The 114087-nt window shown below is 66.0% G+C and carries 105 protein-coding genes and 3 pseudogenes (1 of these 108 only partly in view); 71 read left to right on the top strand and 37 right to left on the bottom strand.

The annotated features are described in order from the left end of the window. Window positions 1-1464: pseudogene (locus QTI66_RS05210) on the bottom strand (SdrD B-like domain-containing protein) (its annotated part extends 1437 nt beyond the left edge of the window); the annotation flags it as partial. Window positions 1465-2169: 705 nt separating this feature from the next. After that, on the bottom strand, window positions 2170-3705 hold the full coding sequence (locus tag QTI66_RS05205) for a YifB family Mg chelatase-like AAA ATPase (RefSeq protein ID WP_286557923.1): 1536 nt from the start codon (window positions 3703-3705) through the stop codon (window positions 2170-2172). A gap of 178 nt (window positions 3706-3883) precedes the next feature. On the opposite strand from QTI66_RS05205, the gene QTI66_RS05200 reads away from it, so the two are divergent. The 10 genes from QTI66_RS05200 (at window position 3884) to QTI66_RS05155 (ending at window position 14837) form a co-directional block, all read left to right on the top strand. Further along, the gene (locus QTI66_RS05200) at window positions 3884-4735 is read left to right on the top strand and encodes a TorF family putative porin (protein WP_286557922.1); all 852 of its coding nucleotides are present in this window, start codon (window positions 3884-3886) and stop codon (window positions 4733-4735) included. Between the two features lie 35 nt (window positions 4736-4770). Next, a complete protein-coding gene (glnK, locus tag QTI66_RS05195) occupies window positions 4771-5109 on the top strand; it encodes a P-II family nitrogen regulator (RefSeq protein WP_286557921.1) in 339 nt (112 codons plus the stop codon). Between the two features lie 28 nt (window positions 5110-5137). Further along, window positions 5138-6676: an ammonium transporter gene (locus QTI66_RS05190; protein ID WP_286557920.1), complete on the top strand. Its 1539-nt coding sequence runs from the start codon at window positions 5138-5140 to the stop codon at window positions 6674-6676. 142 nt (window positions 6677-6818) lie between these two features. Continuing rightward, window positions 6819-7739 (top strand): SMP-30/gluconolactonase/LRE family protein, encoded by a 921-nt coding sequence (locus tag QTI66_RS05185; RefSeq protein ID WP_286557919.1) that lies wholly within the window; start codon window positions 6819-6821, stop codon window positions 7737-7739. Window positions 7740-7749: 10 nt separating this feature from the next. Beyond that, on the top strand, window positions 7750-8631 hold the full coding sequence (locus tag QTI66_RS05180) for a LysR substrate-binding domain-containing protein (protein ID WP_286557918.1): 882 nt from the start codon (window positions 7750-7752) through the stop codon (window positions 8629-8631). 101 nt (window positions 8632-8732) lie between these two features. Then, window positions 8733-10394 (top strand): L-lactate permease, encoded by a 1662-nt coding sequence (locus tag QTI66_RS05175; protein WP_286557917.1) that lies wholly within the window; start codon window positions 8733-8735, stop codon window positions 10392-10394. Between the two features lie 10 nt (window positions 10395-10404). Next, window positions 10405-11910: an FAD-linked oxidase C-terminal domain-containing protein gene (locus QTI66_RS05170; RefSeq protein ID WP_286557916.1), complete on the top strand. Its 1506-nt coding sequence runs from the start codon at window positions 10405-10407 to the stop codon at window positions 11908-11910. Next, window positions 11910-13019: a glycolate oxidase subunit GlcE gene (gene glcE, locus QTI66_RS05165; protein WP_286557915.1), complete on the top strand. Its 1110-nt coding sequence runs from the start codon at window positions 11910-11912 to the stop codon at window positions 13017-13019. Before QTI66_RS05170 ends, glcE begins: the two co-directional genes overlap by 1 nt. A 6-nt stretch (window positions 13020-13025) precedes the next feature. After that, window positions 13026-14255 carry a glycolate oxidase subunit GlcF gene (glcF, locus tag QTI66_RS05160; protein ID WP_286557914.1) on the top strand — a complete coding sequence of 410 codons (1230 nt, stop codon included), beginning with the start codon at window positions 13026-13028 and terminating at the stop codon, window positions 14253-14255. Window positions 14256-14357: 102 nt separating this feature from the next. Then, window positions 14358-14837 (top strand): carboxypeptidase regulatory-like domain-containing protein, encoded by a 480-nt coding sequence (locus QTI66_RS05155; protein ID WP_286557913.1) that lies wholly within the window; start codon window positions 14358-14360, stop codon window positions 14835-14837. Window positions 14838-14850: 13 nt separating this feature from the next. Here the strand turns inward: QTI66_RS05155 and QTI66_RS05150 are convergent. The 3 genes and pseudogenes from QTI66_RS05150 to QTI66_RS05140 all read right to left on the bottom strand — a co-directional run. After that, window positions 14851-15756: pseudogene (locus tag QTI66_RS05150) on the bottom strand (haloalkane dehalogenase); the annotation flags it as partial. A 144-nt stretch (window positions 15757-15900) separates the two neighbouring features. Then, window positions 15901-17043 (bottom strand): sensor histidine kinase, encoded by a 1143-nt coding sequence (locus tag QTI66_RS05145; protein WP_286557912.1) that lies wholly within the window; start codon window positions 17041-17043, stop codon window positions 15901-15903. Between the two features lie 10 nt (window positions 17044-17053). After that, window positions 17054-17791, bottom strand: coding sequence for a response regulator transcription factor (locus QTI66_RS05140; RefSeq protein WP_286557911.1), 738 nt, complete (start codon window positions 17789-17791; stop codon window positions 17054-17056). Window positions 17792-18063: 272 nt separating this feature from the next. Here QTI66_RS05140 and QTI66_RS05135 point away from each other — a divergent pair, with 272 nt between their 5' ends. Together QTI66_RS05135 and QTI66_RS05130 are read left to right on the top strand one after the other, a co-directional pair. Next, window positions 18064-20490, top strand: a complete 2427-nt coding sequence (locus QTI66_RS05135; RefSeq protein ID WP_286557910.1) for an ESPR-type extended signal peptide-containing protein — start codon at window positions 18064-18066, stop codon at window positions 20488-20490. Between the two features lie 20 nt (window positions 20491-20510). Beyond that, a complete protein-coding gene (locus tag QTI66_RS05130) occupies window positions 20511-21356 on the top strand; it encodes an OmpA family protein (protein ID WP_286557909.1) in 846 nt (281 codons plus the stop codon). Window positions 21357-21434: 78 nt separating this feature from the next. On the opposite strand, the gene QTI66_RS05125 is transcribed toward QTI66_RS05130, so the two are convergent. Both QTI66_RS05125 and lplT read right to left on the bottom strand, forming a co-directional pair. Then, entirely contained in the window at window positions 21435-21923 is a 489-nt protein-coding gene (locus tag QTI66_RS05125) for a glutathione peroxidase (protein WP_286557908.1), read from the bottom strand. An 84-nt stretch (window positions 21924-22007) separates the two neighbouring features. Further along, on the bottom strand, window positions 22008-23312 hold the full coding sequence (gene lplT / locus QTI66_RS05120; RefSeq protein ID WP_286557907.1) for a lysophospholipid transporter LplT: 1305 nt from the start codon (window positions 23310-23312) through the stop codon (window positions 22008-22010). Window positions 23313-23467: 155 nt separating this feature from the next. Here lplT and alr point away from each other — a divergent pair, with 155 nt between their 5' ends. Together alr and QTI66_RS05110 are read left to right on the top strand one after the other, a co-directional pair. Beyond that, window positions 23468-24556 (top strand): alanine racemase, encoded by a 1089-nt coding sequence (gene alr / locus QTI66_RS05115; protein WP_286557905.1) that lies wholly within the window; start codon window positions 23468-23470, stop codon window positions 24554-24556. Window positions 24557-24577: 21 nt separating this feature from the next. Then, complete coding sequence (locus QTI66_RS05110) at window positions 24578-25306, top strand: hypothetical protein (RefSeq protein WP_286557904.1); 729 nt, start codon at window positions 24578-24580, stop codon at window positions 25304-25306. A 70-nt stretch (window positions 25307-25376) separates the two neighbouring features. On the opposite strand, the gene QTI66_RS05105 is transcribed toward QTI66_RS05110, so the two are convergent. The 10 genes from QTI66_RS05105 to hpaR all read right to left on the bottom strand — a co-directional run bounded on the left by QTI66_RS05105 (window position 25377) and on the right by hpaR (window position 33465). Next, window positions 25377-26354 carry a 2-dehydropantoate 2-reductase gene (locus QTI66_RS05105; RefSeq protein WP_286557903.1) on the bottom strand — a complete coding sequence of 326 codons (978 nt, stop codon included), beginning with the start codon at window positions 26352-26354 and terminating at the stop codon, window positions 25377-25379. Window positions 26355-26358: 4 nt separating this feature from the next. Then, window positions 26359-27150, bottom strand: a complete 792-nt coding sequence (locus tag QTI66_RS05100; RefSeq protein ID WP_286557902.1) for a class II aldolase/adducin family protein — start codon at window positions 27148-27150, stop codon at window positions 26359-26361. A gap of 32 nt (window positions 27151-27182) precedes the next feature. Then, window positions 27183-28007 (bottom strand): aldolase/citrate lyase family protein, encoded by an 825-nt coding sequence (locus QTI66_RS05095; RefSeq protein WP_286557901.1) that lies wholly within the window; start codon window positions 28005-28007, stop codon window positions 27183-27185. A 15-nt stretch (window positions 28008-28022) separates the two neighbouring features. Then, window positions 28023-28826 (bottom strand): 2-oxo-hept-4-ene-1,7-dioate hydratase, encoded by an 804-nt coding sequence (gene hpaH, locus QTI66_RS05090; protein ID WP_286557900.1) that lies wholly within the window; start codon window positions 28824-28826, stop codon window positions 28023-28025. A 5-nt stretch (window positions 28827-28831) separates the two neighbouring features. Further along, entirely contained in the window at window positions 28832-29236 is a 405-nt protein-coding gene (locus QTI66_RS05085; protein ID WP_286557899.1) for a 5-carboxymethyl-2-hydroxymuconate Delta-isomerase, read from the bottom strand. A gap of 11 nt (window positions 29237-29247) precedes the next feature. Continuing rightward, on the bottom strand, window positions 29248-30114 hold the full coding sequence (hpaD, locus tag QTI66_RS05080) for a 3,4-dihydroxyphenylacetate 2,3-dioxygenase (RefSeq protein ID WP_286557898.1): 867 nt from the start codon (window positions 30112-30114) through the stop codon (window positions 29248-29250). Window positions 30115-30198: 84 nt separating this feature from the next. Beyond that, window positions 30199-31665, bottom strand: coding sequence for a 5-carboxymethyl-2-hydroxymuconate semialdehyde dehydrogenase (hpaE, locus tag QTI66_RS05075; protein WP_286557897.1), 1467 nt, complete (start codon window positions 31663-31665; stop codon window positions 30199-30201). Continuing rightward, the gene (locus tag QTI66_RS05070) at window positions 31662-32417 is read right to left on the bottom strand and encodes a fumarylacetoacetate hydrolase family protein (RefSeq protein ID WP_286557896.1); all 756 of its coding nucleotides are present in this window, start codon (window positions 32415-32417) and stop codon (window positions 31662-31664) included. Before QTI66_RS05070 ends, hpaE begins: the two co-directional genes overlap by 4 nt. After that, complete coding sequence (locus QTI66_RS05065) at window positions 32414-33031, bottom strand: fumarylacetoacetate hydrolase family protein (RefSeq protein ID WP_286557895.1); 618 nt, start codon at window positions 33029-33031, stop codon at window positions 32414-32416. Before QTI66_RS05065 ends, QTI66_RS05070 begins: the two co-directional genes overlap by 4 nt. After that, on the bottom strand, window positions 33028-33465 hold the full coding sequence (gene hpaR / locus QTI66_RS05060; protein WP_286557894.1) for a homoprotocatechuate degradation operon regulator HpaR: 438 nt from the start codon (window positions 33463-33465) through the stop codon (window positions 33028-33030). Before hpaR ends, QTI66_RS05065 begins: the two co-directional genes overlap by 4 nt. 74 nt (window positions 33466-33539) lie before the next feature. On the opposite strand from hpaR, the gene radA reads away from it, so the two are divergent. Further along, window positions 33540-34940, top strand: a complete 1401-nt coding sequence (gene radA / locus QTI66_RS05055) for a DNA repair protein RadA (protein ID WP_286557892.1) — start codon at window positions 33540-33542, stop codon at window positions 34938-34940. A 49-nt stretch (window positions 34941-34989) separates the two neighbouring features. Here radA and QTI66_RS05050 read toward each other — a convergent pair whose 3' ends face one another. Further along, window positions 34990-36066, bottom strand: a complete 1077-nt coding sequence (locus QTI66_RS05050) for a protein NO VEIN domain-containing protein (protein ID WP_286557891.1) — start codon at window positions 36064-36066, stop codon at window positions 34990-34992. A gap of 5 nt (window positions 36067-36071) precedes the next feature. Here QTI66_RS05050 and QTI66_RS05045 point away from each other — a divergent pair, with 5 nt between their 5' ends. The 3 genes from QTI66_RS05045 to QTI66_RS05035 are packed head-to-tail and all read left to right on the top strand — an operon-like array spanning window position 36072 to window position 37444. Further along, entirely contained in the window at window positions 36072-36557 is a 486-nt protein-coding gene (locus QTI66_RS05045; protein ID WP_286557890.1) for a DUF4189 domain-containing protein, read from the top strand. A gap of 37 nt (window positions 36558-36594) precedes the next feature. Further along, entirely contained in the window at window positions 36595-36981 is a 387-nt protein-coding gene (locus QTI66_RS05040) for a nuclear transport factor 2 family protein (protein WP_286557889.1), read from the top strand. A gap of 25 nt (window positions 36982-37006) precedes the next feature. Then, on the top strand, window positions 37007-37444 hold the full coding sequence (locus QTI66_RS05035) for a glycerate kinase (protein ID WP_286557888.1): 438 nt from the start codon (window positions 37007-37009) through the stop codon (window positions 37442-37444). Window positions 37445-37448: 4 nt separating this feature from the next. Here the strand turns inward: QTI66_RS05035 and QTI66_RS05030 are convergent, their stop codons facing one another. Then, a complete protein-coding gene (locus QTI66_RS05030; protein ID WP_286557887.1) occupies window positions 37449-38459 on the bottom strand; it encodes a recombination-associated protein RdgC in 1011 nt (336 codons plus the stop codon). Between the two features lie 536 nt (window positions 38460-38995). Between QTI66_RS05030 and QTI66_RS05025 the strand changes: the two genes are divergently transcribed. The 4 genes from QTI66_RS05025 to QTI66_RS05010 all read left to right on the top strand — a co-directional run bounded on the left by QTI66_RS05025 (window position 38996) and on the right by QTI66_RS05010 (window position 42268). Then, the gene (locus QTI66_RS05025; protein ID WP_286557886.1) at window positions 38996-40228 is read left to right on the top strand and encodes an AAA family ATPase; all 1233 of its coding nucleotides are present in this window, start codon (window positions 38996-38998) and stop codon (window positions 40226-40228) included. Window positions 40229-40231: 3 nt separating this feature from the next. Then, the gene (locus QTI66_RS05020) at window positions 40232-40876 is read left to right on the top strand and encodes a DUF4276 family protein (RefSeq protein WP_286557885.1); all 645 of its coding nucleotides are present in this window, start codon (window positions 40232-40234) and stop codon (window positions 40874-40876) included. Between the two features lie 238 nt (window positions 40877-41114). After that, window positions 41115-42050, top strand: coding sequence for a branched-chain amino acid transaminase (locus tag QTI66_RS05015; protein WP_286557884.1), 936 nt, complete (start codon window positions 41115-41117; stop codon window positions 42048-42050). Window positions 42051-42055: 5 nt separating this feature from the next. Next, the gene (locus QTI66_RS05010; RefSeq protein WP_286557883.1) at window positions 42056-42268 is read left to right on the top strand and encodes a zinc-finger domain-containing protein; all 213 of its coding nucleotides are present in this window, start codon (window positions 42056-42058) and stop codon (window positions 42266-42268) included. On the opposite strand, the gene QTI66_RS05005 is transcribed toward QTI66_RS05010, so the two are convergent. From QTI66_RS05005 to QTI66_RS04990, 4 genes are all read right to left on the bottom strand, one after another. Further along, window positions 42234-43475, bottom strand: coding sequence for an O-antigen ligase family protein (locus QTI66_RS05005; RefSeq protein WP_286557882.1), 1242 nt, complete (start codon window positions 43473-43475; stop codon window positions 42234-42236). The two genes, QTI66_RS05010 and QTI66_RS05005, sit on opposite strands and share 35 nt — an antisense overlap. 185 nt (window positions 43476-43660) lie before the next feature. Then, window positions 43661-44869, bottom strand: a complete 1209-nt coding sequence (locus QTI66_RS05000) for an ATP-binding protein (protein ID WP_286557881.1) — start codon at window positions 44867-44869, stop codon at window positions 43661-43663. A 149-nt stretch (window positions 44870-45018) separates the two neighbouring features. Next, complete coding sequence (locus tag QTI66_RS04995; protein WP_286557880.1) at window positions 45019-45732, bottom strand: response regulator; 714 nt, start codon at window positions 45730-45732, stop codon at window positions 45019-45021. A 262-nt stretch (window positions 45733-45994) separates the two neighbouring features. After that, a complete protein-coding gene (locus QTI66_RS04990) occupies window positions 45995-46681 on the bottom strand; it encodes a GntR family transcriptional regulator (RefSeq protein ID WP_286557879.1) in 687 nt (228 codons plus the stop codon). A 210-nt stretch (window positions 46682-46891) separates the two neighbouring features. Here QTI66_RS04990 and QTI66_RS04985 point away from each other — a divergent pair, with 210 nt between their 5' ends. From QTI66_RS04985 to QTI66_RS04970, 4 genes are read left to right on the top strand one after another with little or no spacing between them, the layout of a single operon-like run. After that, window positions 46892-47872 (top strand): Bug family tripartite tricarboxylate transporter substrate binding protein, encoded by a 981-nt coding sequence (locus tag QTI66_RS04985; protein WP_286557878.1) that lies wholly within the window; start codon window positions 46892-46894, stop codon window positions 47870-47872. Between the two features lie 19 nt (window positions 47873-47891). Further along, window positions 47892-48674: a LamB/YcsF family protein gene (locus QTI66_RS04980; protein ID WP_286558997.1), complete on the top strand. Its 783-nt coding sequence runs from the start codon at window positions 47892-47894 to the stop codon at window positions 48672-48674. Then, window positions 48674-50260, top strand: a complete 1587-nt coding sequence (locus tag QTI66_RS04975) for a 5-oxoprolinase subunit B/C family protein (RefSeq protein WP_286558995.1) — start codon at window positions 48674-48676, stop codon at window positions 50258-50260. The genes QTI66_RS04980 and QTI66_RS04975 overlap by 1 nt, the downstream gene beginning before the upstream one ends. Further along, entirely contained in the window at window positions 50257-51993 is a 1737-nt protein-coding gene (locus QTI66_RS04970) for an acetyl/propionyl/methylcrotonyl-CoA carboxylase subunit alpha (RefSeq protein ID WP_286557877.1), read from the top strand. The genes QTI66_RS04975 and QTI66_RS04970 overlap by 4 nt, the downstream gene beginning before the upstream one ends. Before the next feature lie 228 nt (window positions 51994-52221). Here QTI66_RS04970 and QTI66_RS04965 read toward each other — a convergent pair whose 3' ends face one another. From QTI66_RS04965 to QTI66_RS04955, 3 genes are read right to left on the bottom strand one after another with little or no spacing between them, the layout of a single operon-like run. After that, the gene (locus tag QTI66_RS04965) at window positions 52222-53862 is read right to left on the bottom strand and encodes an NAD(P)/FAD-dependent oxidoreductase (RefSeq protein WP_286557876.1); all 1641 of its coding nucleotides are present in this window, start codon (window positions 53860-53862) and stop codon (window positions 52222-52224) included. Window positions 53863-53867: 5 nt separating this feature from the next. Further along, window positions 53868-54677, bottom strand: coding sequence for a beta-ketoacyl synthase chain length factor (locus tag QTI66_RS04960; protein ID WP_286557875.1), 810 nt, complete (start codon window positions 54675-54677; stop codon window positions 53868-53870). Further along, window positions 54674-55882: a beta-ketoacyl-[acyl-carrier-protein] synthase family protein gene (locus QTI66_RS04955; RefSeq protein WP_286557874.1), complete on the bottom strand. Its 1209-nt coding sequence runs from the start codon at window positions 55880-55882 to the stop codon at window positions 54674-54676. Before QTI66_RS04955 ends, QTI66_RS04960 begins: the two co-directional genes overlap by 4 nt. Before the next feature lie 204 nt (window positions 55883-56086). Between QTI66_RS04955 and QTI66_RS04950 the strand changes: the two genes are divergently transcribed. Then, complete coding sequence (locus QTI66_RS04950) at window positions 56087-57190, top strand: mandelate racemase/muconate lactonizing enzyme family protein (protein ID WP_286557873.1); 1104 nt, start codon at window positions 56087-56089, stop codon at window positions 57188-57190. Here the strand turns inward: QTI66_RS04950 and QTI66_RS04945 are convergent, their stop codons facing one another. Further along, entirely contained in the window at window positions 57191-58537 is a 1347-nt protein-coding gene (locus tag QTI66_RS04945; protein WP_286557872.1) for an AmpG family muropeptide MFS transporter, read from the bottom strand. Between the two features lie 36 nt (window positions 58538-58573). Here QTI66_RS04945 and QTI66_RS04940 point away from each other — a divergent pair, with 36 nt between their 5' ends. The 19 genes and pseudogenes from QTI66_RS04940 to QTI66_RS04850 all read left to right on the top strand — a co-directional run bounded on the left by QTI66_RS04940 (window position 58574) and on the right by QTI66_RS04850 (window position 76211). Further along, a complete protein-coding gene (locus QTI66_RS04940; RefSeq protein WP_444814947.1) occupies window positions 58574-59407 on the top strand; it encodes a M48 family metallopeptidase in 834 nt (277 codons plus the stop codon). A gap of 4 nt (window positions 59408-59411) precedes the next feature. Beyond that, on the top strand, window positions 59412-59960 hold the full coding sequence (locus tag QTI66_RS04935) for a cysteine hydrolase family protein (RefSeq protein WP_286557870.1): 549 nt from the start codon (window positions 59412-59414) through the stop codon (window positions 59958-59960). An 87-nt stretch (window positions 59961-60047) separates the two neighbouring features. Beyond that, a complete protein-coding gene (atzF, locus tag QTI66_RS04930) occupies window positions 60048-61760 on the top strand; it encodes an allophanate hydrolase (RefSeq protein WP_286558994.1) in 1713 nt (570 codons plus the stop codon). A gap of 43 nt (window positions 61761-61803) precedes the next feature. Next, window positions 61804-62811, top strand: a complete 1008-nt coding sequence (locus QTI66_RS04925; protein ID WP_286557869.1) for an ABC transporter substrate-binding protein — start codon at window positions 61804-61806, stop codon at window positions 62809-62811. Between the two features lie 4 nt (window positions 62812-62815). Continuing rightward, complete coding sequence (locus QTI66_RS04920; RefSeq protein ID WP_286557868.1) at window positions 62816-63649, top strand: ABC transporter permease; 834 nt, start codon at window positions 62816-62818, stop codon at window positions 63647-63649. A 51-nt stretch (window positions 63650-63700) separates the two neighbouring features. After that, window positions 63701-64534, top strand: a complete 834-nt coding sequence (locus tag QTI66_RS04915) for an ABC transporter ATP-binding protein (protein ID WP_286557866.1) — start codon at window positions 63701-63703, stop codon at window positions 64532-64534. A 21-nt stretch (window positions 64535-64555) separates the two neighbouring features. After that, complete coding sequence (locus QTI66_RS04910; RefSeq protein ID WP_286557865.1) at window positions 64556-64762, top strand: DUF4089 domain-containing protein; 207 nt, start codon at window positions 64556-64558, stop codon at window positions 64760-64762. 55 nt (window positions 64763-64817) lie between these two features. After that, window positions 64818-66275, top strand: a complete 1458-nt coding sequence (locus QTI66_RS04905; RefSeq protein ID WP_286557864.1) for an AtzE family amidohydrolase — start codon at window positions 64818-64820, stop codon at window positions 66273-66275. 12 nt (window positions 66276-66287) lie between these two features. Continuing rightward, on the top strand, window positions 66288-66674 hold the full coding sequence (hpxZ, locus tag QTI66_RS04900; protein WP_286557863.1) for an oxalurate catabolism protein HpxZ: 387 nt from the start codon (window positions 66288-66290) through the stop codon (window positions 66672-66674). A 163-nt stretch (window positions 66675-66837) separates the two neighbouring features. Beyond that, on the top strand, window positions 66838-67953 hold the full coding sequence (locus QTI66_RS04895; RefSeq protein WP_286557862.1) for a BMP family ABC transporter substrate-binding protein: 1116 nt from the start codon (window positions 66838-66840) through the stop codon (window positions 67951-67953). 168 nt (window positions 67954-68121) lie between these two features. Next, complete coding sequence (locus QTI66_RS04890; protein WP_286558991.1) at window positions 68122-69186, top strand: ABC transporter permease; 1065 nt, start codon at window positions 68122-68124, stop codon at window positions 69184-69186. Further along, entirely contained in the window at window positions 69183-70103 is a 921-nt protein-coding gene (locus QTI66_RS04885) for an ABC transporter permease (RefSeq protein ID WP_286557861.1), read from the top strand. Before QTI66_RS04890 ends, QTI66_RS04885 begins: the two co-directional genes overlap by 4 nt. A gap of 256 nt (window positions 70104-70359) precedes the next feature. After that, window positions 70360-71427 carry a formamidase gene (locus tag QTI66_RS04880; protein ID WP_286557860.1) on the top strand — a complete coding sequence of 356 codons (1068 nt, stop codon included), beginning with the start codon at window positions 70360-70362 and terminating at the stop codon, window positions 71425-71427. Beyond that, window positions 71424-72128 (top strand): biuret amidohydrolase, encoded by a 705-nt coding sequence (gene biuH, locus QTI66_RS04875; RefSeq protein ID WP_286557859.1) that lies wholly within the window; start codon window positions 71424-71426, stop codon window positions 72126-72128. Before QTI66_RS04880 ends, biuH begins: the two co-directional genes overlap by 4 nt. An 11-nt stretch (window positions 72129-72139) precedes the next feature. Continuing rightward, a complete protein-coding gene (locus QTI66_RS04870; RefSeq protein WP_286557858.1) occupies window positions 72140-73759 on the top strand; it encodes an ABC transporter ATP-binding protein in 1620 nt (539 codons plus the stop codon). Between the two features lie 19 nt (window positions 73760-73778). Then, window positions 73779-74450: a cysteine hydrolase family protein gene (locus QTI66_RS04865; RefSeq protein WP_286557857.1), complete on the top strand. Its 672-nt coding sequence runs from the start codon at window positions 73779-73781 to the stop codon at window positions 74448-74450. Window positions 74451-74463: 13 nt separating this feature from the next. Beyond that, window positions 74464-75189 (top strand): GntR family transcriptional regulator, encoded by a 726-nt coding sequence (locus QTI66_RS04860; protein ID WP_286558989.1) that lies wholly within the window; start codon window positions 74464-74466, stop codon window positions 75187-75189. A 115-nt stretch (window positions 75190-75304) separates the two neighbouring features. Next, a pseudogene (locus QTI66_RS04855) lies at window positions 75305-75889 on the top strand (PhzF family phenazine biosynthesis protein); the annotation flags it as partial. Continuing rightward, window positions 75879-76211: a PhzF family phenazine biosynthesis protein gene (locus QTI66_RS04850; protein WP_286557856.1), complete on the top strand. Its 333-nt coding sequence runs from the start codon at window positions 75879-75881 to the stop codon at window positions 76209-76211. The pseudogene QTI66_RS04855 and the gene QTI66_RS04850, both read left to right, overlap by 11 nt. 25 nt (window positions 76212-76236) lie before the next feature. On the opposite strand, the gene QTI66_RS04845 is transcribed toward QTI66_RS04850, so the two are convergent. The 3 genes from QTI66_RS04845 to QTI66_RS04835 form a co-directional block, all read right to left on the bottom strand. After that, the gene (locus tag QTI66_RS04845) at window positions 76237-76809 is read right to left on the bottom strand and encodes a GNAT family N-acetyltransferase (RefSeq protein WP_286557855.1); all 573 of its coding nucleotides are present in this window, start codon (window positions 76807-76809) and stop codon (window positions 76237-76239) included. 125 nt (window positions 76810-76934) lie between these two features. After that, entirely contained in the window at window positions 76935-79193 is a 2259-nt protein-coding gene (katG, locus tag QTI66_RS04840; RefSeq protein ID WP_286557854.1) for a catalase/peroxidase HPI, read from the bottom strand. 123 nt (window positions 79194-79316) lie between these two features. After that, window positions 79317-80312, bottom strand: coding sequence for a 2-hydroxyacid dehydrogenase (locus tag QTI66_RS04835; protein WP_286557853.1), 996 nt, complete (start codon window positions 80310-80312; stop codon window positions 79317-79319). Window positions 80313-80417: 105 nt separating this feature from the next. Here QTI66_RS04835 and QTI66_RS04830 point away from each other — a divergent pair, with 105 nt between their 5' ends. Next, entirely contained in the window at window positions 80418-82007 is a 1590-nt protein-coding gene (locus tag QTI66_RS04830) for an aspartate:alanine exchanger family transporter (RefSeq protein ID WP_286557851.1), read from the top strand. Window positions 82008-82018: 11 nt separating this feature from the next. On the opposite strand, the gene QTI66_RS04825 is transcribed toward QTI66_RS04830, so the two are convergent. From QTI66_RS04825 to QTI66_RS04810, 4 genes are all read right to left on the bottom strand, one after another. Then, window positions 82019-83524 (bottom strand): DASS family sodium-coupled anion symporter, encoded by a 1506-nt coding sequence (locus QTI66_RS04825; RefSeq protein ID WP_286557850.1) that lies wholly within the window; start codon window positions 83522-83524, stop codon window positions 82019-82021. 252 nt (window positions 83525-83776) lie between these two features. Beyond that, a complete protein-coding gene (locus tag QTI66_RS04820) occupies window positions 83777-86161 on the bottom strand; it encodes a beta-propeller fold lactonase family protein (protein ID WP_286557849.1) in 2385 nt (794 codons plus the stop codon). A gap of 208 nt (window positions 86162-86369) precedes the next feature. Then, complete coding sequence (locus tag QTI66_RS04815) at window positions 86370-86771, bottom strand: DUF1801 domain-containing protein (RefSeq protein ID WP_286557848.1); 402 nt, start codon at window positions 86769-86771, stop codon at window positions 86370-86372. Window positions 86772-86780: 9 nt separating this feature from the next. Continuing rightward, window positions 86781-87977: a cyclic nucleotide-binding domain-containing protein gene (locus QTI66_RS04810; RefSeq protein WP_286557847.1), complete on the bottom strand. Its 1197-nt coding sequence runs from the start codon at window positions 87975-87977 to the stop codon at window positions 86781-86783. Between the two features lie 131 nt (window positions 87978-88108). Between QTI66_RS04810 and QTI66_RS04805 the strand changes: the two genes are divergently transcribed. The 3 genes from QTI66_RS04805 to QTI66_RS04795 all read left to right on the top strand — a co-directional run bounded on the left by QTI66_RS04805 (window position 88109) and on the right by QTI66_RS04795 (window position 90791). Next, window positions 88109-88699, top strand: coding sequence for a lysophospholipid acyltransferase family protein (locus tag QTI66_RS04805; RefSeq protein ID WP_286557846.1), 591 nt, complete (start codon window positions 88109-88111; stop codon window positions 88697-88699). Further along, a complete protein-coding gene (locus QTI66_RS04800) occupies window positions 88689-89618 on the top strand; it encodes a DUF6279 family lipoprotein (RefSeq protein ID WP_286557845.1) in 930 nt (309 codons plus the stop codon). The genes QTI66_RS04805 and QTI66_RS04800 overlap by 11 nt, the downstream gene beginning before the upstream one ends. A gap of 132 nt (window positions 89619-89750) precedes the next feature. Next, window positions 89751-90791, top strand: a complete 1041-nt coding sequence (locus QTI66_RS04795) for a VWA domain-containing protein (RefSeq protein WP_286557844.1) — start codon at window positions 89751-89753, stop codon at window positions 90789-90791. On the opposite strand, the gene QTI66_RS04790 is transcribed toward QTI66_RS04795, so the two are convergent. Then, a complete protein-coding gene (locus QTI66_RS04790) occupies window positions 90792-91622 on the bottom strand; it encodes a phytochelatin synthase family protein (protein WP_286557843.1) in 831 nt (276 codons plus the stop codon). A gap of 201 nt (window positions 91623-91823) precedes the next feature. Between QTI66_RS04790 and QTI66_RS04785 the strand changes: the two genes are divergently transcribed. The 3 genes from QTI66_RS04785 to QTI66_RS04775 all read left to right on the top strand — a co-directional run bounded on the left by QTI66_RS04785 (window position 91824) and on the right by QTI66_RS04775 (window position 93304). Then, entirely contained in the window at window positions 91824-92069 is a 246-nt protein-coding gene (locus QTI66_RS04785; protein WP_286557841.1) for a FitA-like ribbon-helix-helix domain-containing protein, read from the top strand. 74 nt (window positions 92070-92143) lie between these two features. Beyond that, the gene (locus QTI66_RS04780) at window positions 92144-92560 is read left to right on the top strand and encodes a PaaI family thioesterase (RefSeq protein ID WP_286557840.1); all 417 of its coding nucleotides are present in this window, start codon (window positions 92144-92146) and stop codon (window positions 92558-92560) included. Between the two features lie 15 nt (window positions 92561-92575). Next, on the top strand, window positions 92576-93304 hold the full coding sequence (locus QTI66_RS04775) for a hypothetical protein (protein ID WP_286557839.1): 729 nt from the start codon (window positions 92576-92578) through the stop codon (window positions 93302-93304). On the opposite strand, the gene QTI66_RS04770 is transcribed toward QTI66_RS04775, so the two are convergent. Beyond that, window positions 93252-93548 (bottom strand): hypothetical protein, encoded by a 297-nt coding sequence (locus QTI66_RS04770; RefSeq protein ID WP_286557838.1) that lies wholly within the window; start codon window positions 93546-93548, stop codon window positions 93252-93254. The two genes, QTI66_RS04775 and QTI66_RS04770, sit on opposite strands and share 53 nt — an antisense overlap. Window positions 93549-93997: 449 nt before the next feature. Between QTI66_RS04770 and QTI66_RS04765 the strand changes: the two genes are divergently transcribed. The 18 genes from QTI66_RS04765 (at window position 93998) to QTI66_RS04680 (ending at window position 113389) form a co-directional block, all read left to right on the top strand. Further along, a complete protein-coding gene (locus QTI66_RS04765; protein WP_286557837.1) occupies window positions 93998-95371 on the top strand; it encodes a homoserine dehydrogenase in 1374 nt (457 codons plus the stop codon). Window positions 95372-95557: 186 nt separating this feature from the next. Continuing rightward, on the top strand, window positions 95558-96517 hold the full coding sequence (locus QTI66_RS04760; protein WP_286557836.1) for a helix-turn-helix domain-containing protein: 960 nt from the start codon (window positions 95558-95560) through the stop codon (window positions 96515-96517). Between the two features lie 158 nt (window positions 96518-96675). Then, complete coding sequence (locus tag QTI66_RS04755; RefSeq protein WP_286557835.1) at window positions 96676-98130, top strand: aldehyde dehydrogenase family protein; 1455 nt, start codon at window positions 96676-96678, stop codon at window positions 98128-98130. After that, window positions 98127-99308 carry an amine dehydrogenase large subunit gene (locus QTI66_RS04750; RefSeq protein WP_286557834.1) on the top strand — a complete coding sequence of 394 codons (1182 nt, stop codon included), beginning with the start codon at window positions 98127-98129 and terminating at the stop codon, window positions 99306-99308. Before QTI66_RS04755 ends, QTI66_RS04750 begins: the two co-directional genes overlap by 4 nt. Then, complete coding sequence (locus tag QTI66_RS04745) at window positions 99308-99856, top strand: MauE/DoxX family redox-associated membrane protein (protein WP_286557833.1); 549 nt, start codon at window positions 99308-99310, stop codon at window positions 99854-99856. Before QTI66_RS04750 ends, QTI66_RS04745 begins: the two co-directional genes overlap by 1 nt. After that, window positions 99856-100488: a methylamine dehydrogenase accessory protein MauD gene (gene mauD / locus QTI66_RS04740; protein WP_286558988.1), complete on the top strand. Its 633-nt coding sequence runs from the start codon at window positions 99856-99858 to the stop codon at window positions 100486-100488. The genes QTI66_RS04745 and mauD overlap by 1 nt, the downstream gene beginning before the upstream one ends. Then, window positions 100485-101036, top strand: a complete 552-nt coding sequence (locus QTI66_RS04735; protein WP_286557831.1) for a methylamine dehydrogenase light chain — start codon at window positions 100485-100487, stop codon at window positions 101034-101036. Before mauD ends, QTI66_RS04735 begins: the two co-directional genes overlap by 4 nt. After that, on the top strand, window positions 101033-101497 hold the full coding sequence (locus QTI66_RS04730; protein WP_286557830.1) for a c-type cytochrome: 465 nt from the start codon (window positions 101033-101035) through the stop codon (window positions 101495-101497). Before QTI66_RS04735 ends, QTI66_RS04730 begins: the two co-directional genes overlap by 4 nt. After that, window positions 101497-101946, top strand: coding sequence for a c-type cytochrome (locus QTI66_RS04725; RefSeq protein ID WP_286557829.1), 450 nt, complete (start codon window positions 101497-101499; stop codon window positions 101944-101946). The genes QTI66_RS04730 and QTI66_RS04725 overlap by 1 nt, the downstream gene beginning before the upstream one ends. A 140-nt stretch (window positions 101947-102086) precedes the next feature. Then, window positions 102087-102380 carry a type II toxin-antitoxin system Phd/YefM family antitoxin gene (locus tag QTI66_RS04720; RefSeq protein ID WP_286557828.1) on the top strand — a complete coding sequence of 98 codons (294 nt, stop codon included), beginning with the start codon at window positions 102087-102089 and terminating at the stop codon, window positions 102378-102380. Continuing rightward, a complete protein-coding gene (locus QTI66_RS04715) occupies window positions 102377-102769 on the top strand; it encodes a hypothetical protein (protein ID WP_286557827.1) in 393 nt (130 codons plus the stop codon). Before QTI66_RS04720 ends, QTI66_RS04715 begins: the two co-directional genes overlap by 4 nt. Window positions 102770-103131: 362 nt before the next feature. Further along, the gene (locus QTI66_RS04710) at window positions 103132-104523 is read left to right on the top strand and encodes a DUF1329 domain-containing protein (RefSeq protein WP_286557825.1); all 1392 of its coding nucleotides are present in this window, start codon (window positions 103132-103134) and stop codon (window positions 104521-104523) included. Window positions 104524-104559: 36 nt separating this feature from the next. Then, complete coding sequence (locus QTI66_RS04705; protein ID WP_444814965.1) at window positions 104560-106212, top strand: DUF1302 domain-containing protein; 1653 nt, start codon at window positions 104560-104562, stop codon at window positions 106210-106212. Between the two features lie 26 nt (window positions 106213-106238). Beyond that, the gene (locus tag QTI66_RS04700) at window positions 106239-108629 is read left to right on the top strand and encodes an efflux RND transporter permease subunit (protein WP_286557822.1); all 2391 of its coding nucleotides are present in this window, start codon (window positions 106239-106241) and stop codon (window positions 108627-108629) included. Window positions 108630-108656: 27 nt separating this feature from the next. Continuing rightward, a complete protein-coding gene (locus tag QTI66_RS04695; protein ID WP_286557821.1) occupies window positions 108657-109649 on the top strand; it encodes a WD40/YVTN/BNR-like repeat-containing protein in 993 nt (330 codons plus the stop codon). A gap of 31 nt (window positions 109650-109680) precedes the next feature. Next, window positions 109681-110976: an aminotransferase class III-fold pyridoxal phosphate-dependent enzyme gene (locus QTI66_RS04690; protein ID WP_286557820.1), complete on the top strand. Its 1296-nt coding sequence runs from the start codon at window positions 109681-109683 to the stop codon at window positions 110974-110976. 22 nt (window positions 110977-110998) lie between these two features. Next, window positions 110999-112036, top strand: a complete 1038-nt coding sequence (locus tag QTI66_RS04685; protein ID WP_286557819.1) for a phosphotransferase enzyme family protein — start codon at window positions 110999-111001, stop codon at window positions 112034-112036. A gap of 30 nt (window positions 112037-112066) precedes the next feature. Continuing rightward, on the top strand, window positions 112067-113389 hold the full coding sequence (locus QTI66_RS04680) for an APC family permease (protein WP_286557818.1): 1323 nt from the start codon (window positions 112067-112069) through the stop codon (window positions 113387-113389). A 205-nt stretch (window positions 113390-113594) separates the two neighbouring features. On the opposite strand, the gene QTI66_RS04675 is transcribed toward QTI66_RS04680, so the two are convergent. Further along, window positions 113595-114087 (bottom strand): AMP-binding enzyme (locus QTI66_RS04675; protein WP_286557817.1); only part of this gene is annotated, 493 nt, incomplete at its 5' end.

Raw genomic sequence — 114087 nt, 5'->3', positions numbered from 1 at the left:
GTTGGCCGTGCTCAACAGCGAGCCATCGGCCGCAGCGAACTTCAGCATGTAGTTGCCGGGCTTCAGGCCGGTGAAGCTGTAGTTGCCGTTCGCGTCAGTTGTCGTGGTCGCTACCAGCGTCCCGGCCGCGTTGTTCACGCAGGTGTACAGCTGAACGGTGACGCCGGCCTTGCCCGTTTCCCCTGCGTCCTGCACGCCGTTGCTGTTGGTGTCGTTCCACACCCTGTCGCCGATGCTGGCTGCCTTGTAGAAGCCCGCATCGACCGAGACGTTGTTCTGGGCGCAGGTGTAGCAACCGGTGAAGCCGTTGGTGCCGGCGTCGGAATCGACGAGGTCGTTGCTGCCCACATTGGCCGTGCTCAGCACCGAGCCGTCGGAGGCGATGAACCTGAGCATGTAGTCGCCCGGCTTCAGGCCCGCGAAGCTGTAGTTGCCGTTGGCGTCCGTCGTGCTGGTGGCCACGAGCGTGCCGGGGGCGTTGTTCACGCAGGTGTAGAGCTGCACCGTCACGCCGGCCTTGCCCGTCTCCCCGGCGTCCTGGATGCCGTTGGCGTTGGTGTCGTTCCACACGCGATCGCCCAGCGTGATCGGCTTGTAGAAGCCCGCATCCACCGTGTTGTTGGTCTCACCCCCGGCCAGCGTGTAGCAGCCGGTGAAGCCGCCGTTCAGCGCATCGCAGTCGATGGCATCGCCGCCCATGTTGGCAGTGCTCAGCACTGAGCCATCCGTGCTGGTGAACTGGACGATGTACTGGCCGGCCGGCAGGTTGCTGAAGCGGTAGTTGCCACTGGCATCGGTGACTGTGGAGGTCACGAAGGAAGTGGGCGTGCCGTCGACGCAACGATAGAGATTGACGATGACCCCGGCCTTGCCCGTCTCGCCCGCGTCCTGCACACCGTTGGCGTTGGTGTCGTTCCAGACCTTGTCGCCGATGGAGGCGGACTTGTAGAAGCCCGCATCGATGGACGCGTTGTACTGGCCGGGTTGCAGCACGATGATGTTGGAAACCAGGCCGTCACTGTTGACGCCCGACCCCGTGTTGCCGTCGGCGTGGCGTGGGCTGGCGGAGTTGTAGCCCGTGGGCATGACAAAGCGAACCTGATAGCTCAGGCCGGGCGTCAGGCCCTTGAAGTTGTAGTTGCCGCTGGCGTTCGTGGTGGCGGTTGCCAGTATCTCTGTGCCGGTGAACTGGCCGTCGCCGTTGGCGTCGCGCACCAGTTGCACCATGGCGCCCGCAATGCCGGCTTCGCCCGCGTCCTGGATGCCGTCCGCATCGACGTCTGCCCAGACGCGGTCGCCGATCTTGGCGGCCTTGGTTTCCACGATCACGGTCTGGCCGTGAACGCCATAGGCATCGACGGGATCGATGACCACCGCCAGCGACTGGCCCACGTCAGGCACATAGCCGTCGTGCGCCAGGGCGAAGTCGGTCAGCACCGTGTTGGCACCGCCCACCTGGCCCATCAATTGCCAGATGGCGGTCTGCACGTCATTGGAGGTGATGCCCGGGTTGCTGCCCGTGTAGTAGTTCAGCAGCCAGTTGATGTTGTCCAGATTGGCGTAGTTCGCGGCGGGCAGGGTGGCGTTGAGGGTCGCCGCTTCATAACTCGAATAGGCATGAGCCGAGTAGCCGTAGCCGGTGCCCACGTTCAGCGTCGTGTTCGCCTGGATGCACCATCCGTCAAGCGTCGTTCCGGCGGGCCCGAAGGGAGATGCGTTGGCGAACAGGACGTCGAAGTAGCTGTCCTGCACGCCGACAGGGACAGTGAAGGTGGCGGGGGTGGTGAACATGGAGGTGGCCATGGCAATTCCTTGAACGAAGAACGACAGAAGACCATCGAGGCAAGGCCCCGGATGGCAAGAGACATCGGGCCGCTGCGCGTTCAGGGAGGTGCAGGATTGCTGTCGATCACCGCGACGAGTCACCCCGCGTGCCCGTCGCCGGAGCACATCGGGGCTTCACGAAGCCGATGTGATGAATCGATTGCATGCGTTGTCGTACGCCGACAGTTCTGTCGAATGCATTCCCCCTGTCGCTGATCCATCGTGGAATTCAGCGAAATGCCCACTGCATAGTAAGTAGAAGTCATACCTGTAACAAGGCCATGACGAGGTTTTTTCGCGCACCCGCCACTTGAATATTGGCGAGTGGCGCAGAGCGGTTGGGGCTCAATCCGCCGCGTGCAACGCCCGCCGGTATTGCACGGCCTCAGCCACATGCGCCGCCTGGACCACATCGCTTTGCGCCATGTCCGCAATCGTGCGGGCCACCTTGAGTGCCCGGTGCGTGCTGCGCGCGGACCAGCCCAATTTTGCTGACGCGTTCTGCAGCAGCGTGCGCGCCGCTGCATCGAGCGCCGCATGCGCATCGATCTCTGCACCTTGCAGCGCCTGGTTTGGCTTGCCCTGACGCGTCACCGCGCGCTCGCGGGCGCGCGCCACGCGTTCTCGCACGGACTGCGTCGCTTCGCCCGGCGGTGCGTCGAGCAGTTCCTGCGCCGCAACGGCGGGCACTTCGATGTGCAGGTCAATCCGGTCGAGCAGGGGCCCGCTCAGTTTTCCCTGGTAGCGCGCGACCTGGTCCGGCGAACAGCGACAGTTCTTCAGCGGCGAGCCCAGATGGCCGCAAGGGCAGGGGTTCATCGCTGCGATGAGCTGGAAGCGGGCCGGAAACTCCGCGCGTCGTGCCGCGCGGGAAATGGTGATGGTCCCGGTCTCCAGCGGCTCGCGCAGCGCTTCAAGTGCCGGACGTGCGAATTCGGGAAACTCATCCAGGAAGAGCACGCCATGGTGGGCCAGGGAGATTTCGCCGGGCCGCGGCGGCGATCCGCCCCCCACCAGTGCCACCGCACTGGAAGTGTGATGCGGCGACGCCGTCGGCCGTTGCCCGAAGCGCTGGGCAGTGAAGCGCCCGTCCAGGCTGGCAACCGCCGCGCTTTCCAGCGCCTCGTGTGTGTTCATCGGGGGCAGCAAGCCGGCAAAGCGGTGCGCGAGCATCGACTTTCCCGACCCCGGCGGCCCGACCATCAGCAGGCTGTGTGCGCCAGCCGCCGCAATTTCGAGCACGCGCTTGGCAGCCAGATGTCCCTTCACGTCGGCCAGGTCCGCAGTGAATGCTTGCTTGACCGGTGCCGCGGCAGTCGCGCGCACCCAGCCTTCGCGCGAGGGCTCGACAGGCGCGGCCCCCTCTGGCAGAAACTGCGCAACCACATCCAGCAGATGCCTCGCGCCATAAACGTGCACGCCCGGCACCAGCGCGGCCTCTTGCGCGCTCGCCGCCGGCAGCACCAGGCGCGTGCCCGCCCGCCCGACCTCTGGCGCCAATGCCATCGCCAGCGCTCCCCGAACTGGCCGCAAGTCACCGGAAAGTGACAACTCACCCGCGAACTCATGGCCGGCCAGCTTGGTGGCATCCACCTGCCCGCTTGCCGCCAGGATGCCCATCGCAATCGGCAAATCGAAGCGTCCTGAGTCCTTGGGCAGGTCGGCCGGCGCCAGATTGACCGTGATCCTTTTGTTGTTCGGAAACTCCAGCCCCGCGTTCTGGATGGCGCAGCGCACCCTTTCGCGCGCCTCCTTCACTTCCACATCCGCCAAGCCCACCAGCGTGAAGCTGGGCAGGCCGTTGGCCAGGTGCACCTCCACGGTGACCTGGGCCGCTTCGAGGCCCAGCAAGGCGCGGCTCTGCACCAATGACAAACTCATGACACTCCCTTTCCCCAAGATGGTGCATCCATCCTTGGGTGCGGCCTTTCGCCGGCACTTGTTTTTTATGATGACCAAGATGGCGCTTCGCTCGGCTTGGCAACCGATGGAAACACTTTGGCACGCTCCCTGCTTTGATGTGGTTTCAACACCACCACCCCAACGAGGAGTCCCCCGAATGATGCACCGTAAAACCGCTCTGGCCCTGGCCGCATTGGCGACCGCGCTGACCGTCTCGGCCCCTGCGCTCGCGCAAACCGCGACCCCAGCAGCCGCGCCAGCCGCGGAACCGGCGCCCGCTCCCAACCTGACCGGCAACGTCACGTTGACCTCCAACTACAAGTTCCGCGGCCAGGACCAGGACGTCCTTGGCTCCAATGGCGAGTTCAAGACTTCCGGTTTCAAGCCGGCCATCCAGGGCGGCTTCGACTATGCCTTCGGTGACTCCGGCTTCTACGTCGGCAACTGGAACTCCAGCGTCAACTGGCTGCCGGGCAACAGCATCGAGAGCGACGTCTACGGCGGCTACAAGTTCAAGGCCGGCGTGGTCGACCTCGACTTCGGCGTGTGGAGCTACATCTATCCGGGCAACTCCGCCGGCACCACGGTCGAGCTCTACGGCTCGGTGGGCTACACCAGCGAAGTGGCAGGTACCTTCAAGGCGAAGTACTCGGGCACCGTGTCGGACGACTACTTCAACTACGCAGGCAACAAGGCCGGGTCGGGTCTGAAGGGCACCGGTACCAGCTACATCAACCTGACGTACTCCAAGGAAATTGTTTCCAAGCTCACCTTCAATGCGGGCCTGGGCTACACGTACTTCTCGTCGGACATCCGCAACAACACCACGTACAAGAGCTACATGGACTACAGCGTGGGTGTGGGCTATGACCTGGGCAGCGGCTTGACGCTGGCGGGCATGGTCCAGGGCGCCAACCATGAAAGCGCCTTCGAAGCCACCGGCACCGACGGCAAGGTCCTCTCGCCGAACAAGGCGCGTTTCATCGTCGCGCTCACCAAGACGCTGTAACTCGCCCGCGAACGCTTATCTCCAGGAGAACTTCCATGAAGCTGGTCACAGCCATCATCAAACCCTTCAAGCTCGACGAAGTGCGCGAGGCACTGTCGAACATCGGTGTGCAGGGGATCACCGTCACCGAGGTCAAGGGCTTCGGCCGCCAGAAGGGCCACACCGAGCTCTATCGCGGCGCCGAGTACGTCGTTGACTTCCTTCCGAAGGTCAAGATCGAGGCGGCCGTGGCCGACGACCTGGTCGAGCGCGTCATCGAAGCCGTCGAAGGCGCCGCCCGCACCGGAAAGATCGGCGACGGAAAGATTTTTGTGTACGACCTGGAACAAGTCGTGCGCATTCGCACGGGCGAGACCGGCCGCGAAGCTCTTTGATTTCAAAGCAGGCACGAAAGACAAACCAATGAAGAAGCTGCTCATATCCCTGGCGCTCGGCTTGAGCGTCCTGGCAGCCGGCACGTCCGGCTTTGCGCAAACGACACCGGCGGCGCCCGCCGCTGCGGAGGCTCCGGCCGCCGCGCCCGCCGCACCGGCGTCCGCCCCCGCAGCCGCTGCACCTGCAGCAGCCGCGCCGGCGGCAGCCGACGCCGCAGCACCCGCTGCCGCCCCCGCGCCGTCGTTCAACAAGGGCGATACCGCCTGGATGCTGGTGTCCACACTGCTGGTCATCATGATGACCATCCCCGGCCTGGCCCTGTTCTACGGCGGCCTGGTCCGCAGCAAGAACATGCTGTCGGTGCTGATGCAGGTGATGGTCACGTTCTCGATGATCGTGGTGCTGTGGCTCATCTACGGCTACAGCCTGGCGTTCACCGAGGGCAATGCCTTCATCGGGGGCTTCGACCGGCTCTTCATGAAGGGGATCTTCGATCCTGCCACTGGCGTGTTCGCACCCGGCGCGACCTTCAGCAAGGGCGTCTACATCCCCGAGCTGCTGTTCGCTGCCTTCCAGGCTACCTTTGCCGGCATCACCTGCTGCCTGATCGTGGGCGCCTTCGCGGAACGCATCAAGTTCTCGGCGGTGCTGCTGTTCATGGCCCTGTGGTTCACCTTCAGCTATGCGCCGATCGCGCACATGGTCTGGTTCTGGATGGGCCCGGATGCGTACGCCAGCAAGGAAGTGGTCGACGCCATGAACGACAAGGCCGGCCTGATCTGGCAATGGGGCGCCCTGGACTTCGCAGGCGGCACCGTGGTGCACATCAACGCGGCCGTCGCCGGCCTCGTGGGTGCCATCCTGATCGGCAAGCGCATCGGCTACGGCAAGGAAGCGTTCACACCGCACTCGCTCACGCTCACCATGGTCGGCGCCTCGCTGCTGTGGGTTGGCTGGTTCGGCTTCAACGCGGGTTCCGCCCTGGAAGCCGGCACGAGCGCCGTGCTCGCCTTCATGAACACCTTCTCGGCCACCTCCGCTGCCGTGCTCGCATGGTGCATCGGTGAAGCGCTGATGAAGGGCAAGGCCTCGATGCTGGGTGCTGCTTCGGGTGCCGTCGCCGGCCTCGTGGCGATCACGCCGGCTGCCGGCAACGTGGGCCTCATGGGCGCCATCATCGTCGGCTTCGTGGCTGGCTTTGCCTGCCTGTGGGGTGTGCACGGCCTGAAGAAGATGCTCGGCGCGGACGACTCGCTGGACGTGTTCGGCGTGCACGGTGTCGGCGGTATCGTCGGCGCGCTGCTCACCGGCGTGTTCAACACCCAATCGCTCGGCGGCCCTGGCCTGGTCGGCGACTGGGTCACGGCAGGCATCGTCTCCAACGGCATCGGCGCACAAGTGTGGATCCAGCTCAAGGCTGTGATGCTCACCATCGTGTGGTCGGGCGTGGTTTCGTTCATTGCCTACAAGATCGCCGATCTCACCATCGGCCTGCGCGTGACGGAAGAAGAAGAGCGCGAAGGCCTCGACATCTCCTCGCACGGCGAAACCGCATACAACCGCTGAACCTGCGACCACCCGCAATCAACGGAAACCAGAAGAAGTCTCCAACGCAAGTCTCCTTTGGATGTTCGGCCCGCCAGAGCTTCGGCTCAGGCGGGCCTTTTTTCTTGTGCGGCGGTGACCCGTGCGCGCCACAATGGGCCGCATGTGGCAAACACTTCCTTCATCGGCGAGCGAATTGGGTGAGTCGCCCTTCTGGCACCCCCAGGAACGCGCGCTTTACTGGCTCGACATCCCGGGCCGTGCCGTGTTGCGTACACGGGGCGACATCGACCGCCCGGCCATCGAGCGCTGGGACCTGCCCACCGAACCCGGTTGCATGGCGCCGGCGCGCCGCGGCGGACTGGTCGTCGCGCTGCGTGACGGTATCTATCGCGCGAAGGAGTGGGGCGGTGAACTGGTGGCGATGGCCCGCGTCGACCACGACGCGCGCACCATGCGCTTCAACGACGGCAAATGCGATGCGTTCGGCCGCTTCTGGGCGGGCTCCATCAACGAGGCGAAGGACCGCGCCAACGCGCGCCTGTATTGCCTGGACGCACGCGGCGGCATGGCGCCGACGCTCACGCCGATGGCCAACGACGCGACCACCGCCAACGGCCTGGCGTTCTCGCCCAACTGCGAAACGCTCTACTGGGCCGACACGCCCGCGCACTTGGTGCGCGTATGGAGCTGGGCGGCAGACGCCAATGTGCTGTCCTACGGCCGCGTCTTTCACCGCTTCGCCAGCAAGCCCGAAGGCTGGAGTGCCGACGCACCCTCAGGCTACGGCGGTCGCCCCGACGGCGCCACGGTCGATGCCGAAGGCCACTACTGGGTGGCCATGTTCGAAGGCGCGCAGCTGCTGCGCTTCGCGCCCGACGGCAAGCAGGTCGCCGCATTGCCCTTGCCCGTGCAATGCCCGACCATGCCCTGCTTCGGCGGCGATGACCTGCGCACGCTCTTCGTCACCAGCGCCCGCAAGGGCCGGCCGGCGGCAGAAGTCGCGCGCCTGCCGGCATCGGGCCATGTCATCCACCAGCGCGTTGACGCGCCGGGCCTGCCGGTCAACTTCTTCGATGACTGACTGAAACCGCATGTCGCTGCAGCACATCCCGCCGATCCAGTGCCTGCTGACCTTCGAGGCCGTGGCGCGGCTGCGGCATGCAGGGCGCGCGGCCGACGAACTTTGCGTGACGACCAGTGCGGTCAGCCACCGCATCCGCCAGCTCGAGTCCCACGTGGGCTTCAAGCTGTTCGGGCGCAGCGACTTCAGCCTCACGGCCGACGGCGCCGCCTATCTGGCCAATGTGCGCATCGGGCTGGCGGCCTTGCAGTCCGTGCCGGCCGGCGAAGCGGCGCAGCGTGCGACGCGCCTGCGCGTGGCGGTCACGCCCACGTTCAGCCGCCAGTTCCTGATGCCGCGGCTGGAGTTGTTTCGCAACCTCTATCCGGAGATCGACCTCGTGCTGCAGGTGTCGATTCCGCTGCTCGACGTGACCGCCGAGCAGGCTGACCTCGAGGTGCGCTACGGCCCCGGCGCCTACGCCGACTGCGAGCACCGCCTGCTGATGGAGGAGCAGATCGTGCCGGCCTGCAGCCCCAGCTACCTCAACGAGTTCGGTCCCTTCAACGGCTTTCGCACCGCATCCGAGATCGCCAGCGCGCGACTGATCCGCAGCCCACTGGAGCCCTGGAGCACCTGGTTCGCGAGTTGCAGCCTGGACCATCCCGAACCGCATGTCGGCGCCCAGTTCAACGACCTGGGCCTTGTCTACGACGCGGCGGCCAGCGGCTTCGGCGTGGCGCTGGTGCGGCTGAAGCTGGGCGCGGCCTGGCTCGAGGCCGGACGACTCGTTCCGCTGTCGGACCGGCCGGTGACGTCGCCGCACAGGCACTACGTCTGCTGGCAGCCGGGCGCGCTGGAGCGGTGGCAATGCGCGGCCTTTGTCGACTGGCTGGTGCAGACGTTGCCCTGACCGTGTTCCGCAAATTTTGTTCAAGCTTCGTGCAAAAAACGATCAACCCGCAATAGGGAGTCATTGCCTACAGTGCAGGCACAAAACAACGGAGACAACAAATGACCTGGCAGCAGATCTACGACCCGTTCGGCAACATGATCATTTCCACCACGCTCGCCGCGATCCCGGTGGTGGTGATGCTCGCGTGCCTTGGCTTCTTTCACATCAAGGCCCACATCGCGGCCGGACTCGGGCTTCTCGCCGCCATCGCCGTGGCCGTGTTCGCCTACGGCATGCCGGTGGACATGGCAGGGCGCTCGGCGCTCTTTGGCGGCCTCACCGGCCTGCTGCCCATCGGCTGGATCGTGCTCAACATCATCTTCCTGCAGCAGCTGGCCGAGCAGAGCGGCAGCTTCAAGGTGCTGCAGGATTCGCTCTCGGGCATCACGGAGGACCGGCGAATCCAGTTGCTGCTGATCGCGTTCTGCTTCGGCGCATTCTTCGAAGGCGCGGCCGGCTTCGGCACGCCGGTGGCGGTGACCGCGGGCATCTTGATCGGGCTGGGCTTCTCGCCGCTGGCCGCCTCGGGCCTGAGCCTGATCGCCAACACCGCGCCGGTGGCCTTCGGCGCGCTCGGCACGCCGGTCATCACGCTGGCCAAGGTGCACGGCTACGACCTGATGGAAGTCACCGCGATGATTGGCCGGCAATTGCCGGTTTTCTCGCTGCTGGTGCCGTTCTGGCTCATCTGGGCCTTTGCCGGGCGCAAGGGAATGATGGAGATCTGGCCGGCCATCCTGGTGACGGGCCTGTCATTCGCCATTCCGCAATACCTGGTCTCCAACTTCATCGGCCCGGAACTCGTGGACATCATCGCCGCCATCATCTCGATGGTGAGCCTGGTGCTGTTCCTGCGCGTCTGGCACCCCAAGAAGATCTGGGAGTCCCCCTCGCTGCCCGGCAAGGACGTGAGCGCGCACGAAGCCAAGCCGCCAGCGCCCATCGTGGTGCATCCACGTGCGGAGCTCATCCGCGCTTGGACGCCGTGGCTGATCCTGTCGGTGTTCGTCTTCGTGTGGGGCTTGCCGCCGGTCAAGGCCGCGCTCAACGGCATCTTCGCGCCCTCGTTCCCGATGGCCGGCCTGCACAACATGGTAGAGAAGATGCCGCCTGTCGTGCCCGCGCCCACCAAGGAAGGCGCCGTTTATGTGCTGGGCCTCCTGTCGGCCACCGGCACCGGCATCCTGTTCTCGGCCATCGTGAGTGCGCTGTTCCTGAAGTTCAATCCGGTCGAGATCGTGCGCATCTTCTTTCGCACCTTGTGGCTGGTGCGCTATTCGCTCATGACCATCGTGCTGATGCTTGCGCTTGGCACGCTCACGCGCTTCTCGGGCACCGACACCACGCTGGGCCTGGCCTTCGCCAACACCGGCGCGCTCTATCCCTTCTTCGGCACGCTGATGGGGTGGATCGGCGTGGCGATGACGGGCTCCGACACCGCATCGAACGTGCTGTTCGGGGGCATGCAGAAGGTGGCGGCCGAGCAACTGGGCCTGAGCGCGAACCTGATGGGCGCGGCCAACAGCTCGGGCGGGGTGATGGGCAAGATGATCGACGCGCAGTCGATCGTGGTGGCTTCCACTGCGACGCGGTGGTTCAATCACGAGGGCGACATCCTGCGCTACGTGTTCTTCCACTCGATCGCGCTGGCGGCGCTGGTGGGCCTGTATGTGACCCTGCAGGCCTATGTGTGGCCGTTCACCCTGATGGTCGTGCACTGAGAATACGCCCATGAACGCTCCCGTCACGCCCACGCAGCAGCAATTGCTGTCGAAAACAGAACGCCAGGCGCAGGTGGTGCGTGCGCTGCAGATGCACCTGCCCGCGCATGCGCTGATCTGGCACGCCGAAGACACCACGCCCTACGAATGCGACGGCCTCACGGCCTATCGGGCGCGGCCGCTGGTCGTGGCCTTGCCGGAAACGGCGGATCAGGTGCAGGCGGTGCTCAAGGCATGCCATCAACTCGGCGTGCCGGTGGTGGCGCGCGGCGCCGGCACGGGGCTTTCGGGCGGTGCGATGCCCGACACGATGGGGGTGACGCTCTCGCTGGCCAAGTTCAACAACATCCTGGAAATCGATCCGGTCGCGCGCACGGCCAGCGTGCAGTGCGGCGTGCGCAACCTGGCGATCAGCGAGGCCGCCGCCCCCTACGGCCTCTACTACGCGCCCGACCCGTCGAGCCAGATCGCCTGCACCATCGGCGGCAATGTGGCCGAGAACTCGGGCGGCGTGCATTGCCTGAAGTACGGCCTGACCTTGCACAACGTGCTGCGCGTGCGCGGTTTCATGTCCGATGGCGAGCCGGTGGAGTTCGGAAGCGCCGCGCTCGATGCGGCGGGCCTGGACCTGCTCGCGCTGGTCGTCGGCAGCGAAGGCATGCTGGCCGTCACCACCGAGGTGCTGGTCAAGCTGGTGCCCAAGCCTCAACTCGCGCGCTGCATCATGGCCAGCTTCGACGATGTGCGCAAAGCGGGCGATGCGGTGGCGGCGGTGATCGCTGCCGGCATCATCCCGGCCGGCCTGGAGATGATGGACAAGCCCATGACCGCCGCCGTCGAGGACTTCGTGCGCGCGGGCTACGACCTCACGGCCGCGGCCATCCTGCTGTGCGAATCCGACGGTACGCCGGAAGAAGTCGAGGAAGAAATCGGCCGCATGAGCGAGGTGCTGCGCAGTTGTGGCGCCACCGCCATCGCGGTGAGCGAGAACGAAGAAGAGCGCCTGAAATTCTGGAGCGGCCGCAAGAACGCCTTTCCCGCCTCGGGCCGCATCAGCCCCGACTACATGTGCCTGGACTCGACCATTCCGCGCAAGCGCCTGGCCGACATCCTGCTCGCGATCCAGGAGATGGAGAAAAAGTACAACCTGCGCTGCTGCAACGTCTTCCACGCGGGCGATGGCAACCTGCACCCGCTGGTGCTGTTCGACGCGAATGACCCGGACGAACTGCATCGCTGCGAACTCTTCGGCGCCGACATCCTCGAGACCAGCGTCGCGATGGGCGGCACCGTGTCGGGCGAGCATGGCGTGGGCGTGGAAAAGCTCAACAGCATGTGCGTGCAGTTCACGGCCGAAGAAAACGAGCAGATGTTCGGCGTCAAGCGCGCCTTCGATCCGGCCGGCACGCTGAATCCCGGCAAGGTGATCCCGACCTTGCAGCGTTGCGCCGAGTACGGCAAGCAGGTCTTCCGCGCCGGCAAGACGCAGCCCTTCGCAGACCTGCCCCGTTTCTGATGACCGCGATGGACTCCTCTTTGCAAGCGATGGTCGAGCCCGTCCGCGCCGCGAGTGCGAGTGCGACGCCACTGCGCATTCGCGGTGGCGGCACCAAGGACTTCTACGGCGACGCCACCACCGGCGAGCTGCTCGACACCACCACGCTCGTGGGCGTCGTGAGCTACGAGCCAAGTGAGTTGGTCGTCACCGTGCGCACCGGCACGCGGCTGGCCGATCTGGAAGCGCTGCTGCGTGCCGAAGGCCAATGCCTCGCCTTCGAACCACCGCGTTTTGCACCGAACGGCACCGTCGGCGGCATGGTGGCCGCCGGCCTGAGCGGGCCTTCGCGTGCAAGCGTCGGCTCGGTACGCGACCATGTCCTCGGCGCCGAACTGCTCAACGGCAAGGCCCAGCTCTTGCGCTTCGGCGGCACGGTGATGAAGAACGTCGCCGGCTATGACGTCTCGCGCGTGCTGGCGGGTTCGCTCGGCACGCTTGGCCTCATCACCGAAGTCAGCCTCAAGGTGCTGCCGGTGCCGCCGGCGGAAGCCACATTGCTTTTCGACTGCAGCCAGGCCGATGCACTGCGGCTGCTGAACGGATGGGGCGGCCAGCCCTTGCCGCTCAACGCCAGCTGCTGGGTGGAAGATGCAGGTCGCGCCGTCCTCTACTTGCGCCTGCGGGGCGCGGTGGCAGCGGTCGAAGCCGCCTGCAAGCACCTCGGCGGCGAGCGGCTCGACAACGCGCAGACCGCAGCCGACTGGGACGCTTGCCGCGACCAGACCCTGCCGTGGTTCACCGACGCACCTGCCACGCATGACCTGTGGCGTGTCTCGGTGCCGCAGACCGCACCGGTGCTGGACATCGATGGCGAGGCGCCACTGATCGAATGGCATGGCGCCCAGCGCTGGTACCGCGCCACATCGGGGCAGGGCGCCGCGATCCGCACGGCGTCGCAGGCCGTGGGGGGACATGCAACGCTGTTCAAGCCGGGTAACGCTGCGCAGCAAACAGCCACCCGATTCGACGCGCTGTCGCCCGCACTCGCGCGCGTGCAGCGCAACCTGATGGACGAGTTCGACCCGCATCGCATCTTCAACCGTGGCCGCCTCGCCGCCGAAGCCTGACCCTTCATGCAAACAGAACTCGCCCCCGAATTCAAGAACACGCCCGATGGCCTCGAAGCCGAAGCCATCCTGCGCAAGTGCGTGCACTGCGGCTTCTGCACCGCGACCTGCCCGACCTACCAGTTGCTCGGCGATGAACTCGACGGCCCGCGCGGTCGCATCTACCTGATCAAGCAAGTGCTCGAAGGCAAGACGCCCACGCGCAGCACACAGATGCACCTGGACCGATGCCTGACTTGCCGCAACTGCGAGAGCACTTGTCCGAGCGGCGTGCAGTACGGCCACCTCGTCGACATCGGCCGCAAGATCGTCGATGAAAAAGTGCCGCGCCCGGCTGCGGAGTCGGCCACGCGCTGGATGCTGAAGGAGGGGCTGCCATCGCCGCTGTTCGGCCCGGCCATGAAGCTCGGTCAGGCCATGCGTGGCTTCCTGCCGGAAAAGCTCAAGGCCAAGGTGCCGTCGCGGCAGGACGCCGGCGCATGGCCAGAGCGCAAGCACACACGTAAAGTGTTGATGCTTGCCGGTTGCGTGCAGCCTTCAATGGCGCCCAACATCAACAGCGCTACGGCGCGTGTGCTGGATGCCGCCGGCATTGAAACGCTGGTGGCTGGCACGGCCGGCTGCTGCGGCGCCGTCAAGTTCCACCTGAACGACCACGAAGGCGGCAAGGTCCAGATGCGCGCCAACATCGACGCGTGGTGGCCCTATGTCGAGCATGGCGCGGTCGAGGCCATCGTGATGAACGCCTCCGGCTGCGGCGTGACCGTGCGCGAGTACGGCCACATGCTCAAGGACGACAAGGCCTATGCCCGCAAGGCCGCCCGCATCAGCGAACTCACGAAGGACTTGAGCGAACTCCTGCCGGACCTCGTGCCCACGCTCAAGGCGCGCGTGAAGGCGCCCGCGGGCGTCGTGGCGTATCACCCGCCGTGCACCTTGCAGCACGGGCAAAAGCTGCGCGGCGGCGTCGAGGTCAACCTGCGCGCGCTGGGCTTCGACCTGCAGGTGGCGCGCAACGAATCGCACCTGTGCTGCGGTTCCGCCGGGACCTATTCGGTGCTGCAACCCGAATTGGCCTATCCACTGCGCGACCGCAAGCTGGGCCACTTGAACCAGCTGCGGCCCACCACCATCGTGTCGGCCAACATCGGCTGCATCACACATCTGCAAAGCGGCACGCAGACGCGGGTGCGTCACTGGGTCGAACTGCTGGACGAGGCGCTCACCGCGGCTTGATCGCCGGCCTGATCGCACAGGACTTGAAGGCCTGCGCCGACTCGCGACTGGCGCACCGCAGCGCACGATGCGCGCATCCTGATCTTCAGGAAGGAGTGCGTCATGCGAAGTTTGTTCTACAACCCGGCCTTTCGCGGCGGTGTTGCAGCGTGCCTGAGCGCGTTGGCAGCATCGGCCGTGTGGGCCCAACCCGAACCGGCGGTGACAATGCCGGCCGAAAAGGTTTCTCCGCAGATCATGCCGGCCGAGGCGCCCGCCGTGACATCCGCCGCCACTGCGACAGCGCGCCACAAGTGCGGCGGCATCGGCTCCGACGAATCGACCGCAATGCGCGCGCAAATGAAGGACCATTCGCTGGCCTTGCTGTTCGCGCGGCCCGGTGGTGAATACCTGGCCAATGTGGACGTGGCCATCCAGGGCGCGCAAAACGCGCAATCGCTCAACTTCCGGGCCGGCGGCCCGGTGTGCCTGATCGATTTGCCCGCCGGCACCTACAACGTGCGCGCCACCAGCGATGGCGTGTCCAAGAGCCAGTCCGTGATCATCGGCGCTGGCTCCAAGACGGTGGATTTCCGCTTCTGATTGAACAGCGGGTTCAGTTGCGAAAGGCCGTCACGGCGGCACGGGCGATTGCCTCGCCGTGCTCCTGCACGAAGTGACCGCCCTGGTCGATCACCATCGGCTCGGCGCAGTTGCGAATCAGCGCTTGCAGGCTGCGCATCACCGGCAGGCCCAACACCGGGTCTTGGGCGCCGACGGCCATGAACGTGCCGCCATTCCACTGATCGCGCCAGAAGTCGCGCGCCGCACGTGAGATCGCCGCGCCGTCGGAGTCCTCGAACTCCGGCACCATGGGTGGAAATGCGCGCAAGGCGGCGCGGTATTCGCCGTCAGGAAAGGGCGCGTTGTACGCCGCGCATTCCTCGGGGCTCATGTGCGGATTGCCACGGGCAAAGAGTCGGCCGACGTCGAATCCCGGATTCTTTGCGCACATCTCGCGCCACCCGAGGAAGCCTGCGCTCAACGGTGCGTCGCCCGTGCCCAGCGTCGTGTTCATGACCAGCAGGTTGCGATAGCGCGCTGGTGCGGCCATCGGCAAGGTCAGGCCCAGGATGCCGCCCCAATCCTGCACCACCAGCGACACGTTGCGCAGGTCCATGCGTTCGACGAATTCGAGGAGCACCTGCCGGTGCCACGTGAAGGTGTGGGCGCTGTCGTCGGCGAGCTTGTCGCTCTTGCCGAAGCCGATCATGTCGGGTGCCACGACGCGGTGCCCGGCTTCGAGAAACACCGGGATCATCTTGCGATAAAGGTAGCTCCAGGCCGGGTTGCCGTGCAGGCACAGCCAAGTCTGCGCGGCGTCGCGCGGGCCTTCGTCCAGGTGGTGCATCCGCAGACCCGCCAGCGCGGGCAGGTCCGAGAGGTAGTGGGGCGACCAGGGATAGCCAGGAAGGCCGGCAAAGCGGTTCTCGGGCGTGCGGCGCGCGTCGTCGCGAAGGGGCGAAGTCATCTGCAGGTCTCCTGGCCGACGCGGGGCGCGTCTCTTGTTGTGGGTGCAGGCAATATAGCGAACCAATGGCCTGCAACAGTCGATTCGTGAGTGAAGACTGGCGTGGCAGCCACTTGCGAATTTGGCTCTGACAGGTCACTGGCGATCCCCGGCGTTTGCCGGGCGACGGGGCAGCGCCAGCCAGTAGGTGCATCCCGCACCCGGCGATGAGGCCGCATCGATGCTGCCGCCGTGGCGGCGCATCACCGCGCGCGTCACTGTCAGGGAAAGGTCCGCGCTGTTGGCACTGCGCGGGGTCTGTCTTGGCGAGCACAGGCGCGCCATGTGTTCCACGGAGATGCCCGCGCCTTCGTGGCGGATGGCAATGTGGACCTGGTCATCCGTGGCCTCGCTGGAAACGCACACATGCACGCGCCCGCCGCTCGGGCTCTGTGTCACGGCGTGGGTCAACAGGCCCGCGATGGCGCGCGTCAGCGAAGGCGCATCGGCCGAGATGCTCGAGTCCGCGTCGCCGTCCAGGCGCGATTCGATCTGCACGTGGGCGGCCTTGGCCCGCGGCCAGACTTGGTCCACGGCATCGAGCACCAGGCTGGTGGCCATCGCAGGCAAGAGACGGATGTTGTCCATGGGCACTTCGACCAGGTCCAGCAAGAGCTGGGTCAGGGCCAGCGAGCGCTGTGCCTCGCGGCGAATCGCGCCGAGCATGACCGTCGTTTCCACGCTGCCGCTCCCGTCATGCATCTTGAGAAGGCTCAGGATGCTGACCTGCGGGCTGCGCAAATCATGCGAGAGCACGGCGCGCAGGCTCTCGCGTTGACGCTGGTTTTCGCGCAGCGTTGTGGTCTCCGGCAAGGCGACCAGCCACAGGGGCGCGGCACCCGTGCCGTCCAGGCGCGTGGCTTCGACCCGGAATACGCGTCCGGTGGCGCCTGCGTATTCATCGGGCGTGCGCAACTGCCAGTGAGGCGGCGAGTCCTCGCCCGATGTGCCCATTCCCCGGAGGGGTTGCGAAAGCAAGGCGGCCAAGCGGCTGCCCTCCCATGCATGCGCGGCGTCTTTCACCGCGTGGCTGGCGCCACCGATGAGCAGGCTGTGCGCGGCAGCATTCCCCGCCATGATGCAGCCGTCCCCGTTGCACAGCAAAAGCGCCATCGGCACGCCCTGCAGCGCTTGCTCGGCCAGGGCCACGACTTGCGCATCGACCGTTTCGCGCACCTTGCGCAGGTTCAGCCATTCGAGCAGGGGCCCGAAGCGCGCCAGGGAAGGGGTGAGGGCCATGGGGGCGGGTTCAATCGGCTTCGGTTTGCGCTGTCTCCAGCCGATAGCCGTGCCCGTAGATGGTTTGCAGCTGCAGACCCCGCTCGGCGTGAAGGCCAAGCTTGCTGCGCAACCGGTAGATCTGGCTGTCGAGCGCCCGCGAACTGAGGTTCTTGCCGCGGCAGTCGCCACTTTCCAGCAGATGTGCGCGCGACAGGATCCGCCCCTTGTTGCGGAACAGGGAAAGCGCAAGGCGAAATTCCCGGTCGGTCAACGTGTGCCGCTCGGGCGGGGCATCGCCTGCTTGTTCCGGATGGATCAACACCTGCAGGGTCAGGCGGTGGAATTCCCAGCGGCCAAAGCGCTCGCAGTCGGTGGTGCTCGCAGGTTGCTGGCGTGCGAGCAGGCGCTGGATGCGCGCCCTCAACTCGTTGGGCCGGAATGGCTTGACGATGTAGTCGTCAGCGCCAAGGTCGAGCGCCTGCGCGATTTCGTGTTCGGCGCCGCGCGCGCTGAGCATCAGCACCGGCACGAAGTTCTTTTGCCAGACGCGTAGCCAGCCCAGCAGTTCGATGCCGTGCAGGCCCGGCACGGTCCAGTCGAGCACGAGCAGGTCGAAGGTTTCGTTGCGCAGCACGCGTTGGAGGTCGGTTCCGTTGGTGAAGCTCACCAGGCTGAGGGCGCTGTCGCCGGGGGTGAGTCGCTGCTCCAGGGTGTGGGCCAGGAAGGCCGCCTGGGCCTCGTCGTCTTCAAGAATGGCGATCCGCATGGGCCTGTCCGCGGGGCACAGGAAAGCCCCGAAAAGTGTTGTTCTTTCAACACGCCAGCGAATCTGACGTGCTCCTCTACCTGGGCCACAGAATACGCGCTGAGTTGCGTCAAAATGTAGTAAACAAGTTCACATCTTCAACTGAAATCGGCCGAAAAATCTGAGGAAATGTCGCAGCGCAGACAAAAGCGCTGACCTGTTCGACATCATTCGCCCCCATCGCATCGCTGTAACAAGTGGTGTTTTGGCAATAGCAAAACAGGGGGGAATTTGTGAACAAGTCATACCGTTCCGTATGGAACGAATCGCTGGGCGCGTGGGTTGCAGGCTCTGAACTTTCCAGGGCTTGCGGCAAGCGCGCAGGTGTTTCCCGCACGATCCGCACGGCCGTCTTTGCCGCCGCGTCAATCGTTGCCGCACACGCCGGTGCCCAGGTGGCCAGTGGTGCTGGCGCAACAGCGTTGGGGCAAGGCTCCATCGCTTCGGGCGCAAACTCGCTGGCGGTGGCGGCCGGGTCCGACGCCAAAGCCGCGGGCGACCGGTCCGTGGCGGTGGGCTACAAGGCCCAGGCGGACGGGCCGGACTCCGTGGCGGTCGGCTACTCGACCAAGGTGATCGGCGCCGCGAGCCGCAACACCACCACCGTCGGCAGCGGCAACACGCTCACCAACAGCAGCCAGTCCCTCACGATCGGTTCCCAGAACACGACGACCAACTCGTCGGTCGTGGGCATCATCGGCGGCGACAACAGCGCCACTGCCAGCTTCGGCTCGAGCATGTTCGGCGTCGGCAACAAGATGAGCAATGCTGCGGCGAGCAGCATCATCGGCATCCAGAACACCGTCACGATGACGGCGCCGTTCAACAAGAACGACCCCAGCACCTGGTCCAAGGCCAACGTCATCGGCCTGAACAATTCGGTGACGAACTCGACGCAGAACAGCGTCATGGGCGAGAACAACAACCTCGTCGGCGCGAAGAAGAACTTCATTGCCGGCTTCGACAACAAGCTGGGCGCCAACCTCGAAGGCAACCAGCTGCTGGGCAGCGGTGCCACGGTGGCGGATGGTGTCAAGGACAGCGTCGGCGCCGGTACGGGTGTGACCGTGGGCGCCAGCAGTTCGGTTGCCATCGGCGACAAGGCCAGCGTCACGGCCCGGGATTCGGTCGCGATCGGCGCGGGGTCCGTCGCCAACGGCAGCACGCTGGGCAGTACGGCCTACATCCCGCCAGGCGCCACCAGCGTGGCCGGCACGCGCCCGGTGGGCGAAGTGTCGGTGGGCGCGGCCGGCAAGGAACGCCGCATCACGAACGTGGCCGCCGGCTCCCAGGACACGGACGGCGTCAACGTCTCGCAACTCAAGGCATTGCAGGGCACGATCCAACAGGTGTCGAACGTGGCGAACAACGCCGGCGACAAGTGGGCCATCGGCTCGCCGACCACCTACGTGCCGCCGTCGTCCAAGGGCAAGGACAGCACGGCCGTGGGCTCGGGCTCCAGCGTGAACGCCGACAACAGCGTGGCCGTGGGCACCGGCGCCAAGGTGACGACCAACAACAGCGTGGCCTTGGGCAACGGCTCCGTGGCCGACAAGCCCGCGGTGCCGACCGGCAGCACGGTCATCAATGGCACGACCTACCAATTCGCTGGCGGCAATCCGGTGGGCGTGGTCAGCGTCGGTGCACCGGGCCAGGAGCGCCAGATCACCAACGTGGCTGCCGGCCAGCTCAACGCGAACAGCACGGACGCCGTCAACGGCAGCCAGCTCTACCAGACCAACCAGGCCATCAATTCGCTGACCAACCAAGTGGTGAACGGTGGCGGCATCAAGTACTTCCACGCCAATTCGACGGAGGCAGATTCGCAGGCCAAGGGCACCAACAGCGTTGCCATCGGCCCCAAGGCGGTCGCCAACGGCGAGAACGGTGTTGCCAGCGGCATGAACTCGGCGGCGAATGGCGCCAACAGCGTGGCCATGGGCCCCAACGCGAGTGCCAATACGAAGGGCAGCGTGGCCTTGGGCGACGGCGCAGTGGCAGATCGCGTCGGCATGGGCGGGGGCAAGGAAGCGTTCTCGGGCAAGTCCGTCGCATCGACGCAGGGCGCCATTTCGGTGGGCTCGGTGGGCGGTGAGCGCCAGATCACCAACGTCGCCGGCGGCACGAAAGCCACCGACGCCGTCAACGTTCGCCAGCTGCAGTCCGTGAAGGACGGCGCCGTGAACTACGACACCCGCCCCGACGGCACGGTGAACTACAACAGCGTGACCATGGGCAACCCCAACGGCGATGGCGCCGGCAACGGCAAGCCGGGCGGTGCCAGCGAAGTCGCCATCCACAACGTGGCTGCGGGTGTCGCCGGAACGGACGTGGTCAACGTCAACCAGCTCAACGGCGCCAGGGCCGCCGCCAACGCTTACACCGACGCGCGCGTCAACGCGCTCAGCGCAGAGGTTCAAGACGTCGCACGCAACGCCTATGGCGGCACCGCAGCCGCCATGGCCGTGCAGGCCCCGGCCACCTTCGTGCCCGGCAAGACGGTGATGCGCCTGGGCTACGGCAACTACAAGGGCGAGAGCGCGGTGGGCATCAGCTTCCGCCGCACCGCGGAGAACAACGGCTGGAGCGTCACCGGCGGCCTGGCTGCCAGCCGCGGCGGTGTGGCGGCCACCGTGGGCGGCGAGTGGGTCTTCAATTGATAGCAGGGAACAGGGAAATCATGAAACGAACAATGCTCGCAGTGGCCGTGGGTACTCTGCTGGTCCTCCAGGGTTGCGCATCGACGACGCCCGGCGCCGCCATCGACAAGGAAGCGCAATCGCGCGCTGCCGCCAACGTGCAGGCGCCCAAGGCCAGCGACTTCCCGGCGCTCGACAACGCCAAATGGAAGCAGGGCGCTTTTCCCAACATCGAGAACCTGCGCAAGATGAACACCGGCATGGGCAAGGACCAGGTCCGCGAACTGCTCGGCTGGCCGCATTTCAGCGAAGGCCTGTGGGGCGTGCGCGAGTGGAACTACATCTTCCACTTCCGCAGCGGCAAGGGCGCCGAGTACGTCACTTGCCAGTACATGGTGCGCTTCAGCAAGGACGAGTTGAGCACCGGCGGCTGGTGGAAAGACCCCGCTTGCGCCAAGTGGCTCGATGTCCCCGCTGCACCCGTTGCAGTGGCGGCGCCCGCTCCGAAGCGCTTCACGCTCAACACCGACGGCCTGTTCCGTTTCGATGGGTCCAGTAGCAGCGATCTGAAAGCCGAGGGGCACGCGCAGATCGAACGCCTGGCGAGCGACATTCGCTCCAAGACGGTCGCAGGCGTTCTTGTGACCGGGCACACCGACCGCCTGGGTTCGGACAACTACAACAATGCCTTGTCGCTGGCGCGCGCCAACACCGTGCGCGAACTGCTGGTGCGCAAGGGCATCGACGCCAAGCTGATTCGCACCGCCGGCATGGGCGAGCGTCAACCGGTGAAGACCGATTGCGTGGGCAATCAGCAAACGCCGGCGCTGGTGGAGTGCCTGGCGCCCAATCGCCGCGTTGAAGTGGACGTGACCGGCGTGCAATAAGGCTGCGCGGAAAGAACTGAAGACGGCGCCCGCGAGGCGCCGTCGTCGCATCCGCGAAGCGTGTTCAAAAGCCCGCGATCAGGCTGCCTCGAGCGCCCGTTCAATATCGCGCTTGAGCGACTCCGGTGTGTCGAGCGGTGCGTAGCGCTTGAGCACCTTTCCTTCGCGGCTCACCAGGAATTTGGTGAAGTTCCACTTGATGGCGGTGCTGCCCAGGAGTCCGGGCTTTTCCTTGGTCAGCCATTGGTAGAGCGGCGCCGCGCCGCTGCCGTTGACTTCGATCTTCTCCATCATCGGGAAGCTCACGCCGTAGTTCTTGGTGCAAAACGCACCAATCTCCTCGTTGGTTCCAGGATCCTGGCCGCCAAACTGGTTGCTCGGAAAGCCCAGGATGGTCAGGCCCTTGTCGGCGTAGCTTTGGTAGAGCGATTCCAGCCCTTCGAACTGCGGCGTGAACCCGCACTTGCTGGCCGTGTTGACGATCAGCAAGACCTTGCCGCGGAACTTCTTGAGCGCTACCGGCTTGCCATCGATGCTGGTGGCGTCAAAGTCATAAACGCTTGCCATGTCCGTACCTTGGATTGTGAAAAAGAGTCGGCCATCGTAGCCGCTTCAAGAGGCACGCCGCCCGGCTTCCCGGAAAAGCGGACGCTAATGATGCTTGTCGCTGCGCGCGATGGCCAGCAGATGCTGGACCTCTTCGGGATACTTGCGCAGGTTGTTCGTATGCCAGCGTTTGATGAGCCACATGAAGCCCGCCACCACGACCCCGAAAGCGCTGATGGCCGAATAGGCTGACAAGCCCAGCCCGGTGCACGCGCTGTAGAACGCGCCCAGCAGCAGGATGCAGGCCTGCTCGTTGAAGTTCTGCACGGCAATGGAGCGGCCCGCGCCCATCAGGTTGTGGCCGCGGTGCTGCAGCAAGGCGTTCATCGGCACCACCAGGAAACCGCCCAGCGCCCCCAGGAGGATGAGGAATGGCACCGCCACCCACACGTTCCCGATGAAGTTCATGCCGATGACCAGCAAGCCCATGCCGATGCCCATGGGGATCACGCCGGTCGCCATGTCCAGCCGCATGCGCATCGACGCCACCACGGCGCCGATGGCGGTGCCGATGGCCACGACCCCCGTCAGCGACGAAGCCTGCGCGGTGTTGTAGTCCAGCGCCAGCGCAGCCCATGCCAGCACGATGTATTTGAGGTTGCCGCCCGCGCCCCAGAACAGCGTGGTGGTCGCCAGCGAAATCTGGCCGAGCTTGTCGCGCCACAGGCGCGAGTTGCAATGCCAGAAATCGGGCAGCAGGGCGACCATGTTGCGAAACACGCCCTCGTCCGGGTTGGAGCGCAGCGGCCGCATTTCCACGCCGGTGTGCGGAATGCGCGTGTTGAACCAGGCCGCCAGGAGGTACACACCAATCAGCACCGTGATGGCCGCTTCCGGCGGGGTGCTGACGCCGGTGTCGATCAAGGGAAAGTCGAGCATCAACAGGCGGCTCGAAATCGAATGCCCGACCAACTGCCCGCCCAGCACGATGCCCAGGATGATGGAGGCAATCGTCAGCCCCTCGATCCAGCCGTTGGCCTTGACCAGTTGCGACGCCGGCAGCAGTTCGGTGAGGATGCCGTACTTGGCCGGCGAGTACGCGGCGGCGCCCAGGCCCACCACGGCATAGGCCAGCAGCGGGTGCGAGCCGAACAGCATCATCAGGCAGCCCACGACCTTGATCGCGTTGCTGATGAACATGACTTGGCCTTTGGGCAGCGCGTCGGCAAAGGCGCCAACGAGCGGCGCCAGCACGACGTAGAACACCGCAAAAATCGGGACGAGCGCAGCGCGCTCCCACTCGGGTGCGCCAGCGCTTCGCAAGAGTTCGACGGCAGCAACGAAAAGCGCTTGGTCGGCCAGTGACGAAAAAAACTGGGCCGACATGATGGTGTAAAAACCGCGCTTCATCGATAGTCTGGCTGGCCAGAGGAAGTCTGCTGGCGGTAGTGGAATCTGTTTCCGCTTGTGCGGATGCGCGGTTATAGCATGGGGGTGCGGTGTCAAAATGACCGTGTCTTCCCGCGTCAGCGTGGGTATTTCCACATTCAAGCAGGCGTTGAACCGTGCCCCGTCCGATCCTTGCCACAGTCCACACCGCGGCGCTGCGCCACAACCTGGATCGCGCGCGCCGCGCGGCTGTCGAGTCGCGCGTGTGGGCGGTCGTCAAGGCCAACGCCTACGGCCACGGCATCGAGCGTGTGTTCGACAGCTTTCGCGGCGCCGACGGGTTTGCGCTGCTCGACTTGGGCGAGGCCGAGCGGGTGCGGGCACTGGGCTGGCGCGGCCCGATCCTGCTGCTCGAAGGCGTGTTCGAGGCGCGCGACCTCGAGCTGTGTTCGCGCCTGGATCTGTGGCACGCCGTGCATTGCGACGAGCAGATCGACATGCTTGCCGCCCACAAGACGCAGGTGCCGCACCGCATTTTTCTCAAGCTCAATTCGGGCATGAACCGGTTGGGCTTTGCGCCGGAGCGCTACCGCTCGGCCTGGACGCGGCTGAACGCGCTGCCGCAAGTCGACGAGATTTCGCTCATGACGCATTTCAGCGATGCGGACGGTCCGCGCGGCGTGGACGAAGCCGTCGCCACCTTCGAACGCGTCACGCAAGATTTGCCGGGTGAGCGCTCGCTTGCAAACAGCGCCGCGGTGCTGCGACATGCACCGCAAACGCGCGTCGACTGGATTCGCCCCGGCATCGTGCTGTATGGCAGCGCGCCTGATTTCCCGGAACACGATGCGGCGCACTGGCAGCTGCAGCCCGGCATGACGCTGGCCACCCGCCTGATCGGCACGCAAACCCTCAAGCCCGGTGACACGGTCGGCTACGGCTCCAGCTTTGTTGCCGACACGCCGATGCGGATCGGCGTGGCCGCCGTGGGCTACGCCGACGGCTATCCGCGCCACGCGACGACCGGCACGCCGGTGCTGGTCAACGGCGTGCGCACGCGCATGGTCGGGCGGGTGAGCATGGACATGATCACCGTCGACCTGACGCCCGTTCCTGACGCCGGCTTCGGCAGCGAAGTCACGCTGTGGGGCAAGGCCGCCGACGACACATGGCTGAGCATCGACGACGTGGCGAGCGCGGCAGGCACCGTGGGCTACGAGTTGATGTGCGCCGTCGCTCGGCGCGTGCCGATGGCGAGCGACTGAGCGACCAAGGCAAGGCGCGAATTGAAGGTTCTTTCCGATTGGCGTTCGATCCGGCTGTGGGAGTCGGGGGTGGAGCGCGAACTGCACCGGCGCTACAGCCTGCGCGCGCATGGCATCTTCATCGGCAGCTTCACGCTGCTGCTGATGTGGGCGGTGTCCGCCGTGCAGATGCATTGGGGCGGGCAGTCACTGGCGGTGCGCTATCTCGTGACGCTGGGCGTCGGCTATCTCGCGTACCTCGGCGTGCTGCGCTGGTGGGCGCAGCGCCTGGTGGAAGGCCGTGAAGCGTTCAACGCGGATGTGATCGATCCTGGCCTCGTCGACTTTGGCGACGGCGTGCCGTCGGCGGGCGCCTCAACTGCCGAAGGCGTCGGCGTGTCCGACGTGGCCAGCGGCGCCTTCGAAGTGGTGGGCAGTGTGGACGAAGGCGCGATCATCGTCGTGCCGGTGCTTGCGATCTTTGCGATCTGCGCAGCGATCGCCTTCGGCGCCGGCGCGCTGGTGCTGCTGTATTTTGGTTCGGAAGCCTTGCTGACCGTCGCGATCGAAATCGCGTTTTCCTACGTTTCGGCGCGCTCGGTGTTCCGGCTGGCGCGCGAAGGCTGGCTGAGCGCTGCCGTCCGGCTCACCTGGAGGCCCCTGCTCGGCGCCGTGATGTGCGCTGTGCTGCTCGGCGCGGTCATCGACCACTTCATGCCGGAGGTGAACTCGCTGCCCGAGGCGGTTCGGGTGATGCTGCGCGCGCACTGAGGCGCACGCTGGTGTTGCCCCCGATAGGTGTTTGGAGGCGACACGAAGTGAGCAAGCCTTGCGGGCGAGCCTAGTACAGCCCCAGCTTGCGCGCCTGCACCCGCGCCAGGCCGAGCAGCGCATCGGTGAACGGCGTCGCCACGCCCGTGAGCTGGCCCAGTTCACGCACGGCCGACACCAGCGCGTCGAGTTCGATGGCGCGGCCGGCTTCCACGTCTTGCAGCATCGAGGTCTTGAAGGCGCCGAGCTTGCGCGTCACGGCATGCCGGTCTTCAGGGCTTTCCGCGATGGGAATGCCGATGCGCGCGCCGATTTCCTTGGCCTCGAGCATCACGGCGGAGATGAAGCCGCGCACCAGGTCGTCGCCAAGGATCACGTCCGTGGTCACGCCCGTCAGCGCGCTGATGGGGTTGACCGTCATGTTGCCCCAGAGTTTGTACCAGACGTCTTTCTGGATCTGCGCCGAGAGCTTGGCGTCGAAGCCGGCCTTGAGCAGCAGCGCATGCAGCGCCTGCACGCGCGGCGTCGATTCGCCCGAAGGCTCGCCGATGATGAGCCCGTTGCCGAAGTGCAGCCGCACCGCGCCCGGCCCGTCGAGCGAGCAACTCGCATGCACGACGCCGCCGATGACGTGACGCGGCGGAATCGCGGTGCCGATGTCGCCAGTCGGATCGATGGCGGCCAGTTGCCGGCCGGCCACCGCCCCGCCAAATCCACCCGCCAGGAACCACCACGGCACGCCGTTCATGGCGGTGAGCACGATGGTGTCGGGGCCGAGCAGCGGCGCGATGCGTGCGGCCACGGAGGCCAGCGCCGGCGCCTTCACGGCGACGACGACGACGTCCTGCACGCCCAGATCAAAGGGGTCTTCGCTCGCTTTCACCGGCACGCTGACGCGCTCGTTGTTGTGCGTGAGCACGAGCCCATCGCGCCGCAGCGCTTCGAGCGTTGCGCCGCGCGCCACCACGTTCACTTCGCAGCCGGCTTGCGCCAGCTTGACGCCCATCCAGCCGCCGATGGCGCCCGCGCCGTAGATACAGATCTTCATGACTTCAATACCGGTAGGAATCGTCGATGCGGTCGACTTGACGCACCAGCGCGTCGAACACGTCGCGCCCGCCGCCGTGCTTGGGGTTGAACTGCAGCGCATCGGCGGTGCATCGCCGCGCGACGGCTTCGCTCACCGCAATCGGCGCGCCCATGGAAAGCGTGGCCAGCTGGATTTCGCAAGCGCGCTGCAGCGTCCACAGCACCGCAAACGTGAGTGGCAGCGTCTGGCCCCACGCGAGCAGGCCGTGGTTGCGCAGGATGACGGCCTGCTTCGAGCCGATGCTCTGGAGCAGGCGCGGGCCTTCGTCGGCATGGATGGTGATGCCTTCGAAGTCGTGGTACGCCACCATGTCGTGCAGCTGCGCGGTGTAGAAGTTGGTCTGCTGCAGTCCGCCCTGCAGGCAGGCCACCGCCACGCCGGCCGTGGTGTGAACGTGCATCACGCAATGCGCCTCGGGCAAACCATCGTGAATCGCCGCATGCACCGTGAAGCCGGCGGGATTCACCGGCCACTTCGACGCGCCCAGCACCTTGCCCTGCAGGTCGATCTTCACCAGGTTGCTGGCCGTGACCTCGCTGTAGTGCAGGCCGAAGGGGTTGATGAGGAACTGCTTCTCGCCGCCCGTGACCGAATCGGGCAGGCGCACCGTGATGTGGTTGTAGATCATCTCGGTCCAGCCGAGCATGGCGAAGATGCGGTAGCAGGCCGCGAGTTCGATGCGCGCGGCGAGTTCGTCGGGGTGAAGGTCAGGCGGCGCCAGCGTGGCGTCCGGCGCGAAGTGGGGAGCGTTCATCGTGTCTCCTTGAGCGGCATGCGCGCTGCGAATCAGTAGCCCGCGGGCGTCGTCGTTTGCCCGGTGCTCTTGTATTTCGCGGCGAGCTGGCTCGCGGCCGCGGCCAGCAGGATGGTGTCGACGCCCACGGCGACAAAGAGCGCGCCGGCCGCCAGCCATTTGCGCGCCTGCTCCTCGGTGGTCGACAGGATGCCCGGCGCCTTGCCCGCCCGCTGGATGCGCGCGATGCCATCGGCAATGACAGCCTGCACTTCCGGATGGTTGGGCTGGCCGGGAAAGCCCATCGACGCCGAGAGGTCCGCCGGGCCGATGAACACGCCGTCCACACCCGGCGTGGCCGCGATCGCGTCGATGTTCCTCATCGCCTCTGCCGTTTCGGCCTGCACCAGCAGGCAGACCTGGTCGTTGGCTTCGTGGATGTATTTTGGGTACGCCTGCCAGCGCGACGAACGCGCCAGCGCGCTGCCCATGCCGCGAATGCCGTCGGGCGGATAGCGCATCGCCTTGGCGAGCCGCGCCGCTTCTTCGGAGGTGTCGACCATCGGCACCAGGATGGTTTGCGCGCCGATGTCCAGGAACTGCTTGATGAGCGCGGTCTCGCCCACCGGCACGCGCACGATGGGCTGCGTGCGCTTCGCGGCATCTTCCATCGCCGACCACGCGCTGGAGATACCCTGCAACTGCGCGAGCACCGAGCGCACGTCGTTGGGTGCGTGCTCGCCGTCGATCAGCAGCCAGTCGTAGCCGGTGCCGGCGAGGATCTCGGCGACGTAGCCGTCGGCCATGCCGACCCACAGGCCGATCTGCGGCACGCCATCGCGCATCGCCTTCTTGAAGCTGTTGACGGGTGTTTGCATCGTGTATCTTTCAAGTCAGGTGAATCGGAAGGCGATGTTGCCCAAGGGGCCGTAGTCGGCGTGAAAGGTGTCGCCCGCGAGCGCCGTGGTCGGCCGCGTGAACGAGCCGCCCAGCACCACTTCGCCGGCTTCGAGGCATTCGTCCCACGGCGCGAGCTTGTTCGCCAGCCACGCCACGCCCGTGGCGGGATGGTTGAGCACGGCCGCGGCCACGCCGGTTTCCTCGATCACGCCGTTCTTGTAGAGCAGGGCGCTCACCCAGCGCAAGTCGACGGCGTCGGGCTTGACCGGCCGGCCGCCCAGCACGATGCCGGCGTTGGCCGCGTTGTCGGCGATGGTGTCGAACACCTTGCGCATGGACCGGGTGTGGCGGTCGAACTGCTCGATGCGCGCGTCGATGATCTCGATGGCGGGCACCACGTAGTCGGTGGCGGCGAGCACGTCGAAGATGCTGACATCCGGGCCCTGCAGCCGCTTGCCGAGGACGAAGGCCAACTCCACTTCCACGCGCGGTGCGATGAAGCGCGTGAAGGGAATGTCGCCGCCTTCGGCAAAGAACATGTCGTCCAGCAGCGTGCCGTAATCGGGCTCGTTGATCTGGCTGGACTGCTGCATGGCGCGCGAGGTGAGGCCGATCTTGTGGCCCTTGACCACGCGCCCTTCGGCGATCTTGGTCTTGACCCATTCGCGCGAGATGGCGTAGCCGTCCTCGATCGTCATCTCCGGATGGCGTTTGGAAAAATGCTCGACCTGCACGCGCGACTTCTCGCTTTCGTGCAGTTCGGCGGCGAGTTGGCGGATGAGGGCGTTGGAGAGCATCGCCATCACTTGTTGAACAGGGGATGCAGGTTGCCGAGCTTGCCGTCGTAGACCTGTCCGGGGCTTTCGTCGATCTGCAACGTGATGCCGACGTGGCGCTGCGCAATGAGCGGGTCGAAGTGCTTCTTCGCGCAGGCCAACAGTGCATCGCCGATTCGCTTCTTCACGGCCTCGGGCCGGCCCGCCGCCATGCGCACGTTGAGGTACACAAAGGCGTAGTCGCCGCTGCCATCGGCCACCGCGTAGTGCGCCGCCGGAAATGCGAGCACGCGCGCGCCGCCGGTGGGAAACACCTGCTTGTCGGCGTCGTCGCGCTGCAAGAGCATGGTGTCCGCCATCGCGCGGCACAGCGCGTTCATGTCGGTCTGCGATTCGATGTTGGGTGTGTAGAGGATGACGAGATGGGGCATGTGTGTGTTCCTCAGGCGGCAGGCAGGGGCGTCACCGGAAAGATCGCGTTGATCTGCCCCGTGCCCGAACTGCCGAAGTAGGGCGTGACGATTTCGACCGGCGCTTCATAGCGGTCCCAGCCCAGCATGCCCAGCAGCATGGCGGTGTCGTGCATGTCGCCTTCGCCCCAGCATTTTTCGGCGTACATCGGCAGCATGCCGGTGAAGGTCTTCCAGTCGCCGGCCTTCCACAGCTCGACCACGCGGTGGTCCACCTGTTCCAGGAAGGGGTCGTACACCTTGTGCATGAACTCCGGCGCGCGGCCGTTGTCGGCGAAATGGTGCGAGAGCGATCCGCTGGCGAACACCGCCACCGTGCCGTCATAGCGCTCCTCGATGGCGCGGCGCACCGCGAGTCCGAAGCGTGCGGATTCGTGCAGGTCATGCCAGTCGCACCAGCCGCTGATGCTGATCACCTTGTAGTGCTGGTCGGCGTTCATGTAGCGCATGGGAACGAGCGTGCCGTATTCGAGCTCCAGCGTGGTGTCGCTGTGCGCGCGCGACTTCACGCCCATCTCGTTGGCCATGTCGCCAATGAGGTGCCCGAGCGCCGGATTGCCCGGATACGCGTAGGGCATGTTCTTGATGAAGTGCGGCAACTCGTTGCTGGTGTAGGTGCCGCTGAACGACGGACCGCAGTTGATGTGGTATTCGCTGTTGACCTGCCAGTGCACGTCGAACACCACGATGGTGTCCACACCCAACGTGCGGCAACGGCGATCGATTTGCTTGTGCCCGTTGATGGCCGCGTCACGGCAACCAAAGTTCGGCCCCGGAAACTCCGACAGGTACATCGACGGCACATGCGTGATCTTGGCCGCGAGTGCAAGTGTTCCCATATCACCAACCTCCCGATTGTCTTTCCCCTCTCCCTCCGGGAGAGGGCAGGGTGAGGGCACCGCGCCTTCGATCCATCCGATCCTTCATTTCGCCGCCCCCCAATGCGGAATGTGATGCGCCCCCAACGACACCGCCACATTCTTCGGCTCACAAAACACCTCATAGCTCCAGGTGCCACCTTCACGCCCTGTCCCCGATGCCTTGGTCCCGCCGAAAGGCTGGCGCAAGTCCCGCACGTTCTGGCTGTTGACAAAACACATCCCTGCCTCGATGGCGGCGGCCACGCGATGCGCGCGCCCGATGTTCTCCGTCCACACATAGCTCGACAAGCCGTACTGGATGTCGTTGGCCAATCGAATCGCATCCGCCTCATCCTTGAAGGGAATGAGGCAAGCCACAGGCCCGAAGATCTCGTCCTGCGCGATCTTCATTCGGTTGTCGACGTCGGCGAACACGGTGGGCATGACGTAGTTGCCGCGCTTGACGCGATCGGGCAGGCCCGACGGCGCGTCGAGCCCGCCGCACAGCAGCGTCGCGCCTTCCTTCGGCCCCAACTCGATGTAGCTGCGCACCTTCGCCAGATGCGCCTGCGAAATCATCGGGCCGACGATGGTGCTTTCATCCAGCGGATCGCCGACCGTGATGCGCTTTGCACGTTCGGCGAACTTCGCCGCAAAGTCGGCGTAGATCGACCGCTGCACGAGGATGCGCGAACCCGCCGTGCAGCGCTCGCCGTTGTTGCTGAAGATCATGAACACGGCGGCGTCGAGCGCGCGGTCCAGGTCGGCGTCGTCGAAGATCACGAAAGGGCTCTTGCCGCCGAGTTCCATGCTGAACTTCTTCAGCCCCGCGGCCTTGACGATGCGGTTGCCCGTCGCCGTCGAGCCGGTGAAGGAAATCGCGCGCACATCCGGGTGCGCCACCAGCGGCTCGCCGGCCTCCTTGCCGTAGCCGTGCACGAGGTTCAACACGCCGGGGGGAATACCGGCTTCGAGCGCCAGTTCGCCCAGGCGAGCAGCCGTCAGCGGCGAGAGTTCGCTCATCTTCAGCACGGCCGTGTTGCCGAAGGCCAGGCAGGGCGCGACCTTCCACGTCGCGGTCATGAAGGGCACGTTCCACGGCGAGATCAGGGCGCACACGCCCACGGGATGAAAAAGCGTGTAGTTCAGGTGCGTCGGCGTCGGGTAGGTGTGGCCGTCGACGCGCGTGCACATCTCCGCGAAATAGTAGAAGTTGTCGGCCGCGCGGGGCACCAGTTGCTTGCCGGTTTGCGCGATGACCTGGCCGCAGTCGTTGGTTTCGGTGCGCGCGATGTCCGGCACGTTGGCGGCAATCAAGTCACCGAGCTTGCGGATCAGCGCGGCGCGTTGCGGCGCAGGCATGCCGGCCCATTTCGGAAACGCTTCCTTGGCCGCGGCGACGGCGGCATGCACTTCCGCCTCGCCGCCAGCGGCCACTTCGGCCAGCACCTCCTGCGTGGCAGGGTTCAGCGTCTCGAAGTAGTCTTTGCCGGCAACGCGCTCACCGCCGATGAGGTGGTCGATTCTCATGCTTCTCCCTGGATGGTGTTGAGGAGCGCACCCACGCGCTCGATCTCCGTGACGATCACGTCGCCGGGCTGGCAATCGACGACGCCGTCGGGCGTGCCAGTGAGGATCAGGTCGCCCGGCGACAGCGTCATGAAGCTGCTGAAGTACTCGATGAGAAAGGGCACGTCGAAGATCATGTCGCGCGTGTTGCCCGACTGCGTGACCTTGCCGTTGACGGTGGTCTGCAAGGCGAGCGCCATCGGGTCCGGCACGTCCTTCGCGTCCACGAGCCACGGCCCGATGGGCGTGCAGGTGTCGCGATTTTTCACGCGAAGGTTGGGGCGATACCAGTTCTCGAGGTAGTCGCGGATCGCGTAGTCGTTGGCGACGGTGTAGCCGCCGACGAAATCGTAGGCATCGTCGCGGCGAACCTGCTTTGCCGTCTTGCCGATGACGACGGCGAGTTCGCATTCATAGTGCATGAATTTCACGTCCGCCGGACGGCGCGTGAACTGGCGATGGCCGATGAGCGTGCCTTGGCCCTTGACGAACACCAGCGGCTCTTCCGGCGCCTTGAATTCGAGTTCCTTCGCGTGGTCGGCGTAGTTGAGGCCGAGCGCGAGGATGGTGCGGGGGCGAGGCGTCGGGGCGAGGGGCGGCAGCCATTGCACGCTGTCGAAGGACGCGAGCCGTCCATTGGCGAGCAACAGTTGCCCGTCGCGCTCGGTTGCTTCGTGCACCTGGCCTTCGAAGATGATGCGCGCGTGTTTCATGCGGCTTCCCCCGACAGTGTGTTGGTCAGGGTCTCGAAGCCGGGCGCGACGATGTCGATGCGATCGCCCGCTCGTGCGCGTGGGCGATCCGCGTTGCAGCCGAGCATGAGCACGTCGCCGGGAGCCAGCGTCATGAACCCGCTCACGTCGGCGAGCAGTTGCGATGGGCTGCGTACGAGTTGCGAGAAGTCGGCGCGCTGGCGCACCTCGCCGTTGATGCGCACTTCGAGCGTGAAGCCGGACGCATCGCCATCGTCCTCGCGCAAGGCCGGGCCAATGCCGAGGAAGCCGTCGAGGCACTTGAAGCGCACGGGCGGGCGGAAGAAGCTGGCATGCGGAATCGAGAGGTCGTTCATGAGCACGTGGCCGGCGATGCGTCCGCCGTCGCCCATCACCATCGCGATGGTGGCGCCGACTTCGACTTCGGGCACGCGGGCAGGAACGACGATCGATTCGCCATGGGGAGTCCACGTGTTCGCCGTCTTCACATACAGCACGGGCGCTTTCGGCGGCGCCTTGTAGGGCGGCTCGTTCATCTGAGCGCCGAGTGCGTCGAGCTCCGCGCGAAAATTGAGGAGCACGCCGTAAACGGTGCCCGCCGGCAAGAAACTCATGATGTCGGTTGCTCCAATGCAATGAGCTCATCGAGCAGCTCGTAGATCTGCGCCAGCTTGGCCTTGCCGAGCGACTCCTCCATCCATTCGTAGTGCGCCTCGATGCTGGTGGAGAGCTTCTTCACCAGCTTGCGGCCTTGCGGCGTGGCCTCGATCACGGTGCGTCGCGCGTCTTCGGGGTCGCGGCTGCGCTGGATGAGCCCGTCGCGTTCCATGCGCGCGAGCACGCCGGTGAGGCTGGGGCCGAGGATGAAAGCCTCGCGCGCCACGCGGCCCGTTTCGACGGCGCCGTGTTCGCCGAGCACGCGCAGCACGCGCCATTGCTGGTCGCTCAGCGCATGCTCGCGCAGGCTGGGCCGCGTGTGCGCCATGACGGCTTCGCGGGCCTGCAGCAGCAGGCGTGGCAAGTTGCGGTGCGCGAAAGTGGTGCCCATGTCTTTGTCCGTTTATTTAATATATTAAATGTTTGACGCCCGATCGCGCAAGAGGACTTCCCTACACTCGCTGCATGGCCAAGGAAAAAAGCATTTACGTCTGCTCCGAGTGCGGCGGCACGAGCGCCAAATGGCTGGGCAAGTGCCCCAGCTGCGGCGCGTGGAACACGCTCATCGAACAGGTGGCGTCGCCATCCGGCGCGGGCAACAACCGGTTCAACACGGGAGCGCCGCAATACGCGTCGCTGGCCGGCTCGTCGTCGGAATTGATGCTGCTGTCGGAAATCGAGGCGGTCGACGTCGCCCGCACGCCCACCGGGATGGACGAACTCGACCGCGTGCTGGGCGGCGGCATCGTGCCGGGCGGCGTCACGCTCATCGGCGGAGATCCGGGCATCGGCAAATCGACGCTGCTGTTGCAGGCGGTCGATGCGCTGCAGCGCGTCGGCCAGAACGCCCTTTACGTCACCGGCGAAGAAAGCGGCGCGCAAGTGGCCATGCGTTCGCGCCGGCTCGGCCTCGACCATTCGCAGGTTCAGGTCATGGCCGAGATCCAGCTTGAAAAAATCATCGCCACGCTGGACCAGTCGCGCCCGACCATCGCGGTCATCGACTCGATCCAGACGGTGTATTCAGACCAGCTCACCTCCGCGCCCGGCTCGGTGGCGCAGGTGCGCGAATGCGCGGCGCACCTCACGCGCTTTGCCAAGACCAGCGGCACGGCCGTGGTGCTGGTCGGCCACGTCACCAAGGAAGGCGCTCTGGCCGGCCCGCGCGTGCTGGAGCACATGGTCGACACGGTGCTTTATTTCGAAGGCGACACGCATTCGAGCTTCCGGCTGGTGCGCGCCATCAAGAACCGTTTTGGCGCCGTCAACGAAATCGGTGTGTTCGCCATGACGGAGCGCGGGCTGAAAGGCGTGACCAATCCGAGCGCGATCTTCCTGAGCCAGCACAGCGAGCCGGTGCCCGGCAGCGTGGTGCTGGTCACGCTCGAAGGCACGCGGCCCATGCTCGTCGAAATCCAGGCGCTGGTGGACAACGGCGGGCCGAGCCCGCGGCGCCTGTCGGTTGGCCTCGACCGCGACCGCCTCGCCATGCTGCTGGCGGTGCTGCATCGTCACGCCGGGGTCGCCTGCATGGACCAGGACGTGTTCGTCAACGCCGTGGGCGGCGTGCGAATCACCGAGCCGGCGGCCGACCTGGCGGTGATGCTGGCGATTACTTCAAGCCTGCGCGGCAAGCCGCTGCCCAAGGGCTTCATCGCCTTTGGTGAAGTCGGCCTGGCGGGCGAGGTGCGTCCCGCGCCGCGCGGCCAGGAGCGGCTGCGCGAAGCCGCCAAGCTGGGCTTCAGCGTGGCTGTGGTGCCCCGGGCCAACGCGCCGAAGAAGGGGGCGAAGGAAATAGAGGGCATCACCATTCACCCCGTCGATCGCATCGAGGAGGCGATGGATGTGGTGCGGCAGCTTCAATAGAGAATGTCCGCATTCGAGCGCGCGGCCTGTGGCGCCGGTCACGCGCCCGCTACGCTGCCGGCAAGAACCCCGGCGCCTGCTCCACCTCATTGGGCTTGTAGATCTTGTGCTCCGCCGCGGCGCTGAGCGGGTCGGTCACCACCAGCAGGCGCCAGAGCGGTTCGCGCGTTGAGCATGCGCGTTCCTCGTCCGTCAGCTTGAAGCCGGGGCTGCTCGTCGAGGTGCCCTTCACTGTCACCCTGAGAAGCGTCGCGCCCTTGGCGTTCGACACCTCGATGTCGAAGCCCACCTTCTTGCTGGTCACGTCTTCGGCCTTGTAGCCGTAGCCGGTGAAATGACGCATCACGTAGCCGATCGCGGCGGCCTGGACCTCTTCGGGCGAACCTTGGGCGCCCTCTTCGGCGTCCGCCTGGACGGCATCCACGATGCCGACGCGCGCCTTGGCCGCCTGCACTTCCGCCTCGTCTGGCGTCCAGCCGCGCGGGCCGCGGACGAGGACGGCGAAGGGCTGCTCGGGCTCCCAGGCCGCGACGTGCCATTCGGCGTCGTCGCGCACGCGCGTCGACACCTTCGCGTTCTTGTTGCTCTCCAGTTCGGCGATGGCGACCCGGTTGGTCTGCAGCACGGCGCGAAAGCCCCGGCCCGCGTCGAAAGTCCGCTTGAGCAACTTGAGGCGGTCCTTGGCGCGCTGAACCTGGTGGGGCGTACGCGGGCTGCCGCCGGCGCGATGCAGCGGGTCCAGTTTTTCAAGGCAGAACCAGCGCCCGCCCGCACCGACGCTCACATGCTCGCCCCAGATCGGCGCGATGACGTTGTCGCCAGTCGCCAGCCAAGCCGAGTCGAACGCCTTTTCCCGAGCGTCGAACACGCCCATCTTGGCGACGATTTCGACCGGGGTGAGCCGTGGCCCTGACAACCGCATCTCATCGATTGCAGCGAGTACTTTGGGGTCGACTTCCTGGTCCATTGGGTGGGGTTTCCGGCGAGTATTTGGGGGGGTGGGAGTATGCCGTATCGGCGTCGAGGTTTTGTAACGCGCCCGTCTGCCAATGGCTTGTGCGGTCAACAGCCCGGACTTGGGATCATGCCGGCAGAATGGCCCGATCGTCGAACTGAATCGATCCACACGCCGTGATCCTGCCAAGCCCTGCCTGCATCGCTCCTTCCACGCTCATCGGCCGGGCCGTGGATCACGGCTTCGATCTTCCACCGCGCGCTTGGCGGATGATTGCCGCGCTCGTGCTGTGGCTGTGCTTCGATGTCGCGGGCCTCACCGCCAACGCAGCGCGTGCCGACACCGGGCAAAAGCCAAGCTGGGGCGCCATTGCCTCCGTGGGCAACGCCTACGGTTACTCGTTCAATCACCCGTCCCGCCGCGCAGCCGAGCTTGCGGCGAGCGCCCAATGCGACCGCGCGGCTGGGAGCCCCGGTGCCTGCGTGGTCCGCGCGTATTTCGATCGTTATTGCGGTGCGCTGGCAATCGGCAATTTCAGCGAGTGGGGATCCGCCATCGCGCCGACGGCCGGCGCTGCGGCCAAGGAAGCCGCGGCGCAATGCAACAGCCATCTGCCGACCGAGCCTTGCAAGGTGCTGGTCTCCGTTTGCTCCCCGCGATAGGCGAGGCCAACTTTTTTTCATGTTCAGGAGTCAACCCATGTCATCCAGCCCCATTCCCGCCTGGCATCAGCTTCTCAAGGAGCGCAACGTGCGCGCATTGGACGCGCTGCTTGCCGAAGACGCCGTCTTCCATTCCCCGGTGGTGCACACGCCCCAGGTCGGAAAGGCCATCACCAAGGCTTACCTGGCGGCCGCGCTCCAGGTCTTCGCCAATGACTCCTTCCACTACGTGCGGGAGTTGACGGGCGATCGCGACGCCATCCTTGAATTCGAACTGGAGCTGGACGGCATCCGCATCAATGGCGTTGACATGATCCGGTGGAACGACGAAGGCAAGATCACTGAATTCAAGGTGATGCTTCGTCCGCTGAAGGCGGTCAACCTGATCCACCAGAAGATGGGCGCTGCGCTGGCGCAGCGATGAGCCGGGGGCCGGGCACAATCGCGCCATGAATTTTCAGAGAGTCCTGGTGCCGGTTGCCGGCGTTGCGCTGGTGGCAGCCGGCTATTACGAATACGGCTGGCCCGGCGTGGCCGTGGTGACGGGCGGGATGATGATGTTCCTGCTGCTGCACTTCACCCGCGCCATGACGGTGCTCAAGCGGGCCGCCAATCGCCCCATCGGCTATGTCGACAGCGCCGTGATGCTCAACGTCAAGCTCAAGAAGGGCGTGCCGCTGATGCACGTCGTGGCGATGACGCGCGCCTTGGGCGAACTGCGCTCGCCCAAGGACGAGCAGCCGGAACTCTATCGGTGGACGGACTCCGGCGGCTCCTTCGTTGACGCCGAATTTGCGCACGGCAAGCTGCGCAGCTGGGGCTTGGTGCGACCGGCGGAAGACGAGCCTGTCGACAACAAGCCGACAAACCCGACGGGCACAGCCTAGGCGCTCAGAACGGCGCTTCTTCTTCCTCGACTTCCGCTGCGCTGGCGGCGTCGGGCGTCGAGATCTTCGACGCCGTTGACGCACCCGCTGCAGGCATCGGGGATTCATCGGCCGCCGCGACCAGCTCCTGCTCGCCGCCCAGCGCGTCGATCAGCGCCGGCACGAGGTGGCCGAGTTCGCCGGTGGCGATCGCCACGTCCGCGTCGAAGTTGTCTTCCTTCTTGCCGCTGGCCGCGTCGTCCGTGCTTTCCAGGAACACGATCTTGCGGATCTGCATGCCTTCGGTGAGCTCGAAGGACACGCGGTCGTCCCAGGTCATGGCCAGGCGCGTCGGGCGCTTGCCCTGTTCGATGTGCTGGCGCACTTCGTCGATGTCCAGCGCGTGCTTGGCGTAGCGCACGACGGACTTCGACTCGTCCGTGGCTTTCAGCTCGCATTCGCGGTCGATGGTGAACTCGGCCGGCGGTTCCTGGCTGTGCAGCCAGCCGGACATGGCAGCGGCCGGCTCGATACGGGTGTGGATCAGCCCCACTGCAAAGCCGCTGAAGGCCTGCACCAGGCTGCTCACGATTTCATCGGCACGCGCGACGTTGGACGCGTTGACGACCAGCCGGCGATGCGTGCGGTCGATCCACACCGTGACGCGGGCATGACGGGTGAAGGCCATCGGCATCAGCTCGTGCGTGATGTCTTCCTTCAGCTCCTTTTGCTCCTTCTTGCCGGGCTTGCGGCCAGTGGTGGCCTCGATCTGCGCGACGCGCTCGGCGACCTTGCGCTTGATCACCGACGCGGGCAGGGTCTTGGACTCGATCATGAATTCGAGCAGCCACTGGCCGCCGACGGATTCGATCAGCGGCCCGTTCTCGTCGCGCGGCGGCACCCAGCCGATGGACTTTTCCTGGCTCGGGCCGCAGGGAACGAAACGAAGCGAATCGAGGCTCTGCTCCGCCTCGGTCAATTCCTGCGACCAGGACGGTTCGATGCGATAGACGATGACGTTCTTGAAGAAGGACACGAAAACAACCTTTACTCTGCGGGGACTCGGACGGGAGCGAAAAAAGCGCCAATTGTGACTGGGCTTCGAACCTGCAGGTGCGGACGGTGGCGGCCACGGTGGCAATGAGGCGCCTGATTGTCGCGGCAGCTCTGCGCAATGTGCACCGGCTTCGAGGATATTTGCGGGCCGGTATCCCGCGACATCGGGTACATCTGCATGAAGCCACCCGCGGAAGGCTTCGCTGTTCCCGTTCGCGAATCCGAGCCTGTGCCGTCCACTGAATGTCGCGGATCGCCCGAGGGGCGATTGGTCGTGCGCACAATGCGAGCATTGGCGTCTATGTGCACAGCTCATAGGCGCTTTTCGCTCACAGCGCATCAGCCGCTTCAACGGCAAAGTGGCGCCCTCAGAAATCAATCTGGCATTCTTATGGCTGTTCACCTGATCGATTCTTTGAGGGTTCTTCAGCCTCGCAGAGTCGACTGCCAGATACTTCTGGGTGAACAACCAATTGAGAATTAGCGACACCTCATCGCTCGAAGAAAGGACATGACATGGCATTGATTGAAGGGTTCCGCGTTCGCAACTATCGGGCCCTGCGTGACGTTACGCTGGGTAAGTTGTCGGCCGACCAAAAAGGGGACCCTTTGACGCCATTCACGGTCGTCATCGGCAAGAATGGCTCGGGCAAGAGTACCCTTTTTGATGCCTTCGGGTTTGTCGCTGACTGCCTCTCAACCGACGTGGAAACTGCTTGCGATGCCAAGCAACGTGGTGGCTTCGAGCGCATGCGCTCATTGGGTGTGCAAGAGGCCATTCAGTTCGAGATCTACTATCGCGAAGCCAAGGGTGAGCGGCCCATTACGTATGAACTAGCCATCAACCTGGACGACAGCGGGCGGCCATTTGTGGAATCGGAAGTCCTTAAGCAGAGGCGCAAGGGCCAGAAAAATGGACGCCCATTCCCGTTCCTGCGCTTGCACCACGGCAGGGGTACAGTTTGGGCTGGCGAAGAGGCTGTGGAATCGGCAGGCGGTGAGGAAGATCCTGCCAAAGAGTCAGTCGAACTCACTGACTTGCGTCAATTGGGTATCGCCACACTCGGCACGCTCAAGGACCACCCGCGAATCAAACGCTTCCGTGATTTCTTGAAAGGGTGGTACCTATCGTACTTTCACCCCGATGCTGCGCGATCGATTCCTTCTGCTGGCGCACAACGACACTTGAACGTACATGGAGACAACATCGGCAATGTCGTGCAGTACATGGAGCGTGAGCATAAGGAACGATTCAAGACGATTCTTGAGCGCATCGCAAGCAAGATACCTGGAATCCAAAGCATCAAGACCACGCCGACCCCTGACAAGCGCCTTCTACTGCAATTCAACGACGGCGCCTTTGCGGACCCGTTCTACGCCGGGCAAATGTCTGACGGCACATTGAAGATATTCGCGTACCTCCTACTGATGGAGGACCCGGACCCACCTCCGTTTATATGCATCGAGGAACCGGAGAATGGCCTTTACCATCAACTGCTCGATTCCCTGGCCACCGAACTGCGCTCACATGCCACGGGCAAGAAGAATGCCCCGCAAGTCTTTGTTACCACGCACCAACCGTATTTTGTGGACGCGCTGTCGCCGAGCGAAGTTTGGATTCTTGAGAAGGGCCCGCAGGGTTTTTCGTTGATCCGTCGCGTGTCTGATCTTGAACTGGTGCGCAACCTGGTGGATGAGGGACTGCCGTTGGGTGGGCTCTGGTACAGCAACTACCTCGACGAGAGGTAATCCATGCACATTCAAGTGCTAGTGGAGGACAACTCCGGGGCCACGTTGCTCGAAACTTTGTTGCCCGCCCTGATCGGACAATTTGGGTGTCCGCATACGTGGCGAATCCACGCGTACAGAGGCATTGGTCGCCTTCCCGCAGGCCTATCCGGAAAGTCCGACCCTGCCAAGCGTGCCCTATTGGACCAGTTGCCCAGGCTTTTGACTGGCTATGGCAAGACGCACGGTATTGATGCTGTGGTCGTCGTGCTGGACAGTGACAAGCGTAACCGCAAAAGTTTCGTGGCCGAACTAAAGAAACTCTTGGATCGGTGCCAACCGGCGCCCAGCACTCTTTTCGGTTTGGCCACCGAAGAGATGGAGGCTTGGCTTCTCGGTGATCGGGCTGCCTTACTGGCCGCGTATCCTCGCGCCAAAAAAGACGTACTGGCCCGCTATGAGCAAGATAGTGTCTGCGGCACTTGGGAGCTACTGGCCGATGCGGTCTATCCGGGTGGTGCGCAGGCAATCAAAAAGGCGGGTTGGCCGCTGCCAGGAAAAATCAAACATGAATGGGCGAAGAACATCGGGCCGCATATGGATATTGCGCGCAACCAATCGCCGAGTTTTCGCACGTTCCGCGACAGCCTACAGAACGTGGGGGGTTGAAGCGAATCCTCGATGACGGACCCTCGCTATGCCGAAATGCTCCGTCGCCTTTTGACGCTCCACTTAGATGGAGCATCCTTGACTTGCTGGCTCGAAGGCCGGATGACTTTGATGCTTGCACCCAAGCCAGCCGCCGACAGGCGTCGTCACCGAGCTACGCCAACCCATCCCAATCCTCGGCAGTCGTAAAATCCTTCCGTTTTGCGACCCCGTCGCACACCCCCCACAAGGACAACACATGAGCGCGCTTCCCTCGATGGCCGACCGTGACGGCAAGATCTGGATGGACGGTGAGCTCGTGGACTGGCGCGACGCCAAGATCCACGTGCTGAGCCACACGCTGCACTACGGCTGCGGCGCTTTCGAAGGCGTTCGCGCCTACAACACCCAGAACGGCACGGCGATCTTCCGCCTGGAAGAGCACACCGAGCGCCTGTTCAACAGCGCCAAGATCCTGCGCATGAAGATTCCCTTCAGCAAGGAACAGCTCAATGAAGCGCAAAAGCAGGTCGTGCGCGAGAACAAGCTGGAAAGCTGCTATCTGCGTCCGCTGGTGTGGATCGGCTCCGAAAAGCTGGGCGTCAGCCCCAAGGGCAACACCATCCACGCAATGGTTGCCGCTTGGGCCTGGGGCGCGTACCTGGGCGAAGAAGGCATGAAGCGCGGCATTCGCGTGAAGACCTCCAGCTACACCCGCCACCACGTCAACATCACCATGACGCAGGCCAAGGCGGTGAGCAACTACAGCAATTCGATCCTCGCCAACATGGAAGCGCTGGACGACGGCTACGACGAAGCGCTGCTGCTCGACGCGAGCGGCTTCGTCTCCGAAGGCGCTGGGGAAAATATCTTTGTGGTCAAGGGCGGCGTCATCTACACGCCGGACCTGTCGGCTGGCGCCCTGAACGGCATCACCCGCAACACGATCCTGCACATCGCCAAGGACTTGGGCATCGAAGTCGTGCAGAAGCGCATCACGCGCGACGAGGTCTACATCGCCGAGGAAGCCTTCTTCACCGGCACCGCGGCTGAAGTCACGCCGATTCGCGAACTCGACCGTGTCGAGATCGGCATCGGTTCGCGCGGCCCCATCACCGAGAAGATCCAGAACGCGTTCTTCGACATCGTGAACGGCCGCAATCCCAAGTACGCCCATTGGCTCACGAAGGTCTGAACAACATGAGCAGCGTCAAAGCCGTGGTCGAATTGCTGGCCAAGGATCTGAATCAGCAGGGCGGCGTGTTCTGCCCCAACCCCAAGGCGGACATGCCGCTGTGGAGCGCGCACCCCAAGGTGTACCTGGACGTCGCCCGTTCAGGCGAGGCCAAGTGCCCCTATTGCGGCACCGTCTACCGCCTCAAAGCGGGTGAGTCGGCCGGCCATCATCACTGAGAAAAACGCCTGACACGCGCTGCGGCAGCACCTCGCGCCAGGGGCTGCCGCTTTCCTGCACCATGCGCAGGTAGAGGAAGGCGATCCACAGCAGGCTCAGCCCGATCTGTGCGTCGCGCATGGCGGAATTCACCGTTGCCGCGATCAGCATCGTGAGCATGCCGACAAAGCCGAGCCGGCCCGTGAGGTCGGCACGGCGCCATCCCACCCAGACGCCCCCGGCCAGGATGACGAACAGCGACAGGAAGCCCGGAATGCCGGCCTGCGATCCCATCCACAGAAAGTCGTTGTGCGGCATGTTCTTGTAGTGCAGCACGGGCGGCGCGCGCCGGTGCCATTCGCTGGTCCAGGCGCCGATGCCCCAGCCCGCGACGGGCTTGTCGAGCATCATTTGCCCCGTGTCGCGGTACATGTAGTAGCGCGTGACCCAGCTCGCGTCTGACTGCGCGCCGGCCTGCGCTTCCTCGATTTCCTTCAGGCCCAGCTCCACTTTCTTTTGCATTGAGGCGGGCGCTTGCCAGATGAGCAGGCCGGTCGCCAGCGTGACGATGGACAGCGCCCCCGCCATGGCGCGCCAACTTCCCCGCCACTGGTGGACGCAGGCTGCGAACACGCACACCAGCATGGCCAGCAGTGAGGTGCGCGAGGGCAGGGCGAGCGTGACGACGACGGCCATCGCCAAGGTGACAATGAAGGCCGGCCCGGCCCAGTGCCAGCGCCGTGCGTCGCCCAGATGCGCCAGCCCCAGCGCCGCGGCCGAGACACCCAGCGTGGCAAGGAGCAGGGCGTTGTTGATGGACTTGTTGCCCGTCTCCCTGACCATCGCTCGCCAGATCTGCAGGTCCGGCAGCCCGACGGTGTTTTGCAGCAGGATCAGCACGAGCGCGACGACGCACGCCACCAGAAATCCGCGCAAGGCCCACACCGTTTCTTCGCGCGACAGCGCGAGCGCCAGCAGCATGGTGACGGCGATGCGCAGCCCGTGGAAGACCTCGCCCGGCGTTTGCGGGTAGTGCGCGCCGATGACCAGCACCACCATCGTCCACGCCACGTAGGCCACGATGGGCCACCACAGGAAGTGATGACGCATGCGCGTGCCCCGCTGGCGCAGGTTGCCACCGGCGAGCATGGCGAGGAGGAGAAACACGGCGGCCGCATAGTTCACGCCCACCGGCATGAACACAGCGAAGCCCCAGAAGGTCGCCATGTGGCGGGCCAAACGAGTTCTGAACATAGGGGCGCGATTTTAGGGGCGGGCCCTTGCGATCCGATGAACTGGCTGTTGCTCCTTCCCCTTCCGGGGGAAGGCCGGGATGGGGGCACGCGGCCGTAGTGATGGCAACGCCGTCTGCCCCCATCCCAACCTTCCCCCGAAGGGGAAGGAGAAAAGACTCAACGGGGGAGCGTGATCACGAAACTGGCACCGCCACCCGATCGGCCTTCACAGCGCACCGAGCCGCCGTGGCGCTCCGCGATCGACTTCACCAGCGCCAACCCCAAGCCCACGCCGCCTTCGCGCTCGCTCGCGCCCGGCAGGCGATAGAAAGGCTCGAAGATGCGCTCACGCAGGGCCGGCGGTACGCCGGGCCCTCGGTCGTTCACGTACACCTTGGCCTGTCGCCCGTCCGCCACCAGCTCGAGACTGACGTCGCCCGCCCCATATCGGCGCGCGTTTTCCAGCAGGTTGCGAATGGCACGGCGCAACAGGCGGGGCACGCCGCGCACCGTCAGCGCATTGGCGTCGGTGCCTTCCGCCACTTCCAGTTCGGCCTCGGTGCGCGAGCACTCCTCGGCCGCCAGCCCCATCAGCTCGACGCTTTCAATGGTGCCCATGTCGGCCTCGCGCGCGTCCAGCCGGCTGGCCAACAGGATTTCGTCGATCAGCTGGTCCAGCTCGGCGATGTTCCGCGAGATCTCTGTGCGCGTGATGGAACTCGGATGCTCGCCCATCAACTCCAACGCCATGCGGATGCGCGTCAGCGGCGAGCGCAGTTCGTGCGACGCGTTGGCCAGCAGCGACTTGTGCGAGCGCACCAGCGTCTCGACGCGCCCGGCCGCCAGGTTGAAGCGCTTGGAGAGGTCGGCCACTTCGTCCTGCCCGGCTTCGGGCACGCGCGCCGACAAGTCGCCGTCGCCCCAGCGCTGCACGCCGCGCTGCAGGAATTCCAGGCGCTTGGTCAGGCGCCGCACGATGGGGTAGACGCCCAGCGCCACGGCCACGCCCACCAGCGCAATCATCCAGATGAAGCCAAAGGGCGTGCGCCACGCTGGCGGCGGTGGACGCCTGCCGTCGTCGCCCGTCATCTCTTCGCGGCGCATCATCTGCAGCGTGAGCTTGCGTCCGTCGGACAGCGAGACGTCGAACTCCAGCCGCTGGCTCGTCGGCACGCGCACCGCCTGCCCCTTGCCGATCACGCGATCCTGGTCGTCCAGCACGACCACGCCGCGCGGCACGCTGGCAATGCGGTCGCGCTCGTTTTCCACGGCGATGCGCATCAGCCAGCTGGCGGCCATCGTCAGCACGATCACCCCGCCGACCACCGCCAGCCAGATGCGTACATAGAGGTGCCTGGAATAAAGGTTGATCATTGCTTGGCCCATCAAAAGTCCGCTATCGCGGCGCCGCCGGCAGGCTATCTTTTTCAAGCCCCACACCACGGAACCGGCTTCGCCGGGCCGCAGGTGAGGTCTCCCCCTCGGGGGGTGGAGTTGCAGGAGCGAAGCGAGTGAAAAGCCGGGGGGCCGTCATTTCAGTCTTGTTGTTTCGCGAAAACGTACCCGACGCCGCGCACCGTCAGGATCCGCTTGGGGTTCTTGGCATCCGCCTCGATGGCGGCGCGGATGCGGCCCATGTGCACGTCGATGGAACGGTCGAAGGCTTCCAGCTCGCGTCCGCGCACGGCTTCCATGATTTGATCGCGCGTGAGCACGCGGCCCGCGCGTTCGGCCATCGCCACCAGCAGGTCGAACTGGTAGGACGTGAGGTCCGCCGGCGTGGTGCCGACGTTGACCGTGCGCGCGTTGCGGTCGATTTCCAGCGAACCGAAGCGCATGACGGAGGCGGCCGGCGTCTCGCTGCCCCCATCGCCCCGGCGGCGCAGCACCGCGCGGATGCGCGCCAGCAGCTCGCGCGGCTCGAAGGGCTTGGGCAGGTAGTCGTCAGCCCCGATCTCCAGGCCGATGATGCGGTCCATGGGGTCGCCCTTGGCCGTCAGCATCAGCACCGACACCTTGGCAAGCGGGCCGGGCAGCGCGCGGATGCGGCGGCAGACCTCCAGGCCGTCCATGTCGGGCAGCATCAAATCGAGAATGACGAGGTCAGGCGTGCTTTCCTGCAGCTTCGTCAGGCCCGTGCCACCGTCCGATGCGTGGGTGAATGCCATGCCGGACTGCGTGAGGTATTCGCCGACCATCTGCGCCAGGCGCGTGTCGTCTTCGATCATCAATAGTTGAGGTGTACTCATGCCGCAAATCCTGCGCCGAGCCCGCCAAGGGGGCTTGAACGGTTCGTAAAGTTGGGTAAATCCGCGTCGGTGATGGTACGGCGGGCCGGCTGCGGCGGTAGGGAGACTCTGATCAAGTTCCCGCGAGACCGCGCGCCTCGGCGCGGGATGGGATGCAAGGCGCAAACCACAGCCATAGCCAAAGCTATGGCGAGGATTTGCAACGCCGCAGACCGCCCGAGCCGAGGATGCGCGGTCCGCGGGGGACTTGATCAGAGTCTCCTTAGCCCTCCCAGCCAGCCTCCGAAATGTGCCGCGCATAGACCGCCAGCACGATGCGCTCGGAATGCACCAGGTACTCGTTGAGCGCCGCCGCGGCATCGGCGAAGTTGCCGGCCTCGGCCAGTTCGAGGATCTTGACGTTCATCTCGACATAAGGCGCGTGCAGGAACTCGGCGTCCCGCAAAAAGCCGAAGGCCAGGCGCAGTTCGGCCAGCACCGGGGCGAACAGCTGGTTGAGCCGTTCGCTGTCGGCCAGCTCGACGATGGCCATGTGAAAAGCCATGTTGGCCGTGCCCACGCCGACCCAGTCGGCGCTCTCGCGGCAGCGCAGCTGCGTTTCCACCGCCTCGCGCATCTTCTTCTTGGCCGGGTGGCGCGGGTAGGCCTGCGACAAGGCTTGGCACTCGATCAGCCGGCGCACCCGGTAGATGTCGATGATCGACGCGATGCTCGGAATGGCCACGAACACGCCGCGATTCGGCGCGTGCTTCACCAGGCCGTCCTTGGTGAGCATGCGGAACACCTCACGCAGCGTGTTGCGGGAAATGCCAAGGCTCTCGCTCAGGGCCTGCTCCGACAGGCGCTGGCCGGGCAGGAACTCTCCCTGCGTGATCTTCTGGCGCACCTGCTCGGCCATGCGTTCGCTCAGCGTCCGGGCGGCGGGGGAGGGGGTGTCTGTCGAGGTCATTGGTTGAGGTTTGTAACAGATCCTGAGCACATCAGCCACTGGATTGTTCAACAGTTCTCGGGTATTCACCTGGAAATAAGCCGCCAAAAAGTATTTCATTTTCTCTGGATTGTTGAACAATACAGTTAGTTTGAATCAACCAACTGTTCCGATGGTTGAGCCATTCGCCCTGTTGACTGTCACACCACCCAAGCCCACTGGAGTCCTCCGATGCCAATTTCTTCCTTGCGTGTTCTCGCCGCCGCAGCGGTACTGTCCGTCGTCGCTGCCCAGCCGGCCTGGTCGGCCGACTATCCGAACAAGCCGGTCAAGATCGTCGTGCCCTACGCGGCGGGCGGCTCCACCGACACGCTGGCGCGCGTCGTCGCGGAGCGCCTTGGCAAGCGCTTCGGGCAGGCGGTGGTGGTCGACAACAAGCCCGGTGCCAGCGAGCAGATCGCCATCACCAGCGTCACCAAGGCCGCGCCGGACGGCTACACGCTCCTGATTTCCACGCTGAGTGGCTTGGCGGTCAACCCGGGGCTGTATGGCGCACGCATTCAATACAACCCGCAAAAGGACCTCGCGCCCATCGTGCTGGCGGCCACCGTGCCCAGCGTGGTGGTCGTGCATCCGTCGGTGCCGGTCAAGAACATGAAGGAACTGGGCGCCTACCTCAAGAGCAAGCCGGGCGAAGTCAGCTACGGCTCGGCCGGCGCCGGCACCCCCAGCCACTTGGGCATGGAGTACTACAAGAAGGAAAACGGCTTCGATCCGGTGCATGTTCCCTACAAGGGCGGCGCCCCGGCGCTCAACGAGCTGATGGGCGGCCAGGTGCAGATGATGATGGCGCTCGTGCCCGAGGCCATGCCCATGGTCAAGAGCGGTCGCATGCGCGCACTGGCGGTGACGACCACCAAACGCCTGCCCGCTTACCCCGACCTGCCGACCGTGGCGGAGTCCGGCGGCAAGGACTTCGACATGACCTTCTGGTACGCCTTCATGGCGCCGGCCGGCACGCCCCCGGAAATCATCGCCAAGTTGAACGAGGCCATCAACGGCATCCTGGCCGAGAAGGACGTCCGCGCCCGGCTCGACGAAATGAGCCTGGACGTGGTGGGCGGCGCGCCAACCAAGGTCACCGAGCTGATCAAGAGCGACTCGGCCAAGTGGAAGAAGGTGATCGACGAAGCCGGCATCAAGGTCGACTGAGTCCACTCACCACAAGCCAATCAACATGGACCTCAACAGCGACCTCGGCGAAAGTCTGGGTGCCTGGCGCATGGGCGACGACGACGCCATGCTGGGCATTGTGAGCAGTGCCAACGTGGCCTGCGGTTTTCATGCGGGCGACGCCGCCGGCATCCTGCAAACCTTGCGCCGTGCGGCCGAACGTGGTGTGGTGGTCGGCGCGCACGTGTCGTACCCCGACCTGGCAGGTTTCGGTCGCCGCAACATGGACGTGGCCAGCGCCGACCTGGTGGCCGACGTGATCTACCAGATCGGTGCGCTCAAGGGGCTGGCCGCGGCCGCGGGCACCACGGTGCGCTACGTCAAGCCGCACGGTGCGCTCTACAACACCATCGCCCACGACGAGCGCCAAGCGCGCGACGTGATCGCGGCGATCCTTGCGATCGATGCCAGCCTGTGCCTTGTCGGGCTGGCCGGCTCGCCGCTGCTGGGCTGGGCGCAGGCCAGTGGCTTGCGCACCGTGGCCGAAGCCTTTGCCGACCGCGCCTACACGCCGCAAGGCACGCTGGTGTCTCGGCGCGAGAAGGGTGCCGTGCTGCACGACCCGCAAGAAGTGGCGGCGCGCATGCTGCGCCTGGCGACTGACGGCGTGGTCACGGCGATCGATGGCAGCACGGTGCGCATCGCCGCTGATTCGATCTGCGTGCATGGCGACAGCCCCGGCGCGGTCGAGATGGCGCGTGAAGTGCGTGCGTTGCTCGAACGCTCGGGCGTCACCGTGAAGTCCTTTGTCGATTCGGCACCCATGGAGGCGCGTCAGTGATGCGCTTCCTGCCGGTCAATCTCGACGCCTTGCTGGTCGAGCTCGACGACCTGCCGCAGACCTTGGCGCTGCTGGCTTCGCTGCAGGCCGAGCCCATCCGCGGCATCGAGGAACTGGTGCCCGCGGCGCGCACGCTGCTGGTTCGCTATCGGCCTTCGGCGGTGTCGCATGCGGCGCTGGTCGAGCGCATCAGCACGCGCAGCCTCACGACACGGGTCGAGCGTGCGGCCACGTTGATCGAGATCCCCGTCGATTACAGCGGCGAAGACCTCGACGAGGTCGCTCAGATGCTGGGCATTTCGCGCGAGGAGGTCATCCGTCGCCACACCGGCGGCGAGTACACCGTCGCCTTCACCGGCTTCGCACCGGGCTTTGCCTACCTGAGCGGGGGCGACCCGATTCTGAACGTGCCGCGCCGCACCACGCCGCGCACGCGCATCCCGGCCGGCGCCGTGGGGCTGGCGGGGCCTTTCAGCGGGGTCTATCCGCAGGCCAGCCCGGGCGGGTGGCAGATCATCGGCGTGACCGAACTTCCGATGTGGGATCTGGGGCGCGAGGTGCCGGCCTTGTTGCAGCCGGGCTTCAGGGTGCGCTTTGTCGACATGACCGGTCGGGCTTCGATGCCGTCGCCCGCGTCCGCGAGCAAGCCCGCTGAAGCACCCATCGCCATCGTGGAACCCCAAGGCGCCGCGCTGGAGATCCGCAGCACCGGCTTGCAGGCGCTGTTTCAGGACACGGGCCGCCACGGCCAAGCCGGGCAGGGCGTGTCCGCGTCAGGCGCAATGGACCAGGGCGCATTGCGCGCGGCCAACCGCCTGGTGGGCAACGCGAGCGATGCGGCCTGCGTGGAGATCGTCTACGGCGGCTTCCAACTCGTGTGCCGCGGTGAGGCCGTCGTGGCTTTCACGGGTGCCGACGCGCCCATCGACATCAGTTCGGCCAGCGGTGGGTGCTGGTCTGCGCCCGGCTACGAAGCCATCGCGCTGTCCGACGGCGACAGCCTCGTGCTCGGCCAGCCACGCGCCGGCATGCGCTCCTACCTCGCGGTGCGCGGCGGCTTCGCCATCGCGTCGGTGCTCGGCAGCCGTTCGACCGACACGCTGGCCCGCGTCGGCCCCGCGCCCATCGCAGCCGGTGACGTGCTCCCCATTCGTCCGGTGGCGCGCAGCGCCATTGTGGCCCTGCACGAGCAACCACCCGCCGGCCTGCCCACGTCCGGGCAGACCATCACGCTCGACGTGGTGATGGGCCCGCGCACCGACTGGTTCACGCCCGAGTCCGTAGCACTGCTGGCCAGTCAGGCGTGGAAGGTCACGCCGCAGTCCAACCGCGTCGGCCTGCGACTGGCCGGCGACCAGCCCCTGGCGCGCGCCAACCCGGCCGAACTGCCGAGCGAAGGCACGGTCCTCGGCGCCTTGCAGGTGCCGCCCAGCGGCCAACCCGTGCTGTTCATGGCCGACCACCCGCTCACCGGCGGCTACCCGGTGATCGGCGCCGTCGCCCCCTACCACCTCGACCGCGCGGGGCAGATCCCCATTGGCGCCAGCGTGCGCTTCAACCCCATCCACCCTTTCGGTACCCCATGAAAAAAGTCCTGATTGCCAACCGCGGCGAGATTGCCGTGCGCATCGTGCGCGCCTGCGCCGACTACGGCGTGAAGTCGGTCGCCGTGTATGCCGATGCCGACCTCGACGCCTTGCACGCCCGCATGGCCGACGAGGCCTATGGCCTGGACGGCCAGCGACCGGCCGACACCTACCTGAACATCGACAAGCTGCTGACCGTGGCCGCGCGCAGCGGCGCGGACGCGGTGCATCCGGGCTACGGCTTCCTGTCGGAAAACGCGGGCTTTGCGCGCGCCGTCATCGCCGCCGGCCTGCGCTGGATCGGCCCGCCGCCCGAGGCCATCGACGCGCTGGGCGACAAGGTGCAGGCGCGCAAGATCGCGCTGGAAGTCGGCGCACCGCTGGTCGCGGGCACGCCTGGACCGGTGGACAACGCGCAGCAAGTCGTCGCCTTCGCCGAAAAGCACGGCCTGCCGATTGCCATCAAGGCCGCTTTCGGTGGCGGCGGGCGCGGCCTCAAGGTGGCCTGGCGCATGGACGAAGTGGCCGACCTCTACGAATCGGCGGTGCGCGAGGCCGTTACCGCTTTCGGCCGCGGCGAGTGCTTCGTCGAGCAGTTTCTCGACCGGCCGCGTCACATCGAGGCGCAGGTGATCGCCGACACGCACGGCCATGTGGTCGTGCTCGGCACGCGCGACTGCTCGCTGCAGCGGCGCAACCAGAAACTGGTCGAAGAGGCGCCCGCGCCCTTCCTGACCGACGAGCAGCGCGCACGCATCCACGGCTCGGCGCGCGACATCTGCGCGCGTGCCGGCTATGTCGGCGCCGGTACGGTGGAGTTCCTGCTGAGCCCTTCCGGGACCATCTCCTTCCTCGAAGTCAACACGCGCCTGCAGGTCGAACACCCGGTGACCGAGGAAACCTCCGGCGTCGACCTGGTGGTGGAACAACTGCGCGTGGCCGACGGCCTGCCGCTGTCGATCACCGACACGCCCGTGCCGCGCGGCCACGCCTTCGAGTTCCGCATCAACGCCGAGGACGTGGGCCGCGGATTCCTGCCCACGCCCGGACCGGTGCGCGTGTTCGAGGCGCCTTCCGGCCCCGGCGTGCGCGTGGACACCGGCGTGCTGTCGGGCTCCACGGTGCCCGGCACCTTCGACTCGCTGATGGCCAAGCTCATCGTCACCGGCGCCACGCGCGCCCAGGCCATCGCGCGTGCGCGGCGCGCGCTCAAGGAATTCCGCATCGAGGGCGTGGCCTCGGTGCTGCCTTTTCATCGCGCAGTGATGGCGCACGAAGACTTCACGTCGGCCGACCCCTTCAAGGTGCACACGCGCTGGATCGAGACCGACTTCGCCAACACCCTGGCCGCCGCCGTGCGCAGCGAGCCGCCCGTGTCGGATGCGGCCCTGGTGCGCACCGCCGTCGAGATCGACGGGCGCCGCATGGCGCTGGGGCTGCCGGCTGAACTGCTGCGCGGCCTGGCCGTCGCGGGCGGCGCGTCATCGTCGGCCGCGGATGCGTCGGCAACGGTGGCCGCAGACCCCGCATCGGTCGCCGCGCCAATCGCCGGCACTTTGCAGTCGTGGAAAGTGGCCGACGGCGACACCGTCGCCCAAGGCGACCTCATCGCCACGATGGAAGCCATGAAGATGGAGATGCAGGTGACCGCCCATCGCGCAGGGCGCATTTCGCTCAAGGCGGAGCAAGGTGCGTACGTGTCGGCCGGGTCGCCGGTCGCCGAGATCCAGTGAGATGAAATTGCCCGACGCTCGCGGCGTTCGGCGTTCGGTTCCTGGCAGGGGCGTGATCCTGTTGCGCAGCGGTTGATCCACCCGCACGACGCGGCGTGTCCCGGGCTGAGGGCATCGGGTGCTCCGCGCAGCGAAATCAAGGAGGAGCCGAAGGCGGGGGACATTCGCGGAGGGGAGTACCCGATGGCCTCGGCCCGCGCCCCTGCTTCATGGTGCCCCTGCTCCCTGCTACGGCGGTTCGGCAAAAAGCATGTCGCCCGCCACACCGCGCGAAGGCACGCCAGAAAGCTCTTCAGCCAACAGGCCCTGCAGCGTGCTGGCGCCAAGATCGGGGTGTTCGCGATGCGCGCGCGTGATCGACTCCTGCGCCAACTGCCGCAACTGCGCCACCGAAAGCCGGATGCGTTCGCAAAAAGCCGCGTCATCCATTCGGTCGTTCAGGCTGCGATTGAGCTCCGCGAACCATGGCAAGGACGCATGGTCCAGCATCGCCGCACGGTTGCGCCGCACGCTCACGGCGGACCACGCGCGCAGGAAGTCCTGCATCGCAACGTTCAACTGCTGCGCGTGCTGCAACTCCTCGCGCAGGCTGCCGAGCAGCGCCACATCGGTCAGCCGTTCCTGGAAAAAGATCTGCGCGAGCACGCCCCAGTAGTAGGTGTAGTCCCAGATCACCTTCACCGGCAGCACCTGCGGGTCGCCAAAGATCGGGTACTGGTCGCGGTACAGCGCGAGCGTGCTCTCGTAGAACGAGTGGTAGAGCTGGTCGTACACCTGCGCCCGGCCCTGGAAGCGCTCGCCGGCCAAGTCGCGCGCAATGAGGTCGGTGATGAAGGTGTTGCCAATCGCAATGAAGTCGCTGCCCGGCGAATAGAAAGGGTCCAGGAACAGGCCCGCTTCGCCAGTCAACGCCCACCGCGCATTCGAAGAGGAGAACACCTGCTTGCAGCCGTAGGAAAACTTGCGAAAGAAGGCAAAGTCCTGCAGCAGGTGACGCCGGCTGTCCAGTTCGTCGTACAGGCGCGGCTGAAAGCGCTGCAGCCAGTCCATCGCCTTGTCGAAGGTGTTCATGGACGCGAGCGAATGCGTCGCCGGGTCGGCCACGATGCCCACCGAATGCGAACCGGAGGCCAGTGGAATCAGCCACACCCAGTAGCCCTCGCCCACCAGATGGTTCGTGGAAAGCCAGCGCGCCTGCGGATTGCAGCGGGCTTGCCACGCGGGGTCCGTGGACCAGTCGTCCATGCGGATCGGTTCGCTGATGCGAAACCAAACGGCATTGACCTCGTGCGTATTCGCCTCGGCCAGGCCCAGCTTGCGCTTGAAGAGGCCGGCGCGGCCGCTGGCGTCGATGAGCCATCGCGCCGTCGCCGCGTGCTCTTCGCCCGCTGCGCGCCACGTGACGCGATGCGGCCGCGCCGCGCCGTCCGCCAGTTCGATGCGCTGCACCGTGGCGCCATCGACAAAGCGCACGCCCTGCCGGGCGGCTTCCTCTCCAAGGAAGTTCTCGAAGATGCCGCGGTCGATCTGGTAGCTCGGCACCGACAGGAAGCGGCTCGCGCCGATCTCCAGCACCTGCTCAATGTCGCGCCGCCCTTCGCTGAAGAAAAACCGGAAGCCGAACTTGCGCAGCTGGGCGTTGCGCATGTGTTCGCCCAGCCCCAGCACGGTGTCGAAATAGTGCGCGCCGATCTCCACCGACGATTCGCCCACCTTGTGCGCCGCGAGCGGCACCGGGTGCGACTTGCGTTCCAGCACCAGCACGTCCAGTTCCGGAAAGCGCTGGCGCAGTTGCAGCGCCAGCGTCAGCCCTGCCAGCCCCCCACCCATGATCACGACGTTTCGCGGCGAGGTGGTGGTGGCGTTCAATGGCGTCAACCGGTGGGGAGTAGTCGGATCTGCAGGGCCAGCCGGCCCGATCGTTGCAGTGGCAGCTGCAAGGTTTGGGAGTCTTCACGCGCCAATGCCTCGAAGACGGGCAGCGCATCAGCCATCGCGTTGCCGGCCAGCGCGCGCGCTGCGGCGGAATGCAGGGCGGGCGTTGGCGCGGCGTCACTCACCAGCGACCACTCCAGTGCAGCCACCGTGTTCGCGGTGCGCTCCGGCGCAATCACCATCGCAGCAGCCAGCATGCCTTCGCTTCGGGTGATGCTGGCCAGCGCGCCCACCGCCGCCACATCGAACGCGGCCAACAGCACGGCGCTCGCGTCGGCCGCGCATTGCGTGGCAGCCTCCAGCAGCGCGACCGCAAAGCTCTGCTCGAAGGCGCACACCGAATTGCTGGCCGCCATGCAGCCGGTACCGATGGTCCAGTAGCCGACGGCCGCGTTGTGCACCGAGTTGTGGAACTTGGTGGGCGAGAGTTGCGTGGGGTGCGTGACCAGCGTGCTGCTCATGTAGTCGTTGATGGCCAGGTCGCCGTGCGACGACGCGAACACGCAAGGCAGGTCGACCGCCTGGCGACCCGACGCGGTGACCGCAGCCAGGGCCACTTCGAGCGCAATGGCGACGGAGTCCGGCGCGCGTCGGCGCTCGGCCGGTGCCAGCACCTGTGGCGCCGGTCGCTTGGCAGGCGGATCGACCGGCGCGCCCTCGCCGCGGAAAGCCGCACGTGCGACGTCCCAGCCGGGCAGGGTGGGCGCCCACAGGGCAGGGCCTTCGATGTAGAGGGTCGGCGTCGTCATGCGGCGACTCCCTTGCCGAAGATCAGCGCGCAGTTGTTGCCGCCGAATCCGAAGGAATTGCTCAGCGCAAGCCGCACGTCGCCGCGCGCCGCATCCAGGCGGATCTGCGGGCCGCAGGCGGCATCCAGCGTGTTGCTGTTCACCGTGCCCGGCATGAGGCCAGTTTCCAGCGCGAGCAGGCTGACGACCGCCTCGACGATGCCTGCCGCACCCAGCGTGTGTCCGGTGAAGCCCTTGGTGGAACTGGCGTGCGTGCGCGCCGGAAACCGTCGCGTCACCAGGGCGCCTTCCACTTCGTCGTTCTTGCTGCTGGCCGTGCCGTGCAGGTTGATGTAGTCGATGGCGTCGGCGGCGATGCCGGCGCGCTCCAGCGCGTCATCCAGCGCGTGCTCGGCGCCCAAGCCGTCCGGATGCGGCGTGGACATGTGGTGCGCGTCGCTCGCCTCGCCGTAGCCGAGCAGCAGCAGTGCGTCATCGGCCGGCGCGCCTTCCGCGCGTTCGAGCAGGGCGAAACCCGCGGCTTCGCCCAGGCTGATGCCGTTGCGATCGGCGTCGAAGGGCCGGCACGGTTGCGGCGACACCAGTTCCAGCGAGTTGAAGCCGAACAGCACGCTGCCGCAGAGCGTGTCCACGCCGCCGACCACGGCCGCATCCACGAGGCCGAGCCGGATCAGGCGCTCGGCCGAGGCAAAGGCCTTGGCGCTGGAAGAGCAGGCGGTGGAAATGGTCTCGCAAGGCCCTTCGAGCCCCAGCGCTTCCTGCACGAACATCGCGAGCGAATGGGGCGTGTGGACCAGTGGGCGACGCTGTTCGGGCGGAAAGCCGCCTTCGCTGTCCAGTTGCGCATAGGCCGCCTCGGTTTCGCCGATGCTCGATGTCGAGGTGCCCAGGATCAGGGCCACGCGCGAAGCGCCGTAACGCTGGCGCGCGGCGGCCACGGCGTCGAGGAACCCATCCGCCTGCAGGCCCAGCCAAGCCAGCCGGTTGTTGCGGCAGTCCCACTTCTGGAGGTCTGGCGGCAGTGAAAGGCTTTCGATGCCGTCGACGCGCCCGATCCACGTGGTCAAGGGAGTGGGGCCGAAGTCGTTGGCGCGCAGGCCGCTACGGCCGTTTTCAAGGGCGGAATGAAGAGCAAGCTTGCCGGCGCCGACCGCCGTGGTGGCGGTATGGGCGCTGACAAGAAGGGGCGGGATCCTGGAGGGCACGACGATGAGCGGAGAAATGGGAAGGCAGGCCAGTGCGGCGACGGTCTCAAAGACTACCAGTTCGCGCGCGTACCGAGCGTGGGTGTTTTCCGACAGGCGAGCATCGGGTTGTGCCGGGGGGAAACCGGGTGTTCACGAATCCGCTTGCCCTGTAACGTACAGAACCATCGCAGGGCATCCGCCCGCACCAGAAAGAAGAAATCCATGGCCAGAATCGTTTCCGTCGAAGTGCTCAAGGTCGACCTCAAGCCCAAGGTCGTCCGCACCGACGCCGTCCAGAGCTTCGAATGCCAGGAGACGCCCATGGTGCGCATCCGCGACGAAGACGGCGTGGTCGGCACCGGCTACAGCTACACCATCGGGACCGGCGGGACGTCGGTCATCCACCTGATCGACGACCACCTGGCGCCGATGCTCATCGGCCGCGAGGCAGCAGAGGTCGAGAAGATCTGGCGCGACATGTTCTATCGCGTGCACGCCACCACCGTCGGCGCGATCACCTCGATTGCCATGGCGGCCATCGACACGGCGCTGTGGGACCTGCGCGCGCGCAAGGCCAACCTGCCATTGCACATCGTCGCGGGCGGCGCCAAGAGCAGCATTCCGCTCTACTACACCGAAGGCGGCTGGCTGCACATCGAGCAGGCGCAACTGGTGGAGGAAGCCTTGAAGGCCAAGGAAGCCGGCTTCGGCGGCACCAAGCTCAAGGTGGGCAAGCCGCATGTGGGCGAAGACGTGCGCCGCATCGCCGCCGTGCGCGAGGCCGTGGGCAACGACTGGGATGTGATGACCGACGCGAACCAGGGCCTGACGCTGGACGAGGCCATCCGCCGCGCCCGCTGCTTCGAGCCCTTCGACATCGCCTGGTTCGAGGAACCCATCCACGCCGACGACGTGCTGGCGCACCAGCGCCTGTGCGCATCGACGACGGTGCCGATCGCGGTTGGCGAGTCGATGTACAGCCTCTCGCAGTTCAAGGACTACCTGCAAAGCGGCGCCTGCTCCATCGTGCAGGTCGACGTGGGACGCATCGGCGGCATCACGCCGTGGCTCAAGGTGGCGCACATGGCCGAGGCCTTCAACGTGCCGGTGTGCCCGCACTTCCTGATGGAGATCCACGTGGCGCTGTGCTGCGCGGTGCCCAACAGTCGCTGGCTGGAGTTCATTCCGCAACTGGATCTTGTGACGCACACCGGCATGCGTGTGGAGAAGGGGCAGGCGTTTGCGTCGGGCGAGCCGGGCTTGGGTATTGAATGGGATTGGGACAAGCTGAAGCACCACGCGGTGCATCGCAAACTCCACAACTAACTAACCCTTGGTGCCCGCCTTCATCGACCGGCTCGCCAACGCCACCAGCACCAGCACCGGCAGTCCCAGCAGGGCGGTGCTGGTGAAAAAGCTGCTGTAGCCGTAGAGGTCCACGAACACGCCCGAGTAGCCGGCGATGAACTTGGGCAGCAGCAGCATCATCGAGCTGAACAGCGCGTACTGCGTGGCCGAGTAGTTGACGTTGGTCAGGCTCGACAGATAGCCGATGAAGGCCGCCGAGGCGATGCCGCCTGCGAGGTTGTCGGCCGACACCACCGCGACCAGCGCGTGCAGGTTGTGGCCGAATCCCGCCAGCCAGGCAAAGAGCAGGTTGCTCGCCGCGCTGAGCACAGCGCCCAGCATCAGGATGCGCATCACGCCAAAGCGCACCGAGAGCACGCCCCCAATGAAGGCGCCCACCAGCGTCATGACCACACCGAAGATCTTGCTCACCGTGGCCACTTCGTCCTTGGTGTAGCCCATGTCCACGTAGAACGGGTTGGCCATGATGCCCATCACCACGTCGCTGATGCGGTAGATGGCGATGAGCGAAAGGATGAGCGCCGCCTGCCAGCGGTAGCGGCGGATGAAGTCCGCAAAGGGCTCGATGAGCACGTCGCGCAGCCATTCGGCCACGTTGCGCGGCGTGGGCAACTGGCGCCGGATGGGCTCGGGCGAAAGCAGCACGGTGAGCACGCCCACCGCCATCGACGCGGCCATGGCGAGGTAGGCGGCCTTCCACGCGCCGTTCTGGTAGCCCGTGGCGCCGGCCACTTCGGCCCAGGCCGCAATCCACAGCACGCCGGCGCCGGCCCAGATCATCGCGATGCGGTAGCCGGTCTGGTAGGCCGCGGCCAGTGCGGGCTGCTTCACCGTTTCGGCCGATTCGATGCGAAACGCGTCGAGCGCGATGTCCTGCGTGGCCGAACCAAAGGCGACGAACAGCGCGCAGAAAATGAGCGGTTGCAGCCCCGCACGCGGGTCGTTGAAGGCCATGCCCACCAACCCCGCAATAACCATCGCCTGCGCAAAGAGCAGCCAGGCGCGCCGGCGGCCGAGTACGGTCGTGAGCGGCGGCAGCGGCAGCCGGTCGACCAGCGGCGCCCAGACCCACTTGAACCCATAAGCCAGCCCCACCCAGCTCAGGTAGCCGATGGTGGTGCGATCGATGCCCGCTTCGCGCAGGCGAAAGCTCAGCGTGCCCAGCACCAGCAGCAGCGGCAGTCCCGCGGAAAAGCCCAGGGCCAGCATCCGCAGCGTGGCGGGTTCCAGGTACACGGCGAGCGCGTCGTGCCAGGGGCGGGTTTTGGCGGGGGTGATGGGCTCGTCGAGCGAAGGTTGCGACATGCAGGCGTCAGGTTGGCTTGTCTTTATTATTCCCGCATGTGCAATTCGTGCGATTCACCCTCCCTTGCAATGCGTGCCCGGCGCGCATTCCTTCTGGCCGCCGCGGGCGGCGTGGCGGCGCCCGCGCTGGCGCAGGTCGACGTGGGCGAGTCGTCGATGGCGCGCAGCATCGTTCCCGCTGAAAGCGTCGAAAAGGCCGGCGAGCAGCAATACGCGCAGTTGATGGCGCAGGCCAAGTCTAAAGGCGCGCTGGCCGGCGACGGCAACGCGCAGCTCAAGCGTTTGCGCGCCATCGCGGCGCGCCTCATTCCCTTCGCGGCCCAATGGAATCCGCGCGCTTCGCAGTGGAAATGGGAAGTGAACCTGATCGGCAGCAAGCAGGTCAACGCCTTCTGCGTCCCGGGCGGCAAGATTGCTTTCTACAGCGGCATCCTCGACCAGTTGCAGCTCACCGACGACGAGGTGGCGATGGTCATGGGCCACGAAATGGCGCACGCGTTGCGCGAGCATGCCCGGGAGCAACTGGCCAAGCGGGCCGGCACCGGCATGGCGCTGTCGCTGGGAGCGCAATTGCTGGGGCTGGGACAGGTCGGCGACTTGGCGGCGCGTGGCGCCACGCAGTTGTTGTCACTCCAGTTCAGCCGCAGCGACGAAACCGATGCGGATCTGGTGGGGCTGGAGATGGGGGCACGGGCGGGTTTCGATCCGAGGGCCTCGGTCGCGTTGTGGCAGAAGATGGCCAAGGTTTCGAAGGACTCTGGCGGCTTGAGCTTCTTGTCGACGCACCCGAGCGGCAGTGACCGCATCAAGATCCTGCAGGCCAACGTGCCGAAGGTCGAAGGGCTGTACCGGGCGGCGGCGAAGAAGTGACGCGATGAAAACCGCCGTCCTCGTGATCGACGTCCAGCAGGGCCTTTGCGAAGGCGAGGGTGCGGCCTTCGATTGCGAAGGCACGATGGCCCGCATCAATCGCGTCACCCGTAAGGCCCGGCAGGCCGGCGCGCCGGTGATCTTCGTCCAGCACGAATCCACGACCGGCTATCTCGTCCATGGGTCGCCCGACTGGCAGCTTGCCAAAGGACTGGAAGTCGAACCCGCGGACCTCAAGGTGCGCGAGACAACGCCGGACGCGTTCCTTCGAACCGATCTGGAAGCGATCCTGAAAAGCCGCGACATCGCGCAGGTCGTGGTGTGCGGCATGCACTCGGAGTTTTGCGTCGACACGACCGCGCGCCGTGCGCTGTCGCTCGGCTACCCGGTGCTGCTCGTGGCGGACGCGCATACCTCGGCGGGCAACGCCGCCATCACGGCGCAGCAGGTCATTGCGCACCACAACGCCACGCTCACCAACATCAGCAGCTTCGGGCCACGCGCAGTGGCCGTGTCGAGCAACGACCTGAAGTTCACCGCCGAACCGGCCTGACGCGCGACATCGAAGGTGCAGAAGATGGCTTGGCCATCTGGCACATTGTTTGCATCGCATCTTGTACACAAGACAGGATGCTTGACGATGGTGCATGTGGTGGTGGATTCGAAAGCGGGCCCGTTGGCCGCATCGGCGTGGATCGAGCGCTTCGATTTGCCCCTGCGCGAGGCGGGCGCTTCGCCTGACGGCGCGCTTTCGGGGCTGAGCTTTGCCGCCAAGGACAACATCGACGTCGCCGGCGTGCCCACCACCGCGGCCTGCCCGGCCTTTGCCCATACGCCCGAGGCACACGCCCATGTGGTGCAGCGCCTGCTCGCCGCCGGTGCAGCGCTCGCCGGCAAGACCAATCTGGACCAGTTCGCCTGCGGCCTGAACGGCACCCGTTCGCCCTACGGTGCCGTGCCCAACGCTTTCGATGCGCGCTACGTCTCGGGCGGCTCCAGTTCGGGCTCGGCTTACGTGGTGGCGACCGGACAAGTGGACTTTGCGTTGGGCACCGACACGGCCGGCTCCGGGCGCGTGCCGGCCGGCCTCAACAACATCGTCGGCATCAAGCCCTCAAAGGGATTGCTCAGTGCGCGCGGCGTGGTGCCGGCGGCGCAGAGCGTCGACTGCGTGTCGATCTTTGCGCGTACGGTGGACATGGCGACGCGCGTGCTGCTGGCGGCCATCGAGTTCGACGCGAAGGATCCGTATGCGCGTGCGCTCACGCTCACGCGTACGCCTTTTCCTGCGCAATTCCGTTTTGGCGTTCCCGCGCAGCTCGCCTTCTTTGGCGACGACGCGGCGAAGACGGCATTCGACGACGCCATCGCGCGACTCGAATCGCTTGGTGGCCGGCGCGTCGACATCGACTACGCGCCGCTGGCGCAGGCGGCCGACCTGCTCTACGACAGCGCGCTGGTCTCCGAGCGCTACGCCGCCGTTCGCGGATTCTTCGACGACTACGAAGCCGAAGTCATGGAGCCGGTGCGCGGCATCCTCGCGCGCGGACGCCGCTACAGCGCCGCCGACTATGCGGACGCACTCACGCAACTGCGCGCCCTCGCACAGCGCGCCGCGCCGATGTGGCGCGACATCGACGTGCTGCTGCTGCCCACGGCCCCCACGCACTACACGATCGAAGAGATGCTGGCCGATCCGGTCGTGCTCAACCGCAACCTCGGCGCGTACACGAACTTCGTCAACCTGCTGGACTACGCCGCGATCGCGGTGCCCGCCAGCATGCGCCCGGACGGTTTGCCCTTTGGCATCACGCTGGTCGGGCCGTGCGCAAGCGACCTGCAACTGGCGGATCTGGGCCAGCGCTTTCATCACTCGACGGGCCTGACGCTTGGCGCCACCGGCGAGCGGATGCCGGCGCCCGTCGCCATTCCCGGCGTTGCCAAACCCGCAACCGTGAAAGTGGCTGTGGTCGGCGCCCATCTCTCGGGCATGCCGCTCAACTGGCAGCTCACCGAGCGCGGTGCCACCTTGCTGGAGAAGACGCACACGACGCCGCAATACCGCCTCTACGCCCTGCCCGGCACCGTGCCGCCCAAGCCCGGCCTGGTGCGTGCGCCGCAAGGCCATGGCGCATCCATTGCCGTCGAGGTGTGGGAGATGCCGGTGGCGCACTACGGCAGCTTCGTCGCGTTGATTCCCGCGCCGCTGGGCATCGGCACGCTGGTGCTGGCCGACGGCAGCAGCGTGCAGGGCTTTGCCTGCGAATCGCTGGCCACGGAAGGGGCCAGCGACATCACGCACCTGGGCGGCTGGCGCAAGTACATCGAATCGCGCCAGTCCAACGCAGCATGAATCGCCCCGAATTCCTTTGTTCTTTGCCTGGCAGGACCCGCCCATGAAATCACGCGCTCCCACTTCAACGACTTCGCATCAACGCAGGCAACTGTTGCAAGCGGGCGCGGCGGGCATGGCCGCACTCGCGGCGCCGGCGTTCGTGCGCGCGCAGTCCAGTTCGAAGGTGCGCATCGGCTACTGGCCCATTGCCGCCGGCCTGCCGTTCTACGCCGCGGTGGAGCAGGGCTTCTTCAAGGCCGCTGGCGTCGATGTGGAAGTGCAGCGCTACGCAGCCGCGCAGCAGATCATGGAAGCCATGCTCGCCGACCGCTGCGACGGCAGCGCCAACGGCACCGGCTCGGCCAACATCGCCATCGGCGAGATTGCCGCACCGGGCTCCTTCAAGATCTTCTGCTCCAACCCGAGCAACCAGAAGAACGTGCTCGACGAAATGCTGGTGCCCATCGGCAGCACGGCCAAGGTCATGGCCGACCTGAAGGGCAAGCGCGTGGCTTCCGGTCCCGGCATCCAGAACGTGACGCTGGCCAAGACGGTGCTCGAACGCGGCGGCGCGACCGGCGCCACGGTGGTCGAACTTCCCATCGGCCAGCACGTCGCGTCATTGGCGGCCGGGCAGGTCGATGGCTGCTACACGCTGGAGCCCACCGGCACCATCGGCCGGCTGAGCAACAGCACGCGCGTGCTCGAAACCGGCGTCATCGCCAAGTACATTTTGGGCGATCCGATGGCGCCGTGGTTCGGCGGCTCGGCCTCGCTGACCTCGGCCTTCATCAAGAAGAACCCGGAGGTGGCGAAGAAGTTCATTACGGCCTACGGCCAGGGCGTGACCTACGTGCGCACCAAGGGCACGGAAGCGCGCCAGTACCTCAAGGGCTACACGGCCATCGAGGGCGCGCTCACCAATGAGGTGCCGATGGCGGCATACACCATGTACAACGAGTTCACGCCCGGGGACATCGCGCACTTCCAGAAGTTCTTCGACCTGTTCTCGGAGAAGGGCATCTTCTCGTCGCGCCTCATGGTCGACTCCATGCTCTACAAGGCCTGAGGCCATGGCCGACCCCGCTCCTTCCGCCACGGCGCCTTGGGCGCCTCCCGCCGGCGCTGGCGCTCCTTCGGCGCCGCCGCGGCCCTCGCGCTGGCTCAAGGCCTTGCCTTTCATCGGCCCCGTCGTGCTCTTCGTCGTGTGGGACGTGGCGGTGCGCTTCGGCTTCATCAAGGCCATCTTGCTGCCGCTGCCAGCCGACACCGTCGCGACGCTCCTCACCGGGCTGGCCGGAGGTTCGCTGCTGGGGGACTTTGCGGTCACGGTGTGGCGCACCATCCAGGCCTTCCTGATCGCGGCCGTGGTGGGTGTGCCACTGGGTGTGTTGTTGGGCAGCACCGAAAAGGCCTATCGCAGCGTCGAGTTCCTGATCGACTTCTTTCGCTCCACGCCATCGTCAGCGCTCATTCCGCTGTTCCTGATGATCTTCGGCGTTTCCGACGTCAACAAGATCGCCATCGCCGCCTTCGGCGCGATGCTGATCGTGGTCTTCAACAGCGCCTACGGCGTGATGAACGCGCGCAAGCAGCGGGTGATGGCCGCCAAGGTCATGGGCGCATCGCGCTGGCAGATCTTTCGTGACGTGCTGGTGTGGGAAAGCCTTCAGCCCAGCTTCGTCGGCCTGCGCTCCGCCGTGTCGATGGCGCTGGTGATCGTGATCGTGGCCGAGATGTTCATCGGCTCGGACACGGGCCTGGGCCACCGCATCATCAACTCGCAGCAGGTGATGAACGTGAAGGACATGTATGCCTCCATCCTCGCGGCCGGCGCCCTGGGCTACGCGTTGAACGTTCTCTTCTTGCTGGCCGAGCGCCGCATCGTGCACTGGAGTGGAAGATGAACAAGCCCCACCCCGCGCAAACGCAATGCAGACCACTGACGGAGGAACATCATGCGCGCCACCACTGACGTCGTGATCGGTGGCCCGGTGTACGCCGATGTGCCCCGGCCCGCCTTCACGCCCGGCCCGTCCGGCACGCACATCACCATCCGCGGCCTGACCAAGTACTTTGCCGGCTGGCCGCTGTACGAGAACTTCGACCTCGACATTCCCAAGGGCCGCATCGTGTCGGTGTTCGGCCCCAACGGTTGCGGCAAGTCGACGCTGATCAACATGATTGCGGGGCTGATTCCCATCGACTCGGGCGAGATCCTGTTCGACGGCAAGTCGCTCAAGGACACCAAGATCGGCTACGTGTTCCAGAACTACCGCGAGGCGATGTTCCCGTGGATGCGCACCATCGACAACATCGCCTATCCGCTCAAGCTGGAAGGGCGAAGCAAGGCGCAGGTGGACCGGCGCATGGAAGAGCTGGTCGCTTCCTTCGACGTGAAGTTCGACCTCAAGCGCTATCCGTACGAACTCTCCGGCGGGCAGCAGCAGACGGCATCGATCATGCGCGCGCTGGCACCGGAGCCCGAGGTGCTTTTTCTCGACGAACCCTTCTCCGCGCTCGACTTCGAGATGACGCTTTTCATCCGCGAGAAGCTGCAGGAAGTGTTCATGCAGACGGGCACCACGATGCTGCTGGTCTCGCACGATCTGGAAGAGGCGGTGTACCTCGCCGACCAGGTGCTGTTGCTCACCAAGCGGCCCACGCGCGTGGCCGAGATCCTGCCGTACGGCGATGCGCGACCACGCACCGTCGACACGCTCAGCGAGCAGAGCTTCGTGCAGACCAAGAAGCGCAGCCTCGAGATTTTCCAGCGCGAAGTGCGCCGATAGATCCACTCCACACGCTTGATCATGTCGCCTGAACAGCTTGAAGCCTTTGTCGATGCCAGCGCCAACGCGCTGGACCTGCGCCTGCGGCCCGAACATCGTGCCGGCGTGCTGCGCTACTTTGCGCTCGCCGCCGACATGGCCGCGCTGGTGGACGCCGTGCCGCTGGATGCGCATGTCGAGCCTGCGATGACTTTCACGCCGGTCTCGCCGCGGAGAGTGCAGGCATGACGTGCCGCGAAGCCCCCAACGCGAATGCCGCGGCACGCAACGCGGAGCTTGCGGGATGAGCGGCGTCACAGACCTGCTGCGCAAGGACGGCAGCGCGATGGCCGAAGCAGTGCGCAACGGCACCGTCAGCGTGACCGCGCTCGCGCTGGCCAGCTTCGCATGCATCGACGCAACGGACGACCGCGTCAACGCCTTCACGGACATCACGCGCGAGCGGGCCCTCAAGCGTGCCGCCGCGCTCGATGCGCAACTGGCCTCCGCGCAACGAGAGCAGCTTCGCAAGCTGCCGCTCCTCGGCGTTCCTTTCGCCGTCAAGAACCTCTTCGACATCGACGGCCTCACGACGCTCGCCGGCTCGAAGATCGAGCGCGACACGCCGCCCGCCACGTCCGATGCGGCACTGGTCACGCGGCTCGAAGCCGCGGGCGCCGTGCTGGTGGGCGCGCTCAACATGGACGAGTACGCCTACGGCTTCACAACCGAGAACAGCCACGAAGGCCCCGCGCGGAATCCGCACGACCTCTCCCGGATTGCGGGCGGATCGTCGGGTGGCTCGGGCGCAGCGATCGCGGCAGGGCAAGTGCCCCTCACGCTGGGCTCCGACACCAACGGATCGATTCGCGTGCCCTCATCGCTGTGCGGCGTGTTCGGGCTGAAGCCTACTTTCGGCCGCTTGCCGCGCAGCGGCAGCTACCCCTTCGTGTCGAGCCTCGACCATCTCGGCCCCTTCGCGCGTTCGGCGCGCGACCTGGCGCTGGCGTATGACGCGATGCAGGGGCCGGAGACCGGCAAGCACCGCGACCCCGGCTGCGCCCAGCGCGAAGTGCAATCGGTCACGCCCCTGCTGGGCAGGGGCACGCAGGGCCTGCGCATCGGCGTGCTCGGCGGCTACTTCCGCGAACGCGCGCAAGCCCAGGCGCTCGCGGCGGTCGACCGCGTGGCCGATGCACTGGGCGCCACCGAATCGGTCGAACTGCCAATGGTGCAGGCGGGCAGGGCGGCTGCGTTCCTCATCACGAATTCCGAAGGCGCCGCGCTGCATTTGCACGACCTGCGCACGCGGCCGCAGGACTTCGAGCCGCTTTCGCGCGACCGCTTCCTGGCCGGCACGCTGTTGCCTGCCGCGTGGATCGCGCGTGCGCAGCGCGTTCGGCGCCTGTACGCCGAAGCCGTGGCGCGCGTGTTCGAGCACTTCGACATCCTGCTCGCGGCGGCCACGCCATGCCCCGCGACGCCCATTGGCGCCGAGTGGTTCGAGATCAACGGCCAGCGCCTGCCGGTGCGCCCCAACATGGGCGTGCTCACGCAACCCATCTCGTGCATCGGCTTGCCGGTGGTGGCCGTGCCCGTGTGGGGCAGCGCCCAGGCGCCTTCGGCCCTGCCCATCGGCGTGCAGGTGATCGCCGCGCCGTGGCGCGAAGACCTCGCGCTGCGGGTGGCTGCCGCGCTCGAAGCGGCCGGCGTGGTGCATTCGCCGGTGGCCGAACTGCCCGGGGCGACGGTCACGATCTGAGGGGCCATTCGCATGATCGAAGACAGCGACATCAACATTCCCGAAGTGCTCGCCGAAGTCACGGCCGCTTTCGCGCGCTATGAAGACGCGCTGGTCAACAACAAGGTCGAGGTGCTGGACGAACTGTTCTGGAACAGCCCGCACACGCTGCGCTACGGGGCCGGCGAAAACCTCTACGGATTCGACGCGATCAAGGCGTTCCGCGCGGGCCGCCCGGCAACCGGGCTGGCGCGCGAAATCCTGCGCACCATCATCACCACTTACGGCCGCGATTTCGCGACCACCAACATCGAATTTCGCCGCACCGGCGGCACGCGCGATGGCCGCCAGAGCCAGACCTGGGCACGCACTGCGCAAGGTTGGCGCGTGGTCTCCGCGCACGTCAGCCTGCTGGGCTGAATTTCGCACCGGCTTGATGCGCCGCAGGCCGCAAATGGCCCCGAATCGTCGGCACGCTTTATGCGTACCGTCTTGTATCCAAGATGGATCGCCGTCCTGAACGCAGCTCCCTTCGCGACATCCGACCGCCCTGACTTTCAACCCACTATCTGGAGAGAGAACCATGCACAGCCACTTCAATCGTCGTGATTCACTCAAGACCCTGGCGGCCCTCGGCGCGGCCGGAACCCTGGGCGGCTGGAGCGCATTGGCGCGTGCGCAGGCGCCCCTCACCGTGGGCGTGATCTACGTGGGTCCGCGTGACGACTACGGCTACAACCAGGCGCAAGCCATGGCCGCGGCCGAACTCAAGAAGATGCCTGGCGTGAAGGTGGTCGAGGAAGAAAACGTGCCCGAAACCGCCGCCGTGCAAAAGACCATGACCGGCATGATTTCGCAGGACGGCGCGAAGCTGCTGATCCCGACCTCCTACGGTTATTTCGACCCGCACATCCTCGCGCTCGCCCCCAAGAACCCCGACGTGCGCTTCGCCCATTGCGGCGGCCTGTGGACCGAAGGCAAGCACCCCAAGAACGTGGGCAGCTTCTTCGGCTACATCGACGAATGCCAGTACCTGAACGGCGTCATCGCCGGGCACATGACCAAGAGCAACAAGATCGGCTTCATCGCGGCCAAGCCGATCCCGCAGGTGCTGCGCAACATCAACGCCTTCACGATGGGTGCGCGCTCCGTGAAGCCGGGCATCACCTGCGCGGCGATCTTCACCGGCGACTGGTCGATGCCCGTGAAAGAGGCGGAAGCCACCAACAGCCTGGCCGACCAGGGCTGCGACGTGTTCACGATGCACGTGGACAGCCCGAAGGTCATCGTCGAGACAGCCGCCAAGCGCGGCAAGATGGTGTGCGGCTACCACGCGAGCCAGGCCAAGCTGGCACCCAACGCGTACCTCACCGGTGCCGAGTGGAACTGGCTCACCGCGTACACCACGCTGGTTGACGCCGCCAAGACCGGCAAGCCGCACCCCAACTTCCTGCGCGGTGGCCTGAAGGAAGGCTACGTGAAGATGTCCGCCTACGGCCCGATGGTGCCGGACACCGCGAAGAAGCAGGCAGACGACATCAAGGCCAAGATGATCGCGGGCAACTTCGACATCTTCAAGGACGGCGTCAAGGACAACCGGGGCGCCGTGGTCATCCCCGCGGGCAAGGTCTACAAGCAAACCGACCTGGAGCTCGAGAAGATGAACTACCTGGTCGAGGGCGTCGTCGGGCAGCTCTGAGCCCTGCTGGCCATGTCTTCCGCTCCTCCCATCACACCGGGCGGCATGCCGTCCGCCGCTGCCGGCGATGCGCCCCGGGCGCCTGCAGCCGTGCGGACGCCGGCCGTCGCACCGGTGCCGACGCCGACGGTCGCTCGTGCGGCGCCACCTGCTCGCAAATCCCACTACATGCGCGACACGCTTCGTGAATTCGCCTTGCCCGTGACCGCGATTGCGGCGGCATTGCTCCTCTTTGGTCTGTTGGTCTCGTTCACCGGCGTCAATCCGGTGGACGTGTGGGTCATTCTTTTCAAGGGCGCCTTCGGCGACTGGTTCTCCTGGCAGAACACCTTGCAGCGTGCCGCGCCGCTGATGCTCACAGCCTTGTGCGTCGCCATACCGGCGCGTGCGGGCTTGGTCATCATCGGGGGCGAAGGTGCGCTGGTGCTCGGTGGCTTGGCCTGCGCCGCGACGGCGCAACTGTTGCCACTGCCCACGAACGTCATCGGTACCGTCATGACCTGCATCGCAGGCGCCATCGTCGGCGGCCTGTGGATCGCGCTGGCCGGCTGGCTGCGGCAGTACCGCGGCATCAACGAGACGATCAGCAGCCTGCTGCTGGCCTACATCGCCATCGGCATCTTCAAGCATCTGGTGGAAGGGCCGCTGCGCGATCCGTCGAGCCTGAACAAGCCTTCGACTTTCTCTCTCAACGAAGGGCTGCTCATCGGCGGCATCGCGGGGTCCGACGTGCATTGGGGCCTGGTGATCGGCGTGGTCGCGTGCCTGGGGTTGGGCTTGTGGTTGCGCGCGACGGCATCGGGCTTCTCGATCCGCGTGGTGGGCGGCAATCCGCGCACGGCGCAACTGGTGGGCCTGCCTGCGACCAAGCTCATCCTCGTGGCCTGCGGCGTGGGCGGCGCCTGCGCCGGCGTGGCGGGCGCGGTGGAAGTGGCAGCGGTGCACACCAACGCGAACGCTTCGCTGATTGCAGGCTACGGCTACGCGGGCATCCTCGTCGCCTTCATTGCGCGACACAACCCGATGGCGATCATTCCGGTGGCCATCCTGTTCGGCGGATTCGGCGCGGCGGGCAGCATGCTGCAACGCCGCCTTGGCCTGCCCGATGCGTCGGTGCTGGTGCTGCAAGGCATCGCCTTCGTGCTCATCCTCGCCAGCGAAGGCTTGCGCAACGTCGACTGGAAAACCTTCGCGGCGCGTCGCCTGCACATGCCCGGGAAAGCGCCCACATGACCGCTGATCAATGGATTGCCCTCTTCGCGGGCATCGTCGGTGGCGCATTGCGCGTCGGCGCACCTTTTCTCTTCGTGAGCCTGGGCGAATGCCTGACGGAGAAGTCGGGCCGCATCAACCTCGGCCTGGAAGGCGTGCTGGTGTTGTCGGCCATGGCGTCGTTCGGCGGCGCATACCTCACGGGATCGCCGTGGCTGGGCGTGCTGATCGGTGCCTCGGCGGGCGCGGCGCTCGCGTTGCTGCATGGACTGCTGTGCTCGCTGGACCGCGTGAACGACGTGGCGACGGGCATTGCGCTCATGTTGCTGGGCACGGGGCTGGCCTTCTATCTCGGCAAGCCATTGATCCAGCCGCAGGCACCGCAGATCCCGGCCATTCCGCTGGGCGACTGGAGCAGCAACGCAGCCGTGCGCGCGGCCTTGCAGGTCAATGCGCTGGTGCCGATCGGCATCGTGCTCGCGCTGCTGTTGTGGTGGGGATTTGCACGCACGCGAGCCGGCTTGCTGGTTCGATTGGCTGGCGACTCGGCCAGCGCCACGCGCGCCCTTGGCTATTCGGTCTCCGGCATCCGCATCGCGGCGACCACGGCTGGCGGCTTCATCGCCGGGTTGGGCGGTGCTTCGCTCACGCTGTTCTATCCCGGCAGCTGGAACGAAGGCATCTCGAGCGGACAGGGCTTGATCGCCGTCGCGCTGGTCATCTTCGCCCGCTGGAGTCCCTTGCGCTGCGTCGGTGCCGCATTGCTGTTCGGCGGCGCAGGCGCCATCGGACCGGCCTTGCAGTCGGTGGGCGTGGGCTGGGGCTATCACCTGTTCAACACGGTGCCTTATGTGCTGACGCTGGTGATCCTGTACCTGACCTGCAAGCCAGGCAGCGTGGCGGTTGGCAGTCCGGGCGAGCTGTCTTCGGTGCGTTAAGGATGAGCGCTGCGCCGGGCCGCCCCAAGCAAGCTCGCGCCCCCTCGGGGGGCAGCGAGGACACGAAGTGCCGAGCGTGGGGGTACGAGGACGCTGCGCCGGGCCGCCCCAAGCAAGCTCGCGCCCCCTCGGGGGGCAGCGAGGACACGAAGTGCCGAGCGTGGGGGTACGAGGACGCTGCGCCGGGCCGCCCCAAGCAAGCTCGCGCCCCCTCGGGGGGCAGCGAGGACACGAAGTGCCGAGCGTGGGGGCATCGATGAGCGGACTCGGGGGTCTCAACAAATCGGAGCACGGCGTCGTCGTCGGGCTGGTGCAGCTTCAACTGCCCGTGGTGCGAACACCCGATGACCTTGCCGCGCAAACCGCGCGCATCGTCGAACTGGTCGCCAAGGCGCGGCGCAACCAGCAGACGATGGACCTTGTCGTGTTCCCCGAGTATTCGTTGCACGGCCTCTCGATGGACACCTCGCCCGAGCTCATGTGCACGCTCGACGGGCCGGAGGTCGCGGCCTTCCGCAAGGCCTGCATCGACAACCTCATCTGGGGCTGCTTCTCGATCATGGAAGCCAACCCCGAGGGCAACCCGTACAACAGCGGGCTCATCATCGACGACACGGGGGCCATTCGCCTGTACTACCGCAAGATGCATCCGTGGGTGCCGGTGGAACCGTGGGAACCGGGCAACGTCGGCGTGCCGGTGTGCCTGGGGCCCAACGGCAGCAAGCTCGCGCTCATCATCTGCCACGACGGCATGCTGCCCGAGATGGCACGCGAGGCGGCGTACAAGGGCGCGGAGATCATCATCCGCACAGCCGGCTACACGGCGCCGATCCGGCACGCGTGGAAGATCACCAACCAGGCGAACGCCTTCTGCAACCTCGCGTACACGGCCAGCGTGTGCATGTGCGGCAGCGACGGCAGCTTCGACTCGATGGGCGAGGGCATGTTCTGCAATTTCGACGGCACGGTGCTGGTCGAGGGCAGCGGCCGCGCAGACGAAATCATCACCGCTGAACTCCGTCCCGACCTCGTGCGTGAAGCGCGCACCGGCTGGGGCGTCGAGAACAACATCTACCAGCTTTATCACCGCGGCTATGTGGCCGTGCGCGGCGGCGCACAGGACTGCCCGTACACCTACATGCAGGACATGGCAGCCGGCCGCTACAGCCTGCCGTGGGGCGACAAGGTCAAGGTGACCGACGGCACGGGCTTTGGCTTTGCACAACCCGTGCGCGCCTACAAGGGCCCGGAGGTCCACCCGCTGGTGCCGAAGGCCGCCAACCTGCCCAACGTCATGAACGAATCCAGCGAGTTGAAGCCATGACAGAACGCTACGTCAACGCCGACCCCTACCCGTGGCCCTACAACGGCGCGCTGCGCCCGGACAACACCGCGCTCATCGTCATCGACATGCAGACGGATTTCTGCGGCAAGGGCGGCTATGTGGATGTGATGGGCTACGACCTCTCGCTGACACAGGCGCCGATCCAGCCGATTGCGCGACTGCTGGAAGTGATGCGCGCGGAAGGCTTTCACATCATCCACACGCGCGAAGGCCATCGGCCCGATCTGGCGGACCTGCCGGCCAACAAGCGCTGGCGTTCGCGGCGCATCGGCGCCGAGGGCGTGGGCATCGGCGACCTCGGACCGTGCGGGCGCATCCTGGTGCGCGGCGAACCGGGCTGGGAAATCATTCCCGCGCTGGCGCCGCTGCCCGATGAGGTCGTCATCGACAAGCCGGGCAAGGGTTCGTTCTACGCGACGGATCTCGAACTGGTGCTGCACACGCGCGGCATCGAGAACATCGTCTTGACCGGCATCACCACCGACGTGTGCGTCCACACCACCATGCGCGACGCAAACGATCGCGGCTTCGAGTGCCTGTTGCTGTCGGACTGCACGGCGGCCACCGATCCCGGCAACCACGCGGCGGCACTCAAGATGATCACCATGCAAGGCGGCGTGTTCGGGGCGCATGCCAGGTCCGGCGCGCTGATCGACACGCTGTCCGCCAACGCACGCTGAAGGAACAAGCAATGATTGCTCCACTCGATCCCCTGCCGCGCACCACCGGCGCATTGGCGCTCGACACCTACGAACTCACCAAGCGCTTCGGCGCCTTCACCGCAATGGACCACGTGACCATGCGCGTGGAGCCCGGCACCGTGCATGCGCTGCTCGGCGAAAACGGCGCGGGCAAGAGCACGCTGGTGAAATGCGTGGCCGGCTTCCAGGTGGCCGAAGAGGGCAGCATCATGATCGACGGGCGCGAACTGGCGATTCCCAACCCGATCGTCGCGCGCGCACTGGGCATCGGGATGGTCTACCAGCACTTCACGCTGGCGCCGGGCATGACGGTGGCGGAGAACCTGTTGCTCGCAGGCGGCAAGACGCCGGCGATGATCGACTGGAAGCAAAAGCGCGCGGAGCTCAAGGAATTCCTGTCGACCACGCCTTTCACGCTCGACCTCGACGCGCGTCCTTCGGAGCTTGCCGCCGGCGAAAAGCAGAAGCTCGAACTGCTCAAGCAGCTCTACCTGAAGCCGCGCCTCCTGATCCTCGACGAACCCACGTCGGTGCTCACGCCGCAGGAAGCCGACGAAGTGCTCGGCCACGTGCGCGACTTTGCCAGGAGCGGCATGTGCACCGTGCTCATCATCACGCACAAGTTCCGCGAGGTGATGGCCTATGCGGACAACGTCACCGTGTTGCGTCGGGGCAAGGCGGTGCACCATTGCAGCGTGGCCAGCACGCAGCCCGCGCAACTGGCGGCCGCCATGATGGGCGTGGCCGACACCGCGCCCGAAGTGGCACATGAAACCGCCACGGAAAGCGCCGACACATCGGTGCGCGCACACGCGGTGCCTACCGCAGCCAATGCGCCCATCGCCTTGAAGGTCGACAGGCTGCGCGCGCAAGGCGACCGCGGCACGCTGGCCGTGCACGACCTCAGCCTGAGCGTGCAGGCCGGCGAAATCCTCGGCGTCGCCGGCGTCTCCGGCAACGGACAGCGCGAGCTGGTCGAAGCGCTGGTGGGCCAGCGTGCGCGCCTGGGTGGCACCGTCACCGTCAACGGTCAGCCCTACGCCGCGCGACGTGAAGAAAACCGCCGCCTCAAGGTGCGCAGCCTGCCCGAAGAGCCGCTGCGCAACGCCTGTGTGGCCGACCTGAGCGTGGCCGAGAACATGGCACTGCGCGACTTCGACGAAGCGCCGCTGGCCAAGGGAGGCGTGCTGCGCTTTCCGATGTGGCGCCAGCGCGCGCGCGACTGGATCAAGGAATACGGCGTGAAAACGCAAGGCGAGGACGCGCCGATTCGCAGCCTGTCCGGCGGCAACGTGCAGCGCGCGGTGCTGGCGCGCGAACTGGCCGGCGACATCGACGTGCTCATCGCAGCCAACCCGGTCTTCGGCCTCGACTTTGCGGCCGTCGCCGAAATCCACGCCCGCATCGTCGACGTGCGCGCACGCGGCGGCGCGGTGCTGCTCATCAGCGAAGACCTGGACGAACTGCTGGAGCTGGCCGATCGCATCGTCGTGATGAGCGAAGGCCGCATCGTCTTCGAAACGCCCGCCGCCACGGCCGAGCGCCACGTGCTCGGGGCGCACATGGGCGGTGGCGATCACGGCCACGCACCCGTCGCAAAAGCCGCCTGACGATCAAGAGGAAGCCATCATGAAGATCACGGTCGACGCCAACCCTTTCGACTTCGAATGCGAGGTGGAGCGAACGGCGTTGGTCATCATCGACATGCAGCGCGACTTCATCGAGCCGGGTGGCTTCGGCGAGACCTTGGGCAACAACGTGGCGCTGCTCGCGGCCATCGTGCCGGCCAGCCAGGCGATGCTCGAAGGCTGGCGCCGCGCGGGCGGCCTTGTCGTGCACACGCGCGAGGCGCATCGCGCCGACCTCTCGGACTGTCCGCCCGCCAAGCGCAACCGCGGCAACCCGAGCCTGCGCATCGGCGACGTGGGCAACATGGGTCGCATCCTCATTGCCGGCGAGCCGGGCAACCAGATCATCGATGCGCTCGCACCCATCGACGGCGAGATCGTCATCGACAAACCCGGCAAGGGTGCCTTCTATGCGACGCCCTTGCAGGAGATGCTGAAGGATCGCGGCATCACGCACCTGCTCTTTGCGGGCGTCACCACCGAGGTGTGCGTGCAGACCAGCATGCGCGAGGCCAACGACCGCGGCTATGACTGCCTGCTGATCGAAGACTGCACCGAAAGCTACTTTCCGGAGTTCAAGGCGGCCACGCTGGACATGGTTCGCGCACAGGGCGCCATCGTCGGCTGGACGGCACCCAGCGCGAGCTTGCTGTCGGCACTGGACAGCAACTAGTATTTGCTCCGTGCTGCCCGTTCGCACACCCGCCCATCCCGCTTCACCCGCACTCGATGCGGCCGTGTTCCGCACGCGTGCGGACGAGGTGTACGCGCAACTCAAGCGCGACGTCGCGGAGTTCCGCCTGGTGCCCGGCGACCGCTTCACCGAGAACGAAATCAGCGAGCGGTTGGGCGTGTCGCGCACGCCGGTGCGACAGGCGCTGTTCCGCTTGCAGCAGGAAGGTTTCGTTGAAGTGCTGTTCCGCAGCGGCTGGCGTGTGCTGCCGTTCGACTTCGACCAGTTCGAACAGCTCTACGACCTGCGCATGGTGCTGGAAACCACGGCCGTGCACCGTCTTTGCGAAGGCGACCACCGCGTCGACCGCAGCCTGCTCGACAAGCTCTCCGACATCTGGCTCGTGCCGGTCGCGCAACGCAGCACGGACACCGCCCAGGTCGCGCAGTGGGACGAAGAATTTCACTGCCTGCTGGTGGCGGCTGCCGGCAACGGCGAGATGGCCCGCATCCACCGCGACGTGACGGAGCGCATCCGCATCATTCGCCGGCTCGACTTCACGATGCTGCGGCGCATCGAGGCGACGTATGAGGAACACGCCAAGATCCTCAAGGCCATCCTCGCCAACCGCGGCGATCAGGCCGCGATGCTGCTGCGCGCGCACATCGAGACCAGCCAGGCGGAGGTGCGCAAGATCACCTTGCATCAGGTGCATCTGGCGCGGCACGCGGCGACATAAGGGCGTCGGCAGTCAACTGGAAGTCGGCGCCGTCTTGGCGTAGGGCGTTGAGGCGCTCGGGTCATGCTCCAGCAAGCGCTGGCGCGGTTTCGAACGGTTGCAATCCAGCGATTGCATGTCCAAGATACCCACGACCATGACACGCCGCTTCTACCTCGTGGATGTCTTTGCCGAGCGACCCTGCGCCGGCAATCAACTGGCCGTCGTGGTCGGCGAAGAGAGCCTGCCGGAAGCGACCATGCAGTTGCTCGCGGCAGAGATGAACTACTCCGAAACGACGTTCGTTTCGCCCGTGCCGGAGCAAGACGGCGGCTACCGCGTGCGCATCTTCACGCCGGCACGCGAGATCGCCTTTGCCGGCCATCCCATCCTCGGGACTGCGTGGGTCTTGCGTCAACTTCTTGTGTCTGGCTCTCCCGGCTCGTTGCGTCTGAATCTGGCGGTCGGGCAGATTGACGTCACCTTCGAGTCTTCGGCCGGCGGGCCCGACGTGGCGTGGTTTCGCGCGCCCACGGTGTCTCTCGGACCGACCTGTGCACGCGAACCCATGGCCGCGGCACTCGGGATCTCGCTTCAGGACATCGAGTCCGCAAGCCCCATCCAGCAGATGTCGGCGGGCACCTCGGCGATGATCGTGCCGCTGCGCAGCCTCGACGCGCTGCGACGAAGCCGCCTCGACCTTGCCGCTTATGCGGGCCTGGCGGCGAAGGGGCATCCCGCCGCTCGTCTATCTCTTCTGCCGGGAAACCCACGACGCCGCCAACGACTTTTGCGCGAGGTTCTTCTTCGAAGCGCATGGCGTGCGCGAAGACCCGGCCACCGGCAACGGAGCGGCCTTCTTCGGCGCGTATCTCCTGGAGCATCGGCTCCTGCCCCACGCAGGCTTCTCAGTGCGAATCGAGCAAGGCCATGAGGTCGGCCGGCCGTCGCTGATCATGCTTCGTGCCCGCACGGTCGATGGCCGTCCCGAGATCAGCGTGGGCGGCTCCGTGGTGCCCATGGTGCGTGGGGAACTGGTCTGAGAAGAGCAGACTATCGCATCGCCGCCTACTCGCCCGCAGCGCACTTGCGAAGCCACGTCTCCCGACTCAGCCGATACAGGCAGTGCCTGCCCAGCGCACTGCCTTTCGGAAAAGCGGGATAGTCAAAGTCCTCGTTGGCGTTGGTCATCCCGACGCGCTCCATCACGGCACGCGAGGGCAGATTGAGGAGCGACGTAAAGGACACGATCTCCTCCAGCGCCAAATGCTCGAAGCCCACGCGCAGCGCAGCCCTCGCACCCTCGGTGGCATAGCCCTTGCCCCAATGCTCTCTTGCCAGGCGATAGCCCAGTTCAACACACGGCGTGAACGGAAGGGCCCTCTTGGGAATGGTCAACCCGATGAAGCCGATGAAGGCGCCGCTGTCGCGCGTCTCGACCGCCCAATTGCTCCAGCCCCGGCTGTCGAGGCTGCTTCGCCAGGCGTCCATTTCGCGATCGCTTTCCTCGCGCGACAAGGTTGCCGCGAAGTAGCGCCTGACGAGCGGGTCCGCGTTCAAGGCGGCGAAGGGCTCGCGGTCCGCGTCCCGCCATTGGCGAAGGTGCAATCGCTCCGTCGTGATGTTGATCGGTGTCGGCATGCGACCGATTTTGCGCGAGGGCCGGCGACAGCGCTTCCGTGCTGAAGCCGCCAACGGCTGGCATCAGGCGCTACGACGCCGAAGGCCAATCGGGGCCCCCGGCGCGTCGTGCTGCATCGCCCCAATCAGGCGGCAGCGAGGTCGAACCGGTCCAGGTTCATCACCTTGGTCCACGCCGCCACGAAGTCATCGACGAACTTCTCCTTGGCGTCCGCGCCGGCGTAGACCTCGGCGATGGCGCGCAGTTGCGAGTTCGATCCGAAGACCAGGTCGACGCGCGTGCCGGTCCACCGGGCTTCGCCCGTCTTGCGGTCGCGTCCCTCGAACTCGTCGTTGGCGCCGCCGGTCGGCTTCCACTCCGTACCCATGTCGAGCAGGTTGACGAAGAAGTCGTTGGTCAGCGTCCCGGGCTTTTGGGTGAGGGCGCCGTGCTTCGATTGCCCGGCATTGGCACCCAGCACGCGCAGGCCGCCGACCAGCACCGTCATCTCGGGGGCCGTCAGCGTCAGCAGTTGCGCCTTGTCGACGAGGAACACCTCGGCGGGCACGCCGTAGCGCACTTTCGTGAAGTTGCGGAAGCCATCGGCCACCGGCTCCAGCGGCGCGAAGGAATCCACGTCGGTCTGGTCCTGCGACGCATCGGTGCGTCCCGGCGAGAAGGGCACCTTGACCTCGCGGCCCGCAGCCCGCGCGGCCTGCTCCACGCCTGCGTTCCCGGCCAGCACGATCAGGTCGGCCAGGGAGATCTTCTTGCCGCCCGCGCCGTTGAACTCCGTGCGAATGCCTTCGAGCGCCTGCAGCACCTTGGCCAGTTGAGCCGGTTCGTTCGCCGCCCAGTCCTTTTGCGGCGCAAGGCGAATGCGTGCGCCGTTCGCACCGCCGCGCTTGTCGGAGCCGCGGAAGGTGGAGGCCGACGCCCAGGCCGTCGACACGAGTTGCGACGGCGTCAGGCCCGATGCCAGCACCTTCTTCTTGAGCGCCTCGGCGTCTTGCGCATCGACCAGCGGATGGTCGATCGCGGGCACCGGGTCTTGCCAGATGAGTTCTTCCGCCGGCACTTCCGGACCGAGGTAGCGGGCACGCGGACCCATGTCGCGGTGCGTGAGCTTGAACCAGGCGCGCGCGAAAGCATCGGCGAACTGGTCGGGGTTGGCGAGGAAGCGGCGGGAGATCTTCTCGTACACCGGGTCCATGCGCAGCGACAGGTCGGTCGTCAGCATGGTCGGCGCCTTGCGCTTCGACGCGTCGTGCGCATCCGGGATGATCCCGGCACCGGCGCCGCCCTTGGCCACCCACTGCTGAGCGCCCGCGGGGCTCTTGGACAGCTCCCATTCGAAGCCGAACAGGTTCTCGAAGAAGTTGTTGCTCCACTTCGTCGGCGTCGTGGTCCAGGTCACTTCCAGCCCGCTGGTGATGGTGTCGCCGCCCCTGCCGCTGCCGAAGCTGTTGTGCCAACCCAGCCCTTGTGCCTCGATGCCGGCTGCTTCAGGCTCAAGCGCCACGTTCGATGCGGGCGCAGCGCCGTGCGTCTTGCCGAAGGTGTGGCCGCCGGCGATGAGCGCCACGGTCTCTTCGTCGTCCATCGCCATGCGACCGAAGGTGTCGCGGATGTCGTAAGCCGCGGCGATCGGGTCGGGGTTGCCGTCCGGGCCTTCTGGGTTCACGTAGATCAGGCCCATCTGCACGGCGCCGAGCGGGTTTTCCAGGTCGCGCGAGTGCTTCACCTGGCTGTCATCGTCTTTCACGAGCACGCCGTGGGCTTCATCGACGCCCGGCGAACCCCTGGTATAGCGGACATCACCGCCCAGCCACTTTTCCTCGCGGCCCCAGTACACGTCCTGGTCCGGCTCCCACACGTCGGGCCGTCCGCCGCCGAAGCCGAAGGTCTTGAAGCCCATGGTTTCCAGCCCGACGTTGCCCGCCAGGATCATCAGGTCGGCCCACGAGATCTTCTTGCCGTACTTCTGCTTGATCGGCCAGAGCAGGCGCCGTGCCTTGTCCAGGCTCACGTTGTCGGGCCAGCTGTTGAGCGGCGCAAAGCGCTGCTGGCCGCGGCCACCGCCCCCACGCCCGTCGCCGATGCGGTAGGTGCCGGCGCTGTGCCATGCCATGCGGATGAACAGCGGGCCGTAGTGGCCGAAGTCCGCCGGCCACCAGTCCTGCGAGTCCGTCATGAGGTCAGCGAGGTCTTTCTTGAGCGCGGCGTAGTCCAGGCTCTTGAACTCGGCCGCGTAGTCGAAGTCCTCGCCCATCGGGTCGGATTTCGACGAATGCTGATGGAGCAGGTCCACGCGCAATTGCTTGGGCCACCAATCGCTGTTGCTGGTGCCAGCGCCAGTGGCTTGACTGAAGGGGCACTTTGCTTCATTGGATTCACCGGCCATGGAGGGTCTCCTGTTTTTGCGATGTGAGGGGGAATGCATTCTGTGGCAGAAGCAGGCGGCGTGCGAATAGAGCCGCTCAATGTTGTCGATAGATGGCATCTGCGCGGCTTGGACCCGGCCTTCTCAGCCCACCGGAATGCGATGCACGAGCTCGCTCCCCGCCTCGAAGGCACTGATGCTCTCGATCGTGGTCTGCATGATCTGCCCGATCGCCTCTTCGGTGAAAAACGCCTGGTGACCCGTCACGATCACGTTGTGGAATGACACCAGGCGCTGGATGACGTCGTCTGCGATGATGGTCGACGACAGGTCCTGGAAGAAGAGGCTGGCCTCCTGCTCGTAGACGTCGATGGCCAGTCCACCCAGTTGACCGGTTTTCAGCGCGTCGATTGCCGCCTCGGTGTCCACCAGCGCGCCGCGGCTCGTGTTGATGAGGATGGCGCCGCGCTTGGCGCCGGCCAGGGACTTGGCGTTCACGACGTGCCGTGTTTCGTCGGTCAGCGGACAGTGCAACGACAGGATGTCGCTGGTCGCCGCCAGTTCCGCGGTGGTCGTGTAGCGCGCGCCCATGCTCTCGAAGGCGGGGTTGGGAAATTTGTCGTAGCCCAGCACCGTGCAACCGAAGCCCAGCATGATGCGCGCGAAAATCATGCCGATCTTGCCGGTGCCGATGACGCCCACCGTCTTGCCGTGCAGGTCGAAGCCCATCAGCCCGTCGAGCTCGAAATTGCCGTCGCGCGTGCGCACGCTCGCACGCGCGATCTTGCGGTTGACCGCCAGCAGCAGGCCCACCGCGAACTCGGCCACCGAATAGGGTGAGTAGTCGGTCACGCGCACAACCGCGACGCCCAGCCGGGCGGCGGCCACGGCGTCGATGTGGTTGAAGCCGGTCGAACGGGTGGCCACCAGCCCCGTGCCCTGCGCGGCGAGCGCGGCCAGCACCTGCGCATCGACGCTGTCGTTCACGAAGACGCAGACGGCCTTGCAGCCCGCGGCAAGCGATGCCGTGTCCGCCGTCAGCCGGTCTTGCAGGAACACCAGTTCATGCCCCGCGCTGGCGTTGGCCTTCGCCAGCAAGGTCTTGTCATAGTTGCGTGTACTGAACACGGCTGTTTTCATGAGATCTCCTTGCGATGGATCGCTTAACGGAACTTACTCAAAGAAACCGGTTGGGGGCCTGAAACTCGCGCACCGTTGCGCCTGCCTGCCACTTCCGGAAGCGACATGACAGCGATCAGCACCTTCCTGACTGCCCAGCCCCTGTTGGCGGTGTTTCTCACCATAGCTTTGGGCTACTTGCTGGGTGCTGTCAACCTCGGCGGATTCTCGTTGGGTTCGGGCGCCGTGCTTTTCGTGGGGCTGGCGGTTGGCGCGTGGGCGCCCAAGCTGGTGTTGCCGGCCTTGGTGGGCAACCTCGGCCTCCTGCTGTTCCTGTATGGCGTGGGCATTGCCTACGGCGCGCAGTTTTTCAGGGGGCTGAGCAGCGCCGAGGGCGCCAAGGCCAATCTGGCCGCTGCCATCGCGGTGGCGGCGGCACTGGGTGTGACGCTGGCCGCCGTGCAATGGATTCCCGGCGTTGAACTGCCTGAAGCCCTGGGTGCCTTTGCGGGTGCCGGCACCAGCACGGCGGCGCTGCAGGCGGCGCTCGCCGTCTTCGGCACCACGCCCGCGACCGGTTATTCGGTGGCCTATCCCCTGGGCGTGTTCGTGCCGATCCTGCTGCTGGGTCTGTACAGCAACATGGCCAAGCCGAAACTTGAAAAGCGCGGCGCAGCGGCGATGCAGACCGCGGAAGCCGAGGTGACCGAGTTCAGCGTGCTGGGCATGACGCTGGGCCATGCCTCGCGCAACCTGCCGGCGGGCGTGGCGATCGTCGCCATCCGGCGCGGCCATCACAACCTGCCAGCGGCCGACGACACGGCACTCGAACGCGGCGACGTGGTGCTGCTGACCGGGACCGATCAAGCCGCGCTGGTCAACGCTGCGTCACGCTTCGGCCCCGCGAATCCCGGCCGCATGCTGCGCGACCGCAGCGACATGGACTATCGCCGCTTCTTCATCTCCAACCCGAAGGTCGCCGGCCAGCGGCTGGGCGATGTGGAACTGCCGCCCGAGTTGGGTGCGCGCGTGTTGCACCTGCGGCGCAGCGATGCCGACATGCCGCCCGATCCGGACCGCCTGCTGGAATTTGGCGACCGCGTGGGCGTGCTCGCGCCGCGCGAAAGCTTTGCCGCGTTGGGCAAGATCTTCGGCGACTCCGTGCGAAGCACCGCGGAGGTGAGCTACATCGCCATTGGCGTCGGCGTGACGCTGGGCCTCGCGTTCGGCGCCATCCCATGGCCGGTTCCGGTCATCGGGCGCCTGTCGCTCGGCTTTGCGGGGCTGCTGCTCGTGGCCTTGTTCCTTGGCTGGTGCCGTCGCACCGGGCCGTTTCAATGGGCGATCCCGATGTCGGCCAACCTGGTGCTGCGCAACTTCGGGCTGACGCTTTTCCTGGCCGTGGTGGGCATTTCGTCAGGCGCGACCTTCGCGGCCGCCATTGCCAAGAGCGGCTTGCTCTACGTGCTGCTGGGCAGCGCCATCGTGGCCGTGATCGTGGTGGTGACGCTGCTCATCACCTTGTTCGTCTTCAGGCTGCCATTCGATGCGGCGGCCGGGATCGTCTGCGGGGCCACGGGGAACCCGGCCATCCTTGCGTTTTCCAACCGCATCGCACCCACCGACCGGCCCGACATCGGCTACGCCATGATTTTTCCGTCGATGACGGTGCTCAAGATCCTGCTCGTGCAGATCGTGAGCCTGTGGGGGAAGTGAATGCGCGCGCCTCACCAGAAGCCGAGCACCTTCCACCAAGCGCTGCCCAGCAACGCGAAGACCAGCAGTTCGACCACGCACATCACGAAGCCCACGCGCCACCAGTTGCCCAGCGTGACATAGCCGCTGCCGAAGACGATGGGTGAGGTGCCCGTTGCATAGTGCGTCAGCGTCATCATGATGGCCGAGCCGGCCGCCATCATCAGCATGAAAGGCGCCACGTACGCGGGTGGAATCAGTTGCGCCCCGACCGTGAGGAAGGCGAGCATCATCGCGCTGATGTGCGCCGTGGTGCTGGCAAACAGGTAGTGTGAAAACACGAAGGCCGCCACCAGGATCGCGGCAATGGCCAGCCATCCCATGCCGCTGGCGACGATGGCGCCCTTCATGGCCTCCGAGAACCAGGCTATCACGCCGAGCTTGTTGAGCTGCTCGGCCATCATCACCAGCGCGCCGAACCACACCAAAGTGTCCCAGGCGCTTTTTTCCGACAGCACGTCGTCCCAGTCGAGGGTGCCGGTGATGATCAGCACGAAGAGGCCGAGAAAGGCCACCACCGTGGGGTCCAGCGTGAAAGCCGGTCCGAGCAGCATCGCCGGAAGGTTGGCCCACAGCACCAGCAACAGGGCGAAGGTGCCGAGCATCACCCCTTCCTTGGGCGACAGCGGCCCCATGCGCGCGAGTTCCTTGCGCGCATAGTCCACGGCGTCGGGCGTGGCCTTGAGTTGCGGCGGTGACAGCACATACACCACCAGCGGCATCAGCAGCAGGCAGACCAGGCCGGGGAGCAGCATGCACAGCGCCCACGTCGTCCACGACAGGTGCAGGCTCTGGTTCGTGGCCTTGGCGATGTAGTCCACCACCAGCGGATTGGGCGCGGTGGCGGTGATGAACATCGCCGAGGTAATCGGGTTGGCGTGGTAGTTGACCAGCGCCAGATAGGTGCCGACCTTGCCTTCGGTGCCCTTGGCCGGGTCCGAGTCGAAGGCATTCGCGATCGACCGCATGATGGGGTGCACGATGCCGCCGCCCCGCGCGGTGTTGCTCGGCGTGAACGGTGCCAGCACCAGCTCGCAGACGGCCAGGCCGTAGCCGATGCCGAGGGTGCGCTTGCCCAGCATCTCGATGAAGATCAGGCCGATGCGGCTGCCCAGGCCCGTCTTCTTCAGGCCGCGGGAAATGAGGATGGCGACCACGATCAGCCAGATCAGCGGATTGGCAAAGCTGCTCAGTGCATCCGCAATCGCGCCCTTGGACGATTCGTCGGTGACTTGCGACAGCGAGACGATCACGATCGCCATCAGCGCCATGACGCCGATCGGCATGACCTTGAGGATGATCGCCACGATGGTCGTCAGGAAGATCGCGACCAGGCCCCAGGCCTTGGGGGTGAGCCCTTCGGGCGTTGGAATCAGCAGCAGGATCACCAGCACGGCGGTGGTGATGAGCGCGGGCCCCAGCCGGAACGGCACTGCCGCGTTGAAGTAGTGGAACAGCGCCTTGAGACGTGTGAACATGGTTCGATCCTCAGCGTTGGCAGTGGGCCGATTCTGTTGAAAAACCGGCTTGAATGCTGCGCCGCGCAACGGGCAGCGCCTTGTTTTTCGTGAGGGTCGAGTTGGTAGCAGAAATGGCTTCTGTGCAAGCCTTTCGTGGTGCTATTTGCGCGAGAGCAATTGCCCGGCGAGCACAAGCGAAAACGCGCTCGGGGCCGCCGGGCGCGTTTCGTGCAATGTCGTCGCTGTTGGCCTTCCAGCGGAAGGCCGGCTTCAGCGCGCGTAGGTCGTCACGATGGCTTGGGGATTGCCTGCCGCTGCAGTGCGCCGGTAAGTCAACGCGCCGTTCGAAGTGGCGACGTCGTACTGGAAGATGGTGCCGTCATTCGAGTTGACCACGTAGGCGAAGCGCCCCGCGGGATCGAAGGCAAGCGAGAAGGGCAGGTTGCCCGCCGACACGACGTCAGGGGTCATCGCGGCCAAGGCGCCGTTGATGCCGTCGATGGCGTACTGCGCAACGGTGTCGGCGTTGGCGTTCGGCACATAGGCGTAGCGTCCGGTCGGGTCGATGGCGATCGCATGCGGCCCGACACCTGTCGCGACGGTGGGGGCGAGGGCGCCCAAGGATCCGTCTGCGCCGATGGTGAACTGCGACACGGTGTCGCCAGCCCAATTGGTGACATAGGCAAAGCGCCCGGTGGGGTCTACGGATACGGACCACGCGGAATGCACTGCCACGCTCGCCGTGCTCATCGGGCTGAGCTCCCCGTTCGCACGGATGAAGTATTGGGAGACGCTGTCGCCGCCGTAGTTGGCCACGTAGACGTAGCGGCCCGTGGGATCCACGGCGATCGACCGCGGGAACGCGCCGCTTGTCACGGTGGCCGGCGCCATCGCGCTGAGCGAGCCATCGACACCGATCTTGTACTGGGAGATCGTGTCGCTGCCGTTGTTGGCCGCGTAGGCGTAGCGACCCGTCGGATCCACCGCAATGGACCACGCGCCGGTGCCGGCGCCGGTCGGCACGGTCGCGCTGGTCATCGGGCTGAGAGAACCATCCGCGGCAATGACGTACTGCGACACGAAGGCGCTGTTGGTGTTGGCCGCATACGCGTAGCGGCGCGAGGGATCCACCGCGATCGCCGTCGGCGCCTGGCCTGCCGGCACGGTGGCAGCGGTCATCGCGGTCAGCGCTCCATCCGTGCCGATGACGTACTGGCCGATCTGGTCGCTGCCGCTCAATGCGACATAGGCGTAGGACGGCCGTGCGTCGCAACGAACCGATACCGTGCTCACGGGGCCGGTGGCCACGCCGGCACCGCCGGCCACGATGCAGGCCTGGCCGCTCATCGTCACCGCGTAGGGGACGTTGTTGGGCACGGGCGTGGGGAATGTGAAGGGCAGATCGTTGCCAGTGCCGGTCACCACGAACGCATCGGCGCCCCGGTTTTTCAGGGTGAGCGTCTGGCCTGCCGCCAAGCCCGAGACGACACCGCCGATCGCGAAGCCACTGGCCGAGCACGCGACGCCGACGCTGGTGATGTTGCCTGTGACATGGGTGCCGGTTCCGTTGATCACCGTGCAGGTTTGGCCCGCCGGTTGCGTCAACACGGTGACGTTGTAGTTGCTCCCGTGCACCACCGGCGTGTTGAAAGTGAAGCTTCCATTGGCGTTGACGGTGGCGGGATCCGCGCCGTTGTTGTTGAGCGTGACTTGTTCGCCCGACGCCAGACCCGACACGGTGCCGCCGATGCTGTGGGTCGTGGTCGAGCATTGGACTGCGACGTTTCCGACGTCACCTGTCACGCCTGCACCCGAACCGCCGTTGACGGTGCAGACCTGACCCACCGGCTGGGTGGCCACCGTGACCGCATAGCTGCCGTTGTAGGCCACCGGCGCCGCGAAACTGAAGGCGCCGTTGGCGGTGACCACCGTTGCATCGGCGGCGTTGTTCCTGAGCGTGACCTGCTGTCCGGCAGCCAGCCCCGACACGCTGCCGCGGATGGCGAAGCCATGGGTCGAGCAGACGACGCCGACGTTCGTCACATCGTGCGTCACGCCCGCACCAGAGCCGCTGCTCACAGTGCAGGTCTGGCCGGCAGGCTGGGCATCCACGGTGACGACATAGCTGCCGTTGCGCGCCACCGGTTTCGCAAACTTCACGTTGCCGTTGGCGCTGACGACCAATGGGTCGTTTGCGTTGTTGTTCAGCGTCAGATGCGCACCGTTGGTCAGGCCGGATACAGCGGCGCTGATGGCGAAGGCATCATTGGCGCAGACGATGTTGAGGTTGCTCACATCGCCTGTCACGCCCGCACCGCTGGCGTTCGCCACGGAGCAGGTCTGGCCCACCGGTTGAGTGACCGTGACGGCGTAGGCGCCGTTGGCGGGCACGCTCGCTTCGAAGCTGTAGGGACCGTTGGCGTTGACCGTGAGCGCATCGCTGTTGTTCAGGCGCACCTTGAGCTGCGCGCCCGGGCCCAAGCCTGAAACGACTCCGCTGAAGCGATGGGACGTCGCCGGCTTGTCGGTGCCACCGCCCGCAGGGTTGGCTCCGCCGCCGCCGCTGCCGCCACCGCCGCACGCCGTCAGACCGATCGCAAGGGCGAGGCAGGTTGCCATCTTGAGGAGGTGGCGTGTGAGCGCGGCGTGGGGCATCTTGAAACCTTTCGCGATATGTAATGACAATTCGTTACATTGGCTGCAATGGGAGTTTAGGGAGACGTACAGCGCTGCCCACCCCGAGAAACCCTTGGGAGTGCGTCGCCTGCGCGCAACAGGCTTTGGATGGTGGGGCACTGCGCTGCGAGGGTGCGCGGGCGCCGCAAATGGCCGCCGGGCGAGCCCGACGCGCAGCGCCAAACCTTCAAGCGTCCGGATTGAGGCGGGCCTTCATGTCGACGTATGCCGTCTCAATCAGTGCGCGGAGCGCCGCCGCATCGACAGCGCCTGCAGGCCGGAGCTTCACGTGTCGCATGAACCTGCCGGTGCCTTGCAACAGTTGCCCGGGGTCGGAAATTTCGGCCCCACGGAAGAAGCCGACGTTGACGTGCGCCGTGAAGGCGTTGACATAAGCGAATGCCGCATCACCCACGCACGCTGTCGGATGGCCGTCGTGCAGCAACTCGCGAACATCGTCCCCGCACCCGCGCATGACCTCGAACCAGCGCTGCGCGATCGCGCCCAGCTCTCCCGGATGCTCCCGCATCCAGGCATCGATGGCCGGGTCCCGCTTGACCGACGTGGGAAAACGCAGAAGCGGGCTCATCGCGATGCGCTACTCCAGTACGCCGAGATCCACCACCTCGAACGCCCAGAAGCCCAGCAGCACATGGGACACCGACACGCCGACGAGCCCGCTCTGGCGCGCATACAGCCAGCCCCAGAACAGCCCCGCCACGAAGGCGATCACCGCCAGCCCCGGCGACACATAAAGATGCGCCGCCGAAAAAATGATGTTGGCGCCGACGATGGCGAGCCACGTGCGCCAGCGTCCGCTCAGGAAATGCGACAAGGGCCCTTGCACGCCGCCGCGATAGATCAACTCCTGGAACGGCGCAAACACAACATAGGCCGCGGCCAGCCAGGGGTTGAAGCCGCTGGCAGGCAGGCCCGGTGCGGGCGTCGAGAACATCTGGAACACCGGCAGCCCCTGCATGGCCGGCACCCAGGCGAGCAACGCAAGCTTGAGCAACACCGTGCCCGCCATCAGCGGCAGGGTGAGCAGCACTGCCTCGCGCACATCGTGCCCGGCGTTCTCGGTCGTCAACCCGAAAAAGCGCACCGGATACCCGGACACCCGCACGAAGGCGAACATGATCGCGCAGCACACGAAGATCGCCGGCACGGTCACGAACTCGCTGTGGCCGAAGGTCTCCTTCACCTTCATGGCCGTGCCGAGCACCCAGGTGTAGAGGGTGTAGGCCAGCATCAGCAGCAAGGTGAAGCGGCCCATCACGGCGCGCGTTCGCTCTTCGGCCAGCACGCGGTCGGCCGTGGCCGCGGCGTTGGCGCTGCTCACGCGCAGGCGCTCGGCCACCAGGGCGCCGATGTCCATCAGCACCGGCACCAGCGAGGGCCGCGATTCGGCCAAGTGGACGATGTCGGACAACTGCAGCGCCAGGCAGCGCACCGGCCCTTCGGCGCGCACGGTGGCAGAACGCGGTACGACGTCGAACAAGGCCATCTCGCCGATCGAGTCGCCAGGCCCGACGCGGCTGAGGACATGCTCGTCGCCGTGGGCGCCATGCTTGATCACGCGTGCGTGGCCATGCTCCAGGATCAACAGTTCTTTCGACAGGTCGCCTTCGCGCACCAGGTCGGCGCCATCGGCGTGTTCGACCCAATGCGCACTGGCAGCCAGGGCCGCCAGATCGGCGACGCCGCAGCGCCGGAAGATGGGGCAGCGCGCCAGCAGGGCCTGCGCCGCTGCGGCGTCGGGCTGAACGGCAGTCGTGAGGTCGAGGTCACCCATGTTTTTCACGGGGTTATTGGCGTGCGGGAACGCGGTCGCGTCCACGATTCGCGCGGCCAACAACGTTCGGTTTCAAGCGCTCAGGCATGGGGGCAGTGTAGGCCGGGACCCTTGCCTTATGCTCGCGCCCCATGCGCCGCACCATCTTCGAAACGCCCGTCCTGGAGCCGCTGTTGCGCACGCTGTCGCGCGGCACGCTGCGCCTGCTGGGCTGGCGCGTGGAGGGGGAGTTGTCGCCCCGTGCGGCGCGTTGCGTCGTCATTGCGGCGCCGCACACCAGCAACTGGGATTTTCCTTTCACGCTCATGGCCGCGTTCGCTTTGGGCATGCACATCCGCTGGCTGGGCAAGGCCTCTCTGTTTCCCGCGTCCATCGGTTGGCTGATGCGCTGGCTGGGCGGCATCCCGGTACATCGGGAGCGTTCCAACAACCTCGTGGCGGCATCGATCGAAGCCTTGAAGACGGCGCCCGGACCGCTGCAACTGGTGATGGCGCCCGAAGGCACGCGCAGCCGTGCCACGCAATGGAAGACGGGGTTTCATCACATCGCGCGCGGTGCGGGGTTGCCCATCCAGCTCTCCTACCTGGACTGGGGGAACCGCCGCTGCGGGCTGGGGCCGCTGGTCGAGCCGGGCGATGACGTCGAGGCCGAGATTGCCAGCATCCGGGCCTTCTACGCGCCGATCCGCGGCCGCAACCAGGACCAGTTCGATGCGGGCTGAGTTGCACGCTCGCCGAGTCCAGGGTCAGCGGGTGCCGCTGGCTGCCAACTGTTGCTCCGTGCTGGCGAAGCTGCTGTGCGCAGTGCTGCTGGGCATGGCCCTCGCGGGATGCAGCGCCGTCAAGATCGCCTACAACAACCTGCCGGACATCAGCTACTGGTGGCTCGACAGCTACGTGGATTTCGACAGTGTCCAGACGCCGCGCGTGCGCGAGCAACTCACACTGCTGCTCGAAAGGCACCGCAAGACGGAACTGCCCAAGCTGCTGGTGCTGGTGGAAAAGGCCGAGCGAATGGCGCCGGGCGACATCACGGCGGCACAGGTCTGCGACTTCAGCGAGGACGTGCGCAAGAGCCTTCTTGCGACGGCGCTGGATGCCGCGGAGCCCGGCGCCCATGTCGCGATGAGCTTGAGCGAAGCGCAACTGCAGCACCTTCAGGAAAAGTACGCGAAGAAGAACGCGGAGTACGCCGACGACTGGCTTGACAAGAGCGTCGAGAAGCAGCGCCAGAAGCGCTACGACAGCTTCCTGGATCGCAGCGAGGATTTCTACGGCACGCTCGACGGCACGCAACGCAAGATGTTGCGCCAGCAGATCGACCGATCCATCTTCGATCCGCGGCGCATGGACGCCGAGCGGCGCCGGCGTCAGCAAGACGCGCTGGCGCTCTTGCGTGGATTCAGCGGCAACGGCTCGGCACGCGTGAGCGAGGTGCAGGCTGCCTTTGTGGCGTACGTGAAGCGCATTTCAGATCCGCCGCCCGGTCCATGGCGCGACTACCAGCAGGCCTTGCTGCACGAAGGCTGCACCAACATCGCGCAAATGCACAACGCGACGCGGCCGGAACAGCGTGAGCAGGCGGTGCGGCGGATCCAGGCCTACGCGCAGGATCTGCGGGATCTTGCGGCTGCGCCTTGAGCGCCCGCTGCCGATTGCGAAACGGCCTCTTCACAGGCACGATATTGCCGCAAGGCGAGGAAATCTCGTGCGCCCGCCTGCCGGCGTCAAGTCACGGCCGCCCTGTTGCACGAGGACTGTCACGGGCAGCCCATGTCCTTCCTCTGGCCTCAGTACCTTTGGCTCTTGCTCGCGCTTCCGGTCATGCCGGCGGTGTATGTCTGGCTGCTGCGCCGCCGGGGCAGGGCCGGCGTGCGCTACAGCAGCCTGGGCGTCGTCCGCGCGGCGGCGGCTGGCCGCCATTGGCGCCGTCACCTGCCGCCCGCGCTGCTCCTGCTGGCCTGCGCGGGGCTGCTGATCGCCGCGGCCCGCCCCGTGGCGCGGGTGCCGCTGCCGTGGGCCCGGTCTTCGATCATCCTGGCCATGGATGTGTCGCTCAGCATGCGCGTCACCGACGTCAAGCCGACGCGCATCGCGGCCGCGCAGGAGGCGGCCAAGCTGTTCCTGAAGGAGCTGCCCAAGGGCATCGAGGTCGGGCTCGTCACCTTCGCGGGCAGCAGCCACGTCGCCCAGCGCACGACGCTGGATCGCGAGTCGCTGGCCGCGAGCATCGACGCGTTCCAGATGCAGATGGGAACGGCGGTGGGCGATGCCATCGTGCTGAGCTTGGCCGAGCTCTTTCCGGATCAGGGCATTGATGTCGGCGACATGACGTTCGGCAGCAGCAAGCCGCAGGCGCGCAGCCTGGACGACAAGGCCAAGCCGCCGCCCAGGCAGATCACGCCCGTGGCGCCGGGCTCCTACGACTCCGCTGCGATCATCTTGCTGAGCGACGGCCGCAGAACCACGGGCATCGACACGCTGGCCGCCGCGAAGATGGCGGCCGACCGCGGCGTGCGCATCTACGTGGTGGGGCTGGGCACGGTGGACGGCGACGCTTTCTTTCCCGAGGGCATGGCCATCTACATGCGGCTGGACGAACCGACCCTGCGCGAAGTGGCGCGCATGACGGGCGGCGAATACCACCACGCCGGCACCGCCGAGTCGCTGCGCAGCGTCTACGAGAACCTCGGGTCTCGCGTGCAGGTGCTCACGCGTGAAACCGAACTCAGTGGCCTGCTGGCGCTTGCCTCGGCCTTGGTGGCGATGGTGGCAGCCACGCTGTCGTTGATCTGGTTCGGGCGCAGCGTCTGATCACGGCGCCTGGACGAGCACGTAGCCGCGGTTCTCCACGGTGTCGAAGGTGCGCATGCCCTGGACCAGCGTCGACGTCGGCATCCACACCCAGCCCGCCGCCGCCGGATTGACATCGAGCACGAGGAACGAGTCTGAAGCCGCGTCGTAGGCGCCCACAGGGGAGATGTGGCCGCCGCCTTTTTGACCGACGGCTTCGCGCCGGTAGTTCACGATCACGTAGTCGCCACGGCGCGCGAGGTTGTCTGCCAGGTCGGTGCGGATGGCCTGCTCGGAAACTGCGTCGTTCACGACCACGACTTTGGTGGTGAGTGCGTTGGCGCGCAGCATGGCGTCGAAGTCGCGCAACTGGTAGCCGAAGTCCCGCACCTGCTTGCCGCCGATGGTGACAGGCTCGCCGAGCACTTGCGCACGCGTCTTGGGGCCCTTGTCGATCACGCTGTCCTGCGTGAATCGGGGCACGATCGGATCGGCGCCGGCGGGCATGAACTGCACATCGTCCTTGCGCAGGCGCGCGTGGTCACGCGGCAGATCGGCGGCATCGCGGCTGTGCATGGTGTTGAGCACGATCGCGGCCGTGGTGGGCCCGCAGAAGGTGACGTTGTACTGGGCTTCGAACTGGTTGGCGAGCGGCGCGAAGTCCGCCTTCGCGCCTGAACGTGCAAGACGCGCCACGCCTTCGTCGGAGGAAAAGGGCACCAGCGCGGGGGACGCGCTCGCCGCTGCGCCCGTTGCCGCTGGATTCGTGGCCGTTCCCTGAATTGCGCAGGCCGACAGGAGCGTCGCTGTGGCAAGCAACGCGGTGTGGACGAGGCTTCTGATGGGCGGCATGGGTGACTCCACGGGTTGCGGCGGGCGGACCATTGTCTACGGACCAACCGCTGCGCGCTGCTCTTTTGGGCGGATGAGTGGCGCGATGTTCATGGCCGATACAGGCGTTGACGGACGGTCCTCGTAAACCGGTATCAAGTGCCTGACGGGTAGTACTCTGCAGGGAGTTGAACCCTGGTTCCATCAAGGATCGAGCGTGCGATGCCCACAACCCTGACACTGAAGAATATTCCAGACACCGTATTTGAACGACTGAAGCTTTCGGCGGAGAAGCATCGCCGAAGCCTGAGCAGCGAAGCAATCGAGTGCCTTGATTCGGCATTGCCGCCTGCAAGAATGACGCCAAGTGTGCGAATCGCCCGAGCGCGCGAATTGCGGGAAGAATTGCCGGCGGCGAACTTCCATGCGCGGGACATCGATGCCGCAAAGCGTGCGGACCGCGAATGATCGTCCCCAGCCGCCCATGCGCCCATCACCTTGCACGACAATCTTCGCAGCCTCACCACCAAACTTGACCCTCAATGAACGACGACGACTTGGACGCACGCATTCGCTCAGGCCAGGCGCTGAGCGAATCCATGGGCAACTTCCACGTGACCGGATGGGATCCCGAGCGCAAGGCACTGAAAGCTGCCTTCACGGTCCGGCGCGAGTACTGCCATACGAACGGCACGATCGCCCAGGGCGGCTTCATCACGGCCTGGCTCGATGCGGCGATGGCGCATGCGGTCATTCACGACACCGGGCATGCGCAGACGGTCTTCAGCCTCGAGATCAAGGTCAGCTTCTACGAAAAAGTCGGACCGGGTGAGGGCTGGGTGGAGGGCCGCGTGATCCGGCGCGGCAAGCGCGTCGCGTTTCTGGAAGGCGCTCTCTACAACGCTGACGGCAAGCTGGCGGCGGAAGCGACATCGACCGGCATCTTGGCGGACCTGTAGTCGCGCCAGCATCGCGTGCGGGACCTTCCTGTTTCCTTTTTCTGGAGTGGCGATGCCATTCGCAGTCGAAGCGTGAGCCCGGTGGTGCTGTTCGCCACGCTCGACGTGCCAGCGCCTCCGGCAAGGCTCGTGGCCGATTGGGAAAGGGAGACATTGCAGCGATTGGTCTTGGAGCCCGGCGATGTCGAGCCATTGCCCTTGGCGCGGACACGTGCGCGCTGGCCGGACCACAAGCGCTGTTTGCAAGCCATGGCCGACTGGACGCGCACGCTCGGCTTGGGCGACGTGCTCGCCTCCGGCGAAGACATCGCCCTCATGACCTGCCGCGGCGCGCGGTACCACCACGACGCCGAGCAATACGGTGGGGCGGCCTTCTGCAATCTGTTTCTAAGCGAAGACAAGGGTCTGGACGTTCACTTCCCCGCGACGGGTCATCGCATTCCGCTTGTCAGGGGCACGGCGCTGATCTTCGACACCGCCCAGGCGCACGCCGTCATCAAGCGCGAAAGGAACGGATTCGATGTGACCGACTTTGCGCCCGGTGCGGATTGCACGCAGGTTTTCCTGACGTGGGAACTTCCTATCGAGGATGTGCGTGTCGCGCGCGCGCTGCGGATCGACTTCGACGTTGACCCGGCGACTGCTTCGTTGCAGCTGGATGAAGAGCAGGTCCGGGTTGGTGGTGAACGGGTCAGTGTGTGCCCGGAGTCAGGGCGATGGCGCCCTCAGGCAAAGAGTCGGTGATGCGCTCGTTTGACGCCCCAACGGGTTGCGCGCTGGGCAGTGCCTTCCTGACATCGTTGATGGCGCTCCGGATGGCTGCCTCGGCCGATTCGCGCTCGCGGACGAACTCCAGCCCCACATGCCCGGCGATGCCCAGACCTGCCAAGGCATCGGTGCACCCCACTTCGCCCAAGCGCTCCATGATCTGGTCGTGGTCCGCATCTTCTGATGCGACCTTGAACTCAAGATTGAACTCGTATTCCATTGCTCTTCTCCGTATTGCCGTGCCAGTCTTCGTCTTTCGACGTTGCAATCAGTACGGCCGGCCAAGGATCCTCCTCATTGCTTTGAAGGCAACGCGCCGATTGAAACAACGGTGGACTTGCTCACCGCCTTGAAGCACTCGCTACGGGCCGCGCTCACTGGCCATCGCAAGCGCCCGCCCACCTCCTGTACACTGCACCTCCCATGTCATTCCAACCCATCCACACCGCATCCGCCGCCGCCTTCACGGGCGACAACGCGATGCTGCCCGCGTGCACGCGGGCCGTGCATGCACGAATGATTAGCACCATGACCGCCGCGGCCACCTAGCGCGCGTGCAGGTGGCCGCTCCGGCAGCCACCTGGTGTCTCTCCCGCTTCTCCAGCGAATCAAGAAGAACCCAGCTCTGGCAGCCGGGTTTTGTTTTTTGTTCGCCAGCAGGAGAAGTTCATGTATCGAGATCTCGCCCCGTCCCTTCAGCCGCAGCGCTTGCATGCCGGCACGCCCACGCGCGCCCTGCACGTGGGAATGATCGGCATTGGTACCGTGGGCACCGGCATTGCGCGCGTGCTGCTGCGCAATCAGGCGGAGATCGCGGGCCGCGCCGGGCGTGGCATCGAACTGGTTGCAGTCGCCGCGCGCAATCTCCCGCGAGCCGCCGGGCTGGTCGGCTCCAACGCGGCGGCCGTGGAAATCACCGGCGACCCGCTGCGCGTGGCCACGCATCCCGACGTGGACGTGGTGGTGGAAGTGGCCGGCGGCACCGTTGCCCCGCGCGACTGGGCGCTGGCCGCCATCAACAATGGCAAGCATTGGGTCACCGCCAACAAGGCGCTGCTGGCCATGCATGGCACGCAGATCCTCGCCGCGGCGCGTCGACAAGGTGTCGCCGTGGCCTATGAAGGCGCAGTCGCGGGCAGCATTCCCATCGTCAAGACGCTGCGCGAAGGGCTCACGGCCAATCGCATCGAGTGGGTGGCCGGCATCATCAACGGCACGACCAACTTCATCCTCTCGAAGATGCGCGACGAAGGGCTGGGCTTTGCCGAGGCGCTCGCGCAGGCACAAGCGATGGGCTATGCCGAGGCCGATCCGGCTTTCGACATCGAAGGCATCGACGCCGCGCACAAGCTCGCGCTGCTGGCGGCCAACGCTTTCGGCATGTCGATCCGCTTTGCGGATACGCAGGTGGAAGGCATCACCGCACTTGACGGCCTCGACGTGGCCTGTGCCGAACAACTGGGCTATCGCATCAAGCTGCTGGGCATCGCGCGGCGGCGGGCGAACGGCGTGGAACTGCGCGTGCAGCCCGCGCTGCTGCCGGCCTCGCATCTGCTGGCGCAGGTCAACGGATCCATGAACGGCGTCATGGTCAAGGGCGACGCATCCGGCGTGACGCTGTATTGCGGCGCGGGGGCAGGGTCGGAGCAGACGGCATCGGCCGTGATTGCCGACCTCGTCGACATCGCGCGGCAGGGCCGCATCAGCCCGGCGCAGCGTGTGCCGCATCTGGGGTTTCAGGCAGAGGCCTTGCGTCCGCTGCCGGTGCTGCGACGCGAGGGCGTTCGCACTTCGCACTACCTGCGCGTGCCGCTGCAAGTCGAGGCAGACGCCGAGCCGGTCGCGCAATGGCTGAAAGCGCAGGGCCTGCCCGTACGGCACTCTGAGCTGGTGAAGGCGCAGCCGGACGGAGCCCCGCAACTGCTGGTGTTGACCAACGCAGCCATGCAGGACGCGGTCGATCGCGTCCTGCAGTCGCTGGCCGCGCAGCCGGGCGTCGCAGGCGCCGCCACAACGCTTCGCGTCGAAGACTGGGCCTGCTGAATCGTGTTTTCCCGCGGGCTGGCACGACTGTTGCTAATTCGCCGCCTACGGGTAAAACATGATTATGAATTGGTTGATGACTGAACTATATTTTGGCGATCGCGTGAAATCGAGACAGGACCCGGATCGGGCCGGGCTGTCCGCCTGCCACACAACTACTCCAACAGTTTCGTCAAAAGACCCCGAATGACCCCGTCGATCGTTGCCCAATCGCCGCCCGAAGTGGACCCCGTGCAATGGGGTGCCCAGGTCAAGCGGGCCTTCTATCCACTGGACCTGATCGTCGATCGGGCCGCCTCGCTTCGCGCGGCCGTTCGGCTCAACGTCTTCTCACGCTGCCGCATTGCGGAAGTCAAGGCGAGCGCGCACACGGTGGCCATGCGCACCGACGCGTGCGATGCCCTGCCCAAGCGGCACATCAAGATCCTCTGGCAACTGGAGGGTGCAGGCCATCTCGCACAGGCCGGTCGCGCACTGGAACTGCCTTCGGGGCACTGGACCGTCTACGAAGCAACGCGGCCGTACGAACTCAACATGAGCGACAACGCGGCCTTTGTCGCCTTCCTGTGCGAGATCGACGCCCATGACGGACTTGATTTCCTCAACCGGCGTGTCGGCGGCCGGGCCATGCCCACGGCGGGTGGCGCAGCGGTGGCGCTGGCCGCACTCGAAGCCATGAACTCGGCGGGCAACCGGCTGGACCCTTCCAGCCGTACGGCGGCCGCGGATTTCGTGTCGAGCCTGCTGTGCCAGGAGATCCGCTTTTCCGAAGGCGGCAACGAAGCGGCGCGCCGCCGCACGCAGGACGCGATCCTGCGCGACGCGCAGCAGTTCGTGCGCAACCATCTCGACCGTCCCGACCTGTCGCCAGACCAGATTGCCTCGGCACTCAATATTTGCCGGCGCACGCTGTATCACGCCTTCGAATCCACGGGTGAGACGCCGCAGGCGCTGGTGCAGCGCATGCGCTTGGAGCGTTGCCGCGACGTGCTCTCCAACGACGGTGCGGGCCGCGCGAGCATCACGCAGCTCGCGCTGGAATACGGCTTCTCGGACCCCGCGTATTTCACGCGCCTCTTTCGCCAGCGCTTCGGACGCACACCTTCGCAGTTTCGCGCGGCCTCGCAGTCCACGCCGACCAACTGATTCGCCGCACGACACGCGTGCGTCATGCACGCATGTCCGGTAGCGGGTGCACCGCAGTGCAAGCGCCTCGCGCCCTCCGTTTGTAGTCTTGACCCTACCCGTTCGGCGCATGCCGGACGCGCTCAAAAGCAGTGTCAGACCATCAGAAGGAGTCCTCCGTGTCCAACGAATATTCAACGCAGCACCTGATCGCCGGCGAGCGCCGCAAAGCCTCCGATGGCGCCCTGTTCGACAAGTTCGAGCCAAGCACCGGCGACGTGCTGGCGCGCGTGGCGCAAGGCACGACGCAAGACGTCGATGCGGCCGTGGCCGCAGCACGCGCCCAGTTCGACGGCGGCGAATGGAGCAAGTTGCCCGGCGCGGCGCGCGCCCGCCTGCTGCTCAAGCTCGCCGATCTGCTCGAACGCGATGCCGAAAAATTCGTCGCCATCCTGGCGCGCGAACAGGGACGCACGCTGATGGAAATGCGCATGCTCGACCTGCCCAATTCCATCGACACGCTGCGCTACTTCGCCGGCTGGGCCGACAAGATCGAAGGCCGCCAGATCCCCACCGGCGGCTTCATGGGGCGCCCGACCCTCAACTACACCGTGCGCGAAGCCGTCGGCGTGGCCGCCCTCATCGTGCCGTGGAATGCACCGCTGATGATCGCCTGCTGGAAGCTGGCGCCCGCGCTCGCGGCCGGATGCACCGTGGTGCTCAAGCCTTCGGAAGATGCGCCGCTGGCCGTCAGCGCGCTGGCGGACCTGGTGACGGAGGCGGGCTTTCCGGCCGGTGTCGTCAACCTGGTGCACGGCATGGGCCCGACGGTGGGCAGCGCCCTCGTCAACCATCCCGGCGTCGACAAGATCAGCTTCACCGGCAGCACCGAAGTGGGCCGCACCATCGCCCGCGAAGCCGGCCCGAAGTTCAAGCGCCTCACGCTGGAGCTCGGCGGCAAGGCGCCGCAGATCATCATGGCCGACGCGCAACTCGACCAGGCGATTGGCGGCGTGGCGATGGGCCTGTTCATCGACCAGGGCCAGACCTGCGCAGCCGGCACGCGCGTGCTGGTGCATCGCTCGCGCTACAACGACGTGGTGAACGCGCTGGCCGGCGCTGCCAGCTCGATGCAACTCGGCGACCCGTTCGATGCGAAGACGCAGATGGGCCCGCTCATCAGCGCGAAGCACCAAGCGCGCGTGCAGGCGCACATCCAGGCCGCCGTGCAGGACGGTGCGCGGCTCGTGGCCGGTGGCGAAGCGCTGCCAAGCAAGGGCTTCTTCGTGCGTCCCACCATTTTTGCGGACGTCGATCCCGACATGCGCATTGCGCGTGACGAAGTGTTCGGTCCCGTCGGCACCATCATCCCGTTCGACACGGATGAGCAAGCCATCGCCATGGCCAACGACACGGTCTACGGCCTGTCGGCTTCGGTGTGGACGCAGAACGTCAACACCGCGCACACGATCGCCTCGCGCCTGAAGGTCGGCGCCGTGGCCGTCAACGGCTGGAGCCCGCTCGATGCGCGCCTGCCGTGGGGCGGCCGCAAGGACAGCGGCGTCGGCCGCGACTTGTCGCAGGTGGCCCTCGACGGCTTCCTCGAAGAGAAGGTCGTGACGGTGGTGATGTGATCGAACGCACGCAGCCAGCCATGGGCCGGCTGCGCGTGATGAAGCAGGGCATGGCGGCACTGGCCGTCGCCCTGTCATTCCATGCGCAGGCCGAGCTCCCCACCGAGCAGATGGGCATGACGGCGTTGCCGCCGGCCGATGCCCAGCGCCTTTACGTCAACGACCCGACGATGAACCACATCGTCGACGGGCGCGTGCACGTTATCGACGGCAAGCAGATGAAGTACCTCGGCATGATCGGTGCGGGCTTTGCCGCATCGACCACGCTGTCGAACGACCGGCAGACGCTCTTTGCCGCGACGACCTATCACAGCCGCCTGCAACGCGGCACGCGCACCGACGTGATCGAGGCCTGGCGCACCTCGGACCTCACGCTCGACTACGAGATCGAGATTCCGCCCAAGCACGCGCAGGGCCTGCAGATCAAGGCGCTGATGCGCCAGAGCGCCGACGGCCGCTACCTGCTGGTGCAGAACGCCACGCCCGCCACGTCGGTGACGGTGGTCGACGTGCAGGATCGCAAGGTGACGGCCGAGATCCCGACACCCGGGTGCTGGGGTGTGATTCCCTGGCCGGAGCAGCCGAAGCGCTTTTCCACCGTGTGCGGCGACGGCACGCTTGCCACCCTCGACCTCGACGAAAAGGGCGTGCTGGCCTCGCGCAGCAGCAGCCCGAAGTTCTTCGACGCGGACAAGGACCCGATCTTCATGCACTACGAGATGGTCGGCTCGCGCGCGTGGTTCGTGTCGTATTACGGGCAGGCCTATGCCATCGACCTCACCGGTGACAAGCCCGGCTTCGAGGCGCCGTGGTCCTTCATCGACACCGCATCGGCCAAGCAGCAATGGCGGCCGGGCGGCATGGAACTCTTCGCCGTCGAGCCCAAAAACGGCAGGCTGATCGTCGGCATGCACGCAAAGGGCAAGGAAGGCTCGCACAAGAACCCGGCCGAGCAGTTGTGGGTCGTGGACCTGAAGACGCACCAGCGCGTGTCGCGCGCACCGGGCCATGCAGCGCTGTCGATGACGATGACGCGCGGAGACAAGCCGCAGCTCATGTTGCTCAACGCACTCAACACGCTGCTCGCCTTCGACGCCACAAGCCCGCGCGGCCTTGAAAAGCCGCTGGTCAAGTCGAAGCCCGTCGGCGAGACGCCGGTCTACCTGGAGTCGCATTGATGGACACCCTCATGACCTTCGACCCCGTGCTCGTGCACGCCGCGGCCGGCACGATGGCCTGCATCTTTCTGCTCGGCGCCATGGCCAAGCTGTGGGACATACCGCTCTTCATGGCGCTGATGGAGAACTACGGCCTGCTGCCGCGCTGGCTGCTCAAGCCCGTCGCGTGGCTGCTGCCGTTGTGCGAGGCCACGGCCGGTGTGCTGCTGTTGCCGGTCGGCACGCGCTTTGCCGGCGCGTGCCTTGCACTGGTGCTGCTCGCCATCGTCAGTGGCGCGGTCGCCATCAACCTGGTGCGCGGCCAACGCCGAATCGACTGCGGTTGCGGCGGCGATTCGCTCGAACTGTCGGAAGGCCTGCTGGCGCGCAACGCCGCGCTGGCCGTGCTGCTCATCGTGGCGATGCAGAGCCCTGCGGCGCGCCAGACCGTGTGGCTGGACATGGTCTCCACGCTGATGGCCACCGTCTTCCTTCTGGGCCTCATCAAGGCCGTCAACCTGTGGCTCGGCCACCAATCCAGACTCCATGAACTGAGGAACACCCCATGATCGAAGCCCTCATCGTCTCCAACATCGTGTTGTGGGCGGCTGTCATTGCACTGCTCGTCGCGGTGCTCGCACTCTCGCGCCAGATCGGCATCCTGTACGAACGCATCGCGCCGATGGGCGCGCTCATGATGGACAGCGGCCCCAAGGTCGGCGAGCAGGCGCCTGTGATGGAACTGTCGTCCCTCGACGGGCGCTCGCTCGCCGTGGGCGCGGCGGGTCCGCGCAGCACGCTGCTGTTCTTCCTGTCGCCGACCTGCCCGGTGTGCAAGAAGCTGCTGCCGATCCTCCAGTCGATCCACGCGGCGGAGTCCGCTTCCTTCGACCTGGTCTTTGCATCGGATGGCGACCAGCCGGAGCACGAAGTCTTCCGCCGCCGTGCCGGTCTGCTGAAGCATCCCTACCTGCTGTCGGCGGAACTGGGCATGCGCTGGCGCATCAGCAAGCTGCCATATGCAGTGCTCATCGACAGCAACGGCATCGTGCGCGCCAAGGGCCTGGTGAATTCGCGCGAGCAGGTCGAAAGCCTGTTCACCGCGCAAAGCCTGGGCGTGGCCTCGGTGCAGGACTACCTGGAGCCGCGCATCGAGCAGCACAAGGCGTGGGCCGCGGCGGCAGAGGCGCAGTCGTCATGAAATCGCTCTGGTCCTGGCTGGACGCCGCCACCGAGCGACGCAGCCGAACACTCGCGCAAACGACCTCGCGTCGCAGCCTGCTGGTGGGCGTGGGGCGCACGATCGTTGCGGCGGCTTTCACGCTGCCGGTGCTGCCTTTCGATCGCACTTCGCAGGCGCACGCAGCGGGCCACGGTGGCGCAGGCGCACCCAAGAAGGGGCCGGCGACGGCTACCGATTGCGACTACTGGCGCTACTGCTCGGTCGATGGTTTCTTGTGCTCGTGCTGCGGCGGCAGCTCGACGACTTGCCCGCCCGGCACTACGGCATCGAAGGTGTCGTGGGTCGGCACCTGCCACAACCCGGCGGACGGCAAAGACTACCTCGTGAGCTACAACGACTGCTGCGGTCGCACTTCCTGCGGCCAGTGCTTCTGCAACACCAACCACGGCGATCGGCCGGGCTATCGGCTCGGCGTGCACAACGACGTGAACTGGTGCATGGCTAACGACAGCTCGGTGTACCACTGCACCGTGTCGGTGATCGTCGGCGTGGCGGAGAAGGAATGATGAAAGTATCACGACAACTTTTCGCTGCGCTCAGCGCACTGGCGCTTTCCACGTTCGCGCACGCCGCCGATGTCTCAGTGCCGGCGGGACTCGCGGTCTTCAATGCGAACTGCGCCGCCTGCCATCAGGCGGGCGGACAGGGCATGCCCGGCCTTGCGCCTGCGCTGGCGAGCACGCTGGCGCCGATGCTGCGCGCCGAAGACGGCAGCCGCTACATCGCGCTCGTCCTGACCCAGGGCCTGAGCGGCAAGATCGTCTCGGCCGGCCAGACTTTCAATGGTGCAATGCCGGCGCAGAGCGCACTGAGCGATGCCGACCTTGCGGCCGTTGCGAACTATGTCGCGCGTGACCTCAATGGCGTCGCGGCCAGCAACTTCACCGCGGAAGACATGGCCCGCGCCAAGGGCACGAAGGTCGCGCACAAGGAGCTGCGTGACATGCGCGCACGCGCGATGCCGTGATGAAGGGATGGGCCGCCGTGCATGGCCGTGCGTTGCTCGCCACGCTCGCACTGTGGTCGGCGCACGCATGGGCCGAAGACGTCGAGGTCAATGCTGCAAGAGCCCAGCGCAACTACCTGCTCCATTGCGTTGGCTGCCATCTCGTCGATGGCGGCGGGGCGCCCGGCAAGGGCATCCCGTCGATGTCGGGCACGCTGCCCAGATTCCTTCAGGTGCCGGGCGGCCGCGAATACATCACACAGGTGCCCGGCGTGATGAACTCCGGCCTCAATGACAAGCAGGTCGCGGAGTTGATGAACTGGCTGGTGCCGCGCATGGGCGATGACGCAACGCCGGCCGGCAACCCGCGCTACACCGCGCAGGAAATCGCGCGCTTGCGCGGAAGTCGACCGCTGGACTTTGCGGCCACGCGGCGGGCGTTGCTGGATGCCATGCCGCAAGGGAGATAGCGACAGCAGCCTGCCCCAGGACGGCGTTGCGCCCTTCGGAATTGGCGCGGTATTGCAAGAGCTCTGAAAACGGCCTGGTTGCAGCAAGGTGGTCCGCCCATTAGACTGTCATTAACGCAAACCTTAACGGATACTGCTAAATGGCATTGCGAGCATCTGACATCGTCCCCATCAGCGAAGCCCGCGCCCGACTCACCGAGTTGGCCGAAGACGTGGTGGGCAGCGGCTCGGAGAAAGTGTTGACCAAGAACGGCGCGAGTTACGTGGCCTTGGTTGACGCGCGCCGACTCGACTACTACCACGCCCTTGAAGAAGAGCACGCAAGCCTCGTGCTGGCAGATGACGCCATTACCGGCTTGCGGCAGGCCTTGGGCGGTCAGTTCGTGTCCGATGAGGAACTGGATCAGGCGCTTGGCGTCGCATCGAAACCGTGAGCCTTCCCGTCAACGCAAGGGTTCGGGCGGTTCCGAACTTTCTGGCATGCCTTCGTCGCGCACTCGCCTTCATGCAGGAACAGGACGCTGGTTCCGCCCAAGGGCGCTTCAAGAATTTGCAAGGCGAGGTCGTCAAGGCGCGCGCACTCATTTCCTTTGCGCCCGCGAGCGGCCGGCCAGCCCGCTTTCTCGATGCCAGGTCGAGTTGGGGCCAGTTCCAAGCCGCGCAGGCAAGGGAACTGGCGCAGGCACTCGGCATGCCACACCTGCGAGAACTGGTGCTGGCTCGGCACGTCATGCTCTACGCGCATTCCGAGCGGGAAGCAGTGTTGCTGTCCCTGCGACACGAGCGACAGTTGTCCTACCGAATGCCGCCTGCTGCCGTCTGACGCGGTTGTCGAAGCGCATTCCGCCCGGATCGTTCACGAAGTCATTGATGCGGTCCCCATGCCATTGAGCACCCGCCGACGCGTGTGTGCGCGGCATCCCGGTTGTTGCGCGGCAGTCCCGTAACAACCTGCCGAGCTTGCCCCGGCTCTCCCACCCAACTCCAATCGCATCGACGATCCCGCGCCTCGTCGCGGTGAATCGCGTGCGCCGACCTTGCACACATGCACGCCTTTCCACGTCGTCGTGCACGCCAGTGCAAGCGCTCTCGCCCCCGCGCAACTACCTTTGACGGGTCCGCTCAAGCGGTGTCTTCAACCCCGTCTACCCAGACGCTTGCGCTCTTCTCCGAGGGAGGCTCTTCATGAAATTTTCGCCAGCCAGGTCCGCCGTCGCCATTGCGATTTCCACGGCGTTCACCGTGTTCGTGTCATTTCCCGCGGCTGCCGCTGCCGACGCTTCGCGTCTTGGCGCCGAGCTGACGGCCACCGGCGCCGAGAAAGCCGCCAGCAAGGACGGCACGATCCCCGCCTTCGCCGCAGCCGATCCGGCCGACGCGGGCTGGGCGCCGGGCAAGAAGCGCGAGGACTTCTTCAAGTTCAAGGGCGACAAGCCGCTGTTCTCCATCGATGCGGGCAACGTCGACAAGTACGCCGACAAGCTCTCGCCCGGCCAGGTCGCGCTCATCAAGCAGACCAAGGGCTACCGCATGGACGTGTACCCCACGCGCCGCACCTGCAGCGTGCCGGACTTCGTGCAGCAGAACACAAAGAAGAACGTCAGCACCGCCAAGCTGGGCGACGACGGCTGGAGCCTGAAGGAAGCCGTGGTGCCGGGCGTGCCTTTCCCGATGCCCGCCAATGGCGCCGAGGCCATGTGGAACTACAAGATGAAGTACGCGGGCGTGGGCTTCGAGTGGCCGCTCAACTACGTCTCGCTGTCACCGCGCAAGGGCGCCACCGAATGGATCCAGGCCGGTGCCACGCAGACCTACTACCTGCCGTGGGGCAAGAAGGGTTCGGCACTGATGTCGACGCTGCCGCCGGTGGAGTACTACACCTACTTCGCCTACTCGTCGCCCACGGCGCTGGCGGGCCAGGCGCTGTCGTACACGCTGTACACCGACAAGCCGAGCGAAGCCTTCTATTACTTCCCCGGCCAGCGCCGCGTGCGCCGCATGCCGACCTACGCCTATGACGCGCCGCAGGTCGGCTTCGAGAACCAGTACACGGTGGACGAGCCGCGCGTGTTCAACGGCACGATGGACCGCTTCGACTGGAAGCTGGTCGGCAAGAAGGAAATCTACGTCGGCTACAACAGCTTCGGCATGTACGACCCGGCGGCCAAGTTGGAAGCCGTGGCCAAGCCCGATTCGCTCGACCCCTCGGTGCGCCGCTATGAGCTGCACCGCGTGTGGGTGGTCGAGGCCACGGTCAAGTCCGGCGTTCGCCACATCGCGCCCAAGCGCACCTTCTACCTGGACGAAGACAGCTGGTCTGCCGTGGTGGCCGACGACTACGACGCACAAGGAAAGATCGCCAAGGTGCGCGAGTCCTTCGTGATTCCGGTGTACGAGACGGGCAGCTGCGACAACCCTGCCTTCGTTCAATACAACCTGCCTGAAGGCCGCTACCTGTTCGACCAGACGCCGCTGGCCGCTGGCAAGGACATCCGCTGGTTCGTCGAGTCGAAGGATCCGAAGTTCAAGGAGAACTTCTACACCTCCGAAAACCTGCGCGCCATCAGCGAGCGTTGATCTTCTTTCATGGCAACTGCAATTCACAACAAGAACATGACCACGCGACCCTTCACCCGCGCCACCTTGTCGGCCTGCGCCGCTGCCGCCTGCGCGCTGCTGGCGCAGACCAGCGCCCATGCCGTCAGCTTCCAGACCGAGACCCTCTCGGGCAGCTTTGATTCGACGGTCAGCGCTGGCACCGGTGTGCGCCTGAAAGACCCGAGCACGACCCTGATCAACGCAGGAAACATGGGCGGACCGCCGGGCGAGTTGTCGCCGCTGTCGGGCATGGGCGACCAAGGCAACCTGAACTATGGCAAGGGTGACCCCTTCACCTCGTACCTCAAGGGCAGCCACGAACTGCTGGTGAAGGCGCCCGAGGACATCACCTTCCTGGGCCGCTTCACCTGGATCCGCGACTTCAGCGCGACCCACACAACAGGCTACATCAGCTCTACGCCACCCATCGATTCGCCCGATGGCTTGTCCGATCCCGCGCGCGACGCCTTGCGTTCCCAAGTGCGCCTGCTGGACTTCTGGGTCAGCAAGCGCTTTTCGATCGGCGAAGAAAGCGCCCGCATCCGCATCGGCAACCAGGTCATCAACTGGGGTGAAAGCCTGTTCCTGCCGGGCGGCATCAATTCGACCAACGCGATGGACATCATGAAGCTGTCGCAACCGGGCACGCAGCTGAAAGAGGCGGTGCTGGCGGCGCCGATGGTCAGCATCGCGACGGGTCTGGGCTATGGCTTCAACGCCGAAGCCTATGTGCAGACTGACTGGAACAAGAGCTACTTTCCGCCGACCGGCAGCTACTGGTCCGTGGTGAACGGCCTGGGCAAGGGCTCGGGCGCCTATGGCATCACCGACACCCAGCCCAACCAGAAGGGCCAGTGGGGCGCCTCGCTGCGCTACCAGCCGGACAGCGTTCCGCTGAACCTCGGCCTCTATGCGATGAACTACACCGACAAGACGCCGAACCTGGCGTTGACGGCAAACGGTCCGCAGTGGCAATACCTCGAAGACCGCAAGATGTACGGCATCAGCGCCAACATGCCGGTGGGCGACTGGGCCATTGGCACGGAACTGTCGTACCGGCCGAAGGACGCGATCTTCCTGTCGCCCAACACTTCCGGCTGCTCGAGCCAGAACGGCAACTGCTGGGTCGATACGCAGCGCTACCAATGGGCGTTGACGGGCCTGTTGAGCCTGACGCCTTCGAACGCGGGCAGCTTCCTGAAGCTGATCGGCGCGCAGACGGCCACGCTGCTGGCTGAAGCCGTCGTCATCGGCTACCCCAAGCTCAAGCAAGACTACGGCGGCGATCTTGTCGCCGCGGGCGGCTGGGGCTGGGGCAACGAGCTGGCCGCCAACATGGGGACCAACCAGCAAGTGCCGGTGGGCAGCAAGTATTCGAGCGGCTTCAACTTCGACTTCAGCTGGGTCTACGACGGCACGCTGATTCCGGGTTGGCAGGTGGTGCCGGAGGTGTACTACTTCCAGGCCTTGAAGGGCCGCACGCCGAACATCGCGGGCACGCTGATGCAGGGCGCCAAGTCGGCCAACTTCACCGTCTCGTTCATCCAGAACCCGGCCAAGTGGCAGTTCGCTGTGAACTACGCCAAGTTCTGGGGCGGCGATTCGGTCTATGACCAGCCCTATCGCGACCGCGACTACATCGGCGTGACCCTTTCGCGCAACTTCTGAGCGAGCGTTTCCCCGGGCTCCACGCTATGACTGCATCTGCTTCTTCGTCTTCTTCCGCCGCGGCGCGGCTTCTTGCCGGGTTCGAAGCCTTCTGCTTTGAAAACCGCAAGGTGCTGCTCACCGTGCTGGCGATCTTCACCGCCGTCATGGGTTTCTTCGCGCTGCAACTGCGCATGACGGCGGGCTTCGAGAAGCAGATGCCCATCGGGCACGAGTACATCCAGACCTTCCAGCAGTACCGCAACGACGTGCTGGGCGCGAACCGCCTGAACATCGTGGTGAAGGCGCGCAAGGGCGAGATCTGGACCCCTGCGGGGCTGAAAAAGCTCTATGACGTGACGCAGGCGGTGAGCTTCCTGCCGAGCGTGGAGCGCCTGGGCGTGCAGTCGCTGTGGACGCCCAACAGCTTCGTCAACGAGATCACCGAGGAAGGCTTTCGAGCCGACCCGCTGATCGACGGCACCATCACGCCCGAGCAGCTCAAGCCCGAGACCATCGACAACATCCGCCGCACCACGGCGCAGGGCGGTTTTGTCGGCTCGCTGGTCTCGCGCGACCAGACGAGTGCAATGGTCACGGTGGAGCTCAACGAGTTCGACAAGGACGGCAACAAGCTCGACTACGTGGCCTACAACCGCGTGCTCGAAGACCAGATCCGCGCCAAGTTCGAGGACGCTGATTTCGAAGTGCAGATCATCGGCTTCGCCAAGCAGATCGGCGACATTGCCGATGGGGCGCAGGCGGTGCTGCAGTTCTGCGCGCTGGCGCTGGTGCTCACCGCGCTGGCGGTGTTCTGGTATTGCCGCTCGGTGCGCTTCACGGTGCTGCCGATCGTGTGTTCGCTGGCTTCGCTGGTGTGGCAGTTCGGCGCGCTGCGCCTGATGGGCTACGGGCTCGATCCGCTGGCGGTCCTGGTGCCCTTTCTGGTGTTCGCCATCGGCGTGTCGCACGGCGTGCAGCAGATCAACTTCATCGTGCGCGAAATCTCCAACGGCAAGAGCTGCTACGAGGCTTCGCGCGCCAGCTTCTCCGGGTTGCTGATTCCCGGCACGCTGGCGCTGGTGACGGCTTTCGTCTCCTTCGTCACCTTGCTGCTCATTCCGATTCCGATGGTGCGCGAACTGGCCATCACCGCGTCGCTGGGCGTGGGCTTCAAGATCGTCACGAACCTGATCGTGCTGCCGGTGGCTGCATCGTTCTTCAAGGTGCCCAAGACCTTTGCCGACAAGGCGCAGGTGCAGCGCGAGGCGCGGGCCAAGTGGCTGCGCGTGCTGGTCAAGGTGGCGCAGCCGCGCAAAGCGGCCATCACCTTGCTGGTGGTGGGCTGCGTGTTCGCCGCTTCCGTGTATGAAAGCCGCGACCGCGTGGTCGGCACGCTCCAACCTGGCGCGCCGGAGCTGCGGCCCGAGTCGCGCTTCAACCGCGATGCGGTGGCGATTTCCACCAACTACGACACCGGCCTGGACTGGCTCACCGTCATCTTCGAAGCCGCGCCCGAGAGCTGCGAGAACGTCAACATCGGGCTGTACCAGGACCGCTTCACCTGGGCCATCCAGCCGGTGAAGGGCGTGCTCTCGGTGTCATCGTTCTCGGGCCAGATGCGCCTGTACAACGAGGGCTACAACGAAGGCAATCCAAAGATGGGCGTGGTGCCCATCGATGCGGGCAACTACAGCGCGTTGGCGGCAGAAATCTCGCGCATTCGCGGCACCATGCGCAAGGACTGCAGCATGACGGCGGTGCACCTGTTCCTCACGGACCACAAGGCCGAGACCATCCAGCGCGTGATCGAAGCGGTGCGCGCTTTTCGCGATGCGCATGCGCAAGAGGGCGTGAAGATCCGCCTGGCTTCGGGCAACGCGGGCGTGCTTGCGGCCGTCGACGAAGAGATCGAGCACAGCGAACTGCCGATGATGCTGTACGTCTACGCCGCCATCGTGCTGCTGGTGTTCGCGGTGTACCGCGACCTGCGCGCCGTGCTGGCCTGCTGCCTGCCGCTCACGGTGGGCACCTTCATCGGCTACTGGTTCATGAAGGAACTGCAGATCGGCCTGACGGTGGCCACCTTGCCGGTGATGGTGCTGGCGGTGGGCATTGGCGTGGACTACGCCTTCTACATCTACAACCGGCTGCAACTGCATCTGAGCAAGGGCCTGCCCATCGTCAAGGCGGTCGAAAACGCGATGCTCGAAGTGGGCACGGCCACCATCTTCACCGCCATCACGCTGGCGGTGGGCGTGGCGACCTGGTCCTTCTCGGAACTCAAGTTCCAGGCCGACATGGGCAAGCTTCTGGCCTTCATGTTCATCGTGAACATGGTGATGGCGGTGACGGCGCTGCCTGCGTTTGCGGTGTGGCTGGAATTGATCTTCCCGCGCACCAAGCCGGTGAAGGCGCCGGGCCTGCTGAGCCACTGAGCTGGCGCGCGCTGAAAGACATTCGACATGAAGAAATCCCTTTTCCTGAATTGCAGGCGCCTTGCGCTGACCTGTGTGGCTGGCGCATCGATGGCCAGCGCCTGGGCGCAAGCGCCTGCCGATGCCGTGCGCTATGCACCGGCCGTGGTCGTGCCGCACGCCGTGCAGGCGCAGATGCTCTCCGTGGCGCGTGCTGGCGGCGGTTTCGTCGCGGTGGGTGACCACGGCGTGGTGCTGCGCTCGGCTGACGCAGGAAAGACGTGGCAGCAAGCCGCGACGGTGCCCGTCGATGCACAACTCAACAGCGTCAGCTTCGTCAGCGACAAGGAAGGCTGGGCGGCAGGGCATGGCGGCACGGTGCTGCACACCGCGGATGGCGGCGCCACCTGGTCCCTGCAGCGCAGCGCGACCACGGAAGACCGGCCGCTCTTCGCCATCCACTTCTTTGATGCGCAGCACGGCGTGGCCGTGGGCCTGTGGTCGCTGGTGCTGGTCACCGAAGACGGCGGCAAGACCTGGACGCAGCAGACCGTCGCACCACCGCCCGGCAGCAAGAAGGCCGACCTGAACCTGCTGGCCCTCTTTGCCGATGCGCAGGGCCGCCTCTACGCGACAGCGGAAAAGGGCATGGTCTTGGTGTCCGACAACCGCGGCCGTGACTGGCGCTACCTGGAGACGGGCTATGCGGGTTCCTTCTGGACTGGCACCGCGCTGCCGGATGGCGGCCTGCTCGTGGGCGGGCTGCGCGGATCGCTCTACCGCAGTGCAGACCACGGCGCGACGTGGCAGCGCGTGGAGACGAACAGCAAGTCATCGATCACTTCTCTGGCCGCTCAAGGCACTCACGTGCTGGCCGCCGGGCTGGACGGCCTGGTGTTGCACAGCAAGGACAGCGGCAAGAGCTTCCAGCCCGACCTGCGCGCCGACCGCGCCAGCCTGACGGCGGCCTTGCTGACGGCAGACGGCAGGGCAGTGCTCATGTCGCGCCAAGGCCCGGTCGCCGACACCGCGGCCCGCTGAGCGCCGCGCCACTTCATTCAAGGATTCACGCATGCACTCCTCCGAACTCCTTCAGCGCCGCATCGCGGTCCTGGGCAAGAACGCACCCTTGTTCTACGAAAAGCCGCTGCACCTGGTGCGCGGCGAAGGCGTGTGGCTCTATGGCGCCGATGGCCGCAAGTACCTCGACGCCTACAACAACGTCGCGCACGTCGGCCATTCGCATCCGCGCGTGGTCGATGCCATCACGGCGCAGGCGAGGCTGCTGAACACCAGCACGCGCTACCTGCATGAAAACGTCGTCGCCTACGCCGAGCGCCTGAAGGCCACTTTCGGCGGCGCCGACATGATGGTGATGTTCTGCTGCAGCGGCAGTGAGGCCAATGAACTGGCCTTGCGCATCGTGCGCGAATGCTCGGGCGGCATGGGTGTTGTCCACACCGCGCACTCGTACCACGGCAACACGGCGGCGGTGTCGCAGGTAAGCAGCATCCTGAGCGCGCCGGAAAAGCGCGGCCCCAATGTGCGCAGCATCCCGGTCATCGATCCGTACCGCGACCGCGGCACGCGCAACGATGCGGACCTGGTCGACAAGTACTGCGGCGACGTGGCAGTGGCCATCGACGGACTCCAAGCCAGCGGCGTGGGCTTTGCCGGGATGATCCTGTGCACCGGCCTATCCTCCGAAGGCTTGCCAACGCAGCCCGCCGGTTACATGGCCCGGGTGGCGCAGCAAGTGCGCGAGGCCGGTGGCTATTTCATCGCCGACGAAGTGCAGGGCGGCTTCGGCCGCTTCGGCAGCCACTTCTGGGGCCATCAGGTGCAGGGGGTGGTGCCCGACATCGTCACGCTTGGCAAGCCGATGGGCAACGGGCATCCGCTGGCAGCGGTCATCGCTCGGCGCGAACTGGTCGAGCAGTTCACCGAGATGAACCCGATGTACTTCAACACCTTCGCGGGCAACCCGGTGTCGTGCGCGGCGGGCATGGCGGTGCTGGACATCATCGAGGACGAAGGGCTCATGGCGAATGCCGATGCCGTCGGAGGCTATGTGCTCGAACAGCTGCGCGCATTGGGCGAGCGCCACGAACTCATCGGCGACGTGCGCGGCAAGGGACTGTTCTTCGCCGTCGAGCTGGTGACGGTCCGTGCCACGAAAGCACCGGCCGCCAGCGCGGCCAAGGCCATCATCAATGCGATGAGCCAGGAGGGTGTGCTCATCAGCCGCATCGGGCCCACCGACAGCATCCTGAAGATCCGCCCGCCGATGCCCTTCCAGCGCGCGCACGCGGACCAGCTTATCGAGACGCTCGATCGCGTGCTGGGCGCCACGCAAGCTGCGCAATGAGCGCGGCATCGGCACGGGCCGCATGCCCAAGGGTGTGTCGATGAGCGCCGTGCAGTCGCTGGTCGCCGAAGACGAAGCGGCCTACGCACAGCTCGCTCGCACGGCGCTCGCGCTGTGGGACCTGCGTCACATCGACCTGCAGCTCATCAAGATCCGCGAGAACGCCGTGTACCTCGTTTCCTGCGAAGGCGGCCGCAAGGCGATCCTGCGCGTGCATCGGCACGGCTACCACTCCGACGCCGCCTTGCATTCCGAAAACGCGTGGACCTGCGCGCTGGCCGAGGCCGGTCTGCGCGTGCCGCGCGCCATCGCGTCACGACGTGGCCAGCCCTTCGAGCGCGTGCAGGCCAAAGGCGTGCAAGGCGAGCGGCAGGTCGACGTGATCGAATGGATCGAAGGCCGTCAGCTGGGCTCGGTCGAAGCCGGCGTGGCCGGTGACGACGCGCACATCACGCGGCAGTACGACATCCTCGGCCAGACCGCGGCGCGCATGCACCAGCAAGCAAGCCAATGGCAACCAGGCCCGGGATTCGTGCGCCACAGCTGGTGCGCGCAAGGGCTGGCCGGGGAGCAACCACTGTGGGGCCGCTTCTGGGAGCTCGACGCGCTGGACGATGCGCAACGCCGCCTGCTGGTCACCACACGCCACGCGCTGCTGCACGACCTCAACGCACTGCCCAGGGATGTGCACACCTTCGGCCTGATCCACGCCGATCTGGTTCCCGAGAACCTGCTGGCCCATGGCGACGACGTGCACGTCATCGACTTCGACGATGCGGGCTTTGGCTGGCATCTGTTCGACATCGCCACCTCGCTGTACTTCCTCCTGCCGCAGCCTTGCTTCGAAACGGCCAAGCGCGCGCTGATCGACGGCTATCGCAAGGTGCGCCCCCTGTCCGACGAAGACGCGGCGCGCCTGCCCATGTTCCTGGCGGCGCGCGGCACGACCTACCTCGGCTGGGTGCACGAGCGCAAGAACACGCAGACCGCGCGCGAGCTCACGCCTTTCCTGGTGGAACTCGCCTGCACCGCCGCACAGCACTACCTGCGCGGGCACTGACCTGTCCACCCCAACCGAACCGGAGATCCGATGAGCCACCCTGAAGGCGAACTTCGCCGCGTGCTGACCTTTTCGGACCTGCTGATCTACGGCATGACCTACATGGTGCCGGTCGCGCCCTGGGCCATTTTCGGCTTCCTGAGCGCCACGTCGCAAGGCATGCCCGCGCTGGCCTACCTTCTGGGCATGGGCTGCATGGTGTTCACCGCGATGGGCTACGCGAGCATGGCGCCGCGCATTCCGCGTGCGGGTTCCGTCTATGCGTATGCACGCGCCAGCCTCGGCTCCTTCGCGGGCTTCCTGGCCGGCTGGCTGATGCTGCTGGACTACATCCTGTTCCCGGCATTGACTTGCGTGTTCGCTGCGGTCGGCTTGAACAGCCAGTTTCCGATGGTGCCGCGCGAAGTGTGGGTCGTCGCCCTCGTGGCGCTGGCGCTCGGCATCAACTGGTTCGGCATTGCGGTGAGTGCGCGCATCAGCGCCATGCTGTTCTGGCTTTCCATCGTCGCCGTGCTCGTCTTCGTGGTGGCGGCCGTCATGGGACTGGAAAGCGGCAAGGGCGCCGGCACGGTGACGACGCATTCGCTCTGGAAGGCCGACATCAACTGGACGGCCATGCTGTCGGCCACCGCGCTGGGGGTGATGTCCTACCTGGGCTTCGACGGGATCTCGACCCTCACGGAAGAGGTGCGGCCGGAGCATCGGCATCTGGTGGGCCGCGCCATCATCGCGAGCCTGGCGCTCACCGGCCTGCTCTTCGTGGTGCAGACCTCGCTGCTCAGCGATCTGGCGGTGGGCTTCAAGGCCGGTGACCTGGCATCGCTCGCCTACGACGTGGCCAACGGCACGCTGGGTCCGGTGCTTGGCGCCATGATGACGTGGGCGGTGGTGCTGGCGGCCATCGTCGCGATGGTGCCGATCTGCGCGGGTGTTGCGCGGCTGCTGTTCGCCATGGGCCGCGATGGCCAGTTGCCCACGGCGCTGGGGCGTGTCCATCCAAGGCACGGCACGCCGCACGTCGCCATGCTGCTGACCTCGGCGGTCGCGCTGGCCGTGGCGCTGGCAGGCGTCGACCATGCGGACGAGCTGTCGTCCATGATCAATTTCGGCGCGCTCGGCGGCTTTGCGCTGCTGCACCTGTCGGTGCTGCGCTACTTCGGCAGACAGGAAGCGCGGGTCAGCTTCGTTCGCCATCGCGTCGTGCCCGTCATCGGCTTGCTGATCGCCGCGGCCCTGCTGTGGAGCCTGAGCGATGTGGCACTGAAGGTCGGCATCGCATGGCTCGTGGCCGGCTTGCTCTATTGGGTGGCGATGGTGCGCGGCAAGGCCATGCCTGCGATGGACTTGGGGTAGCGATCAGGCCTTGTGAGTGGCGCCCTGAAAGCGCCGCAGCCGCGTGCCCAGGGCGTCCGGCTGGTGAGTGGTCCGGCGCCGGCGATTCAGGTGCAGGCGGGAGCGCGCTGAGCCGTGCCCAGCGCAAAGGCGCCGGCAAGTTGCTTGCCGGCGCGGCGGCGATGAGGCCGGCAAGCCGCATCGCCGCACCTCAGGCGCTGGTGGGTCAGGCCGCCGGAACGTCGCGCAGTTCGCGGCGCAGGATCTTGCCCACGGTGGACTTGGGCAGCGCCTCGATGATGCGAACCACCTTGGGCACCTTGTAGCCCGTGAGCGATGCGCGGCAGTGGTCGATGACGGCCTGCTCGGTCAACTCCGCACCCGGCGCCTTGACCACGAACAGGCGAATGGCCTCGCCGGTCTTCTCGTCGGGCACGCCGATGCAGGCGCACTCGGCCACGCCGGGGCAACTCGTTGCCACCGCCTCGATCTCGTTCGGGTAAACGTTGAAGCCCGAGACGATGATCATGTCCTTGATGCGGTCCACGATCTTGAGGTAGCCGCGCTCGTCGAACACGCCGACGTCGCCCGTGCGGAAATAGCCGTCAGCCGTGAAGGCGCCGGCATTGACCTCAGGCTTTTCCCAGTAGCCGCTCATGACCTGCGGACCCTTGGCGCAGATTTCGCCGGCCTGGCCCAGCGGCACTTCGTTGCCGGCG

Source organism: Variovorax brevis, assembly GCF_030317105.1.
In the GTDB taxonomy this organism is placed as follows: domain Bacteria; phylum Pseudomonadota; class Gammaproteobacteria; order Burkholderiales; family Burkholderiaceae_C; genus Variovorax; species Variovorax brevis.
This window is presented reverse-complemented; position numbering and strand designations above follow the sequence as displayed.

Excerpts from the sequence above, each read along its gene's own strand:
- QTI66_RS05205 (WP_286557923.1), bottom strand. The coding sequence starts at position 3,705 with ATGAGTTTGTCATTGGTGCAGAGCCGCGCCTTGCTGGGCCTCGAAGCG.
- QTI66_RS05200 (WP_286557922.1), top strand. The coding sequence starts at position 3,884 with ATGATGCACCGTAAAACCGCTCTGGCCCTGGCCGCATTGGCGACCGCG.
- glnK (WP_286557921.1), top strand. The coding sequence starts at position 4,771 with ATGAAGCTGGTCACAGCCATCATCAAACCCTTCAAGCTCGACGAAGTG.
- QTI66_RS05190 (WP_286557920.1), top strand. The coding sequence starts at position 5,138 with ATGAAGAAGCTGCTCATATCCCTGGCGCTCGGCTTGAGCGTCCTGGCA.
- QTI66_RS05185 (WP_286557919.1), top strand. The coding sequence starts at position 6,819 with ATGTGGCAAACACTTCCTTCATCGGCGAGCGAATTGGGTGAGTCGCCC.
- QTI66_RS05180 (WP_286557918.1), top strand. The coding sequence starts at position 7,750 with ATGTCGCTGCAGCACATCCCGCCGATCCAGTGCCTGCTGACCTTCGAG.
- QTI66_RS05175 (WP_286557917.1), top strand. The coding sequence starts at position 8,733 with ATGACCTGGCAGCAGATCTACGACCCGTTCGGCAACATGATCATTTCC.
- QTI66_RS05170 (WP_286557916.1), top strand. The coding sequence starts at position 10,405 with ATGAACGCTCCCGTCACGCCCACGCAGCAGCAATTGCTGTCGAAAACA.
- glcE (WP_286557915.1), top strand. The coding sequence starts at position 11,910 with ATGACCGCGATGGACTCCTCTTTGCAAGCGATGGTCGAGCCCGTCCGC.
- glcF (WP_286557914.1), top strand. The coding sequence starts at position 13,026 with ATGCAAACAGAACTCGCCCCCGAATTCAAGAACACGCCCGATGGCCTC.
- QTI66_RS05155 (WP_286557913.1), top strand. The coding sequence starts at position 14,358 with ATGCGAAGTTTGTTCTACAACCCGGCCTTTCGCGGCGGTGTTGCAGCG.
- QTI66_RS05145 (WP_286557912.1), bottom strand. The coding sequence starts at position 17,043 with ATGGCCCTCACCCCTTCCCTGGCGCGCTTCGGGCCCCTGCTCGAATGG.
- QTI66_RS05140 (WP_286557911.1), bottom strand. The coding sequence starts at position 17,791 with ATGCGGATCGCCATTCTTGAAGACGACGAGGCCCAGGCGGCCTTCCTG.
- QTI66_RS05130 (WP_286557909.1), top strand. The coding sequence starts at position 20,511 with ATGAAACGAACAATGCTCGCAGTGGCCGTGGGTACTCTGCTGGTCCTC.
- QTI66_RS05125 (WP_286557908.1), bottom strand. The coding sequence starts at position 21,923 with ATGGCAAGCGTTTATGACTTTGACGCCACCAGCATCGATGGCAAGCCG.
- lplT (WP_286557907.1), bottom strand. The coding sequence starts at position 23,312 with ATGAAGCGCGGTTTTTACACCATCATGTCGGCCCAGTTTTTTTCGTCA.
- QTI66_RS05105 (WP_286557903.1), bottom strand. The coding sequence starts at position 26,354 with ATGAAGATCTGTATCTACGGCGCGGGCGCCATCGGCGGCTGGATGGGC.
- QTI66_RS05100 (WP_286557902.1), bottom strand. The coding sequence starts at position 27,150 with ATGAACGCTCCCCACTTCGCGCCGGACGCCACGCTGGCGCCGCCTGAC.
- QTI66_RS05095 (WP_286557901.1), bottom strand. The coding sequence starts at position 28,007 with ATGCAAACACCCGTCAACAGCTTCAAGAAGGCGATGCGCGATGGCGTG.
- hpaH (WP_286557900.1), bottom strand. The coding sequence starts at position 28,826 with ATGCTCTCCAACGCCCTCATCCGCCAACTCGCCGCCGAACTGCACGAA.
- QTI66_RS05085 (WP_286557899.1), bottom strand. The coding sequence starts at position 29,236 with ATGCCCCATCTCGTCATCCTCTACACACCCAACATCGAATCGCAGACC.
- hpaD (WP_286557898.1), bottom strand. The coding sequence starts at position 30,114 with ATGGGAACACTTGCACTCGCGGCCAAGATCACGCATGTGCCGTCGATG.
- hpaE (WP_286557897.1), bottom strand. The coding sequence starts at position 31,665 with ATGAGAATCGACCACCTCATCGGCGGTGAGCGCGTTGCCGGCAAAGAC.
- QTI66_RS05070 (WP_286557896.1), bottom strand. The coding sequence starts at position 32,417 with ATGAAACACGCGCGCATCATCTTCGAAGGCCAGGTGCACGAAGCAACC.
- QTI66_RS05065 (WP_286557895.1), bottom strand. The coding sequence starts at position 33,031 with ATGAGTTTCTTGCCGGCGGGCACCGTTTACGGCGTGCTCCTCAATTTT.
- hpaR (WP_286557894.1), bottom strand. The coding sequence starts at position 33,465 with ATGGGCACCACTTTCGCGCACCGCAACTTGCCACGCCTGCTGCTGCAG.
- radA (WP_286557892.1), top strand. The coding sequence starts at position 33,540 with ATGGCCAAGGAAAAAAGCATTTACGTCTGCTCCGAGTGCGGCGGCACG.
- QTI66_RS05040 (WP_286557889.1), top strand. The coding sequence starts at position 36,595 with ATGTCATCCAGCCCCATTCCCGCCTGGCATCAGCTTCTCAAGGAGCGC.
- QTI66_RS05035 (WP_286557888.1), top strand. The coding sequence starts at position 37,007 with ATGAATTTTCAGAGAGTCCTGGTGCCGGTTGCCGGCGTTGCGCTGGTG.
- QTI66_RS05025 (WP_286557886.1), top strand. The coding sequence starts at position 38,996 with ATGGCATTGATTGAAGGGTTCCGCGTTCGCAACTATCGGGCCCTGCGT.
- QTI66_RS05020 (WP_286557885.1), top strand. The coding sequence starts at position 40,232 with ATGCACATTCAAGTGCTAGTGGAGGACAACTCCGGGGCCACGTTGCTC.
- QTI66_RS05015 (WP_286557884.1), top strand. The coding sequence starts at position 41,115 with ATGAGCGCGCTTCCCTCGATGGCCGACCGTGACGGCAAGATCTGGATG.
- QTI66_RS05010 (WP_286557883.1), top strand. The coding sequence starts at position 42,056 with ATGAGCAGCGTCAAAGCCGTGGTCGAATTGCTGGCCAAGGATCTGAAT.
- QTI66_RS05005 (WP_286557882.1), bottom strand. The coding sequence starts at position 43,475 with ATGGCGACCTTCTGGGGCTTCGCTGTGTTCATGCCGGTGGGCGTGAAC.
- QTI66_RS05000 (WP_286557881.1), bottom strand. The coding sequence starts at position 44,869 with ATGGGCCAAGCAATGATCAACCTTTATTCCAGGCACCTCTATGTACGC.
- QTI66_RS04995 (WP_286557880.1), bottom strand. The coding sequence starts at position 45,732 with ATGAGTACACCTCAACTATTGATGATCGAAGACGACACGCGCCTGGCG.
- QTI66_RS04990 (WP_286557879.1), bottom strand. The coding sequence starts at position 46,681 with ATGACCTCGACAGACACCCCCTCCCCCGCCGCCCGGACGCTGAGCGAA.
- QTI66_RS04985 (WP_286557878.1), top strand. The coding sequence starts at position 46,892 with ATGCCAATTTCTTCCTTGCGTGTTCTCGCCGCCGCAGCGGTACTGTCC.
- QTI66_RS04975 (WP_286558995.1), top strand. The coding sequence starts at position 48,674 with ATGCGCTTCCTGCCGGTCAATCTCGACGCCTTGCTGGTCGAGCTCGAC.
- QTI66_RS04970 (WP_286557877.1), top strand. The coding sequence starts at position 50,257 with ATGAAAAAAGTCCTGATTGCCAACCGCGGCGAGATTGCCGTGCGCATC.
- QTI66_RS04960 (WP_286557875.1), bottom strand. The coding sequence starts at position 54,677 with ATGACGACGCCGACCCTCTACATCGAAGGCCCTGCCCTGTGGGCGCCC.
- QTI66_RS04950 (WP_286557873.1), top strand. The coding sequence starts at position 56,087 with ATGGCCAGAATCGTTTCCGTCGAAGTGCTCAAGGTCGACCTCAAGCCC.
- QTI66_RS04945 (WP_286557872.1), bottom strand. The coding sequence starts at position 58,537 with ATGTCGCAACCTTCGCTCGACGAGCCCATCACCCCCGCCAAAACCCGC.
- QTI66_RS04940 (WP_444814947.1), top strand. The coding sequence starts at position 58,574 with ATGTGCAATTCGTGCGATTCACCCTCCCTTGCAATGCGTGCCCGGCGC.
- QTI66_RS04935 (WP_286557870.1), top strand. The coding sequence starts at position 59,412 with ATGAAAACCGCCGTCCTCGTGATCGACGTCCAGCAGGGCCTTTGCGAA.
- atzF (WP_286558994.1), top strand. The coding sequence starts at position 60,048 with ATGGTGCATGTGGTGGTGGATTCGAAAGCGGGCCCGTTGGCCGCATCG.
- QTI66_RS04925 (WP_286557869.1), top strand. The coding sequence starts at position 61,804 with ATGAAATCACGCGCTCCCACTTCAACGACTTCGCATCAACGCAGGCAA.
- QTI66_RS04920 (WP_286557868.1), top strand. The coding sequence starts at position 62,816 with ATGGCCGACCCCGCTCCTTCCGCCACGGCGCCTTGGGCGCCTCCCGCC.
- QTI66_RS04915 (WP_286557866.1), top strand. The coding sequence starts at position 63,701 with ATGCGCGCCACCACTGACGTCGTGATCGGTGGCCCGGTGTACGCCGAT.
- QTI66_RS04910 (WP_286557865.1), top strand. The coding sequence starts at position 64,556 with ATGTCGCCTGAACAGCTTGAAGCCTTTGTCGATGCCAGCGCCAACGCG.
- QTI66_RS04905 (WP_286557864.1), top strand. The coding sequence starts at position 64,818 with ATGAGCGGCGTCACAGACCTGCTGCGCAAGGACGGCAGCGCGATGGCC.
- hpxZ (WP_286557863.1), top strand. The coding sequence starts at position 66,288 with ATGATCGAAGACAGCGACATCAACATTCCCGAAGTGCTCGCCGAAGTC.
- QTI66_RS04895 (WP_286557862.1), top strand. The coding sequence starts at position 66,838 with ATGCACAGCCACTTCAATCGTCGTGATTCACTCAAGACCCTGGCGGCC.
- QTI66_RS04890 (WP_286558991.1), top strand. The coding sequence starts at position 68,122 with ATGCGCGACACGCTTCGTGAATTCGCCTTGCCCGTGACCGCGATTGCG.
- QTI66_RS04885 (WP_286557861.1), top strand. The coding sequence starts at position 69,183 with ATGACCGCTGATCAATGGATTGCCCTCTTCGCGGGCATCGTCGGTGGC.
- QTI66_RS04880 (WP_286557860.1), top strand. The coding sequence starts at position 70,360 with ATGAGCGGACTCGGGGGTCTCAACAAATCGGAGCACGGCGTCGTCGTC.
- biuH (WP_286557859.1), top strand. The coding sequence starts at position 71,424 with ATGACAGAACGCTACGTCAACGCCGACCCCTACCCGTGGCCCTACAAC.
- QTI66_RS04870 (WP_286557858.1), top strand. The coding sequence starts at position 72,140 with ATGATTGCTCCACTCGATCCCCTGCCGCGCACCACCGGCGCATTGGCG.
- QTI66_RS04865 (WP_286557857.1), top strand. The coding sequence starts at position 73,779 with ATGAAGATCACGGTCGACGCCAACCCTTTCGACTTCGAATGCGAGGTG.
- QTI66_RS04850 (WP_286557856.1), top strand. The coding sequence starts at position 75,879 with ATGCGGGCCTGGCGGCGAAGGGGCATCCCGCCGCTCGTCTATCTCTTC.
- QTI66_RS04845 (WP_286557855.1), bottom strand. The coding sequence starts at position 76,809 with ATGCCGACACCGATCAACATCACGACGGAGCGATTGCACCTTCGCCAA.
- katG (WP_286557854.1), bottom strand. The coding sequence starts at position 79,193 with ATGGCCGGTGAATCCAATGAAGCAAAGTGCCCCTTCAGTCAAGCCACT.
- QTI66_RS04835 (WP_286557853.1), bottom strand. The coding sequence starts at position 80,312 with ATGAAAACAGCCGTGTTCAGTACACGCAACTATGACAAGACCTTGCTG.
- QTI66_RS04830 (WP_286557851.1), top strand. The coding sequence starts at position 80,418 with ATGACAGCGATCAGCACCTTCCTGACTGCCCAGCCCCTGTTGGCGGTG.
- QTI66_RS04825 (WP_286557850.1), bottom strand. The coding sequence starts at position 83,524 with ATGTTCACACGTCTCAAGGCGCTGTTCCACTACTTCAACGCGGCAGTG.
- QTI66_RS04820 (WP_286557849.1), bottom strand. The coding sequence starts at position 86,161 with ATGCCCCACGCCGCGCTCACACGCCACCTCCTCAAGATGGCAACCTGC.
- QTI66_RS04815 (WP_286557848.1), bottom strand. The coding sequence starts at position 86,771 with ATGAGCCCGCTTCTGCGTTTTCCCACGTCGGTCAAGCGGGACCCGGCC.
- QTI66_RS04810 (WP_286557847.1), bottom strand. The coding sequence starts at position 87,977 with ATGGGTGACCTCGACCTCACGACTGCCGTTCAGCCCGACGCCGCAGCG.
- QTI66_RS04805 (WP_286557846.1), top strand. The coding sequence starts at position 88,109 with ATGCGCCGCACCATCTTCGAAACGCCCGTCCTGGAGCCGCTGTTGCGC.
- QTI66_RS04800 (WP_286557845.1), top strand. The coding sequence starts at position 88,689 with ATGCGGGCTGAGTTGCACGCTCGCCGAGTCCAGGGTCAGCGGGTGCCG.
- QTI66_RS04795 (WP_286557844.1), top strand. The coding sequence starts at position 89,751 with ATGTCCTTCCTCTGGCCTCAGTACCTTTGGCTCTTGCTCGCGCTTCCG.
- QTI66_RS04790 (WP_286557843.1), bottom strand. The coding sequence starts at position 91,622 with ATGCCGCCCATCAGAAGCCTCGTCCACACCGCGTTGCTTGCCACAGCG.
- QTI66_RS04785 (WP_286557841.1), top strand. The coding sequence starts at position 91,824 with ATGCCCACAACCCTGACACTGAAGAATATTCCAGACACCGTATTTGAA.
- QTI66_RS04780 (WP_286557840.1), top strand. The coding sequence starts at position 92,144 with ATGAACGACGACGACTTGGACGCACGCATTCGCTCAGGCCAGGCGCTG.
- QTI66_RS04770 (WP_286557838.1), bottom strand. The coding sequence starts at position 93,548 with ATGGAATACGAGTTCAATCTTGAGTTCAAGGTCGCATCAGAAGATGCG.
- QTI66_RS04765 (WP_286557837.1), top strand. The coding sequence starts at position 93,998 with ATGTATCGAGATCTCGCCCCGTCCCTTCAGCCGCAGCGCTTGCATGCC.
- QTI66_RS04760 (WP_286557836.1), top strand. The coding sequence starts at position 95,558 with ATGACCCCGTCGATCGTTGCCCAATCGCCGCCCGAAGTGGACCCCGTG.
- QTI66_RS04745 (WP_286557833.1), top strand. The coding sequence starts at position 99,308 with ATGGACACCCTCATGACCTTCGACCCCGTGCTCGTGCACGCCGCGGCC.
- QTI66_RS04735 (WP_286557831.1), top strand. The coding sequence starts at position 100,485 with ATGAAATCGCTCTGGTCCTGGCTGGACGCCGCCACCGAGCGACGCAGC.
- QTI66_RS04730 (WP_286557830.1), top strand. The coding sequence starts at position 101,033 with ATGATGAAAGTATCACGACAACTTTTCGCTGCGCTCAGCGCACTGGCG.
- QTI66_RS04725 (WP_286557829.1), top strand. The coding sequence starts at position 101,497 with ATGAAGGGATGGGCCGCCGTGCATGGCCGTGCGTTGCTCGCCACGCTC.
- QTI66_RS04720 (WP_286557828.1), top strand. The coding sequence starts at position 102,087 with ATGGCATTGCGAGCATCTGACATCGTCCCCATCAGCGAAGCCCGCGCC.
- QTI66_RS04710 (WP_286557825.1), top strand. The coding sequence starts at position 103,132 with ATGAAATTTTCGCCAGCCAGGTCCGCCGTCGCCATTGCGATTTCCACG.
- QTI66_RS04705 (WP_444814965.1), top strand. The coding sequence starts at position 104,560 with ATGACCACGCGACCCTTCACCCGCGCCACCTTGTCGGCCTGCGCCGCT.
- QTI66_RS04700 (WP_286557822.1), top strand. The coding sequence starts at position 106,239 with ATGACTGCATCTGCTTCTTCGTCTTCTTCCGCCGCGGCGCGGCTTCTT.
- QTI66_RS04695 (WP_286557821.1), top strand. The coding sequence starts at position 108,657 with ATGAAGAAATCCCTTTTCCTGAATTGCAGGCGCCTTGCGCTGACCTGT.
- QTI66_RS04690 (WP_286557820.1), top strand. The coding sequence starts at position 109,681 with ATGCACTCCTCCGAACTCCTTCAGCGCCGCATCGCGGTCCTGGGCAAG.
- QTI66_RS04685 (WP_286557819.1), top strand. The coding sequence starts at position 110,999 with ATGCCCAAGGGTGTGTCGATGAGCGCCGTGCAGTCGCTGGTCGCCGAA.
- QTI66_RS04680 (WP_286557818.1), top strand. The coding sequence starts at position 112,067 with ATGAGCCACCCTGAAGGCGAACTTCGCCGCGTGCTGACCTTTTCGGAC.